Annotated in this window: 59 protein-coding genes and 2 pseudogenes (1 of these 61 cut by a window edge); 50 read left to right on the top strand and 11 right to left on the bottom strand. The window is 49.8% G+C overall.

Features of this window, described 5'->3' with window-relative positions; genetic code table 11:
* Window positions 1-707 precede the first annotated feature (707 nt).
* Window positions 708-959 carry a helix-turn-helix domain-containing protein gene (locus ACQ4MX_RS02290; protein ID WP_431089108.1) on the bottom strand — a complete coding sequence of 84 codons (252 nt, stop codon included), beginning with the start codon at window positions 957-959 and terminating at the stop codon, window positions 708-710.
* 144 nt (window positions 960-1,103) lie between these two features.
* On the opposite strand from ACQ4MX_RS02290, the gene ACQ4MX_RS02285 reads away from it, so the two are divergent.
* The 3 genes from ACQ4MX_RS02285 to ACQ4MX_RS02275 all read left to right on the top strand — a co-directional run bounded on the left by ACQ4MX_RS02285 (window position 1,104) and on the right by ACQ4MX_RS02275 (window position 2,566).
* The gene (locus ACQ4MX_RS02285; protein ID WP_431089107.1) at window positions 1,104-1,259 is read left to right on the top strand and encodes a hypothetical protein; all 156 of its coding nucleotides are present in this window, start codon (window positions 1,104-1,106) and stop codon (window positions 1,257-1,259) included.
* Window positions 1,260-1,556: 297 nt separating this feature from the next.
* Complete coding sequence (locus tag ACQ4MX_RS02280; protein ID WP_014281348.1) at window positions 1,557-1,919, top strand: response regulator; 363 nt, start codon at window positions 1,557-1,559, stop codon at window positions 1,917-1,919.
* A gap of 158 nt (window positions 1,920-2,077) precedes the next feature.
* Window positions 2,078-2,566, top strand: a complete 489-nt coding sequence (locus ACQ4MX_RS02275; RefSeq protein WP_431089106.1) for a hypothetical protein — start codon at window positions 2,078-2,080, stop codon at window positions 2,564-2,566.
* Between the two features lie 288 nt (window positions 2,567-2,854).
* On the opposite strand, the gene ACQ4MX_RS02270 is transcribed toward ACQ4MX_RS02275, so the two are convergent.
* Complete coding sequence (locus ACQ4MX_RS02270; RefSeq protein ID WP_431089105.1) at window positions 2,855-3,667, bottom strand: hypothetical protein; 813 nt, start codon at window positions 3,665-3,667, stop codon at window positions 2,855-2,857.
* 339 nt (window positions 3,668-4,006) lie between these two features.
* On the opposite strand from ACQ4MX_RS02270, the gene ACQ4MX_RS02265 reads away from it, so the two are divergent.
* The 22 genes and pseudogenes from ACQ4MX_RS02265 to ACQ4MX_RS02160 all read left to right on the top strand — a co-directional run bounded on the left by ACQ4MX_RS02265 (window position 4,007) and on the right by ACQ4MX_RS02160 (window position 26,428).
* The gene (locus ACQ4MX_RS02265; protein WP_014281351.1) at window positions 4,007-4,201 is read left to right on the top strand and encodes a hypothetical protein; all 195 of its coding nucleotides are present in this window, start codon (window positions 4,007-4,009) and stop codon (window positions 4,199-4,201) included.
* Window positions 4,202-4,213: 12 nt separating this feature from the next.
* Window positions 4,214-4,549: a YolD-like family protein gene (locus ACQ4MX_RS02260; protein ID WP_431089104.1), complete on the top strand. Its 336-nt coding sequence runs from the start codon at window positions 4,214-4,216 to the stop codon at window positions 4,547-4,549.
* Window positions 4,550-5,048: 499 nt separating this feature from the next.
* Window positions 5,049-5,681: a TetR/AcrR family transcriptional regulator gene (locus ACQ4MX_RS02255; protein ID WP_431089103.1), complete on the top strand. Its 633-nt coding sequence runs from the start codon at window positions 5,049-5,051 to the stop codon at window positions 5,679-5,681.
* Window positions 5,682-5,686: 5 nt separating this feature from the next.
* Window positions 5,687-6,403 carry an SAM-dependent methyltransferase gene (locus ACQ4MX_RS02250; protein ID WP_431089102.1) on the top strand — a complete coding sequence of 239 codons (717 nt, stop codon included), beginning with the start codon at window positions 5,687-5,689 and terminating at the stop codon, window positions 6,401-6,403.
* A 492-nt stretch (window positions 6,404-6,895) separates the two neighbouring features.
* A complete protein-coding gene (locus ACQ4MX_RS02245; RefSeq protein WP_431089101.1) occupies window positions 6,896-7,240 on the top strand; it encodes a cupin domain-containing protein in 345 nt (114 codons plus the stop codon).
* A gap of 60 nt (window positions 7,241-7,300) precedes the next feature.
* On the top strand, window positions 7,301-7,441 hold the full coding sequence (locus ACQ4MX_RS02240; RefSeq protein WP_431089099.1) for a hypothetical protein: 141 nt from the start codon (window positions 7,301-7,303) through the stop codon (window positions 7,439-7,441).
* Between the two features lie 248 nt (window positions 7,442-7,689).
* Window positions 7,690-7,935, top strand: a pseudogene (locus ACQ4MX_RS02235) (iron-sulfur cluster assembly scaffold protein); the annotation flags it as partial.
* 13 nt (window positions 7,936-7,948) lie between these two features.
* A complete protein-coding gene (gene folE2 / locus ACQ4MX_RS02230) occupies window positions 7,949-8,866 on the top strand; it encodes a GTP cyclohydrolase FolE2 (RefSeq protein WP_431089097.1) in 918 nt (305 codons plus the stop codon).
* Between the two features lie 206 nt (window positions 8,867-9,072).
* Window positions 9,073-9,348 carry a hypothetical protein gene (locus ACQ4MX_RS02225; protein ID WP_431089096.1) on the top strand — a complete coding sequence of 92 codons (276 nt, stop codon included), beginning with the start codon at window positions 9,073-9,075 and terminating at the stop codon, window positions 9,346-9,348.
* A 12-nt stretch (window positions 9,349-9,360) separates the two neighbouring features.
* Window positions 9,361-10,830: an MDR family MFS transporter gene (locus tag ACQ4MX_RS02220; protein WP_431089095.1), complete on the top strand. Its 1,470-nt coding sequence runs from the start codon at window positions 9,361-9,363 to the stop codon at window positions 10,828-10,830.
* Between the two features lie 25 nt (window positions 10,831-10,855).
* A complete protein-coding gene (locus tag ACQ4MX_RS02215; protein ID WP_431089093.1) occupies window positions 10,856-12,817 on the top strand; it encodes an IucA/IucC family protein in 1,962 nt (653 codons plus the stop codon).
* Window positions 12,808-14,697, top strand: coding sequence for an IucA/IucC family protein (locus ACQ4MX_RS02210; protein ID WP_431089091.1), 1,890 nt, complete (start codon window positions 12,808-12,810; stop codon window positions 14,695-14,697). Before ACQ4MX_RS02215 ends, ACQ4MX_RS02210 begins: the two co-directional genes overlap by 10 nt.
* Window positions 14,691-15,452, top strand: coding sequence for an HpcH/HpaI aldolase family protein (locus ACQ4MX_RS02205; RefSeq protein ID WP_431089090.1), 762 nt, complete (start codon window positions 14,691-14,693; stop codon window positions 15,450-15,452). The genes ACQ4MX_RS02210 and ACQ4MX_RS02205 overlap by 7 nt, the downstream gene beginning before the upstream one ends.
* A gap of 24 nt (window positions 15,453-15,476) precedes the next feature.
* Window positions 15,477-16,706 carry a type III PLP-dependent enzyme gene (locus ACQ4MX_RS02200; protein WP_431089089.1) on the top strand — a complete coding sequence of 410 codons (1,230 nt, stop codon included), beginning with the start codon at window positions 15,477-15,479 and terminating at the stop codon, window positions 16,704-16,706.
* A 138-nt stretch (window positions 16,707-16,844) separates the two neighbouring features.
* Window positions 16,845-18,890 (top strand): IucA/IucC family protein, encoded by a 2,046-nt coding sequence (locus tag ACQ4MX_RS02195; protein ID WP_431089088.1) that lies wholly within the window; start codon window positions 16,845-16,847, stop codon window positions 18,888-18,890.
* Between the two features lie 106 nt (window positions 18,891-18,996).
* On the top strand, window positions 18,997-20,613 hold the full coding sequence (locus ACQ4MX_RS02190) for a helix-turn-helix domain-containing protein (protein ID WP_431089086.1): 1,617 nt from the start codon (window positions 18,997-18,999) through the stop codon (window positions 20,611-20,613).
* A gap of 97 nt (window positions 20,614-20,710) precedes the next feature.
* Entirely contained in the window at window positions 20,711-21,715 is a 1,005-nt protein-coding gene (locus ACQ4MX_RS02185) for an ABC transporter substrate-binding protein (RefSeq protein ID WP_431089085.1), read from the top strand.
* Between the two features lie 110 nt (window positions 21,716-21,825).
* Window positions 21,826-22,830, top strand: coding sequence for a FecCD family ABC transporter permease (locus ACQ4MX_RS02180; RefSeq protein WP_431089084.1), 1,005 nt, complete (start codon window positions 21,826-21,828; stop codon window positions 22,828-22,830).
* Window positions 22,827-23,918, top strand: a complete 1,092-nt coding sequence (locus ACQ4MX_RS02175) for a FecCD family ABC transporter permease (RefSeq protein ID WP_431089082.1) — start codon at window positions 22,827-22,829, stop codon at window positions 23,916-23,918. The genes ACQ4MX_RS02180 and ACQ4MX_RS02175 overlap by 4 nt, the downstream gene beginning before the upstream one ends.
* A 101-nt stretch (window positions 23,919-24,019) precedes the next feature.
* Window positions 24,020-24,835: an ABC transporter ATP-binding protein gene (locus tag ACQ4MX_RS02170; protein ID WP_431089081.1), complete on the top strand. Its 816-nt coding sequence runs from the start codon at window positions 24,020-24,022 to the stop codon at window positions 24,833-24,835.
* A complete protein-coding gene (locus ACQ4MX_RS02165) occupies window positions 24,807-25,673 on the top strand; it encodes an IucA/IucC family C-terminal-domain containing protein (RefSeq protein WP_431089080.1) in 867 nt (288 codons plus the stop codon). The genes ACQ4MX_RS02170 and ACQ4MX_RS02165 overlap by 29 nt, the downstream gene beginning before the upstream one ends.
* Window positions 25,674-25,795: 122 nt before the next feature.
* Window positions 25,796-26,428, top strand: coding sequence for an RraA family protein (locus ACQ4MX_RS02160; RefSeq protein ID WP_431089079.1), 633 nt, complete (start codon window positions 25,796-25,798; stop codon window positions 26,426-26,428).
* Window positions 26,429-26,484: 56 nt separating this feature from the next.
* Here ACQ4MX_RS02160 and ACQ4MX_RS02155 read toward each other — a convergent pair.
* Window positions 26,485-26,603, bottom strand: a pseudogene (locus ACQ4MX_RS02155) (YlxR family protein); the annotation flags it as partial.
* 66 nt (window positions 26,604-26,669) lie between these two features.
* Here ACQ4MX_RS02155 and ACQ4MX_RS02150 point away from each other — a divergent pair.
* The gene (locus ACQ4MX_RS02150; RefSeq protein ID WP_431089078.1) at window positions 26,670-27,680 is read left to right on the top strand and encodes an AraC family transcriptional regulator; all 1,011 of its coding nucleotides are present in this window, start codon (window positions 26,670-26,672) and stop codon (window positions 27,678-27,680) included.
* A 170-nt stretch (window positions 27,681-27,850) separates the two neighbouring features.
* Here the strand turns inward: ACQ4MX_RS02150 and hslO are convergent, their stop codons facing one another.
* Window positions 27,851-28,732, bottom strand: a complete 882-nt coding sequence (gene hslO, locus ACQ4MX_RS02145; protein WP_431089077.1) for an Hsp33 family molecular chaperone HslO — start codon at window positions 28,730-28,732, stop codon at window positions 27,851-27,853.
* 31 nt (window positions 28,733-28,763) lie between these two features.
* Window positions 28,764-29,246 carry an Rrf2 family transcriptional regulator gene (locus ACQ4MX_RS02140; RefSeq protein WP_431089076.1) on the bottom strand — a complete coding sequence of 161 codons (483 nt, stop codon included), beginning with the start codon at window positions 29,244-29,246 and terminating at the stop codon, window positions 28,764-28,766.
* Between the two features lie 342 nt (window positions 29,247-29,588).
* Between ACQ4MX_RS02140 and ACQ4MX_RS02135 the strand changes: the two genes are divergently transcribed.
* Complete coding sequence (locus tag ACQ4MX_RS02135; protein ID WP_044647141.1) at window positions 29,589-30,602, top strand: LLM class flavin-dependent oxidoreductase; 1,014 nt, start codon at window positions 29,589-29,591, stop codon at window positions 30,600-30,602.
* Between the two features lie 69 nt (window positions 30,603-30,671).
* Here ACQ4MX_RS02135 and ACQ4MX_RS02130 read toward each other — a convergent pair whose 3' ends face one another.
* Both ACQ4MX_RS02130 and ACQ4MX_RS02125 read right to left on the bottom strand, forming a co-directional pair.
* Window positions 30,672-32,252 (bottom strand): sugar hydrolase, encoded by a 1,581-nt coding sequence (locus ACQ4MX_RS02130; RefSeq protein ID WP_431089075.1) that lies wholly within the window; start codon window positions 32,250-32,252, stop codon window positions 30,672-30,674.
* Window positions 32,253-32,274: 22 nt separating this feature from the next.
* A complete protein-coding gene (locus ACQ4MX_RS02125; RefSeq protein WP_431089074.1) occupies window positions 32,275-33,678 on the bottom strand; it encodes a glycoside-pentoside-hexuronide (GPH):cation symporter in 1,404 nt (467 codons plus the stop codon).
* A 349-nt stretch (window positions 33,679-34,027) separates the two neighbouring features.
* Here ACQ4MX_RS02125 and ACQ4MX_RS02120 point away from each other — a divergent pair, with 349 nt between their 5' ends.
* From ACQ4MX_RS02120 to ACQ4MX_RS02090, 7 genes are all read left to right on the top strand, one after another.
* Window positions 34,028-36,097: a bifunctional aldolase/short-chain dehydrogenase gene (locus ACQ4MX_RS02120; RefSeq protein WP_431089073.1), complete on the top strand. Its 2,070-nt coding sequence runs from the start codon at window positions 34,028-34,030 to the stop codon at window positions 36,095-36,097.
* Between the two features lie 245 nt (window positions 36,098-36,342).
* Window positions 36,343-37,563 (top strand): L-rhamnose isomerase, encoded by a 1,221-nt coding sequence (gene rhaI, locus ACQ4MX_RS02115; RefSeq protein ID WP_431089072.1) that lies wholly within the window; start codon window positions 36,343-36,345, stop codon window positions 37,561-37,563.
* A complete protein-coding gene (gene rhaB, locus ACQ4MX_RS02110) occupies window positions 37,560-39,035 on the top strand; it encodes a rhamnulokinase (protein ID WP_431089071.1) in 1,476 nt (491 codons plus the stop codon). Before rhaI ends, rhaB begins: the two co-directional genes overlap by 4 nt.
* 20 nt (window positions 39,036-39,055) lie before the next feature.
* Entirely contained in the window at window positions 39,056-39,814 is a 759-nt protein-coding gene (locus ACQ4MX_RS02105) for a DeoR/GlpR family DNA-binding transcription regulator (protein WP_044647135.1), read from the top strand.
* Between the two features lie 452 nt (window positions 39,815-40,266).
* On the top strand, window positions 40,267-40,995 hold the full coding sequence (locus ACQ4MX_RS02100; protein WP_044647134.1) for a (Fe-S)-binding protein: 729 nt from the start codon (window positions 40,267-40,269) through the stop codon (window positions 40,993-40,995).
* Window positions 40,992-42,512, top strand: coding sequence for a LutB/LldF family L-lactate oxidation iron-sulfur protein (locus tag ACQ4MX_RS02095; RefSeq protein WP_431089070.1), 1,521 nt, complete (start codon window positions 40,992-40,994; stop codon window positions 42,510-42,512). The genes ACQ4MX_RS02100 and ACQ4MX_RS02095 overlap by 4 nt, the downstream gene beginning before the upstream one ends.
* The gene (locus ACQ4MX_RS02090) at window positions 42,505-43,260 is read left to right on the top strand and encodes a LutC/YkgG family protein (RefSeq protein ID WP_431089069.1); all 756 of its coding nucleotides are present in this window, start codon (window positions 42,505-42,507) and stop codon (window positions 43,258-43,260) included. Before ACQ4MX_RS02095 ends, ACQ4MX_RS02090 begins: the two co-directional genes overlap by 8 nt.
* Window positions 43,261-43,273: 13 nt before the next feature.
* On the opposite strand, the gene ACQ4MX_RS02085 is transcribed toward ACQ4MX_RS02090, so the two are convergent.
* The 3 genes from ACQ4MX_RS02085 to ACQ4MX_RS02075 all read right to left on the bottom strand — a co-directional run bounded on the left by ACQ4MX_RS02085 (window position 43,274) and on the right by ACQ4MX_RS02075 (window position 44,445).
* Window positions 43,274-43,558 carry a hypothetical protein gene (locus ACQ4MX_RS02085; RefSeq protein WP_431089068.1) on the bottom strand — a complete coding sequence of 95 codons (285 nt, stop codon included), beginning with the start codon at window positions 43,556-43,558 and terminating at the stop codon, window positions 43,274-43,276.
* On the bottom strand, window positions 43,545-43,799 hold the full coding sequence (locus ACQ4MX_RS02080; protein WP_431089067.1) for a hypothetical protein: 255 nt from the start codon (window positions 43,797-43,799) through the stop codon (window positions 43,545-43,547). The genes ACQ4MX_RS02085 and ACQ4MX_RS02080 overlap by 14 nt, the downstream gene beginning before the upstream one ends.
* Window positions 43,800-44,037: 238 nt before the next feature.
* Complete coding sequence (locus ACQ4MX_RS02075; protein WP_431089066.1) at window positions 44,038-44,445, bottom strand: CHRD domain-containing protein; 408 nt, start codon at window positions 44,443-44,445, stop codon at window positions 44,038-44,040.
* A 170-nt stretch (window positions 44,446-44,615) separates the two neighbouring features.
* On the opposite strand from ACQ4MX_RS02075, the gene ACQ4MX_RS02070 reads away from it, so the two are divergent.
* The 3 genes from ACQ4MX_RS02070 to ACQ4MX_RS02060 all read left to right on the top strand — a co-directional run bounded on the left by ACQ4MX_RS02070 (window position 44,616) and on the right by ACQ4MX_RS02060 (window position 46,972).
* Entirely contained in the window at window positions 44,616-45,038 is a 423-nt protein-coding gene (locus ACQ4MX_RS02070; RefSeq protein WP_431089065.1) for a hypothetical protein, read from the top strand.
* 304 nt (window positions 45,039-45,342) lie between these two features.
* Window positions 45,343-46,503, top strand: coding sequence for a rhamnogalacturonan acetylesterase (locus tag ACQ4MX_RS02065; protein WP_431089063.1), 1,161 nt, complete (start codon window positions 45,343-45,345; stop codon window positions 46,501-46,503).
* Between the two features lie 142 nt (window positions 46,504-46,645).
* Window positions 46,646-46,972, top strand: coding sequence for an MGMT family protein (locus ACQ4MX_RS02060; RefSeq protein ID WP_431089062.1), 327 nt, complete (start codon window positions 46,646-46,648; stop codon window positions 46,970-46,972).
* A 97-nt stretch (window positions 46,973-47,069) separates the two neighbouring features.
* Here ACQ4MX_RS02060 and ACQ4MX_RS02055 read toward each other — a convergent pair whose 3' ends face one another.
* Window positions 47,070-47,258, bottom strand: a complete 189-nt coding sequence (locus ACQ4MX_RS02055) for a hypothetical protein (protein WP_014281398.1) — start codon at window positions 47,256-47,258, stop codon at window positions 47,070-47,072.
* A 322-nt stretch (window positions 47,259-47,580) separates the two neighbouring features.
* Here ACQ4MX_RS02055 and ACQ4MX_RS02050 point away from each other — a divergent pair, with 322 nt between their 5' ends.
* The 13 genes from ACQ4MX_RS02050 to ACQ4MX_RS01990 form a co-directional block, all read left to right on the top strand.
* Entirely contained in the window at window positions 47,581-48,756 is a 1,176-nt protein-coding gene (locus ACQ4MX_RS02050; protein WP_431089061.1) for a TolC family protein, read from the top strand.
* Between the two features lie 13 nt (window positions 48,757-48,769).
* Window positions 48,770-50,227 carry an efflux RND transporter periplasmic adaptor subunit gene (locus ACQ4MX_RS02045; protein WP_431089059.1) on the top strand — a complete coding sequence of 486 codons (1,458 nt, stop codon included), beginning with the start codon at window positions 48,770-48,772 and terminating at the stop codon, window positions 50,225-50,227.
* A 6-nt stretch (window positions 50,228-50,233) separates the two neighbouring features.
* A complete protein-coding gene (locus ACQ4MX_RS02040; protein WP_431089057.1) occupies window positions 50,234-50,953 on the top strand; it encodes an ABC transporter ATP-binding protein in 720 nt (239 codons plus the stop codon).
* Complete coding sequence (locus tag ACQ4MX_RS02035; RefSeq protein WP_431089055.1) at window positions 50,950-52,161, top strand: ABC transporter permease; 1,212 nt, start codon at window positions 50,950-50,952, stop codon at window positions 52,159-52,161. The genes ACQ4MX_RS02040 and ACQ4MX_RS02035 overlap by 4 nt, the downstream gene beginning before the upstream one ends.
* A 236-nt stretch (window positions 52,162-52,397) precedes the next feature.
* Window positions 52,398-53,018 carry a helix-turn-helix transcriptional regulator gene (locus ACQ4MX_RS02030; RefSeq protein ID WP_134914270.1) on the top strand — a complete coding sequence of 207 codons (621 nt, stop codon included), beginning with the start codon at window positions 52,398-52,400 and terminating at the stop codon, window positions 53,016-53,018.
* 13 nt (window positions 53,019-53,031) lie between these two features.
* On the top strand, window positions 53,032-53,835 hold the full coding sequence (locus ACQ4MX_RS02025) for a pyruvate, water dikinase regulatory protein (RefSeq protein ID WP_431089053.1): 804 nt from the start codon (window positions 53,032-53,034) through the stop codon (window positions 53,833-53,835).
* 139 nt (window positions 53,836-53,974) lie between these two features.
* A complete protein-coding gene (gene glpX, locus ACQ4MX_RS02020; protein WP_431089052.1) occupies window positions 53,975-54,952 on the top strand; it encodes a class II fructose-bisphosphatase in 978 nt (325 codons plus the stop codon).
* An 809-nt stretch (window positions 54,953-55,761) separates the two neighbouring features.
* Complete coding sequence (locus tag ACQ4MX_RS02015; RefSeq protein WP_431089051.1) at window positions 55,762-56,586, top strand: thioesterase II family protein; 825 nt, start codon at window positions 55,762-55,764, stop codon at window positions 56,584-56,586.
* A 250-nt stretch (window positions 56,587-56,836) separates the two neighbouring features.
* Window positions 56,837-58,741: an ABC transporter ATP-binding protein gene (locus tag ACQ4MX_RS02010; protein WP_431089049.1), complete on the top strand. Its 1,905-nt coding sequence runs from the start codon at window positions 56,837-56,839 to the stop codon at window positions 58,739-58,741.
* Window positions 58,716-60,581 (top strand): ABC transporter ATP-binding protein, encoded by a 1,866-nt coding sequence (locus ACQ4MX_RS02005; protein WP_431089047.1) that lies wholly within the window; start codon window positions 58,716-58,718, stop codon window positions 60,579-60,581. The genes ACQ4MX_RS02010 and ACQ4MX_RS02005 overlap by 26 nt, the downstream gene beginning before the upstream one ends.
* A 50-nt stretch (window positions 60,582-60,631) precedes the next feature.
* Window positions 60,632-102,847: a non-ribosomal peptide synthase/polyketide synthase gene (locus ACQ4MX_RS02000; protein WP_431089045.1), complete on the top strand. Its 42,216-nt coding sequence runs from the start codon at window positions 60,632-60,634 to the stop codon at window positions 102,845-102,847.
* Between the two features lie 165 nt (window positions 102,848-103,012).
* Window positions 103,013-114,205: an amino acid adenylation domain-containing protein gene (locus ACQ4MX_RS01995; RefSeq protein WP_431089043.1), complete on the top strand. Its 11,193-nt coding sequence runs from the start codon at window positions 103,013-103,015 to the stop codon at window positions 114,203-114,205.
* Between the two features lie 263 nt (window positions 114,206-114,468).
* Window positions 114,469-115,343, top strand: partial view of a serine hydrolase domain-containing protein gene (locus ACQ4MX_RS01990; protein ID WP_431089041.1) — the beginning only. Its footprint extends 1,027 nt past the window's final position; only the first 875 of its 1,902 coding nucleotides appear in the window; it begins with the start codon at window positions 114,469-114,471; the stop codon falls past the right edge of the window.

Here is a 115,343-nt window from a genome sequence, read left to right as displayed (position 1 = left end):
TTTTCTACAAGCTTATTCCGACTTGAACTTTGAGTAGGAGTAAGTTTTTTGTGCCAAAATCACCAGTTAGATAATGTTAGTATTGGAACGAGCTTTTGACGATCAGAGCCTTAGACAGAATTTGAAATTGAAAAGTTAGGTTTTTTTATGAATATAATGTATTATGTAACGAGCAAAGGCGCACGGCATGGAGGTCGATATGATAAATATCATCGAAACCATGTCGTACTTTTTAGAGCAGTTAACAATTGTTCTGAAGTATGTAGAGCCAGTGGTAAAACTGCTGTCCGTAACCCTCTCCATAGTTAGCCTGATACAGACATATAGAAAAAAAAGAAAATAACCGCGCTCTTGGTAGGTGAGCGGTTATTTTCGCGAAAATCTTAAAGAAGCCGTGGTGCCTTTGCGACACTTTGGTTTCTTTTTTTTGTTAATTTTATTGTACACTTGTCAGTCGTGTTTTACAACTTTATGATTATATTTGTTTATAAGAAAGCTTGTATAAAGCTGCTTTTAGGGGATAATTTGCACATCAAGAGGTCAGGAATATACTTAAAAAAGGTATTCTCTCGTTAAAAAAAGCTGATTTCACGCGAAAAGCCATTGAAATATGGATTTAGCTTTAAAAATGCTGCGTTATAATTATATTTACTTATTACTTTAAGCATTACCCTATGTGTAAAGCATAAAAAAACGATCTATCTCCATTAGACAGGAGTGTGATCGTTTTTTTCGTTACGTGGGATATATTCCAGAACATCGCTCAGGTTATGTCTTTGACCTGTAAGTTCTTCTAATGTGTCGAGAATATGACTTAATGTTTCCAAATCTATGCGTTTTGTCTTACCATCGCACATATCGTAAATTAAGTTCGGTCGAACTTTTGCTTCGCGAGCCAAGGCATTTTTTGTGATTCCTGCTTTGACCAATGTTTCTTCTAACTTTATATTTATCGCCAAAAATAATCACCTCTTATCAAGTATTTTACCCTGTTAGTAAGCATTATGAAATAATCATTTGGAATTGTTAATTACATTTGCTCGGTTATTAGGTTAAGTTTTGATCTGGTCAAATAAAATTTTTTTAGAAAAGAGGAGAAGAACATGTCAGACATTGCTGTGCTTGAGAAGATTGTGATTGTTCATGTATGGGAAGAGGAAGAACTTGATTATGAAACGAGTGAGGCTTATCTTATTTTTGTCAATCAAAACGGGTTCGTAAATTCACATGAAAACGGAGTAGGCAGAATGGTACGATAGGTAACTTTTAAGTCCAGCTATATAGTGCAAAGGTTCCAGTAGATACCTAGTACTTTATGATCTTCACCCTACAGGAATAATTTACGTCATTATGAAAACCTGTTATGAAAACTAATTCAATAGTATCTAGTTTGAAATTCCGTTTGTAATCCAATGGTAGCGTTTTTATTTTTACAGATTTTTTCTATTAACTTCAGTTATTATTTCACCGATATTGAAACTTGGATATGCATTTTGTTCAGCAGTCAGCATCTGAATGAAGAAGTACCATATATAAAACGACAGGAGAGATTAACCTTGGCAACAATTATAGTCGTCGACGATTCTTTATTTATGCGATCTGTGCTTAAGGATATTTTTTTGGATTTGGGTCACTCTGTTATTGCGGAGGCGGAAAATGGGTATGACGCTGTTCTGAAGTACTCGAACCTTCGTCCAGATCTAATCACCATGGATATCAATATGCCCAAAATGGATGGACTTGAGGCTGTTGAAAAGATTATAGGGCTTGATCCTCAGGCTAAAATTTTAATGTGCTCTGCTTTGGGTCAGCAAGAAGCGATTATCAAAGCATTTCAGGCAGGTGCAAAGGATTTCATTGTTAAACCATTTGAAATGGAGAGAGTTGTGAATGCAATCACAAAAATATTTGGTAGTTGATTAATCGGGTTAACCGTACCCATTCATGATGATGGCTGCAATCCATAAGTTGAACAAGAGAGCATTTCTATGACATAAGATTTTAATTTACATAAATATGAAGCATCTTGAAAATGAGTAAGAGGGTTGTGATTTAAATGAATGTGGAGATGAATAGGATGAGCAATCGGGTTTTATCTCAAAAAGTATTTATCGATGAACTGATCACTACGATTAAGAAAGGAGGGCTTGTCCCTGTAAGCTATGAACAGCTCATTAGCGAGCAACGAGAAAGAATAGATGCTCTTAACAGTGATCTTACCGCGCGTATAGAAGGGATGGAAAAGGATTTAATTCCTAATGCGACACACTCTATTCCCTTTTCCAATGGTGAAATTATTTTTCTTGCTCGTTATATTGTACTCATCGGGGACAACACCGAGGGTTACTTTGTTTTTTACAGAGCTGAAGAATGTGAAAGTCCGGAAGAGTATCATTTTATAACAAGCTCATACCAGCTTCCGCATTTGTTACCTGAATTATCTCTTATGTTACAAGAGCATAGTGCTAACGAGCCTGTTGATATTCTGGCTTATTGGAATGGCCCAGCCTATCCGCTGAAAGATTTGAATAAAGAGGATATTAAGCTGTCCACCTACGAATTTTAATCCCGCACCAGCGGTTTAATTCTGGAGAAGTAAGGAGCCGTTGCCGCTTTGCGACAATCAGTCTGCCCTCTTCGCCATTTTCAGTAAGCCTCATTTGGAGGAAAGACATTCTAGTCAATCTACTCGATTGTGGGTCAATGCACCTGCCAATCGGAACGTTAAATGGCAAGCCCCTCATCACTCGGAGGCTTGCCACTTTTCTAATGTTAAGAGCTGTCCAACTTCGAGGGGGTGTTAAATATTGAATTAGTTGTGGACGTGCTGTACTATAAAAGACCTAATTTATTATTATTTAGCTGAATATTCTTTTACTTCGAACGTCAAAATTTTATTGAATATTACATAGTCTTTGCGGCTGTTGAAAGGACCCTTGTTGTTGCTATGTCTATCAATGGCGAAGAAGGAAGCACCCCGTCCGGCATCTTTAGCGTCATACCACTGAATGAAAGAGGCTAGTTCCTTCTTGCTTATATCAAATTCTTTTTCAAGCCCGTTATCCATAGTCACAACCAGAATTGCACGGTCACCACTCGGCTGTGAGGGTTCGGACGGTTCAGAGGGCTCTGACGGTTCAGAAGGTTCAGGAGTTGGCGCTACCTCGACAGGTTTAAAGGGAAGTAACGACCCATCAGTATCAATTGCATATATAAATAAATAGTTGGGTGTATTATTTACAAATTCAACAGAGTGCTCTCCTTGAGGCAAGTTTAATTTTTCGTACATGATTTTACGGGCTGCTACGTCACTTCCAGTCAAAGAAAAGTTATCAACCTTAACACCATCTATAACGACATCAATGCTGCTAGAACCAGACCACCAAGTGGTAGAAATTAATCTTAATTGAGTACCTTTAAAATTAAATTTTAGACTTGTTCCAGATTTTTGCCAGGGAGAAGTCCAGGTTATTGGGCCGGTATTATCACGAAACCAATTACCACCAAGATAGGTGATCTCGGGCGTATTCGCTTCATAACGAGACCATCCTTCTTCCGGTTTATTAAGGACATCCCCCGTAGCCGCAGCATATATGCTGTGGCTAGTACTAAAAAAGAGAACCATCATCCAAACTACTGTGAATAAAGTTAGCTTTACAAATTTCATAATCATTACACTCCTTTAAATTTTATTTTCTTACCAAGACTACAAAAAATGAAAAGTAATGTCTAAACATTAATGCCTATATTTATAAATAAATGTTTATAAAACCCATATATATTGGAGTTTGGAATATTCTACGTTCCAGGATATAGGCTTTAATGCTATGATGTTCTATTGCATATGGGCTGGAATTACGATTGGGAAGATCCATTTTTTGATGTCAAAGCGTGTTAAATAATCCCCTGAGAGCATCACATTCTCTCAGGGGATTATTTAACATTGATAATCAAACACATGTTCGCATATAATACAAACAAACGTTCTGATAAGGAGTGAAGGAGCATGCTGGAAAAATACGTGGGACAGATCGTGGAAATCGTGTATATGGACCGAAAGGGCAAGCTGTCTCAGCGGCGCATTGAGGTGCATCGTGTGCGGAACGGTTTGATACGGGCCACCTGTTTACAGACAGGACAGCCACGCGTTTTTCGATTAGATCAGGTACTGGCATGGCATCCGGTAACCAGAACAGCATAGGAGGCGTTTACGATGGGGAAAAAGCTTGAAGGGAACGGCATGTGGGAAAGCTCGCGCATGATCTTGCCTGAGCATCGGGATGCCTATTTGCGACTGATGAAGGAGCAGGGGAGACGCAGCAAGCCGACACTGGACGATCAGGAAATGCAGCAGATTGAGCAGGCGATCATCGTTTCCTATAACGAGCGAAAGCCCATTACGCTGCGGGTATTCAATCCATTTGATGACGAGGAGCTGTGCGGGTTTGTGACGGTGATTAACACGAGTCGGCGGGAAGTGAAGCTGTCCCGTGGGGAAGAGGATTTTAGCTGGATTAAGCTGGAGGAAATTATAGAGGCAGGTATATAAAAAAATAGTCCGGGTATGGTAGTCCTGCATAAGACAGTATAAAAACTTAACTGTTTATGGGCACTGCCAAGTAAAATGTCTGAAAACAGGCGTATCGTTCAAATGAGCGATACGCCTGTTTTTTTATTCTCCGTCCTAATAAGTAGAACGAAATAAACAGGTTTGTCGATGGAAGGGATAACTGGTTGCACTTTAGGACTTCGGGCCAACTTGGCCCTAAGGTAAATAAGGAATGAGCGACAGCGATATGACGCAACATCAGCCGGGTTTGGGGTGGCTACCCCAACAAGCAATTTTGAGGATTTTCCCGCAAGGGAAAATCTCAAAATGTGCAAGTGTGTGTACACTTGCCCTGCTTGCCGTTTAGCGGCAAGGCCAATTTATCGCCTACCAATATGGCTTTTTGCAAATAAAAAGACGTTACCTATTGACAAGTAAACCATCGTTTACCATAATAAATGGTGAACGATGGTTCACTGCTGCTGAGAGGGGTTTTTAGATGTCGGATACAAAAGAAAATATTTTGCATATCGCGCTCCGCTTGTTTGCGCGAGATGGCTATGAAGCTGTTTCGGTTAGCGCTATTGCCGGGGAGCTTGGAATGACAAAAGGAGCTTTGTATAAGCACTACAAGAATAAGCGGGATATATTTGACAGCATTGTGGAGCGTATCTATCAAATGGATTATGAGCGAGCGCGGGAATTTGAGGTTCCAGAAGAAGTATTCGAGAAAGCACCATTACCATACCACAATACTTCTGTGGATAAAATAAACGCTTTCATCAAGGCACAATTCCGCTTTTGGACAGAGGATGAATTTGGCTGCAATTTTCGCAAAATGATTACATTGGAGCAATACAGAAATCCTGATATGGCAGACCTGTATCAAAAGTGCCTTGCAGGTGGGCCGGTAGATTATATGGAGGATTTGTTCCGTGAAATGATAGAGCAAGGTATTTTGAGCAAAAGTAATCCGAAGCAATTAGCACTTGAGTTTTATGCACCATATTACCTGTTGTTAAGTATTTATGATGTATCCCCGGATAAAGAGGAAGCCGCGAATCTTTTTGCGGCGCACATCGAACGCTTTATGCAAAAAAACATAGCGAAAATGAGTAAAGATAAGGAGTAATCACAATGGAATATATTAAAAGCCAAAAATACGACTTACCCAAATTACAAGCAAAAATGATGGGACCTAACCCCTTAAAATTGCAGGAGGAAATGCTTATCAAGCATAAAATTCCCGCCGGAAGCCTCGTTTGCGACTTGGGCAGCGGGCAGGGGCTTACAAGCGTTATGCTTGTCAAAGATTATGGTTTCACTGTTTACGCCGCCGATTTGTGGAGTGACCCGGAGGAAAACCGCAAATTCTTTGACGAGATGGGGCTAACCCACGAACGGATTATACCAGTCAAGGCTGACGCTACCAATTTTCCGTTTGAAAAAGAATTCTTCGATGCGGTAGTCAGTACAGATTCTTATAATTATTGGGGACGCGACCCGGAATACTTGGATGCAAAGCTACTGCCTTTCGTCAAAAGCGGCGGTTATATTTATGCCTGTGTCCCCGGTATGAAAAAGGATTGCCATGATAATCTGCCGGAAGAATTGCTTCTCTCGTGGACACCGGAACAGCTTATCTATCTGCGCGATATTCACTATTGGACAGAAATTGTAAATCAATGTCAAGACGCCGGAATCATTTCCATATACGAGATGGAGGGCAATGAGGAACTTTGGGAGGTGTGGCTGAACCAAGAAAATGAGATTGCGGTCAATGACCGCAAAACAATGGAAGCTGGCGGTGGGAAATACCTGAACTTTATCGCTTTCGTACTGCAAAAGAAGTAAATGAGGATTTGATATGTAAGACGAAGGAGTTGCAAGCATGAAAAGAAAACGCAATAAAGATGGTCATATTGTTGTAAAAGTTCCATTTTCCCAAGAACTGCCGCAGTGACTATTTGAAAGTAGGATTTTATACCGAAGTCCTCTTTGTTGAGAAAGGCATTCGCTTTATTGCTATCAACAATGGAATTGACAGCGACAACCAGCAGGACAGCGACTTCACCCCATTTTTGAACATCATAAACGAGTGGTACGCCAAAGATACCAGCAGAAAATCCGGGTCGTTTGGTGGGTATACTGCCAGAACTGAACACCCCAATAGATGAAAGAATGGCGTAGCTTTTACGCTACGCCGCACTTTGTTAGATACTGTTTTACGGAGGACGGCCCTAAGTCGGACTTTTTTTACGTTCGTCCTGTTGGATGAAAATAAGATTGTAGCCGTATGAATACAGGCTTAAAATGAATCAGTAATCGCAAAAGGAGGGGTTCAGTTTGAAAATAAGTAAAAACAATGCCGAACATTACATATGGGGAGATCAATGTGATGGTTGGCGTTTGGTGAAAAATGATGATTTGAGTATTATTCATGAGCGTATGCCCAGGAATACACACGAGGTCAGACATTATCACCATCATGCACGCCAATTCTTCTTTATTTTATCAGGTACAGCCATACTTGAAGTGGATGGTGAACGAATCGAATTGGGCTCTCAGGAAGGTTGTGAGGTTCCTCCTTTGGTTCCTCATCAAATGTTTAACGAAACGAATGAGGATGTTGAATTTTTGGTGATCTCTCAGCCTGCGAGCAGAGGTGACCGGGTCTTGACTGAAAAATAATTTTTTGGGACAGGTGCCAGAGACCGTATAGCTAGCCCGCTTGGGGAGGATATCGTTGCAATGGATCGTGATTTATTAAAGCAGCGGCATCTGACGGGGCTCGATGATATCATGGATGAGATTCAGGAGAGTTGGCCTTCTCTGGAGGCTTACGAAAATAATGGATTTGGATGCGCTGCCATGCCTGTATGTTTTATTTGACTGGTGAACAGATTGTACGTATTCTTGCTAAATCGGCTGAATAAAATCATAGAGTGCAATAGAGGAAGGCCGCCATATATGGTGGCTTTTTTTTGTTGGAGAAAGGTTACGGAAGCTATTACGTTTACCGTACGCTTCTTTTGTAGTAATATGAATTAATCGTAATTATTACAATTAAAGAAGGTGGCATAATGCTGGAACGACTTTATCGGCAAACCATTATGGATCATTACTAGCAACCACGAAACTATGGCAAGCTTACAGATGATGACGCTATCGTACTTCCATATAAGAATCCGACGTGTGGAGATGTCATGATTTTATATATGCTGCTGCAAGACGACTGCATTCAGGATATCAAATTTGAAGGTTCAGGCTGCTCGATCAGTATGGCCTCCTGCTCCATGATGACCGAACTGGTCAAACGAAAGTCTGTAAGGGAGGCCAGTCAATTGCTGGAACAGCATCCAGCCACCTTGGAAAATCATAATTGAAGGAGCTATTAATGTGAGAGAAGATAGAGTAACCCCGGAACTGCCCTCCAAAGCAGAGCGCCATCGGCTGTTCGGCTCGGTGGACCCTATTCCGGGAGATAAACTCACCATGAAGGAACACATGTCCGATTTGCAAAATGAGAAGCGCAACTATTTGTTCGACATTGAACAGGTGGGCATTGCCAAAGTAAAGCATCCCATTACCGTGGAGGCAGGGTTGAGTCCTTCGTCTCAGGTAAGCATAGGAACCTTTAAGCTGACAACCTCGCTCAATCGTGAGGCTAAAGGGATCAATATGAGCCGTCTGACAGAGCACTTGGAGGAATATCGGCAGCAGGGCGGAACGACGGATTTGGAGCAGCTGGTCCGTTTTACGGAAGGACTGGCTGTGCGGATGAATCAAGAATGCGCCGAATTGGAGCTTTCGTTTCCCTGGTTCTACGAACGGCGTTCCCCTGTGCTGGACAAGACGGGACTGAACCATGCCGAGGCGCTGATCCGAATCAGCTATGGGGCAGGACGGGGGAGTCGTGCCGTGGTTGGCTTGACGGTGGCAGTAACCACCTTGTGTCCGCGCTCCAAGGAAATCAGCGAGTACAGTGCCCACAATCAGCGGGGCGTGGTGACCCTGGAGGCGCATATAGATGAGCCGGACAAGCTGGAGCAGGATTGGAAGGTCATGCTGCTGGATGCAGCAGAATCCAATGCCAGCGCTCCGCTGCATCCGGTGCTCAAGCGTCCCGACGAGAAGGCCGTAACTGAAAAAGCGTACGAAAATCCGCGCTTTGTCGAGGATATGGTGCGGCTGATTGCTGCCGATCTGGTTGAGCTGGAGGCCGTTCGTGCCTTCGCAGTGGAGTGCCGAAATGAAGAATCCATCCATCTGCACGATGCTATAGCGAAAATCTCATATGAAAAACAGCGCTCCTGATTCTGTCAGGAAGAAATGCCAAAGAACCACAGTGAAAATGGTCAAAATGACGATTTTTATTGTGGTTTTTTATTCTATTTTAGGAATTGGGAGCAGTTTTTGTCCAAATTCCGGTCTGAAATGTCCATGGAAACAGGATATTTATTCCATATAATAAGGAAGTGAATTGATTGAAAATGATTATCAATATCAAAGGAGTGATCGAGTTGCCAAAAGCTACTACTGCTATCTCGCATAACACCCGTTATCTGGAGAGTCAGGCTGCACGGGAATCCAATGCCAAATCCTACCCCCGCCGTATCCCCATTGCCATCGACGAAGCAGAGGGCATCCATGTCAAGGATACGGGGGGAAGGCATTCCGCCGTGATGCGCTTTTTACCGTCGCTGATTGTGACGGAGCGCCAAATCGACGATACTTTCCTCATTTTTAGTGAAGAGGTGCATGTGGCCTATGCCGGGTTGCAGCACGGTCATGGTTAAGCAGGCCGAGGGATGAACATACGTGCTGTGTCCGAGCAATGGAAGGTCGTCATCACGGTGATGCTCGGCACCTTTACGGTTTTGCTGAATAACAGTTCGCTGAACCCGGCGATTCCGTCCTTCATTAGAGTATTTCATACGAACGCTGCCACGGCGAGCTGGCTCATCACTATTTTTCTAATCACGATGGGCATGACGATGCCATTAACCGGATATTTAGCAGATCGTTTTGGAAAAAAGAAAGTATATTTGAGCGGACTTGCGCTCTTTGTCACAGGTTCTTTGCTCGGATCGTTATCGTGGGGGCTTACCACTGTAATCCTCTGTCGGGGGCTGCAAGGGATGGCAGGCGGACTGATGATTCCGTTGTCGCTGGCGCTGATTTTTGAAGCCTTTCCCAAGGAGGAACGCGGCAAGGTAACGGGAATCTGGGGGATTGCGATTATGGCGGCTCCGATGCTTGGGCCTACGGTGGGAGGAATCGTGCTGTCTCTAAGCAGCTGGCAGGTGCTTTTCCTCATAAATGTGCCAACCGGACTGCTGGGATTGCTACTGGGGATGCGTTATTTAACAGCTGCACGTAGCAATCCGTCGCGCACCTTTGACAGTAGCGGTTTTATAACGGTTACGTTGGGGGTGGGGTTCATTCTGTTTGCGCTGGGCAGAACAAAGACAGCTGCGGATCTGATTGCCCCGCTGCATATTCTGCTCTTTCTTGCAGGTGCGGCTTTGCTGGTTCTGTTTGTGCGAATGGAGCTGGTGAAGGAACAGCCATTGCTGAATGTGCACATTTTCAAAATACGAACCTACAGCTTGAGCGTCATCGTGGCGAGTGTACAAGCGATTGCGATGTTCGGCAGCATTTTTCTGGTTCCGATGCTGGTTCAACATGTGTATGGCTATGACGCCATGATGACAGGACTTGTGTTTTTGCCCTCCGCTATATGTACAGGGTGGTTCGTCACGATAGCGGGCAAGCAATTAGATCGCAAAGGACCAAAAGGAATGATCAGCACGGGACTTATCATCACATGTGCTGCTACGGCGATGCTCGGTATGCTCCAGATGAATTCACCGCTGTGGATGATCTTCGTCCTCATGATGCTACGGGGAATTGGGCTGGGTCTGTCGAATATGCCTGCCACAACGGCCGGGTTGAATGCAATCCCCGATGAGCTGGTAGCCCAAGGCTCGGCAATGAATAATGTGATGCGCAGACTGACCTCTTCGCTTGGAATGGTTGTGATTTCGATTTATTTTGAAGTTCGCAAGGCTCAGCTTCTGGTGGTGGGCTATTCGCTGGAAACGGGAACGCTGCAAGCGATCAGGGAGGGCTTTATCGGGATGAGTATATTGATTTTACTCACCATTCCCGCCGCTTTTTTCCTGAAGACGCCGGACTTCTTTCGTAAAAAAGGAGCGCGTCGTACATCCAGTGATACCCCGCAAGCGAAAGCACCTGCGGCTACACCCAAGGTTTGAACAGGAAGGGAGAGAAAGAATATACATGCTGACACAATCAACGGAGATTTCCACTATCGCTGGAGAGCTGTCCAAAAGCAGGATCTGGGCGGAGCAAGCGACACTGCGGGCCCTGGTCAACAGCTATCTGCGGGAAACGCGACAATTTGACCCAAGGATCAAAGGGGAAGCACCGAAAATAAAGGTGATTTTACCCCGGATCGGGTTGCAACTGGCGGGAACCCTGCACCATTTCTCTGCAACCGGGCAACATGTGTATGGGAGTGCTTGGTACGAGGTGGAAGAAGGAGGGACGTACAGGCCCCTGGAGATGGATGGAGTTATACAAAGGCTGCTGGATGAGATGAGCTACCACGCCAAGCCCGAGCAAAGGGAAGCAGAGCAGCAAAAGATGAAACAGCGTATTCGTAACAGTGTGCACAAAATGATGCTCTTTATGGATCACCATGTGAAGACCACAGGCGAGAGCAAGCCAAAGTCTTTCTCAAGTACAGAAGCCCACCTGACGTATGTACGTTCGGAGCAGTCTTTGCTGATCGGACACCCTTTTCATCCTTTTCCGAAAAGCACGGAGGGTTTTGCCGATTATGAGCTTCCGTTATACAGTCCCGAGATGGGTGCGGCGTTTCCGCTGTATTATTTCGCGGTTCATGAGGATAACGTGCAGGAGGAATGGATTGGTGAAGAGCATCGCAGGGATGCCATTGACCCGTCTGTGCGGCTCCATGCTCGGCGTCAATGGGGAGAGGAGTTGGCGCGATATCGCATTTTGCCCATGCATCCATGGCAGGCCGAGCAGGTGTTGCGACAATCCTGCATTCAAAGTTTGATACGTCAGTGGGTGTTGATTCCTTTGGGCGCGCTAGGCCCTGTCATTTATCCGACTTCTTCGATACGAACAGTATGGGATTTAAAAACCGGAAACGGCTATAAGCTGCCGCTGCATGTGCGGATTACCAATCTTGTACGTGACAATACACAGGAGCAGGCTCGGCGTACTTTGGATGCTGCGAAGGTCATTCATGAGCTTTCAGCCGACTGGTCGTCCCATATCCAATCCGAGTCCTTCAAGGTGCTGACAGAAACGGGATACACCCGCGTATGCTTCCAGCCGAATGAGGTAGCGAAGCGAACGGAGAATCCAGAGTCTGCTAAGGATGCAGGGCTTTCACAGGTCACCACGACTGATGCAAAGTATGACGCAGGACATGAGCATAGCGCGGCGGCAACGGAACGAGAAACAGCGACGATTCACGAGCTGGAGCAATTGTCTGACCAGTTTACGGTTCTTTATCGACCGATGGACCTGAACCCTGAATCCACCTATGTAGTGGCTTCCTTGCTGGAGTCGTTGCCGGGTGAACAGGAGCCGCGGCTTATCGGGGTGATTCGGGACAATTATCCGAGTAAAAATGGAGAACGGCCTGACCTGTTAGCTTGGCTGGAGCGGTATCTTCACATATCCATGGTGCCTATGCTGCGTTTGCTTGCGGTGAAAGGTATCGCCTTCGAAGCCCATGTACAAAATTCGCTTCTATCCCTACAGGACGGATGGCCAGAATGCTACTATGTGCGGGATTTGGAGGGTGTAAGTATTGTGCGTGAACAGGCCGAGGCAGCCGGATGGGTGGGTTCACTGATTGCTGAGGACAGTCCCGTATTGTACGGCGCAGAAGAGCCGTGGATGCGTACCCGTTATTATTTCTTTGTTAATCATTTGGGGGCATTGATTCATGCCCTTGCGGTTCATGATCAGCATAGTGAGCAGGAGTATTGGAGGGTGGTACGCAAGGTATTGGAGCAATTACAGGAACAAGCTGCAAGCTCTTGCCCCCGTCTAGCCGCCTATATCCAAGATTTATTGACCGCACCTACGCTGCCTGCCAAAGCCAATTTTACAAGCTGTTTTCAATCCAGGGGGGATACGCCTTCGTTTATCCTGATCCCTAATCCAATTCATTTTCGTGAGGTGACTTCATGTCTGTAACTAACATTTCGGATCATAACTTTTCCACAAGCAATTTTTCTACAGCTCCCGCCAGCCATGCTTCGACCACTCAGCGCTTCATTCAGGCGCTCCGCTCGGATACCTTTATGCAGGTCGAGCAGCGTATTATCCGTCAACTGATTCAGGCATTGCTATATGAAGAAATTTTGCCTTATGACACGCATAACGATTCCGTGGATAACGGCGATCAACATTTTATATTGTCCGGCAAGGACATTACAGGTCGCCCTGTCCAATACCGCTCTGTCGGAAAACAGATGAACAGCTTTGGGCGCATTCGGCTGGTTCCTGTTCCAATCATACGAGTGGGAACAGACGGAAGCAAAACGACAGCCACGCTGGCTGATTTTGCAAATGAGGTCCTCAGCGCCGCACAGCAGGGTGAACGACTCCAGCGCTTCATCGAGGAATTGGAGCAGACCTTGCTAAAGGATGTACAGGCGCAAAGCTCTTTCAACGCGCCATTTCTGGCGAATGACCAGCGTCGATATGATGAGCTGGAGGGCAATTTGGGGGACGGGCATCCCTACCATCCATGCTATAAATCCAGAATCGGCTTTACGCTGGCAGATAATGAGCTGTATGGTCCCGAGTTCAAGCAGCCGCTCCGTCCTGTTTGGCTGGCCATCGCCAAAAGCCATAGCCGGGCAGGGCAGTCGCAGGCGATTGAGTATGAAGCATTTATTCGCCAAGAGTTGGGAGAAAGCGAAGTTGCACGCTTCCAAGCCTTGTTAACCAGCTACGGTCAGCAACCGGAAGCCTATAGGCTGATGCCTGTCCACCCGTGGCAATGGCAGCAGGTCATTTTACCCCGGTTTCATCAAGAGCTGGCAAATCAGCGGATCGTGTGGCTCGGTGAAGCGAGTGATGTGTATCAGGCGCAGCAGTCGATCCGCACATTGTCCAACCGGACGACACCGGAGCGCGCGTATGTGAAGCTGTCGCTGAGCATTACGAACACCTCGACCAGCCGGATCATGGCTGGACATACAGTGATGAACGGAGCGCTTATCACGGACTGGCTGCATGGGTTGCTGGAACACGATGAATATGCCGCACAGCAGGGATTCTTTGTTTTGCGTGAGGTTTTGGGTATCACGTATGACTATGAGCAGCTTCCCGAATATCGTCAGGCGAAAACCTACGGCTCACTAGGGACGGTCTGGCGGGAAAGCATCCATGGCTATTTGCAGCCGGATGAGGATGCGATTCCTTTTAACGGAATATGTTATGTGCAAAAAAACGGGGTACCCTTCATTGATCCGTGGGTACAGCAATTCGGCGTAGAGGAATGGACACGGCGTGTGCTGGAGGCCACGATATCGCCGATTATTCATATGCTGTATGCGCATGGAATTGGCATGGAATCCCACGGTCAGAATATCATTTTGATCCACCGGAACGGGCAACCAACACGGGTGGCGCTTAAGGATTTTCATGATGGTGTCCGGTTTTCTGTGAAGCATCTGACAGAGCCGGAGAAATGCCCCGATCTTCATCCTGAGCCGCCAAGTCATGCCCGAATTAACCGCAATTCGTTTATTAAAACGAGCAACCCGGACGATGTACGCGACTTTTCTTACGATGCTTTTTTCTTTATTGCAGCCGCTGAGCTGGCGATGTTCCTGGCGGAGCATTATCAGTTGGACGAGCAGCGCTTTTGGGAAATGTCCGCACAGGTCATTCATGATTATCAGCGCCAGCATCCTCAGCATGAGGAACGATTCCGTCTGTTTGATTTGTTTGCCCCGACTGTACAGATTGAAGAATTGATGAAACGGCGGCTGCTTGGGGATGAGGACCTTCATTTCAAATCGGGAATGAATCCGCTGTATGCCTACCGGGAGCCGACATGCTGACTGTAAATCGGCTTCAGGAGAAGCTGCGGAAAGGACAGGAGGCATTTGGCCTCATCGCTTCCATTCCGGCGGCGCTTACGGTCGAAATGATCGGACATGCCGGATATGACTTTGTGATCATTGATATGGAGCATGTCATGGTCAATCCCGAGACGGTGGAGCATATGATCCGTGCTGCGGAAGCCGCACAAATCACACCCTTGGTGCGTGTGCCTGAAGTCGATGCGAAGGAAATACTGCGCGTACTGGATAGCGGAGCGCAGGGGATCGTTGTTCCGCATGTGGAGAGCAGGGAGCAGATGGAGATGCTGGTTCAGGCTGCTAAATACAACCCGGAGGGCAAGCGAAGCCTGAACAGCGGCAGACCTGCCGCATTTGGCAAAGGAAATCTGGTGGACTACATGAAGCGAGCTAATGAACAGATTATGCTGGTGCCCATGATTGAGAGCGGATTGGGTGTGGAACGCATCGCGGATATTTTGTCTGTACCGGGCATTGGAATGGTGCTGGAAGGAGCAGCGGATTTATCCCAATCGTACGGGGTGCCGTGGCAGATCGATGCAATGATTGTACAGGAGGGGCTACAGCGGATCTTTGAAGCTTCACAGCAAGCAGGTATTCCGTATTGCGCCATTCCGCGCAGGGACGGGGAATACAGCGTATGGGTGGAAAAAGAGGTTCATGCCTTCGTACTGGGTGATGAGCGGGGAATTGCTTTTCGCGCCTTGCAAAAAAGAAGGTCTGACCTACGCTAGCCCTTAACATAAAGGAGGAAGAACATGAGTCAGCAGCTTGTTACAGCATTATCTGGAGGGCGGATCATTCCGTATGTGGAAAAAATTATCCAGCAAACACGGGAGCGAGAGCAGCAGCCGGTATGCGCATATATATATGACCTGGGCGCACTGAGAGAACGGGCACAACGTTGTGTGAGCAGCTTGCCCGACGATTGCAGTTTGTTTTACGCGGTCAAAGCCAATCCCGATCCTCAATTGATCGCCAGCCTGCTTCCCATCGTAAAGGGCTTCGAAGCTGCATCTATTGGAGAAATTCGAACTATTCGTGAAGTGTCAGCCGACATGCCGATTATTTTTGGAGGTCCAGGGAAAAAGGACGCTGAAATTGAGGAAGCGTTAGAGCGGAAGGTGATGTTGATTCATGCCGAAAGTCTGCATGAATTGCAGCGTATCGGCTGGATCGCGGAACGCAGACAGCAGCGTGTATCTATTTTGCTGCGTATTAATTTGCGGCGTACCTTGCCGGAGGCGAGCATCACGATGTCCGGTCGGCCCACTCAGTTTGGTATCGACGAAATTCAGGTACCAGAAGCGATCCGACTGGCCCAAAGTCTGTCGTATGTACAGTTGGAGGGCTTCCATATGCACTCTCTGTCCAACAATCTGGATGCCCGGCTGCATGCACGAATGGTCGCTACGTATTTGCAGTGTGTGCAGGGCTGGATTCAGGAGCATGAGCTATCCATCCGCTATCTGAACGCGGGCGGCGGCTTTGGCATTTCGTATACCGATCTGGCGCGCAGGTTTGAATGGGATGATTTTATGGAGGAATTGCATCAAGTGTGGGAGGAATACCGCATGCCCGGCATCCAGCTCATTTTTGAGTCCGGGCGCTATATGGTGGCGCACTGCGGGTATTATGCGGCAGAAGTGATCGACCTCAAAACAAATCATGACCAGCATTACGCCATTATTCGCGGGGGAACGCATCATTTTCGATTGCCAGTGTCATGGCAGCACAACCAGCCTTTTGATGTGATTGCTGTTGACGATTGGCAGTATCCTTTTCCGCGAACAGAGCGGCGACAAACAGCGGTGACCATCGCGGGTGAGCTTTGTACGCCCAAGGATGTGCTGGCGCATGAAGTGTATGTAGAGCATTTGCGGATTGGGGATGTTCTGCTGTTCCACATTGCGGGAGCCTATGGCTGGACGATTTCCCACCATGATTTTCTCAGCCATCCACATCCACATTTTTACTATATAAACTGATTGAGAGTTACCTATAGCGCCACTACGCAGACGGATGGTGCTTCCCATCGCCCCAGCCCCCGGATTTTTAAAATAAAGCCTATGATCAGGGTCGAAATCAGTCAAAGCAACACTAACATTAAGGAGGAATGAATCCATATGAAGTACACAACAAGCACGACCCCGGTGCTTTCATCCGAAGAAACAACGCTTTTGCAGAAGAAAAAGCAGGCTGAGAACCATGTCATGCAGGATCTCATCAATACATTGCTGGCGGAAGGATTTTGGGAGCATGCCGATGTTGAACTGTTGTCTATTCCGCAATGGCAAAGCTACTATACTGCTGTCCATCCCGAATTAGGCGAGCTATTTGCTTTTGCCGATCCTGAAGCTATTGCGAATCCAAAGGGAGAAGCACCTCCCAACGGTCGTTCGGTCAGCCTTTACCGCTGGTGGGTGGATCGGGAGCAGGAGCACAGTCTCGTTTTTCCTGTACAAGCTGCGGTGGTTCAACCCTATCGTTATCTGCGAGCAGGTGGCGTGTATGAAATTCGGCGTCTGTCAGAGGATGGTGGTTTTGGTACAGAATTTCTTCACCCCGTAACGCTGATGCAGCGTGTGATTGAGGGATGTCTGGATGAAGAATACCGCCAACAGGAGGGAGTAGGAAGGTTTATCCAGCTACTGGAGCAAACGATTGAACAGACCACATGGTCGCTGGATAGCGGATTGACGGATGAAAATATACTGGAGAAATCGCCCTCGGAGGCTTTTCAACAACTGGAACGATATTCTTCGCTGCGTGATCGTCCGTTTCACCCCGCATCCAAGGCCAAAACAGGCTTGAACGAGGAGGACTATCGCCAATATATCGCTGAATTTAGGCAAGACATTACACTGAGCTGGGTAGCGCTCCGAAAGGAAGCGGTGATGACTGGAGTGGGAATCGCACAAGGGCCTCATTTTGCGGACACAGAAACAGAAACAGTAGCAGCGACAGTCGAATCGGACACACAGCGCCCATACGATGGACAGCAGCCGGACGATCTTCTTCTGTCCATCTCCGAGCGTCAGCTAGTAGAGCAGGAGATGCAGGAACGCGGATTAGCAGCGGATTATATTGCAATCCCCGTTCACCCGTGGCAGCTCACGTATATGCTACCCCGGCATTTGCACGTCGAGCAGGTGGACAAAGTATGGATTCCACTGGAAGTGAAGGCCGGAGCTTTCCAGGCAACCTCGTCTGTGCGCTCCCTGTCTCCCAAGGATGGCGGGCAGAATTATGTCAAGCTGCCGTTGGGCGTGTTTTCATTGGGGGCATCCCGCTATCTCCCTGCGGTAAAGCTGATTAACGGGGATCGCGGACAAGCCATGTTGAAGCAAGCCAAGACACGTGACCCGCAGCTTCAGGAACGCTTATTTTTATGCGATGAAGGCTCCTGGTGGACCTATATGTCGGAAAATGGCAGCCTGTATGATGATCCACCCCGGCACCTGGCTGCGATGGCGCGTATTTATCCGCATGAATTGATCCATGATCCGGCCGTTCGCCTTATCCCCATGTCTGCGTTGGCCGCAAGCCAGCATCATTTTTTCCGGGAATGGGCCGCTGAGCGTGGACTTCCGGACACGGCAGAATCGGTAAAACAACTGTTCGGTGAAGTGTGCTCGACATTTTTTGAAATCATGCTGCGCTTGTATCGGATCGGGCTCATGCCTGAAATCCATGGGCAAAACTGTGTGCTGGTTTGGAAAAATGGCAAGATCGAGCACATTTTGCTGCGTGACCATGACTCGGTGCGTCTGCATCTGCCCTGGCTGACAGAGCAGGGGATTGCCGATCCTGAATACCAAATCCGGCCCGGCTATTCCAACAGCCTATATAATGAAACACCGAAGAAATTGTTGTTCTACCTGCAAACCCTTGGTATTCAAGTCAACCTGTACGCCATCATAGATACTCTTTCCGGTGTTTATAACATAGACGAGCCATCCCTGTGGTCTGTACTAAGGCATCAATTGGAAGAAGCGATTCAGCACGTGCCTTTCAAGGCTGCCGTTCGTCAGGAAATCGAGCATATTTTATTTGAAAAGTCGGACTGGCCGCTCAAGCTGCTGGTTAAACCTTTGCTGGGGCAGTCCGGCGTACCCGGCAGCATGCCATCTGGTCAAAGCCGTATACAGAACCCGTTTCATCATTTATAAGCTTGAGCGCAATTCCATTTTGCAAAATCCGACCCAGTCTATATATAATGAAAAGAGTTCTCATAGAATCGAGAATAATTATCGATATATAGAAAGGCTTGGAGCCATGAATACGCAGGATCAATCCTTTACTTCATTTCTTTATAAACTGCAAGATATTCAGCATGTGTGCTCTGGTCGCTCTTCCTCCCGGCAAGAAACGTCTTTTCATACCTTATTATTGTTCAATGAAGGCGAAGGGGATATAGCGATTGATGGAATGACGTACCCTCTTTACCGTCAAAAGGGCTTTATGCTCGCTCCCGGCGCAGTCTTGAAGCTCCATATGCTGTCCGGCGCTCCGGCGGATTATTATATTATTCGTTTTCTTGCATTACAGCCGTCCGGGGAGCCGGACCGTTACATACCCGCACCAGCGCTTGGACCACATGAATGGATCATTTCCCACTTTCGTTTTGTGATGGATATGGTCGAGGAGATCAAGAAGAAGCATCATTGTAATAGCGTGTGGGACCAAATGAAGGCCAACATTGTATTTCAGGAAATGCTGTTGTCCTTGTTTCAGCATACCAGCCGTGATCAGAAGCCCGATGTGCAGCAGGCGGTGACGCTGACCCTCCATTATATGGAGCAGCACTATGCTTCTGATGTTACGCGGGACAAGCTGGCAGAGCTGGCAGGAATGAGCCCTGATTATTATTCGCGTATGTTCAAAAAATTGATCGGCAAAAGCCCGATGGAATATTTGACGGACATTCGTATCAATCATGCGAAGCAGGCATTGGTGCTCACTCGTGATTCCTTTCGTTCTATTGCTCACGGTGCCGGATTTAGCGATGAGTTCTATTTTAGCCGCAAGTTTAAAGCCGCGACCGGACGCTCTCCCTCAGCTTATTTGAATACAATCCGGTATTCCGATAAAATCGCTTCGCTCAAGCATCTGTTAACCGGACATTTGGTTGCATTGGGTATTGAGCCGTACGCGGCGGTCATCAACAAGGCTTATCCTGTCACCGAAGGCTTCCGCAATACCATTTCGGTGGGTGAGGTACAGCCCGATTTGGAGAGGCTGATGTCAGCCCGACCGGATCTGATTTTAACCTGTGAATTTAGGGATTTTGAGAAGTCGAAAAAAGAAAAAATGTACGAGCAGATTGCGCCCACCGTCACCGTGCCTTTTTTTCAAAACTGGCGCACTCATTTTCAGTCGATTGCCCGGATAGTCGGCAAGGATACGGAAGCGGTGGAATGGCTGGAGCGATATGAAACGAAGGCTGCGACAATTTCTCGAAAGCTCAGGCAAAAGCTCGGCGGGGAGACTGTGCTAATCGTCGGAGTGGGGAACCAGAAAATGTGTGTGTATGGACAGCGGAATGTGGGAACAGTGCTGTACGGGGATCTAAAGCTGGCTATGCCTGCGGGAGTGGAGGCTATTGCCCATTACCGTGAGGTGACGGTGGACGATCTAGCTGAATATGATGCGGATCGCATCATACTGACATGTTTCCGCCATTATGGAAATGCCTGTGAAGAACAAACGATTCAGCAAGAATGTCTGGCACTGTGGCGCTCTCCTGAATGGCAGAAACTGAAGGCGGTGCAAAGCGGAGCAGTACATCATATGTGCGATAGCCGACATCTGTATACATGCTATACTTCATTGTCTCACGACCTGTTATTGGACAAAACAGTCACGTTGTTATTGTCTGATTCGTCCAAATAAAGGACGCTAACGTCCATGTTCATCATGGCCCCCCTCCCTATAATTAATAATGAGAATCAATATCATTATTGGCGATCTAAATAGGGGGAGTAGAGAAATGCAAGCATCAGGCAAGGGGAGTATATGGATTGCGCTCATAGTTGTATTGCTGCTTTTATCAGGCTGTGGCACTGGAGACGCGGGCAAGAGTGCGGATTCCGGTGGAGCGACTGGAACGGATAAAGGAACGACGGAACCACAGGGAGCGGCTTCAACCGATTCGGTGCGTACCATTGAGCATGTGTTGGGTAAAACCGAGATTAAGGGGACACCCAAGCGGGTCGTAACGCTGTATAACGGAGCCAACGATGTTATGATCGCCTATGGTATAAAGCCTGTGGGGATTGTGGAGTCCCATGGAACGGAGCCCGTGTATGACTATTTAAAAAAGGATCTCGCAGGGATTCCCACGGTCGGGTTGGAAACACAGCCGAGCTTGGAGGAGATTTATAACCTGAAACCGGATGTCATCATTGCAACCCGATTCCGTAACGAGGCGACGTACCAGCAATTATCGGAAATTGCCCCTACCGTGGCCGTCAACGAAGTATATGAGTGGAAGGAAACCGTAAAACTGATCGGACAAGTGTTGAATCAGGAGGACAAAGGAACACAATTGCTGGCGGATTGGGATCGGCGTGTAGCGGATTTCAGGACGAAAATGGGTGACCGTCTGCCGATTAAGGCCTCCATTGTTAATTTCCGCGCGGACCATGCACGTATTTATTATATGGGCTATGCCGGGAAAATTCTGAAAGAGTTGGGCTTTACCCGCCCTCCTGCACAAGAAGGGGATCAGTGGGGAGTTAAAGTCAACAGCAAGGAAAGCATACCCGATATGAATGCAGATACATTGTTCGTATTTAACTCCGGTAAGGATCAGGCAGCGATTGAAAAAAATGTTGAAGCCTGGACCCGTCATCCTCTATGGAAAAACCTTGATGCATACAAGAAAAATAGCATTTTTAAGGTCGACGAAGTGAACTGGAATTTGGCTGGAGGTTATCTGAGCGCGAATCGGATGCTGGATGATCTTTATAAAATGTATGATCTGAAATCATAAACCTACATGACAATAAGAACAACGGAAATATAGCAGAGGGGTGAGGGGTTATATCTCTCATCCTTCTTTTATGTTGTACCAGGCTGTTGGAAGAGTGAGGCTATGCAACGATGCTAACGACAAATTTAAGAAAATGGACTGGACTTGGTGTATGCCTGATTTTGTTGACAGGAGCTTTATCTCTTGGCCTACTGATGGGTAGAACGCTAATTAATCCAAATTTTATGATTTCTTCCTTATTTCATTATGATGCTCAAAATGTAGAGCATGTGCTGATACATACCGAACGTTTGCCGCGCACGGTCATTGCTGCTGTTGTAGGCGCGAGCTTGGCGATGGCAGGAGCCTTCATGCAGGCACTTACTCGCAACCCGTTGGCTTCGCCCAGTACGTTCGGTATCAATGCGGGTGCTTTGTTCTTCGTCTCTATCGTAGCGGTCGCGTTTTCGGTCGAGTCCATGATGTCTCTGATGGGTTTTGCCTTGATCGGCGCAGGACTAGCGGCTGTTCTGGTGTACGTCATCGGATCATTAGGCAGGGATGGTTTGACGCCAGTCAAGATTGTATTATCCGGCTCTGCCATTCACGCTTTGTTTATGTCGATGATCCAGATTATTTTGGTGATGAATGAAACGGGGATGCAAAATGTGTTGTTCTGGATGGCAGGCTCTGTCAGCGGACGTTCGCTGGAGATGCTACAGCCTTTATTTCCTTTTATGCTAGTGGCTGGGATCTCGGCGATGTTTATGGGTAGAGCGGTAAATCTGCTCGTGACCGGGGAAGATGTAGCGAAGGGCTTGGGGCAAAATATCTTATGGGTAAAATGCGCGATGGGCCTGATTATTGTGGTGCTGGCTGGATGCTCTGTTGCTATTGCGGGGGCAATTGGCTTCGTCGGCCTGATCATTCCGCATGTGGCGCGTGCTTTGGTTGGTGCGGATTACCGCTGGATTACCCCTTTTTCGGCGGTACTGGGTGCTTTGCTATTGGTGTCAGCGGATACCGCAGCCAGAGTGCTGATTTCGCCGCAGGAAATTCCGATTGGCGTCATTACAGCTTTGATCGGGGTTCCCTTTTTCGTCTACATTGCCCGTAAAGGGGTGGCGTGGAAATGAAGCGTGTGAATTTGAAGCATGGGACTGGCAGAGACGGCATAAATGCGAAGCGTTATGTGACGCTGCGCAGCAGGAGCGGCAGGTTTCATATCCAGCTGGAAAAGAAAGCACTATGGATGATGTGTGGACTGGCCTTGGCGCTACTGATCATGGGCGTGATGAGTGTAGGCTGGGGAGATACGTATGTGCACCCTTGGGAAGTGCTTCGAGCGATATGGGGGCGTGGCTCAGGCGATTATGATTTTATTTTGTATAGGCTGCGGTTTCCACGAGCGCTTACAGGAGTGCTGGTTGGTGCGGCTCTGGGCATCGCGGGAGCGGTGCTTCAGGGCATTATCCGCAATCCGTTGGCATCCCCGGATATCCTCGGGATTACAGGGGGAGCATCCGTAGCGGCAGTTACGTTCATTGCTTATGGGGGAGCTGTTATGAGCATTCAATGGCTGCCTGTGGCGGCTGTCGCTGGAGCGCTGGTCGTATCGCTGCTTGTGTATATATTGGCCTGGAAGGATGGTGTGACACCAATCCGACTGGTGCTGGTGGGGATTGGTTTGGCTTCTGCTATGAGTTCGATTACGACGCTGATGCTGGTCATGAGCTCGTCCTTTACAGCCGGCAAGGCTTATATTTGGCTGACGGGCAGCGTGTATGGAGCATCGTGGAATAACGTATATACGATGCTGATTGCTGTTGTGATTTGCACACCTCTGGTTCTCTATTTTTCACGCAGCCTCAACACACAGGAGCTGGGAGATGATGTGGCTACCGGCTTGGGAGTGGAGGTGCAGCGGCATCGTGTGATGTTGCTGCTGCTCAGTGTGATTCTTGCTGGAACTGCCGTAGCAGTTGCGGGAGCGATTGGTTTTGTGGGTTTAATCGCGCCGCATATTGCGCGCAGATGGGTAGGCCGCTCTATGGGTAGCCTGACGCTGGTGTCGGCGCTGGTAGGAGGATTGCTGGTGTATCTCGCCGACTTGCTGGCCCGAACGGCTTTTTATCCGATTGATATTCCCGCAGGCATTTTTACAGCAGGGGTGGGCGCACCATTTTTCCTGTATTTGCTGCTCCAGCGTCGAAATCGGCATTAAAGCCAAGCTGGAATTTTTTTGAACACTTATGGGTGTTTTTCTTTTTTAATGGAATATACAAGATCTTAAGTTCGCAATTTATAAAAGGGGAGGGAAGCTGCATGGGTTTAGAGGTGAAGGACCTGATGATTAACTACGGGACAGATCCGGTTATTCAAGAGCTGGACCTGCAAATTCCGGAGGGAAAGATAACGGTGCTAGTAGGCAGCAATGGGTGTGGAAAATCGACGATTTTGCGTGCCATGGCGCGGCTATTGAAGCCTGCGGCGGGAGCGGTGCTGCTGGATGGTCAGGCTATTGCCCAGTTACCCTCCAAGCAGATTGCCAAAAGGCTATCCATTTTGCCGCAGGGACCCTCAGCGCCGGAAGGACTGACCGTGTATCAGTTGGTCAAGCAGGGTAGATATCCACATCAGAGCTGGCTGAAGCAGTGGTCGGCAGAAGATGAAGCACAGGTACACAACGCGCTGCAAGCGACACAATTGGAGGATTTTGCGGATCGTCCAGTAGATTCCTTATCTGGCGGGCAGCGCCAGCGCGCATGGATTTCCATGACTTTGGCGCAGGGGACGGATATGATCTTACTGGATGAGCCGACGACCTATTTGGACATGACGCATCAAATTGAGATTTTGGACCTGCTGTTTGATCTGAATGAACGAGAAGGGAGGACCATTGTTATGGTGCTGCATGATCTGAATCTGGCTTGTCGCTATGCGCACCATATGGTTGCGGTATACGATAAGCGCATTTACGCGCAGGGAAAACCGGAAGAAATCATGACCGCAGAGACGGTGGAGAAGGTATTCCAACTGCGCTGCCAAGTCATTCCTGATCCTTTGTACGGAACACCGATGTTTATTCCTCATGGAAAGGGGAGGAAAATGGATGCCGTACGCCAAAGGGTCTTCGTTTGAACCTGCGGAATGGTCGTATCTGACGGAAAAATTGCGAATAGACAGCAGTGGTGAACAGGCTCCATCCGGACGGTATGATCTACCTGCCAGCGAATTGCTGGATGCAACTCAATGCGCCATGTATCTGGATCGGCTGGCAGGGCTACATGATTTTTCTTCACGCAAGGTAACGGCCTCTGTTTTGGCGAAGCGGTACGGTTTTTTGATCGTGTCCCCGGCTCTGTATGCCATGTCGGTGTATAACAAGATGCTGGAAGTCGAGATTGCCGATTGTGTGATTCAATCTGCTTTTGTCAAGGATACCTGGCTTCCAAAGTTGCATTTGAACAGACTGCTGGTTACGGAATATGACAGCGGAAAGAAGGGGGAGGATGGGGGAGACATCGGTCTGGAGCAGCGTCATGCTTGGCGTGATCATATCATCCGGCATGTATTTGCAGAGCATTTGGCCCCGATGTGGCGATCTCTGTCCGCTGTTGCTTCCATTCCAAGGACGATATTATGGGAAAACACCGCCATCTATGTTTATGCGCTATATGAAAACCGTATCCGGCAGGAGCTAAAAAGCGGGGATCGGTTGCGAACGGAAGGGGATTTTAAATATTTGACCTGTGAAGCTCCGGCTCACTTGTTTGGTGAACGGCAAAATCCACTGGCCCGGTATTTTGGCTCTCCCCGTACAGAGAGAGCGGCCATACCTGTGACCACATCGGTAACCGCTGCGCCCACTGCGGCTGTGAAAGCTGTACGTGTTCGCAAAACCTGCTGCTATTTTTATCAGATGAAGGAAAAGGGCAGCTATTGCCCTACCTGTCCGAAGATACATTGTACGAGCTAAGTATGAGCTACGATGCTTGGGCTATAGTGAGCTGAAAATTTTGCCTAAGCGCCATTCCGCCTGCTTTGATTCCTAGATGTATAGTGTGAGTTTTGGTTAGATCACGAAAGGGGCTGGTTTGTATGTTTCGGATTCAACCACGGGTACAGGGTGTAACGAAGGAGCTGCTGGAGCTTTATCAGCATGTTAGTGCTTCTACCCTTGGGCATTTCACGGATTTTGGATGTATGCAGGGGGCGCTGCCGTTGTTTCGTCCCATTCGTTTGCTGGGGAATGCAGTGACCGTGAGGCTTCCCCATCTGGATTCCACCGCTGTTCGTCATGCACTGGAATTGGCACAAGCGGGTGATGTGCTGGTTGTCGATATGTCCGGTGACGACGCCAGAGCCTGTTGGGGAGAATTTAGAGCCTATGTAGCGATGAAAAAACAACTGGCTGGTGTGATTGTTTCCGGTTGTGTCACAGATGTTGGTGTCTTGAACCAGCTGCAATTTCCCGTCTTTTCCAGAGGGGTTAGTGCCTTGACTACACGTACACTGGAACTGGAGGGAGAGGTGAATACGCCGATTAGCCTGTTTGGGGTCAGCGTACATCCGGGTGATCTCATTTTGGGTGATGACGATGGCGTAGTTGTAGTGAAGCCGGAGGAAGCATGGGAATTGGGGGAAAAAGCTTTGGAAAAACAGCGCAAGGAGGAGCTTACGCGCAAGCAATTCGGATACGATCATCTTTTGAATGCCCGGCTGGAAAAGTAGACATTGCACGCGCGTCAGGTGTCCGGTATAGTGTGGATAAAGATTTTTCCATCCTTGGCGCCGCGTCCTGCTTTTTTACCCGTCAGATCTATTTGGATACCCTGATCCTGAGTACGTACAATCCGCACAAGCTCCTTTTTAGGAGTATTTTTTTACATGCAACGCATTGACGCAGGGGGACTTTTTTTGTTTATTGTCAATCTCATCGCATGACATCTGGGAGAGAGCAGGAGGGAAAACGATGAACCACCAGCAATTGGATGAATTTCTCAGAAGCCTGGATGCTGTAGAGGAAATACAGATTCGCACCGGAAAAAATGTGAACGATTTAGAACCCCTAGGGTTTCATATTACCGAAAGCGAAATAGGACATGAGATTCTTCGAATGCAGGGCAAATATTTTTTTGACAGCGGTTCCATTTATATGAGCAAGCACCATCGTTTTGCGGACATGCCCTTACACAATCATGATTTTATTGAAATGAATTATATGTATTCCGGGGAATGCAGACAGGTTATTGACGGCAGGGAAATTAGGCTGGAGCAGGGGCAGATATGTATTTTGGATATGAATGTTCCGCACAGCATTTACGCGCTTGGGGAAAATGATATTTTGGTTAATTTAATTATGAAAATGGAAGCGTTCTCAACCACTTTTTTTGGACGGTTCAGTAATACGGGGATTGTGGCTGATTTTCTGGCTAACGCGGTATCCCGGGACAGACGACACAACCGTTATATTTTATTTCATTCCCAGCAGCATGAGAATGTACAGTATATTTTTAAAAATATGCTGTGTGAATTTCTATCCCCCCAGGATTATGCTCAGCAGATGCTAAGCCATTATGTGCCTTTGCTGCTTACCGAACTGATGCGGGTGTATCAGCTGGATATGAATTTTGAGCTGGATCATAAGCCGGGTAAAGCGAGCATTATTGATATTTTGCAATACATTGAGCAGCATTATCGGGATTGCACGCTACCCCAATTGGGGGCGGCATTTAGTTTTAACGCTAATTATCTGGGGAATTTGCTTAAAGAGCAGACAGGCAAAACCTTTCGGGAGCTTGTCCAAACCCAACGGATGCTGCACGCGGAGACGCTACTTCGCCATACGAACCACAGCATCAGCGAAATAGCGTACGAGGTGGGATACGAAAGCCTGGGCTTTTTTTATCGGAAATTTAAGGAATACTCAGGCTATACGCCCAGTCAATATCGTGAGTGTCAGGGGCGGGTGAATGAGGTTTGAGATTGACAACAAGGCTCGAATAAAAGGAAAAGAGCTGTCCCTTAGTAGCTAAAACTACCTTGGGAACAGCTCTTATTAGGAGATTTTGCTTAGTAAGGATTAGTCTCTTCCTTGGTTAGTACCAGCACTGCGAAGCAAGGCACCGATGTTGCAGGATAGACTTGCTGCAATTATGAAGTAGCCGTTTCTAGCATGCCTTCGAGATCTTTTTTGGTCAGATGGTAATGCTCGTTGCAAAAATGGCAATGTGCTTCGGCCTGTCCATCGGTATGGATCATATCTGCGATTTCCTCACTACCTAAGCTGATAATGGCATTAGAAACTCGTTCCTCAGAGCAGGGGCAATGGAATTGCACAGGCATGGTTTCCAATACTTTAATATTGTCTTCTCCCAAAATCTGTCCAAGTATCTGCTCCGGCGTCAGTCCTTGCATGACCATAGAGGAAATACTCGGAATGGCCTCAAGGCGTCTCTCAATAAAACTGATTACCTCTTCCTGCGTACCCGGCATTAGCTGAATAATAAATCCGCCAGCCGCCTGAATGGAGTTGTCAGGATTGACAATCACCCCGGCTCCAACAGAAGAAGGAATTTGTTCGGATTGGACCAGATATGAGGTGAAGTCCTCACCCAGCTCACCTGATATAAGAGGGACTTGTCCGACAAAAGGCTGCTTTAATCCGATATCCTTGGATACAATCAGCGCTCCATCTGTTCCAACTGCTCTGGCGACATCTAATTTCCCTATATGATTAAGGTCGAAATGGGTTTGCGGATTTTTTACATAACCTCTAACTTCCCCTTTGGCATTGGTATCGACAAGAATAGTGCCGATAGGGCCGCCACCGTTAATCCTGATCGTCAGTTTGTCCTCATCTTTAAGCATGGCCCCGAGCATAACGCCAACCGTCATGGAGCGTCCCAATGCAGCCGATGCTGTTGGCCAGGTATGATGACGCCGTTGTGCTTCACTTACCGTCTCCGTTGTTCTGACGGCGTAAGCCCGGACCTGGTTGTTGTAGGCAAGAGCTTTTACTAAATAATCGTTCATGTTCATGATCCTTTCTGTGATTTCAAATTCTTTACAGAACCATTTTTTCCTGAATCCAGTTTTCCAAAGAAGTAATTTTGGCATCATAACCCGCTTTATAAAAGTCAGCGGATAATGATGCGATGGTTTCCCTTTTCAGAACTGCCTTCCAGGACGTTTCCGCCTCTTCCATCAAATCTGTCAACAGACAGCACTGATCTTCTTCCTTTAATTCAAGCATATCGTTGTAAATACCGCTGGAAGAATAGAGTGTCTGTTGTCCTTCGATCGCAAGATAAATATCAAATACCCGAATATCCTCAGGTTTTTTCTTTAATTTAAATCCACCTTTGACCCCAGGAACAGAAGTAATCAAATCAGAGCTGACCAATTTTCGTAACAGCTTATGAAAATAAGTGGGCGAAGCACCTAATTGTTGGCTGATGGCCTCTCCTGGCAAAACCGCTTTGTCTGGCAGCATTGCGAGTAGCAGGAGGGCGTAGACAGATTGTTCGACGCCTGTTTTCATATGCATTAGCATCACCTCTATACATTCAAAATCTGTAATCCGGCTAATATGGATAATGATTATCCATATAAGTGAATGATAGAGGAGCTTTTCGTAAAAGTAAACTATTTCTCAAAAAAAATAAAAATTTAATTCATTTGCAATTCATAACGGGACACATTATTATATTTGACATATCAATTGATATATCAAATAATTAAAGCGGTGAGGGGAATCGTAAAACGATACTCTGACAGTGCAGCTATTTTACTGATTATATGTGATGGTGAAGGAAATGGGACAGGCGTTTACTTCATCAGTGGTATAGCATTTCACCAGCGATACAAATACAGGGAGGTTCATTGAAAAATGACTATTCGGAACGTTGCACTATCTATACTAGACCTTGCACCTGTCATTGAAGGCGGCACTCCTGCCGATTCCTTCCGTGATACCGTTGCTCTTGCCCAGCATGCCGAGCAATGGGGATATCATCGGTACTGGCTGGCGGAGCATCATAACATGCAGGCGGTGGCCAGCGCGGCTACTTCATTGGTTATCGGGCACGTAGCTGCGCATACCAACAAGATTCGGGTAGGCTCAGGCGGCATCATGCTGGCTAATCATGCTCCGCTCATGATTGCAGAGCAGTTCGGAACGTTAGAGTCACTGTATCCGGGACGGATTGATCTGGGACTAGGTAGGGCTCCAGGCACAGATCAGCCTGCCATGAGGGCGCTACGGCGAGGGCTGCACAGTACTGGTGAAGATTTCCCGGAGCAATTAAATGAGCTGCGTTCCTATTTCAATCCAGCGCTAAAAGGGGGAGTTCCGGGTGTACGGGCGGTCCCGGGAGAAGGGCTGGATATACCGATCTGGCTGCTAGGATCAAGCGGATTCAGCGCACAGTTGGCAGGTCAGCTTGGGTTGCCGTTCGCGTTTGCCAGTCACTTTGCCCCGGCTCATTTACTACAGGCTCTGGAACTGTACCATCGCAATTTCCGTCCATCGAAGGCACTGGATAAGCCGTATGTGATGGTTGGCGTCAATGTGGTTGTTGCAGATTCTGACGAGGAAGCACAGTGGCTTTTCACTTCACAAGAACAGCAATTCCTCAATGTGATACGCGGGCAGAGCGGGAAACTAAAGCCACCAGTTGATGACATGGAGAAGCTGTGGAGTGAGCAGGAGAGGGAGGCGGTTCGCGGCAATATGCTGGGGTATTCTGCAATCGGTAGCCCTGATACGGTCAAGCAAAAGCTTGATTTTATAATGAATCAGACGAGAGCCAATGAGCTGATTACAACTTCTCATATATATGATCATCAAGCGCGCCTGCGGTCGTATGAGCTGCTTGCCCAAGTGATGCGAACAGACGAGTAGTTAATCAAATAGTAAGGCCGTGCCGAAAAAGGTTCTCACAACCCGATTCTGGCACGGTCTTATTGCATTTTAAAGCTTATACTTACGAATCAAATAGGTTGGGGTGCAGCTCCACGCGTGACAGTAGCTGTTGATCAGATAACTGCCGTAGGGAGAAAAGGCTTTATTATGGGGATCGTACAATTCCCAGAACGTGTCCGCTCCATCCCGTAGCATACCTCCCCAGTAGGACTTGAGATGTTTTACGGCTCCGTCCCGGTCACCTGTGATCAGCAAAGCTTCGACCAAATAGTGATGCATATACGGTGTCGTCAGGCCGATATCCGGTTGCTCGGATAGCAAGCGTTGCATGAGAGCTGCGTTTTGCTCTGCATCCAGCACCTCAGCCAAAGCCATCCAGATTTGTCCGGCCCACGAAATTTGGCGGTTGGGACCGCTGACGAAGAAGCCTTGCTTTTCATCCCATAGTTGGGCCAGTGTTGCGGTCGTAACGTCCTCCAACCGCTGGTTCAGGAACGGAAGCTTGTCAGGATCAACCCGTTTAGCCAATCGAATGATCCGTTTTAACGTGTAAATAAGTATGGCTTGAGAAGGGGCTTGCTTATCCAACTGCTCATGCCAGTCGATAAAAGACCACCATTCGTCGGTATGCGGCGGGAGGTGCTGTTCATTCAGACGCTCCAAAGCCAGTTCCACTTGTCGATAGGCTGTCGCCCACAGCTCCTGCAAAGTACTGCTATCCCGAGTGGCCTCAAAGTAATCGTACAAACTGACGGTGAACAACAAAGAATAGTCGAACAAATACGTATCATCCGGTATGAGCGATGGCGTAATGAACAGATTCGCTGCGACTTGGCCGCGGTCATCCGGTACTCCTGCGAACAAGTAGAGGCAGCGTTTAACAAGCTCGTTATTGCCAAAAGTTTCATAATTCGCTAACGCCTGAAGTCGCAAATCGCCCAGCCACAGTCGTCGATCCCGCTTGGGGCCATCCTCGAACACTTCCTGCATACAGTTTTGCAGGGTACGGATGCTGACTTGATCAATATTCCGCAGGAGTGGATCAGCATGTTCCAACGGGACAAGATATGAAGCATCTGCCGAGGTTACAGCCTGAATCTGTATGTCATCGAAGGCTACACGATATTTCATGGACGTATCTTTAATTTCAAATTTGACATAACGGAAACTGTAACGACGCGGTAACTCGATGACACCAGGCAGCACGTCAATATATAGCGTTTCCTCCTGTAGCCATGAGCTGCTAATCCAGCCTGTATAGTTGGAAAAGGGCTCTGCGACTTCGACGGGCATTTCACCAAAGGTCAGCTTGAGATGAAGTGGCGCATCCGGCGGACTGCCGACTGGACGAACAGAGAAGGAAAGATATCCCACCTGATGCGTGCCAAAGTCGAGAACGAATTCATCTCCTTTGCCGTAATGCTGCTGCGACAGCGTGGAAACGGATTGCACCGGATGTGTTTTCCAGCCATGCATCGCGTCTGCATCATGGACAATCTCGACTATTTGCTGTGGATCGACAGTGGACGTATTCAAATGCGGTTGTGCTTGAACTGCCTGGTTAATAAAAGCTTCAATACGTGCAATTTTTATTTTGTCAGCTTGCTGAATAGAAGATGTTTCTGACATGTGAATGCCTCCTTTAGGATAATTAAACCGATTGAGGAAGGATATCTTTATTTCCATGAACATTCGAAGTGTTCTCGCCTTCAGACGCATCCTGCGCTCGATTTCGTTCCTGAATGTCGTTACGGATTTGCGGGAAAATGTGATCCAGACGATAAAAGTACATAATAATCATCGAAATGACCGTTAAAATCAGCGGAATGATGAGATAATTCAGTTGAATGGCGAACAGGCCGGAAGCGCTTTGTGCTTGATTGGGAGCATAATTCCCCCACGTTAAAAATACACCGGAAACAGCACCTGCCAGAGCCATAGCTACCTTTCCGATAAAACCATTCAGTGAAGAAATAAAGCCCGCTGCGCTAATGCCGGATTTCCATTCCCCGTAATCAACCGGGTCGGCTTGCATGGAGAAGTAAATTGCTGTCCGAACGCCGTTCCCTAGGGCAGAAATGACAGCACCGACGATTAAACCGAAGATGTTGGTGCCGGAAATAAGCATGATCAGCATACCTGTAACAGTAACAGCGCTTGCAATCTGGAACAAATTACGTTTGTACATACGCCGGGCAAGCATTGGGGTGACAAAGGTACCGATGATCGGAATAAGGGAACCCATTCCTGCGACCAGACCGATCAGATCCGGGCGGTTCACATAATACGTGAAATAATAAATCAGACTGCCTTGATGAAAAAACATGCCTCCGAACATAAAGATAATGTTGGCTGCGAAGATGTACCAGGGCGTATTCCCTTTAAGCGCCGAAAAGGTTTGGGCAACCGTCACTTTTTCCTGCCGGAGCTTTACTTTTTCTTCTACATTTTTGAAGGTTACAAAAAACAACATCATACCCACAACCGAGAAAATGACCATCGTCCAAAAGAACCCTTGTGCCTGCGAGCCGTTACCCAACATACGTACAAGCGGCATTGTCAAGACACTAACTGCCGTCGCTCCAATGAAAGAAAAGATAATGCGGGTGGTTGCGAGCACTGTGCGTTCCTGTCCATCACTAGTCAGACTCGGTAAAATGGAAGCCATCGGAATATTGACCATGGTATAAGCCAGCGATAGGCCCATATAGGTGAAATACGCGTAAATCAGTTTACCAACAGGGCCGATATCCGGCACGTAAAAGGTAAGGATACCCAAGATGCCGAACGGAATAGCTCCAAACAGAAAATAAGGCCGTGATTTTCCCCAGCGTGTACGGGTTTTGTCGATAATAATCCCCATTATGGCATCCGCCACACCATCCACAACGCGTGTAACTAACAGCAACGCACTGACCGCAAGTACCTGTAGCCCCATGACATCTGTATAGAAAAACATTAAATAGAGCGTGATCATTTGCCAAATCAAGTTACACGCAAAATCGGCAACTCCGTAACCGAGACGCTGTTTCCAAATGCCTGCCTTTGTAACCATACTCATCCCTCCGTAGACCTCTATGACGCCGATATGACATGATTAGAGGCTAAAATCAGTAGTCCAGCTTCCTTGAAGAGGCTGTGCTTGTTGCAAGTTGAATGAGGCGGCTCCGGATTGCCTTCCAAACTCACATTTATTAAAGCGCTTTCTTTTCCGCATGGCAATTATCGTTTTACAGATCAATGTATCCGTTTTACAGGTTATTCAAAATTAAAATTTATTTTTGATTATTTTTGTATTTCTTATTTTCAAATGAAAACAAAAGTGTTATAGTCTCCATAAACTAAGAATAACCACTGTAATAAAGCAGTTCAAAACTAAAACTGAACTTGGAGGTCTTTTTCCTATGGTACAAAGTCTGTGGAATTCTTCACAAGCATCTGAGCAAAAAAACACGCTGGAACAGCTCGTATATCGTTCTAACCTGATCGGCACAGACAGGAGCGTGTGTAACTGGGGAGGCGGCAATACTTCGGCCAAAACGACGATACAGGATTTTCGCGGACGTGAAGTAGAAGTAATGTACGTCAAGGGCAGCGGTTCCGATCTTGCTACGATGAAAGCGCATAACTTTACAGGGCTTCGTATGGAGGATATCCGTCCCTTGTTCGAAAGAGAAGATATGTCTGACGAGGATATGGTCGCGTATCTGGCGAATTGTATGATAGATGCCAAGCATCCGCGTGCTTCGATTGAGACACTATTGCACGCTTTTTTACCTTTTAGACATGTGGATCATACCCACCCGGATGCCATTATCAGCTTGTGCTGTGCGCATAACGGCAAGGACATTGCGAAAGAGATTTTCGGTGACCGTTTTGTATGGGTACCTTATATTCGTCCCGGTTTTAAGCTGTCCAAGATGATTGCTCAAGGTGTACTCGATCATCCGCAAGCAGAATTGGTATTGATGGAAAAGCACGGTCTGGTTACATGGGGAGAAACTTCCGAGGCAGCCTATGCGAAAACCATTGAAATCATTCAAGAAGCAGAAAGCTATATTAAAGCTCGTCAAGAGGAAAAACAGTCGTTTGGAGGCGTAAAATATAAAGCGCTTACTCCTGAGGAACGCCGCAGTATTGCGTCTAGCGTCATGCCATCCGTTCGGGGAGCGGTCAGTGATGAGAAGAAGATGATCCTTACCTTTGATGATGCAGAGGACGTGCTGGAGTTTGTAAATGGTCAGGATTCTGCTGTATTGTCACAGGTCGGGGCAGCGTGCCCGGATCATCTGGTTCATACCAAGGTGGTGCCGTTTTTTGTAGACTGGACACCGGACGTGGAGGATGTCGAGGGTTTAAAAATAAAGCTCGTAGAGGGTATCACAGCTTATAAGGAGCAATACCAAGCTTATTTTGAACGCAATCGGCATGAAGGAGACGTTATGTTTGAGGCCGCACCACGTGTGATTTTAATCCCGGGCATCGGCATGATTAACACAGGCAAAAGCTGGAGCAACGCACAGGTGAGTGGCGCTTTGTATCATCGTGCTATCGCGGTGATGCGGGGTGCGACGGCGTTAGGACAGTTTGTTTCGCTCAGTGAAAACGAATCGTATAACGTGGAATACTGGCCCTTGGAGTTGTATAAGCTGTCACTCGCTCCGGCAGAAGCGGAATTTTCGCGCAAAATCGCGCTCATTACAGGCGGTGCAGGCGGAATCGGCAGTGCAACGGCACGCCGCTTGGTGGATGAAGGAGCACATGTCGTGCTGGCCGACCTGAATCTGGAAGGTGCGCAAAAGGTGGCCTCCGAGCTGAATGACCACTACGGAGAAGGCCGCGCTATTGCAGTCAAAATGGATGTGACACAGGAGGATCAGATCCAGGCTGCCTATGCAGAAACTGCTCTGATCTATGGCGGTGTTGATGTCATCGTCAACAATGCAGGTTTGGCCACCTCCAGTCCATTCGACGAAACATCATTAAAGGAATGGAATCTAAATGTGAATGTGTTAGGCACAGGTTATTTTCTGGTAGCACGGGAAGCGTTCAAGCTGATGAAGGAGCAGACACTTGGCGGCAGCATGGTGTTCGTCGGCTCGAAAAACTCCGTCTATGCAGGTAAAAATGTAACGGCCTACAGCTCGGTCAAGGCACTGGAAGCGCATCTCGCCCGTTGTATTGCCGCAGAAGGCGGCGAATACGGCATTCGGGTGAATACGATTTTGCCGGACGCGATTCTGCAAGGCTCCGCCATCTGGAACTCCAACTGGCGCAACGAACGCGCCGCCGCCTACGGTATCGAGCCAGACCAACTGGAAGAACACTATCGCAAGCGGACGACGCTACTGGTAAACATTTACCCGCAGGATATCGCCGAGGGGATTGCCTTTTTCGCCTCATCCAAGGCGGAGAAAACGACAGGCTGTATGCTCACCATCGACGGCGGCGTACCCGCTGCCTTTACACGCTAGGAAGTCAAGAGAGGTAATATATACACACTAACATTTAAAAAGAGAAGTGACTTTATGGCGGTTGGCAGCGGAGCGGATGGAAGCGTTCTGAAGAAGCGTAGCGTTCGCCTTTGCAACGGGATTTTAACCTTATCATGTGTTATAAAATGAAAAAATCCCGTTGCAACAGCGATCGGAAGAATGATCCATTCGCGAAGCGACTCCCCACCTCCATAACTCACTTCTTTTTCCAAGGAGGAACCACGATGAGCGATAAAGCGTACGCCTTATTCGAGGAACAGCAGCAACAAAGGGGCATTGACCTGGAGCAAGTAAAAACAAAACTGAAAGCGCTTAGCATAGAAACCCCATCATGGGGGTATGGCGACTCAGGTACACGGTTTAAAGTTTTTCAAAAAACAGGCGTGCCGCGTGATCCGTTCGAAAAGCTGGAGGATGCCGCACAGGTTCATGCAGTAACGGGATTGTGTCCATCGGTCGCCATTCATATCCCGTGGGATAAGGTGGATAATTACGGCAAGCTCCGCAGTCATGCCGAAAGCCTCGGACTGCGGCTTGGGGCGGTTAATCCGAATCTGTTTCAGGATGAAGATTACATGCTCGGCAGCGTCACCAATGTAGACCCGGCAATCCGCCGCAAGGCAACAAACCACTTGCTGGAATGTGTGGACATTGCGAAGGAAACAGGTTCCAACGATTTTAGCCTGTGGTTTGCAGACGGAACAAATTATCCGGGTCAGGGAGACATCCGCAAGCGGAAAAATTGGATGCTGGAAGCACTCAGCGAAATGTATAAGGCGCTTACGCCTGATATGCGCATGCTAATTGAATACAAGGCGTTCGAGCCAGCCTTTTATCATACGGATATTGCCGACTGGGGCATGGCGTACAATTACGCGACCAAGCTGGGACCGCAGGCACAGGTGCTTGTGGATACAGGGCATCATCTGCCGGGAGCAAACGTGGAGCATATTGTGGCATTTTTAATAGATGAGAAGCGATTGGGCGGTTTTCATTTTAATAGCTACAAGTATGCAGATGATGATCTGATCGTAGGCTCCGCGAATCCATATGAGCTGTTCTTGATTTTTTATCAAATTTTAAATGCGGCTCAGGATGTGGACGCAGATATTCGGCATACGGTGGACAAAATTGCTTATTTGATAGACCAGTCGCACAATATTGAGCAAAAAATTCCGGCGATGATTCGCTCGGTGCTGAATGTGCAGACTCAATATGCGAAGGCGTTGCTGATCAATCATGCAGAGGTGGAAGAAGCAGCGAATCGTCAGGATGTGCTGGGTGCGGAGGATGCTGTACGCAAGGCGTTTGAGTTCGACGTTGCACCATTGCTCAAGGCAATACGTGAGGAGCAAGGGCTACCCGCTGATCCGATGAAAGCCTATTTAGCGTCTGATTATGGCACGCAGATTTTGCAAAGAGGCAAGGGTGGTGCTAGCTGGTGAGCATCCTCGCATATGATTTGGGGGCAAGCAGCGGCAGAGTTCTGCTCGGACGATTGACGGATTCACGTATAGAGGTGGAGGAAATCCATCGATTTTCGAATGATCCGGTCAAGGTCGGGGAACGTCTGCACTGGGATATTTTGCGTCTGTATCACGAGGTTCAGCAAGGACTGCTCAAAGCCAAGCACATGGGAGTGAGCCCGTCCAGTCTGGCGATTGATTCCTGGGCGGTCGATTTTGGACTGGTTGGGGAAACTGGAGAATTGCTGGGTAACCCATATCATTATCGGGATTGGCATACTCACGGGGTGATGGAGGAAGTACAGGGTCAGTTGGGCAAGGAGTTTATTTTTCAGCGCACAGGGATTCAGTTTTTGACATTTAATACGATGTATCAGTTGGCTGCTATGCGAAAGACGAGATCGCCGTTGCTGGAGCAGGCAGAGCATTTCTTGATGATTCCCGATCTGCTGCGGTATTTTCTGACGGGTGAAATGGTTAATGAGTTTTCCAATGTGACCAGCACGCAGTTATATAATCCGTTGCAGCAGGACTGGGATGATGAGCTTTTGTCCGGTATCAGCATTCCCCGTTCCTGGTTTGGAAAGGTACTGGAGCCGGGAAGTGCCGCAGGTACGATCCGTTCCTCGGTCATGACTGATCTGGGCATCGGGGCGATTCCTGTCATTGCGGTCGCGGAGCATGATACGGGATCGGCGGTGGCGGCGGTGCCTGCGCTGGAGCGATCATTTGCATATTTAAGCTGCGGAACGTGGTCCCTGATGGGAACGGAAACCCCGCAGCCGGTAATCAACGATGATACGCTGAGATTTAATTTTACGAACGAAGGCGGGGTAGGCCGAACCTACAGGCTGCTTAAAAATATTATGGGCTTGTGGATTTTACAGGAGGCACGCAGAGAGTGGGAGCGTCAAGGAACCTCTTATTCCTTTCCTGAGCTGGTACACATGGCGGAGCAAGCTCCGGCGTTCGCTTCTTGGATCGACCCGGACGATGAGCTGTTTCTGCATGCCGGGGATATGAGAACACGCATACGCCAATATTGCCGCAATACCGGGCAGCCTTTGCCGGAGACACCGGGTGAGGTTACGCGCTGTATTTTGGAAAGTCTGGCCTTGAAATACCGTTACGTTCTGGAGCTTACGGAGCGCGTGTCAGGACAACGATTTAACGGGCTGCATATGGTCGGCGGGGGGATTCAAAATCGGTTGTTGTGCCAATGGACGGCCAACTCGATTCAAAAACCCGTGTGGGCCGGACCCGCAGAAGCAAGCGCAATCGGCAATCTTGCGGTACAATGGATGGCACAGGGAAAGTTCGCCGATATATGGGAAGCACGCCGGGTCATCGCGGATTCTATTTCCGTAGAGGTGTATGAACCTGCCGAGTCGCAAGCGTGGGAGGATGCCTACGGACGATTCCGGCGGGTGGCGGGACTTTTTGTACATTAAAGATGTGGAGTGAGATTGCCATGCTGGTCGCAGAAAGATATGAGATGATCGTACAGCTCGTCAATGAAAAAGGAAGCATACGTGTGTCGGAGTTGAGTGAGCTGTGCAAAGTGACGGAGGAAACGATCCGCCGCGATCTGGACCGTCTGGAGCAGGCGGGACGGTTGCGCCGTTCGCATGGGGGAGCGGTTAGCGTCAAAAACGAGCAGCCCGAAACGCCCTATGCGGTACGGGAAATTATGAACGCAGAGGAAAAGCGCCGGATTGCCGAGGAAGCAGTAAAGCAGATTCAGCCGCATGATCGTATTTTGCTGGACGCCAGCACAACGGCCTGGTATATGGCGTCGATTTTGCCGGATATTCCGCTGACGATATTGACGAATTCGATCCGTGTAGCAACAGAGCTGGCGGGTAAGGAAAAAATCGAAGTCATTTCGACCGGAGGACAGTTACTACAGCGTTCGCTGTCATTCGTAGGCCCGCTCGCGGAGCGCTCGTTGGAGTCGTATTATGTGGATAAATTGTTTTTTTCCAGCCAGGGAGTGCATCTGGATCGGGGCATTAGTGAATCGAATGAGCTGCAAGCGCGTTTGAAGCAGAAAATGGTCAGCATTGCAGACCGCGTGATTTTACTGGCAGATGCGAGCAAATTTGGGCAGCAGGCGTTTACTCATGTCGTGAAATTGTCGCAGGTGTCCGAGATTATTACGGATTCGCGGTTGTCGGACCCCATTCGCAGTCATTTGGCAGAGTTGTCGATTCCGGTAACGGTTGTGTAAAGCGTGCAGTTTTCGGGGGGGAGACCGCTCCGCGTTTCATTTGATCTTACGATCGCTGTTGCAGTGGGATTCTTTGATGATGTAAAACACGTATAGGTGAGAATCCCACTGCAAAGGCGAGCGCTGACGCTTCTCCAGATTCAAATGAACCGCTCCGCTGGTATCCTCCGAAAATGAATTTTTATTGTAATGAGTAAGTGTCGGTTCAACCCTAATGCCGACAGACTAGATCAGACGTTCCACAGGCAAATGGTTTAACATTAAAATAATTAGAAAGCGTTTACTATCTATTTAAGATGAACTTGTAAAATGTACACGAAAACGGAGTAGGCGGAATGGTGCTGTACAAGCGGTGGCGATGGGAAGCACCATCCGACTGCGCAGTGGAGCAATAGGTAACTTTTAAGCTCAGTTTATAAATAGCTATTCTATGGACGGAAGGGGTGTTCCGTATGAAGGTATCTTTATTTATTACCTGCCTGAGTGATGCGATTTATCCCAAGGTGGGGGAGGCGATGGCACGCTTGCTTGCCAGATATGGTGTTCAACTGGATTTTCCGAAGGTGCAGACATGCTGCGGACAGCCGTCCTATAACAGCGGCTACTGGGATGAAACGAGGGCAGCAGCGAAAACAATTTTGAAAGCGTTTGATGACAGCGATTTTGTCGTATCTCCCTCTGGCTCCTGCACGTATATGATTCATCATTACCCGGAGTTGTTTAAGGATGAGCCCGAATGGCTGGACTCCGCACGGAGGCTGGAGCAGAAGACGTATGAGTTTACGCAATTTATGGTGCAGGTGCTTGGCGTGACCGATGTGGGCGCGTCTTTTCCGCATACGGTAACCTACCATCCGTCTTGCCATGGCACACGTTTGCTCGGCGTGAAGGAGGAGCCGATGCAGCTACTTGGCAGCGTAAAGGGCTTGCAACTGGTGCCGCTTCCTTTTGCCGAGGATTGCTGTGGCTTTGGGGGTACTTTTGCAGTAAAAATGTCGGATATTTCGGGAGCAATGGTGACGGAAAAGGTGGATCATATCAGGGAGACAGAGGCCGAGGTGCTGGTTGGACTGGATATGGCCTGCCTGATGAACATTGCAGGAAATCTCCGGTATCGGGAAGAGCCAGTTCGGGTGATGCATCTGGCCGAGCTGCTGTATGAAGGGGTGAAGCACGCATGACCGCTGTACATTCACATTCGATGAGCCAAAAGGTCAAAAAACGCGCCGAGCTGGCCCTGAACGACGATTTTCTGCGGAATGCGGTCCGTTTCACAACGGAGCGTTTGCGCAACGGCAAGCAGGCGGCTTCAGCGCAGCACGGAAATTGGGAGGAATGGCGTGAGCGGGGCCGTCAAATTCGGCTGCATACCATTGCCCATCTGGACTATTATCTGAACCTGTTTGTGGACAATGCCCGGGCCAACGGGGTGCATATCCATTTTGCAGATACAGCAGCAGATGCCGTACGGATTACGCTGGATATTGCTGCCCACAATCAGGCCCGGTCTGTTGTTAAATCCAAGTCGATGGTGTCGGAGGAACTGCACTTGAATCAGGCGCTGGAGGGCGTGGATATCGAGACGATTGAAAGCGATCTTGGTGAGTATATTATTCAGCTTGCAGGTGAGGCTCCATCTCATATCGTCATTCCGGCGATTCACAAAAACCGCTATCAGATTGCCGAACTGCTGTCCAAAGAAGCGGGGGAGGAACTGTCTGCGGATACGACGATTTTGGCTGGTTTTGTCCGCAAAAAATTGCGTGAAAAGTTTCTGGAGGCAGATATCGGAATGACTGGCTGTAATTTTGCCATCGCGGAGACGGGTTCCATGGTGCTGTTCGAAAATGAAGGCAATGCGCGGATGGTATCCACTTTGCCCAAAACGCAAATTACGCTGATGGGTATGGAACGGATTATTCCATCATGGACGGATCTGGAGGTTATGGCTACATTGCTGCCACGCTCCGCTACCGGTCAGAAGCTGACCATGTACATGTCCGGTATTACAGGCCCGCGGCGCAGCCAGGATGCCGATGGACCGGAGGAAATGCACATCATCATCGTAGATAACGGACGCTCGCTTCAGCTAGGCAATCCCGAGTTTCAAGAACTGCTGAATTGCATTCGTTGCGGGGCTTGCCTGAACGCCTGTCCGGTTTACCGCCACATTGGTGGACATGCGTATGGCGGGACATATAGCGGCCCTATTGGCGCGGTACTTACGCCTGCCTTGCACGGCAACATCGAAGAGTGGAACGACATTGCAAGTGCATCCAGCCTGTGTGGTGCGTGCTATGAAGCCTGTCCGGTCAAGATACCATTGCACGATATGCTAGTCTATTTGCGCAGACGCAAGGTGGAGGCGGGGCAAGGAGATAAGCTGGAATCGGCAGGGATGAAAGGCTTTGCGACCGTTGTTTCCAGCTCGAAGCGATTCGCAGCGGCGATTCGGCTCGGACAGATTGCCCAAAAAGCGGTCGTCCGTAAGGGAGAAATTACGCTTAAGCTGGGTCCGCTAAAGGGCTGGAATACTTACCGCGTGACCCCTTCTTTGGCGAAAAAGTCCTTCCGTCAGCAATGGAGCACACTGGAACGTGAGCTGGAGCAGGAACGCAATGTGATGCAGCCTGACGTTCGTAGCCGAATGGAGACGATTTTGGAAGATAGAAGTAAAGGAGGCAGACAGCATGAGTGAACAGAGTAATACTTCTGCACAAGCAAAGACCGCCCATCAAGCGTGGCTCCATCAAATGGAAGCCGAATCCCGCGCCAAGCAGGTACGCTTTATGGATGGCATAGCGACGAAGCTCAAGCGTCCGCGACAGACCCAGCCGCCAGTGCAGCCGTTCCGCGGCGCACCTGCGTTTTGGCACGAATTCGAATGGAGCGCGGAGCAGCGCATCGAAGAGTTCACCGCCAACTTTACAAGTGTTGGCGGGCATGTCGTGCGTCTGCCGGATCTGGAGCAGACGGCAGACTGGATCGCGCGCAAGGCGCGTGAGCTGGGAGCGGCCTATATTGTCCGGCAGAATGAGCCGGACCTGGATGCGCTCCAGCTGGAAGCGGCGCTGCCGGAAGTCCGGCTGTCGGTGTGGAGCACCGATCCGGCCGAGGACTGGAAGGCGCGCGCCGCGGAGGCGGATATCGGCCTCGTCATGGCCGATGAGGCCGCCGCCTACACCGGCTCGGTGGCGGTGCTGTCCTCACCGGAGAAGGGTCGTGCGGTCAGCCTGCTGCCGACCGTGCTGATCATTCTCCTTCCGCTGGAGCGTCTGAAGACGCGGCTGGGCGAAATTTTAAACCGCTTTGATGAGGTTGGACGTGAGCAATTGCCCGCAGGTATTCATTTTATTACCGGACCCAGCCGTTCGTCGGATATTGAAAATGATTTGACGATTGGCGTACACGGACCCGGCATCGTTTATACGTTGTTAATAGGCTAGTTTATAGGTGGAGTTAGCAGGTAGACTGGCGGCCCTTCAATTCAAAAGCAAGTTCCGGTAATGCTGGAACAGCCACAGTACCCATGGGAATACGAGATAGAATTGCATCATGATAAAAATGTAGTACAAATGCGTGTACGCCTTTCCTGTTTGCCAGCTTCACTGCAAAGCTTTCTTCCAGTGCGGTTACACTACATGGCTCAGAGCTGCCGGCCGCAAGGGACAGGACGAAATAAAACAGAGAAAACATAATATAAGGCAGGAGAATATACCGTAATCTCTGTTTATAAAAGCGCATCAGCAGCTCCCGCCTTATAGTTGTAGAACAGCACCATGCTGCTTAGCGCAATAAATACGGGTGTGCCGTATTTCATAAGCACATTGAGCGCATTATACACAACATATAAGCTGGAATCTGTAAGTTGAACGGTTGCGTAAGAGGTGGCATGTACCATGATGACTGCTAGAATCGCCATGGCTCTAACCAACTGCAACTCGGGAATTCTTTCTTTGGCTGTTGGCTTTATAAGGGGCTTCATAATCTTCATTTCCTTTCGGGTGTGAACTGTCTCTTGTATGAACTCTCTCTATTAAAAGATAAAGTTCTTAACAACCCGGAAGGCAAGGACTTAAGAAACGCTTATGAACTTCTTAACTTTTGTTAAGAATTGATGGGGAATAGAAAAAAAGAACTTTCAATTCACATGAAAGGTGCATGTAGCACTTCAAGGTGGCTATGAAAGTTCTTTTTCATATTTAATTTTCGTCATACGGTGGTTACTTGCAACGTCTGATCTGTCCGCGAATGGCTCCATTTGGATGCCGGACGGTATGAACATTAACATAAGCATTGCCTTCTCTGAGCTGGCAAACTAAGTCATAAATGGTTCTGCCTCTGAGTGGACCGACGAGGTCACATGCACGCAACACACCGCTGACAACGCCTCTTTTGACCGTAATTCCGAATTTGGAAGGGCCAAACAGGACAGCTACGACCGGACCATTTTCACCCTTGCGTCCCAGATGAATATCCGCTCTGGTTACTCGCGAAATGTTGCGCAGGATAAGCTCGAATTTTAATTGCTGGCGATCCTTATGGTAATGAAACTCTGCGTTTCCTGTGGCATTTGTTTTGACAGGAGGTACTTCATGACTCCCCCTTAAAGTGGCTTTAAACGTAGACATTACATCGCTCCTTTTCCCAGTGTTGGTTTAGTATATTCATGGGGCCAGGGAAAGGGCTGTACATCCGCCTATAAAGAGAAAGTTGTGTGTTTAAGCAAGTTATTAAGTCCAACCATATAATCTTCCTCTTCATAGACTAGTAGTATCTGGTAGAGAGAGGGGGAAAAACCATGGGAACATTTATAGATGGAAGAACATCTCAAAATGCCTCATCTGCAAACTCTATTGCCATTCCGATTACTGTTTTGAATACGCCGCAGTTGTTTGGGCAGATCGGATTGAACACACTGGGAATTACAGGCACGCCACGGGTTCTGCTTAAAGGAACGCTGTCGATTCAACTGCCACTGGCTTTAGTAGGAATTACGATCACTATTGTAAGAGGTACCTTGCCAACTGACCCACTCGTTTACTCGGCAACGTCTACGTTTAGCTTAAGCATAACGGCTCCTCAGGTTATCGCGTTCTCAGCTGATGACTTTAACCCGCCGATTACGCCACAGTTGGTGTACACCGCTTTTGTTTCTTCAAACCTGCTGGGTGCGATACGGGTAGGTCCAGAGAGCTTCGACGGTATTTTGGTTGGGGACTAATGTAATGTTATAAATGAATTAAAATTTCAAAAAGGTTCCTTCTGTACGAGGCTCCGCAGGTGAATATCTGCGGGGCTTATTCACATTGGGATATTTACATAATATACCCATTTATTCTATAATGTTTAAGAGTGCGATTGATTTGAAAGGGAGTGATCAGATGAATAAGCAGGCCTTCGCCTGCATAGGAATCAAATGGGTACAAACTTGTATCCATGAGGTAAAGGAACGAAAATTTTGTATGCGCTTACAAAAAACCGAAACGTCCTTAGGGTATTCTACATTTTGAAGGAGGAATGATGATATGAAGTGGATGAAAGGAATGACCAGTATGCTTTTGGTCGCTTTATTATGTAGTGCGCCGGGCTTGAATGGGACTACGCCTGCGTATGGAGCGGCTGGCGATTACAAATTTGATTTTGGTGCGGGGCCAGTGGAATCAGGCTATACCGGGGTGAACGCATCCCTGCGATACGATGCGACGCGCGGTTACGGATTTCGTACACCCGAGAACGTACGTAATGTGGGAGCATCGGGTACTGGTGTTGCAAGTGATGCGGTACGGTTTTTGACGACCGGTACGAAAAGCAAGAATACATTTGATGTGGATCTTGCTCCGGGGCTATATGAGGTGTCGGTCACGTTAGGGAATACGACCCGAGCGAGCGTTGCCGCCGAGGGAGTGTATCAGGTTATCAACATGACGGGCGACGGGGCAAAGGATCGTTTTCAAATTCCCGTGACGGACGGACAATTGAATTTGCTGATTACAGAAGGTAAAGAGGGAACCTCTTTTGCAATAAGTGCATTGGAAATCAGGCGATTGTCTAATAACCCCATTACGAATCGGACGATTTACATCGGCGGGGATTCTACCGTCTGCAATTACTATCCACTGGATAGCAGCGTGCAGGCCGGATGGGGTCAGTTATTGCCACAATTCGTAAACACGAATACATTCCAGATCCGTAACATGGCGTCAGGTGGTCAAATTGCAAGGGGCTTTCATCAGGACGGTCAGTTCGAGGCCATCGTCAAATACATTAAGCCGGGGGATTATTTCATTCTCCAGTTGGGCATTAATGACACCAACCCTAAGCATAACGAAAGCGAAGCGGAGTTTAAGGACTGGATGCGGGATATGATCCGACAGGTCAAGGCCAAAGGGGCAACCGTAATCCTGTCAACACCGCAGGGGCGAGCCACTGATTTTAACGCGAATAATGTACACACAGCTGAAAATAGATGGTATAGAGGCTCTATTTTAGCGCTGGCTCAAGAGGAACAAACACCTTTGGTCGATCTGAACGTTCTTAGCTCCGCTTATTTTACCTCCATTGGCCCGCAAGCCACACTTGCTCTGTATATGAACGGTGACACGCTGCATCCGAATTATACGGGAGCAAAGGAACTGGCACGTCTAGTAGCAAAGGATTTAAAAAGGCAGGGTCTAAGCGGTTTCTAGCCATCGCCAACTGAAGACTGTGGGTGCTATAATGATAGAAAAACAGCACGAGAGCCGGAATGTTTTTGTTGTCTGGTGTCAGCACTGTTTTGAGACGTGAAGACCACAGTTTACGGTAGGGGAAAGGAGATCCGACGATAACATGCAGCCTTTTACAGCTCGTGTATTAAAAATAATCCAGCTCATCCCTGAGGGAAAAATCATGACCTACGGACAAATTGCAGCGGAAGCAGGGAGTCCGAGAGGGGCGCGTCAGGTGGTGCGTATTTTGCATACGCTTAGTAGCAAGCATCGCTTGCCCTGGCACAGGGTTGTAAATCGATTGGGGGAAATTGCGCTACAGGACGATGAAGGAGCTTCTTTACAAAGGCTGCTTTTGGAAGCGGAAGGTATACAGTTTATGGCGAAAGGACGAATTTCACTGGAAAAATACCTGCATGATTCTCAAGCAATGATAGAAGACGAATAGATATAAACAACCTAAAAATGCCGATCACGTACGCATGTAAGCGACGTTGATCGGCATTTTAGGTTAGAAGTGAGATATATCTCTATTAAAACCATCCCTAGCTGATCAGATGTTGCTGATTCCGTTGGGCAAGGTGGAAAGAAATACTGTTTATAAGCGGTATATCGTTATTTTTCCGGGCTTCCCGGATCAGTTGCTTCTTTTGCTGTTCGGATTCACGTAAAAATCGGGTCATCCACAAGTCAGACGGTTCGTTCGTAGTTGTCATGCGAGATTCTTTTATCATCTATTAACCCTCCCAGTGAGCGGCTGTTATTCTTTCTCTAGTATATGCTCCTAACCTTAATAGATGCTGTTGGTTTCCTTAAAATTAGCTGAAATTTAGGTAAAGTTCAGGTAAAAACAGATTCGTTTTATATCGGATTTGCAAGAGAACAGCTTACATCGACAATATGCTCAAAAAAAGGTTACAAAAATGTATTGGTTTGACACCTTGTACCAACATTAACCTGAAAGTACAATTAGGTGGCGGATAGACTGTGGAAATTTATGTCGAAATCTATGGAAATAATTCGAAAGATTTCACCGAAAGGGGAGAGATTCATTTTATGAAGCAAAAAGCGGCTGCCACGCTGCTCGTATTGACGATGTCGTCAGGCTTGATTTCCACCGTTCAGGCTGATAGTGCAGCAGGGAGTTCAACAGGAAATACGTCAGCAAGTATATCAGGAACTTCGTCTGCTGCGGTTATATCGAAGACCGCCTCTGTAACGGGTCAGGCTTTACCTCCATTAACGCTCAAGCAGGCAGCGGAATGGGCACAAACGAATAGCTACAACACGCGTACTGCTGAGCGGGACGTGGAGCGTCAAAGAATTGAGTTTAAGAATGCAGAAAAGGACCTGGGAAATGCATTCGTCGATTTTATAGACGGTGAATATGTTGGTGATGAGTCAGCCTGGAGAAATTATAACTCTTCGACGTTATCCTATCTAGCCAGCAAAAAGCAGGCGCAGTTCGCCAAGGATCAGATTTATTTTAATGTGATGAAAAGCTACCAGAGCGTGTTCGTGGCAGAGAATCAGGTAAAAAATGATCTGGAAGCGCTTGAAATTGCTCAAGCGGAGGAAAAGATTGCACTCGCCAAATTTGCGCGTGGCAAGCTGTCTGAGTATGCGAAAAACGAGAGTACACAGGCCAGAAGCCAGGCGGAGCAGACGGTCGAGCAGGGGGAAATTGCGCTGCAAAAATCACGTGACGCTCTGAATTTTCTGATGGGCCAGCCTAACGGAACAGCCTATGAAATGGTGGATCGACCAGTGTACAAGGAACCGAAGAAGCTGGATATCGAAATACATATACAACAGCTGATGGATATGAATCCGAACTTGTGGAAGCTGGAGGATAGCATCAAGACTTCGGAACTCAATGTGAGATATTTCGATTTTAACAGCGGTGCAGGCGCTTACGATCTAGCCAAAATGGACGTGGATACAGCCAAGGAGGAGCTGAACAAGGGACAAAAGGATTTTGCCGAATCGCTCCGCAATTTATATGCCACGGTCAAGGAAAACCAAAAAAAATACGCTCAACTGGAAGAAAGCCTGCACACGGCGAAAGAGGGGTTGGAGCTGTCTCGCAAAAAGTGGGCCAGAGGCTTAATTATCGAGCTGGAGCTGAAAAATAACCAGTTGAAGGTGGACCAAATTGAACGGCAAATGGAAGAGCTGGCGATTGAGCTGAGTCAGAATGAATACACGTTGAGCAAGCCATGGAGCACATAAGGAGGAAACGAAGTTGGCAGAAACGGTTTTAAACGATGCCTTGTTAAAGTTACGAAGAAAACGGAGAAAAAAGTGGATCTGGACCGCGGTTGTGCTGCTGGTTATAGGCGGGGGCGGAACAGCAGTGTATTTGAAGCTGCCCAAAGAGCAGGCTGCACCATTAGTTCAGGACGAGATACTTAAAGTGGAGCGCGGGGATGTGAGTGAGAAGCTGGATACGTCTGGTACCGTGCAGGCCTCCAAGGAAGTAAAGCTGAATTTCACAAGTGCAGGCGAAAATAAGCTGGCGGCGGTAAACGTGAAGGCCGGAGACAAGGTGAAAAAAGGACAAGTCCTGGCTCTTCTGGACAGTTCTGAAATTAAGATGCAAATCCAGAGCGCATCCGATAGTTTGGAAATATCCAAATCCAAGCTGGCTGAATTGGAAAAGGGACCGAAGGCGGAGGATATTGAAATTCAGAAGACAAACGTGCTTCGGGCTAAAATGGCTGTCGATACAGCGCAGGAATCATTTGAGCTGGAAGAAGCGGAAAGTCAGAAAAAGGCTTCCAAAAAGCAGTTGGAGCAGGCGCAAAAGACATATGAAGATCAAAAGTTTTTACATGATGCCGGGGCGGTGTCCAACAGTGAAATGGAGCAGGCAGAGCAAGCACTGGATAAGGCACAGACAGATTATGACGGTCTGGATTTACAATTCCGTAAAATCATGTCGCAAAAGCGTCATGCTATCGCAGAGGCTGAAATCGGCTATCGTTCGGCTATGGCTGAGCTTCGCAAAATTGAGGTTCCAGCCGATGCCTCCAATATCCAATCCGCACGGATTGAGGTTAGAAGACTGGCCACCGAGCTGGATCAGAAAAAAAATGACCTGAACAAGCTTCAGGTCACGGCACCGTGGGACGGAGTCATTTTAAAGGTGAACGGGGATGTCGGAACCAGTCCGACGGCTCCTTTTATCGTCATGAACAACTCGGACTCCAACAATCTCAAAATTGTTGTTAAAATTAGTCAGAACGATATTGTAAAGGTGAAAAAAGGACTTTCAGCGGTGTTATCCACCAATGCTTATCCGGGTGAGGCGTTCCCTGGGAAGGTGCAATTCGTCTCACCGGAGGCATCCACAGATGAAGGCATGACGACTTATCTGATGGAACTGTCTGTTCATGATCCGAAGGGCAAACTGAAAACAGGCATGATTATGAATGTCGCTGTTATTTTGGGGGTACACAAAAATGTGTTGTTCGTACCAGCGACTGCCCTAAGATCAGAGGGGGGACAGGACGGCGTGTATGTTTCCTCTAATAACTCTGCAAATCCAGGGGCACGCACATTCAAGCCCGTAGAACTCGGATTTTACACGCCAGATCGAGTCGAGCTCAAGTCGGGTGTGAAGGAGGGTGACACTCTTATTGTGCCTGCTCCTGAACCTCCGCCGGACCCTTCCGCTATGGGCATGCAGGGAGGCTTTTAAACGGTTATGAGATACGTCATTCAGATTGAGGATTTGAAAAAAGTGTACCAGGTCGGGGATCAGGAAATTCATGCCCTGCGGGAGGTACAACTTGATATTGCTGACGGTGATTTTGTTGCGATCATGGGACCGTCTGGATCAGGCAAGTCCACGATGATGAATGTCATTGGTTGTCTGGATTTGCCTACCTCGGGGCAATTTTATTTGGACGGTTATTCCATACTGGATGCACGTGAAGATGAGCTGGCTATTATCCGTAATCAGAAAATCGGTTTTGTATTTCAAAAATTTCATTTGCTCCCAAGGGCAACGGCTTTGGATAATGTAGAGTTGCCCATGATCTATGCCGGGGTATCAGCCAAGGAGCGGCGCTCGCGTGCCATTGAGGCGCTGACCAGCGTGGGGCTGAGCGATCGGATGAACAACAAGCCGAATGAGCTGTCAGGCGGTCAGCAGCAACGGGTATCCATAGCGCGCGCACTTGTGAACAATCCGGTGATTCTCTTGGCGGATGAGCCAACAGGCGCACTGGACTCCAAAACGAGCGTTGAAATTATGGAGATTTTCCAGCGCCTGAACGATCAGGGCAAAACGGTTGTGCTCGTTACGCATGATCAGGAAATTGCGGAATACGCCAAGCGTCTGATTCATTTTCGCGATGGACGGATTGAAGAGGATCAGCCTGTTGGGAACCGAAGAATGGCGGCAGAGGAAGTGAAGGCATGAAATTTCGGGAAATTATCCGGGTATCGCTCAACAGTTTGCGAACCAATATGCTGCGATCCTTGCTGACCATGCTGGGTATTATTATTGGGGTGGCTGCTGTAATCGCGATTGTAGCCATCGGAAAAGGCTCTACGGCCACGATTACGTCGCAGATTAACAGTATGGGGAATAATTTGCTCATGATTTATCCTTATGCCCCATATGATGGGTCCAGCTCCATGTCGTTCAGTCAGACGAAAGGAATATCTCTGGAGGATATCACTGCGCTAGAGCAGCAAAAAGCCGTAGCTGAGGTAGCTCCAAGTGCCATGACCAATGCGGATATTACGTGGAGCCGCAATAAGGTCAGCGGGCAGATTGAGGGGACTTCGCTGGCTTTCATCCATGTGAGAAAGCTGTCGCTCGCTCAGGGCAGGTCTTTTACCCACTATGAAGTGGATAAGAGACTGAATGTCGTGGTGCTAGGGAGCGATGCAGCCCGTAATATTTTTGGTCCGGATGCCTCCAAGGCGGTGGGGGAAACGATCATGATCAAGCAGCTTCCTTTTAAGGTGGTCGGGGTACTGACGAATTCCAATTCCAATATGAGTAACAGCGGGCAGCAGGTATATGTGCCGATTACTACAGGGATGGAACGGCTGGGGAATATGAGCATTCAGCAGGTGAATGCTTCTGCAACAACGGAGGATAAGATTGACCAGGCGAGTGCTGAAATTCGACAGGTGCTGCGTGCCCGGCATGAGCTGAAGCCATCAGAGGGCGATGATTTTCAGATCACGACCCAGACGGAGATTCTAAAAACGGTCTCAGGTGTAGACAAGGTTATGAATATGCTGTTGCTCGGCGTTGCTGCGATTGCGCTCGGTGTTGGCGGTGTTGGCATTATGAATATTATGCTGGTGTCCGTTACCGAACGGACAAGGGAGATCGGGATTCGCAAGGCGATTGGTGCGCAGCGCAGTGATATTATGCTGCAATTTCTGGCCGAGGCTGTTTTTCTCAGTCTGATGGGCGGACTGGTTGGCGTTATGGCGGGTCTTGGGGGCGCGAAGCTGCTGGAGAAATTTGTCCATATGCCGATTGTGTATACGATGGAACCTGTGCTGTACTCTTTTCTGTGCTGCATGGGGGTTGGTGTACTGTTTGGAGTGTACCCGGCGCGGAAGGCGTCCAAGCTGCGTCCGATTGATGCTTTAAGATACGAATAAAGGAGCGGATACTTCGTCTTACTCGAAAGAGCAGGGTATGAAGTATCCGCTTTTTTGGTGTGGTATAAGTGCTTTAAACGATAGAAAACCATCAATAACCGCTTTAATTTTATATATGTGATGTTTTATATGATTTTAAAGGTTGATTTATAATTATATATGACGTATTATATTCAATATCAGATAGCAAGGAAAAAAAAGGAGGGGCGTTCATCATCGACCTTACGGCAAGACAAGTGGAAATTTTAAACATCGTACAAAAGCATGCCCCGATTACCGGTGATCAGATTGCGGAAATGCTCAATCTCAGCAAGGCGACCATTCGGACCGACCTATCCAAGCTGGGCATTCTGAATTATATAGATGCGAAGCCCAAGGTTGGTTATTTTGTCGGAAAGCGGGGCACGCCGAACCGGGAGGAAAAATTCCGGCTCATGCAAATGAAGGTCGGCGATCTTCACGGGGTTCCAGTCATCGTACGTGAAACAACAACGATTCAGGAAGCTGTGGTTGCTCTTTTTCTGGAGAACGTGAGTAACCTGATCGTTACCGATGAAGAGGGGAATCTGGCAGGAGTAGCTTCCCGCAAGGATCTGCTCAAGGTTACGCTAGGCAATCCGAATGCGGCAACCATCCCTGTCAGTCTCGTGATGACCCGTCAGGCGAATGTCGTCACTGTTTCCCCGGAAGACACTGTATTGGAGGCAGCGCGCAAAATCATTGCCCGTCAAATCGACAGTCTGCCTGTCGTCGTCCCTTCCAGCTCTGATAAACCAGGAGAGCATTGGAAAGTGGTGGGACGCATTACGAAAACAAATATCATCAAAATGTTGCTTGATATGGTAGCAGAGGATTAATGGGAGGAATCGAATGGTTCAGGCGCGCAGTCATTTTATAGCGATCTGTTCAGACTCGATTGGCGAGACGGCAGAAGCCGTCGTTCATGCGACCATGCGCCAATTCGAGCTACCGGACACAGAGATCAAGAGATTTATGAATGTAAGAGATGAAGACGAACTAAGCCGGGTGATGGAAGAGGTGGCCGAGCGTAAAGGCTTTGTAGCCTATACGCTGGTACAGCCTGAGTTGAGAGAAGCAATGAAAGAGGAGGCTGTCCGGCTGAATGTGCGGGCTGTCGATATCATGGGCCCGATGATGCAGGCGTTTGCTGACACGTTCCATGATGATCCCAAGGAAAAACCCGGTCTGCTGCATCGGATGGACGATAATTATTTCCGCCGAGTGGAAGCCATGGATTTTGCAGTTCAATATGATGATGGCAAAGATGTGAGTGCCATTCTCAAAGCAGATATTGTACTGCTAGGCGTATCCCGTATTTCCAAAACTCCTTTGTCGATGTTTCTGGCGCATAAAGGTTATAAAACGGTCAACATTCCCATTGTACCGGAGCTGACCCCACCCGCACAGTTAAAGGATGTACAGCATGGTCGGGTGTTTGGGTTGACGATCCAGCCGGAGCTGCTGCTAAAAATACGTAGTGAGCGACTCAAGGTGATGGGGCTGCCTAACAATGTGCAATATGCTACATCGAAGCGGGTGGAGGAAGAGATTGCGTATGCGCAATCCCTATTTACGGAATTAGGTTGCCCGATCATTGATGTCACCGATAAAGCGATTGAAGAAACAGCGGGTTTGATTATCAGGATGTTATAGAAGCGTAGCTGCTCAATAGATAATAGTTGCTGTAGGATACAGGAGTGTTATAGATAAATAAAAAAGCAGCATAGCTGCTCTATAAATAATAATTTGCTATAGGATAACAATTATATATAGAAGAGGTGGAGGGATAGGTATGGAGAGTCAACTGGCATTGGAATTCGTTCGGGTTACAGAGGCGGCAGCGCTGCAATCAGCGCAATGGATAGGACGTGGAGATAAGAACAGCGCGGACGAGGCGGCTACGGTAGCCATCCGCACTCATTTTAACGCAGTATCTATGGACGGTACGGTCGTCATTGGCGAAGGAGAAATGGATGAGGCTCCCATGCTGTATATCGGGGAAAGAGTAGGCAATCGCAGAGGGCCGGCCATAGACATCGCCGTCGATCCGCTGGAGGGAACCGAAACAGTGGCGAACGGATTGAATAATGCCTTCTCGGTCATTGCTGCTGCCCCCCGTGGTGGTCTGCTCCATGCTCCGGATATGTATATGCAAAAAATGGCTGTAGGCCCGGCATTGGCTGGAAAACTATCGCTGGATGATCCGATTCCGGCTACCCTGTCAAAGGCCGCACGGATACTGGGTAAATCCTTGTCCGAACTTACCGTGTCCATTCTGGATCGTACACGTCACGCTGGAATTATCAAGCTGCTGCGGGAGAGCGGCGTTCGGATCAAGCTGCTTGGGCATGGGGATGTAATGGGTGCAATTGAAACGTGCCTGGATAGCGGTGTTGATCTGCATATCGGCTCCGGTGGAGCGCCTGAAGGTGTGTTGGCTGCGGCAGCGCTGAAATGCATGGGTGGAGAGATTCAAGGTCGCCTGTTGCCTCATGGTGAAGAAGAGATCGAACGGTGCAAACGTATGGGCATTGCTGATCCGGGAGCTTTATTGTCCATGGATGATATGGTTGGACGTAAAGGCGTAATGTTTGTGGCTACTGGTGTGACACCAGGCGAGTGGCTGCAAGGGGTTCGTTCCCTCCCTGGTCATAGAGCAGAAACCCATTCGGTCGTGATGCACTCGGAAACAAAAACGATTCGATTCGTGCGCAGTATTCACCACACAACAGACGCTTCCGGTACGCTCGCTGCAGCCGCATCCTCTTAAGTCTTCACAGCTACATCAAAGAGCAAACCATAATACAGCTTGAAAACAGCAAGTCTCTTACCACATAGAGACTTGCTGTTTGGTGTTTCCGGTTCGTTTGTCGATTGCAGAAAGGCCAGAACCAAAGATATAAATTCCTGAAAATTGACACTTTTGAAGGAAGATAAAAACGTTTCTATAAAGGTTTGAAAAGAAAATTCTTAGCTTTAGGGGAGAAAAATTCAATCTGAACTAAAATTTTTAGACAGAGAGTCGAAAAAAAATCTGCGAAAATTAGTTCTATAGAACTACAAAATAGCATGATCTATTAAAAAATTAAAAAGTTATTAATTTTGGTTGATGTGAGCTTGATGAAATTTAATTCCATAAAATAGGAGGTCTAAGGCTGTTGCGGAAAAAGGCGGAATTTGTCGGATGATATCAGGCTGAATTTGTTACATTTATGTTAATGGCATGTAAAGGTAAAATCGTTGTAGCACAAAGCTTTCTAGCTTTATGAAAATCATAATCATTTTTATTTTACAAAATTCATGAAAATCTGAAAGCTCGTCTTGAATCCAATTAACAGATCATGATCAGCAGGCAATTAATGCATAAAGTGAAATTGTTGCTTTTATAGACTGGGAATAAATAGAATAATATGGATTTTGTTTTATTTTTATGAACTCTATCAATTTAGATCTTTTGTCCCATGTCAAGCGGTTTTAAAGTTTGTATATTTAAAAATAGTTAGAAAGTGTTGGAAGAAAAAAAGAGATATAAGGATTTACTGTAAAATTATGAACTGCATAGAGGATGGAGGAATTCATATGACGACTCGATCACAATCTTGGTTTGCGAAAGCAGCGGTTCTTCCGGCTGAGAAGCTCCAGCTATTTTGCTTCCCTTATGCCGGTGGTGGTGCTTCCATATTCAGTTCCTGGAAGTCTACACTTGCGCCTGACATTACTGTGTTGCCTGTACAGCTTCCAGGACGTGAAAGCCGCTCAACAGAGGCTCCAATGGACACCATTCAGGACATCGTGCAATCTTTGATTCCCGCTATGGCACCATACGTACATAAGCCGTTTGCTTTTTTCGGACACAGTATGGGAGCACTGATTGCATTTGAAACAGCACGGCAGTTGTATAGCAAAACCGGAACAATGCCTGTCCATATCATCGTATCCGGTAAATCCGCACCGCATCTTCCGTATTCAAAAAAACAACTCCATGATTTAGCAGATCAACCTTTCACCGAAGAGCTTCGTTTGATGCAGGGAACACCCGAAGAAGTACTGCAAAATGCAGAGTTAATGCAAATTATTATGCCCCGTCTGCGTGCGGATTTTAAGGTGTGCGAAACGTATGTTTATCAGCCGGGAAGCCCCTTGGCCTGTCCGATGACCATTTTGGGTGGCATGAAGGATCATGAGGTGAGCACTGATTCACTTCATGCCTGGCAGCAGCACACCACATCGCCCATAGATGTGCGAATGTTCGAAGGAAATCACTTTTTCATTCATGAACTAGAGCAAGAAGTTATAAGCACAGTCGTGAATATTTTGTCCGCATCTTCAGCCCTGAACCACGCTGCCGCAGCTCATACATCTTACAGCAACAATACCCTGCAACCACGATTCAGACATAGTTAAAAGTCCCACACATCATGATACACCACGATACACAACATTATTTGACATCTCGGCAACCACTCGACAATCAACCCACCACCATGATGCAATGCCCAGCATAATTCAAGAATGATTTCATTCCATGTAAATACTCATACACCCAGAGCCAGAGTTTATCTCACCATGTCCATTGCAACTTCAGGATTTTGCAAAATCCTCACTAAAAAAGTTCGCACTGCGAAAGTGTGAGCAACGAAAAAGAGGGATGTCCTTGTTTCGATCAAATTCTGCTTTTCGAAGACTCGCGCGTTATGTAAGACCGTACAATCTATGGGTTTTCATAACAGTGATCGCCTCCTTATGTTTGGCAGCCATAGACATTATTTTGGGTAAGGCCATCGAGCAAATGGTAGAGGGGACCTTCTCCTCCACCCAGAACATGATCTATCTAGTTGTTGGTATGACGCTAATTGGAATGCCCTGTAAGTTTGTGATGAGGTACGCTTCGGCGCGATTTAGCGTTAGCGCACTACGCGATTTGAGAGGCGACCTCGTACATAAGTTTTGCGATTTACCAGTTTCCAGAGTGGAGAGGAAGTTCACTGGAGATTTGGTATCCCGGCTTACGAATAATACGGCGATGTTACAGAATTTTTTTATCGAGCAGTTTGCCAATCTGTTTTATTTACCGCTTGTGTTTACGGCATCACTAACGTTGCTTTTAATGACAAGCTGGAAGCTGATCTTGGCCAGTCTTGCGCTTATGCCTGTAGGAATGATCATAACAACACTGATGAGCAGGCGGATTGAAAAATATTCCGAGCAGCTTCAGGAGAAAATGGCTCATTTGAACGCGGTCGGACAGGATGCAATTGGAGGAATTCCTATCGTCAAGGCATTCAATATGCAGGCTGTGCTATTGAAGAAGTATATGGTGATTATGGAGGAGGTCGTCAGGCGCGGCCTGGGGTTGGAAAAGCGCTATGCTTCTATTACTCCGGTAGGTGTGATGATGCTGGCAACACCGATTATTTTGGTCATTGCGTACGGAGGATACCTGATTCAACAAGGAGAGCTGAATGCTGGAGGCATTGTCCTATTTTTATATCTGATTTCGTTCATATTGCAGCCTGTTTCCATGCTGCCGACGATCATCACGCAAATGAAGGAAGCGGGGGGAGCGGCGAAGCATTTGTTTGAGGTATTGGATTGGCCGGATGAACGTCAGGGTGGTGAAATCACCTCACTCAGTGATGACCGAGAAGATGAGGGCCTACGTTTTGAGGACGATGCAGAAAGGAAGGCCAACCAAGCTAGTCAAGCAAGTAAAAGCGAGCCAGACGGAGCAGAAGGAGACGGATACGCTGCTGTGGTCAGGCTTGACCATTTGACCTTTGGCTACGACGAAGGGAATACGGTACTCAAGGATATCAGCTTCCAGGTAGGACAAGGAGAAACGGTAGCGATTGTCGGCGGCAGCGGTGGCGGCAAAAGCACGATTTTTAAGCTGCTTTGCGGATTTAATGAACCGGGAGAGCATGCTGGAACCGTTCAACTATTTGGAAAAAATTTGACAGATTGGAATTTAACAAGCCTGCGCAGCCATATTTCGATAGTATCTCAGGAGCCGTCGCTTTTTCCAGCCACGATTGCAGAAAATATCGGATATGGACGTCTGGAGGCGACCCGTGAAGAAATTGTCGAGGCGGCGAAAGCGGCGCATGCGCATGATTTTATTGTTCAGCTTCCCGAGGGCTATGAAACCCTTTTGAGCGAGCGGGGAGGAGGATTGTCCGGTGGACAAAAGCAGCGTATTTCCATAGCAAGAGCATTGTTGAAAAATGCTCCGCTGCTTCTACTGGATGAGCCAACTTCAGCGCTTGATAGCCAGTCGGAGGCTCAGGTGCAGATCGCGATGAGTGCAGCAATGCATAATCGGACGGTACTGGTGATTGCTCATCGACTGTCAACCGTGCGTCAGGCGAACCGGATTATTGTACTTGATCAGGGGAGCATTGTGGAATCGGGCACGCATGAGGAATTACTGGGTCGCGACGGTGAATATCGAAAGCTGTATTTGCAAAATTTCGAAGAAGAACCGCATACGATGGAAAACGGCAATTCGATGCCAGAGGAAAGGAGTGAGAAACGTGACCTTCAAGCAGGGGTTTTATGAGTTTAAGCAGTTGATGTCCCTGATGAAGCCGTACCGAAAATGGTATTTTATCGGGTTGGTTGGCAACAGTCTGACCAATGCGAGCATCACGATTTTACTTTCCTTTGTGGTGCATTATTTGCTGAATTTTGCGGTTGATGGGGAAGTGCAGGGGCTTTACCAGGCAATTTATTTGGTCAGCGGTACATTTTTGGCACTAAGTCTTATTTCTCCGCTGTGCAGCTACATGTATAAGCGGTGTGTGAGGCTGGCGATTGCCAATGTACGGGTGAGACTATTCGGGCATATCGTCAACTTATCATATGAAAAGGCCGAACAACGCCATTCGGGTGATCTTGTATCCCGCATGACAAACGATGTAAAGACGTTGGAGCAGGCTTACACCGTTCATATTCGCTCGATTATACTGGAAGTTTCGCTTTTCTTTGGTTCGCTGGTCATTATGCTGGCGCTGGATTGGCGATTTGGGGTTATGGCGGTTTTACTTGGGCTGGCTTCAGCTTGGGTAAATTCTCATTTCGCGAAGAAGATGCGACAGACGAGTGAAGAGTTACAGGGACGGATGAGCGGATTCACAGAACGATTGAGTGATCTGCTTTCCGGTTTGCAGACGGTGAAGCTGTTTGGATTGCGGACAAAGGTAGGCGGACTTTGTAACGATGCAAGCGAGGATATAAACCGCATCAGCATCCGGCAGGGACGTCATATGGGCTTGCAGGATATGTATAATTTTGTAATTGAATTCATTACGCTGGGTGGTGTGCTTGTTGCCGGACTGATTCTGGTTTCACAGAAGCAGATGGAGCTGGGAGTACTGGGACAGATTGTGCAACTGCAAGGCGGCATTTCCGCGGTGTTTTTGCAGTTGGGGGCGGCTGTATCACTGTTGCAAAACTCCTTAGCAGGCTTGGCGCGTATCCGCGAAATTCTGGATGAGTCGAAGGAAGAGGAGCATTTTCCAGCACTGAAACAGAAGGGACCGCAGGCTGGGCTGAGCGGTCCGGAGGCGGCAGCTTTATCAGTTCGTGAACCTAAGGGATCTCATAGTGATGTCGAAACTGTGAGCTCAGGCCACGCCATTGAACAAGTTTCGGCTGCACTGGAGCTGCATGACATCACCTTCGGTTATCAACCGGACCGTCCAACGCTGCAAAGGCTGAACCTGGTCGTGCCGGAAGGGCAGGTCACCGCGCTCGTCGGCCCAAGTGGTGGTGGCAAAAGCACAGTCATGAAGCTACTGCTAGGCTTTTATCCACCGGATGAAGGTGTGCTGCGGGTCCGTGGTCGCTCGGCAGGAGAGCTTCGGCTTGATGAGGTCAGGGATTTGATGGCCTATGTACCACAGGAGGCTACGTTGTTCCACGGTACAGTAGCGGATAATATCCGCTTTGGCTCACCGGATGCCACGGATGAGGAAGTAGAGGCTGCGGCCAAAACAGCCTATGCGAGCGGCTTCATAGCCGAGCTGCCAGAGGGCTACGACACCATTGTCGGTGAACGCGGAGCCAACTTGTCCGGTGGTCAAAGACAGCGGATCGCGATTGCCCGCGCTTTGCTCAAAAACGCACCGATTTTGCTGCTGGATGAAGCGACCTCGGCGCTGGATGCAGAATCGGAATATGAAGTCCAGCAGGGCTTAAATGAGCTGATGAAGGATCGTACGACATTAGTCATTGCCCATCGATTATCTACAATTGAGCGGGCGGATACGATCTGTGTTCTTGCCGAAGGCGAGCTGAAAGAACAGGGTACCCATGACCAGCTCCTTGCCAAGGGCGGTCATTATGCGAAGCTGTATGAGCTTCAGTTTCGAAAGCATCCCGAGGAACAAACCGCATAAATGCGCGAAGTTACTTTTTAACAATATCTATTTTGCGAGGAGAGAGACATATGACTCAGCACGATATTCAATTGTTTGCATTAAGCCAGCCACAGCAACGTATTTGGTATACGGAGCTTTTGTATCCCAATCGCAATACGTCCACGCTTATTGCAACTGTTAAAATCAAGGGAACTGTTCGTATAGATGCATTGCAGCAGGCGATGAACAAGGTCATTGCGCAAAACGATTCTTTTCGTATCAAAATTACTGCTGAGGACGGTATTCCATATCAATATGTAGAGCCATTTGCCGCTCAAAGCATAGAAACGCTCCAGGTTACCCCGGAGGAAGCCGAACTATTAGTAAACCGTCTTAATTCACAGCCCTTTTTATTGCTGGATTCTCAGCTGTACCAATTTGTTATTTTGCAGCTGGGGGCAGAAGAAACCTGGTACAATTTCACAATGCACCATATTATTTCAGATGGTGTATCCATGAATCAGGCCATTAATGAAATTACCACGCATTACATGGATATTGTCCATGGTACGGGTCAAGCTACACCGACCAAAGCGAATCCATATCTGGATTTCATTCAGGTGGAGCAAAGCTATGAGCAATCTGACCGTTACCAGAAGGACAAGACATATTGGACGGAAAAGTTTGCCGATTTGCCAGAGACGACAGGTTTAAAATCATACAATCCGCTAACGCTGAGCACAGCTGCACGCCGGGAGAGCTATACACTGGAGCATGAACTGTATCGTGGTGTCACGGTTTTTTGCGAGGAGCATAAAATCAGTATTTTTACGTTCTTCCTGGCCGCCCTGTATATTTATTTACATAAAGTGACGGGGGAACAGGATTTAACCGTAGGTACCCTGTACGCTAACCGTACGTCGAAGAAGGAGAAGGATACGATTGGCATGTTCGTCAGCACCGTGGCTACGCGCCTGCTGGTTGAGCCGGAATCCGAGCTGCTGACCTTCCTGCAAGGTGTGGGCAAGGAGCAGTCGTCCATTTTGCGGCATCAGCGTTACCCGTACAACAAAATTATTCAGGATTTGCGTGAACAGCAAAGCAGTCTGGATATTCAGCGCCTCTTTGGCGTTTCAATTCAGTATCGTACGCTGAGCTTCTCTCGCTTTGATGAAGCCGTTCAGCAGGTAGCTACCGATTTCTGTGGAGATACGGTGAATGACTTTGATATTCATATGGTAGAAATGCTGGATGACGATAAGTTTATACTGCATCTGGATTATCGTACCGAGCTGTTCAGCGAACAGGAGATTGCCCGAATTATCCGACAATTCTTGAGTGTGGCTGAGCATATGGTGAAAGGTCCGCAGAAGCGTATACAGGAGTTGTCACTGATTAGTGACGAGGAGCGGACGCAAATTGTGGATGTATTCAATGCTACAGCAGTGCCATATCCACATGATGCAGGGATTCATGAACTGTTCGAGCAACAGGCAGAGCGTATGCCGGATCAGACTGCGGTTGTGTTTGGAAACCGTCGTTTAACCTATGGGCAGTTGAATGAACAGGCCAACAGACTGGCTCACACGCTGCGCGGTTACGGTGTTACTGTTGAACGGACGGTTGGTATCGTCGCTGAGCGTTCCACAGATATGATCGTCGGCATGTTGGCAATCCTCAAGGCGGGCGGCGCATATGTCCCGATTGACCCGGATTATCCGGCAGAGCGTGTACGCTACCTGCTGGAGGATTCAGGTGCGAAGCTGCTGCTGGTGCAGCATGCGGAGCAGCAGCCAGATGACTACAGCGGAATTGTGCTGGATCTGAGCGATGCTACTGTATACGGGGCAGAGGCTGACCAAGGCTTAAATACCGTACAATGGGAACAAAACGAAGCTAATCATGCGGATTATACCCATTATACAAATCTGAAAAATGAGATTTCACAAGCGGGTAAATTCGGGGATCGACTCGCCTATTTGATGTACACTTCAGGAACTACTGGCCAGCCAAAAGGTGTTATGGTCGAGCACCGCAATGTCGTGCGTCTGGTGAAAAATACAAACTATGCGCAATTGGATGCTAATACGCGCATTTTGCAGACCGGGGCTGTTGTCTTCGACGCGTCCACCTTCGAAATTTGGGGTGCGCTATTGAATGGTGGACAGCTGGTACTGGTGAGTCAGGATGTCATATTGGACGCGCCAAAGCTCAAGGAAGCTGTTCGCAGCCATGGCATTACCACGATGTGGCTGACAGCGCCGCTCTTTAACCAGCTGTCCCAGCAGGACCTGGAACTGTTTGAGGGGGTACGGGAGCTGCTGGTCGGCGGTGATGTGCTGTCCGTCCCGCCTATTAATCGGGTGCTGGAGGCCCATCCTTCCCTGCGGATCATCAACGGCTACGGGCCGACAGAAAACACGACCTTTTCCACAACACATGCGATTACTGGCGTGCAATCAGAATCGGTGCCGATTGGCCGCCCGATCCATAACTCGACGGCGTATGTCGTGGACCGTTCGATGCAGCTCCAGCCCGTAGGAGCATGGGGAGAACTGATCGTCGGTGGTGACGGGGTGGCCCGTGGATACCGCAACCACCCGGACCTGACGGCAGGAAAGTTCATCGACAGCCCGTTCCGCAGTGGAGAACGTTGCTATCGCACAGGCGACCTGGTGCGCTGGAATGCGGACGGGACGCTGGAATACAAGGGACGGATCGACGCCCAAGTGAAAATCCGGGGGTACCGGATCGAGCTGGGTGAGGTGGAGGCACAGCTGTTGAAGCTGGAGGCGGTGCGAGAAGCCGTCGTGATAGCACGAGAGGATGAGCAGGGGCAAAAGCAGCTCTGCGCTTATGTGGTAACCCATGAGGATGTTGTGGCAAGTGAGCTGCGTAGCGCTTTGAGCCAGGAGCTGCCGGGCTACATGGTGCCGTCGTATTTTGTACAGCTGGAGCAATTGCCACTCACGCCCAATGGCAAGGTGGATCGCCGGTCATTGCCACAGCCGGAGGGAAGTGTGGATTCCGGCGAGGATTATGTAGCAGCGCGAACCGATGTGGAGCGGACGTTGGTATCGGTATGGCAATCTGTACTGGGCATAGAGCATATCGGTGTACTGGATAACTTTTTCCATCTGGGAGGCGACTCGATCAAGGCCATTCAGGTGTCCTCGAGACTGCTGCAAAACGGCTATAAACTGGAAATGAGGGAACTGTTCCAATATCCGACCATTGCTGAGCTGAATGGACGGGTGCAGCAGGTGAGCCGCGTCTCAGACCAAGGGGAAGTCACGGGTATGGTAGCGTTGACGCCGATTCAGTATTGGTTTATTGAACAGCAACCGGCCAAGCCAGAACACTATAATCAGGCATTGATGCTGCATCGTGAGGATCGTATGGACGAAACGGCGCTTCGTCAGGCGCTGCAACGCATAGTAGAGCATCATGATGCTCTACGTATCGTATTCAGCCAAAATACAGACGGCGAGTACGAAGCATGGAACCGTGGCGTACAAGCAGGTGAGCTCTTCAGCCTCGAAGTGATTGATTTTACGAACGAACCTGATTTTGCACATGAGCTGGAAGCAAAAGCTAGTGAAATTCAAGGCAGCATTCGCCTGGATGAAGGCCCTCTGGTAAAGCTGGGTCTGTTCCGTTGCCCTGATGGAGATCATTTGTTGGTGGCGATCCACCATTTTGTAGTGGATGGTGTATCTTGGCGTATTTTGCTGGAGGATTTGGCAACTGGATATGAGCAAGCTTTACAGGGCGAGTCTGTCCGTTTGCCGAATAAGACGGATTCCTTCCGCCTGTGGGCTGATCAGCTGTCAGCTTATGCGAACAGCACAGCATTGCAGAAGGAACGTGCGTACTGGCAAGAGCTGGAGCAAGCTGGGGCTACTCAAGCAGCTTTGCCCAAGGATTACACTCGCAAATCCGAGGCCAAGCCTCGTCTCCGCGATGACCGCACACTCACGGTAGCGTGGACAGTTGAAGAAACAGAACAATTTTTGAAGCAGGCACACCGTGCCTATAATACGGAAGCGAACGATCTATTGCTGACGGCTCTGGGAACCGCGGTTCACGAGTGGGCAGGCATCAGTCAGGTGCTTGTAAATCTGGAGGGTCATGGACGGGAAGCTATTTTGCCAGACGTGGATATTACACGTACGGTCGGTTGGTTTACCAGCCAATTCCCAGTTGTGCTGGATATGGGCGAGGATCGGAATGTGGGACGACGTGTCAAGAACGTCAAGGAAGGGCTGCGCCGTTTGCCGCATAAAGGAATTGGATACGGGATTTTGAGATATCTTTCTGCTGCTGAAGAAGGGGAGGCAGCTTTTGTCGCCGAGCCGGAAATTAGCTTTAACTATCTCGGACAATTTGATCAGGATTTGAAAAATAATGCATTCCGTATGTCTCCTTATTCCCTCGGGGCTTCTATTAGTGACACGTTGACCAAGCGGTATGCCCTTGATATCAACGGCATGATCACGGACGGTGCGCTGGAGCTGACGATCAGCTACAGCGGCAAAACGTTCATGAAAAAATCAATCAAAAGACTAGCTGATTTGCTTCAGGAAAGCTTGCGCCAGGTATTAGCTCATTGCGTGGACAAAGATCTGCCAGAGTTGACACCAAGCGATCTGTCCTTCCAAGGACTAACGGCTGGAGAACTGGAGCACATTGTAGAGCAAACCGCTGCTGTGGGAGAGCTGGAAAATATTTATTCGCTAACGCCGATGCAAAAGGGGATCTTGTTCCACGGCTTGATGGAGCCGCAATCCGGGGCGTATTTTGAGCAGGCAACATTTGATCTGCAGGGCAGCTTTCAAGTGGACACTTTTGCCGAGAGCCTGAATCTGCTGGTGAATCGCCATCAAATTTTCAGAACGAATTTTTATAGCGGCTGGAATGAGCAGCCTTTACAGGTGGTGTATCGTCATAAAGCTGCCGGATTCCGATTTGAAGACGTGCGTTCGATGGAGCAAGGAGAACTGGACGCGTACATTGCTGATTTTACTGAGCGAGATAAAGCGGAAGGGTTTCATTTCAGCTCAGGCGAGCTGATGAGAGTATCTATATTACGTACAGGCGAGGAATCGTACCGTTTTGTGTGGAGCTTCCACCATATTTTGATGGACGGCTGGTGCTTGTTCCTGGTTGTCGGGGAAGCCTTCAATACGTATTTTGCCCTGCTTGAAGGCCGGAAGCCGGAGCTTGCACCAGTAACGCCATACAGCGAATATATTGAATGGCTGGAACGGAGTGACAACGCGGAATCAGAACGGTTCTGGAGTGACTATTTTGCTGGCTTCGAGCAGCAGACGGTATTGCCGCAGGCAAAACAACTGGACGGGCACGCTAAGGGATATGAGGCTGACAAGCTTTCGTTTACACTGAGCCGTGAAGTGACGGAACGGATGAACCAACTGGTCAAGCAGCAGCAAGTGACGGTCAATACGCTGTTGCAAGCAGCATGGGGCGTTGTGCTGCAACGGTATAACAATAATCGGGACGTTGTATTTGGTAGTGTTGTATCCGGTAGATCGGCGGATATTCCAGGCATCGATAAAATGATCGGTTTGTTTATTAATACGGTTCCTGTACGGATCCATAGCGGGGAAGATGTTACGTTCGCTGGGCTGATGAAGCAGACACAGGAGCAGGCGCTTGCTTCCCGTGCCTATGAAACCTATCCGTTGTATGAAATTCAGGCCCTGACAGAGCAGAAGCAGGATTTGGTAAACCATATTATGGTGTTTGAAAACTATCCGGTGGAACAGAGCATGGAGCAAATGGGCAACCGTGACACGAACGGCTTTACGATTGCGAATGCTTCCGTGTCGGAGCAAACGAACTATGATTTTAACATTACAATTGTGCCGGGTGATGAAATCGGTGTTCATTTGGAATACAACGCGCTGGTGTTTGAACGCGCAGCTATGGAGCAAATCCGCGATCATTTGCTGCATATCGTAGAGGAAGCGATTAACAGACCGAATGCGCTGGTAGATGAACTTGAGCTGGTGACTGCTGAGGAAAAAGCGAAGATCATTGACGGTTTTGGTTCAGTTGGCGTGTCTGCGTGGAGTGATGCGAAGGAAGTAGAATTGTTGTTCCACGCCTATGTGGAAGAACAGGCGCAGCTTGTACCGGATCACATGGCGGTTGTGTACGAGGAGAATCAGCTTACGTACCGTGAACTGAACGAGCGTGCGAACCAGTTGGCCCGTAGATTGCGGAATGAAGGCATCGGGCGCGAATCGATTGTCGGCATCTTGAGCGAACGTTCGGTGGACATGCTGGTCGGTGTGCTGGCGGTATGGAAGGCTGGAGGCGCGTATGTGCCGTTGGATGCCGATTATCCGTCAGAGCGTATCCGCTTTATGCTGGAGGACAGCGGTGCGACGGTGCTGCTGACTCAAACAGGCTTGCAGGAGCGTGCGCAGGTATGGCTGGAGGAAAGCCAATGGGCCTTGACCGGAGGGAAGTCTGAGGGCCAACTGGAAACGGCGGTTAGCGCTGAGACGGTGGAATCAGATACCCTCCATGGAGGCCTGAGTTTAACATTAAATTCGCCATCTGACAGTGAAGCAACATCCGAACCAGCAACAGGACTGCGTTTGCAGACTGTACTGGCGTTGGACGATGAGTCGCTGTACACCGGGGATATTGCGGATGTCGAACCTATCAACGAGCCACAGGATCTGGCGTATGTGATCTACACCTCCGGAACAACGGGACGTCCGAAGGGAGTCATGATCGAGCATCGGAGCTTGGTGAATACGGCTGCGGCATATCGCCGGGATTACCATCTAAACCAGTTCCCGGTACGGTTGTTGCAGCTGGCGAGCTTCTCCTTCGACGTATTCGTCGGGGATATCGCACGGGCGCTCTATAACGGTGGAACGATGGTCATCTGCCCGAAAGATGACCGGATTGATCCAAGCCGTCTGTATAGCTGGATTCGCAATTATCAGGTTACGGTGTTCGAATCGACACCGGCCCTGATCGTACCGTTCATGCAGCATGTGTATGAACAGGGACTGGACATGAGCAGTCTGGAACTGCTGATCACCAGCTCAGATAGCTGCAGTGTGACGGATTACCGGGTGCTGCAAGAACGATTTGGTGCAGATACTCGGATTATTAACAGCTACGGCGTAACAGAAGCGGCGATTGACTCCAGTTTCTATGACGAAGAGCTATCGAAGCTGCCGAGCAGCGGTAGTGTGCCGATTGGTCAGGCGTGGCTGAACGCCCGCTTTTATATCGTGGACAGCCAGCTGAATCCGGTACCTATCGGCGTACTGGGCGAGCTATGCATCGGCGGAGCCGGGGTAGCACGTGGGTACCTGAACCGTGCCGACCTGACGGCCGGGAAATTCGTGGCGAATCCGTACGTGCCGGGTGAACGATTGTATCGCACCGGAGACCTGGCGCGGTGGATGCCGGACGGGAATGTGGACTTCATCGGCCGGATGGACTATCAAGTCAAAATCCGGGGCTACCGGATCGAGCTGGGCGAGATCGAAACCGTGATCCAGCGGGTGCCGGGTGTGCGTCAAGCGGTCGTGATCGACCGGACAGACGAGCGTGGGCACAAGTATTTGTGCGGCTATATCACGGGAGAAGCGGAGCTGCGGATCGAGGAGGTACAGGCCGAGCTGGAAGCAGGGCTACCGGCGCACATGGTGCCAGCACGCTTGATGCGTCTGGAGACGATACCGCTGACGAGCAACGGCAAAATCGACCGCAAGGCCTTACCAGAGCCGGAAGGCAGCATCCATACAGGTGCAGCCTATGTAGCACCGCGTACAACGGTAGAGCAGGTATTGGCTTCGGTATGGGCCGGGGTGCTGGGCGTGGAAACGGTAGGCACGCAGGATAACTTCTTCGAGCTGGGTGGCGATTCGATCAAGGCCTTGCAGGTATCGTCCCGATTGCTGCAAGCAGGCTATCGACTGAACATGAAAGACCTGTTCAGTAATCCGACGGTAGCGTCCCTTAGTCCTTTGCTTCGCACAGATGGCAAAATCGCCAGTCAGGAAGAAGTAGTCGGTGAGGTAGATCTGACACCAATTCAACGGTGGTTCTTTGAGCAGCAGCCGGTTGACCTGCATCACAGCAACCAGGCGATGATGCTGTATCGAGCCGGGCGCTTTGACGTAGATGCGCTGCGTCATACCATGGAACGCATGGTCCAACATCATGATGCATTGCGCACTGTATTCCGCGAGACGGAGCATGGTTACGTAGCTTGGAACCGCAGTGTGGAGGAAGGCGAGCTATATACACTGGACATTGTAGATTTCAGTGGGGTTGAAGACGAATCCACAGCTGTGGAAGCCAAGGCGAATGAAATTCAAGCCGGCATTCATTTGAGCGAGGGACCGCTTGTGAAGCTTGGTTTGTTCCAATGCGCTCAGGGCGATCATTTGTTAATCGTCATTCACCATTTGGTCGTGGACGGTGTATCGTGGCGCATTTTGCTGGAGGATTTGGCAGCCGCTTATGAGCAGGCTGTTGCAGGTAAAACGGGCAAAGCTATTCGATTGCCGCTTAAAACAGATTCGTTCCAGACATGGGCCGAGCATCAATCAGCCTATGCGAACAGTGCGACGATGGAGCGGGAGCTTGCTTACTGGCAGCATATTGAACAAGCAGAAGCAAGTCTGGCGCAGCCGTTGCCAAAGGATTATGACAACGATCATGCCTTGCTTGGAGACAGTGAGGTTGTTACCGTCCGCTGGACGAAGCAGGAAACCGATTTGTTGCTCAAGCAAGCTCACCGCGCGTATAGCACGGAAATGAATGACCTGTTGCTGGCTGCACTCGGCAAAGCCGTATATGACTGGTCCGGTTCTGAACGAGTGCTGGTCAACCTGGAGGGTCATGGACGGGAATCCATTTTATCTGATGTGGATATTACGCGCACGGTTGGCTGGTTTACGAGCCAATTCCCGGTTGTACTGGATGGAAGCCTGGGACAAGGCGGAAATATCGCCCGTTTGATCAAACGGGTGAAGGAAGGGCTGCACCATATTCCTCAAAAAGGCATTGGCTATGGTATTTTGCGATACCTGTCAAATACTGAGGCTTTCGCGCGAGCAGGCGTACAGCTTCAGTTGACCCCAGAAATCAACTTTAACTATCTGGGCCAGTTTGATCAGGATTATAAAGGCAACGATCTGGAGCCTTCCTCCTATTCTATGGGTGTGCCTGTCAGCACAAACGCGGCTATGGATTTTGCGCTGGATATCAATGGAGTGATCGAGGGCGGCGAGCTGATCTTCACGATTCGTTACGGCACAACGCAATTCCGTCACGAAACGATTGCACAGCTTGGAGAGCTGCTTGCTTCGGGCTTGCGTGAGGTGATTAGCCATTGCGTCGCCCAGGAAAGAACGGTATTGACACCAAGTGATGTCCTGCTAAATAACGTAACGCTGGACGAGCTGGAGCAGCTGGTGGAAGATACGCGAGATATGGGTGAGCTGGAAAATGTGTATGCCTTAACGCCAATGCAAAAGGGTATGCTCTTCTACAGCATGATGGACGAGGATTCGGCGGCTTATTTTGAGCAGGCCACCTTTGAGTTGAACGGACGTTTTGATGTGGTCACTTTCGGCAAAAGCCTGGATCTGCTTGTACAACGTCATGAGGCCCTACGGACGAACTTTATCAATTCATGGAAAGATGAGCCTGTACAGGTCGTCTTCCGCAACCGCAGCGGAGGATTGTACTACGAAGACTTGCGCGGACTAGAAAAAGAGGAACGTGAAGCTCAGGTTGAGGCTTTTGTCCTTGCAGATAAAGCCAAAGGATTCCATCTGGCAGAGGATGCACTCAATCGTATCTCCATTTTGCAAACGGGGGATGAAACGTACCACTTTGTTTGGAGCTTCCATCACATTTTGATGGATGGCTGGTGCTTGTCCTTTATGATACAGGAGGTATTTGGCAGCTATCAGGCACTTCGTGCGGGTCAGGAGCCGGTGCTTGAGCAGGTCACGCCATTCAGTCGTTTTATTGAATGGCTGGAGCGTCAGGATCGTGAAGCGGCCCTGCAATACTGGAGCGGGTATCTGGCAGACTATGAGCAGCAAATTACGCTTCCGCAGCAAAAAACACAGCCTAAATCCGCACAAGTCGGGGACTATGTGGCCGGAGAACTGGAATGCGAATTCCAGCCGGAACTGGTCGCTCAGATCGAACGGGTGGCGAAGCAAAATCAGGTGACGATCAACACATTGATTCAGACGGTATGGGGCGTGCTGTTGCAAAAATATAACAACAGTTCGGATGTTGTATTCGGTAGTGTTGTATCCGGTCGTCCAGCCGATATTATGGGTGTGGAGCGCATGATTGGGTTGTTCATAAATACGATTCCAGTGCGCATTCAGTCTGAAAAGGGTGAGGCCTTTGTCGAACTGATGAAACGAACACAGCGGCAGGCGCTGGCCTCTAATAGCTACGACGCATTCCCGTTGTATGAAATTCAGGCGCTGACCGAACAGAAGCAGGATTTGATCAACCATATAATGATATTTGAAAATTATCCGGTGGAGCAGCAGGTAGAGCAGCTGGGAAGCGATGGACACGATAAATTTACGATTTCGAACGTAGTGACTACAGAGGAGACCAACTACGATCTGAACGTAGCCGTTATGCCGGGAGAAGGTATAAAGATTCGTTTTATGTATAACGCGCTCTGCTTTGATCAAATAGGCATTGAGCGTCTGCATGGACATTTTGTCCGTCTGCTGGAGCAAATTTCACTCCATCCGAACGTTCGCGTTGAAGAGCTGGAATTGGTCACAGCGGTGGAAAAACAACAGATTACAGAAGCGTTTAATGACACCGCTGCGGTATATCCGCGCCATCAGACGATCCATCAGCTGTTTGAGGAGCAGGTGGAGCGTACGCCGGATCAAGTGGCATTGGTGTTTGGAAATCAGAGTCTGACTTATCGGGAGCTGAATGAACGGGCTAACTCATTGGCACGAATGCTTCAAGCGCAGGGAGTAGGACCTGACAAGCTGGTCGGCCTGATGGTGCAGCGCTCAGTGGAAATGATCGCAGGTCTCCTTGCTGTTCTAAAAGCAGGCGGTGCTTATGTGCCGATTGATCCTGAATTTCCGTCATCTCGTATTGAATACATGCTGGGAGACAGTAAGGCCGCAGTGCTTCTGACCAGTCGTGATCTGGTGGAAGAGCACCATTGCAACGCCAATACAATGTTTCTTGAGGATACAGAATTGTATCAGGGAGAGCGCGGCAACCTGGAGACGATCGTCCGCCCAGAGCATTTGGCTTACGTCATCTATACCTCTGGATCGACTGGAAATCCGAAAGGAGTTATGCTCCAGCATGGCTCGGTACTCAACTTTATTACAGGGATGCGCGAAATAATCGACTTTGAAGCGGGCAAAACCATTTTGTCACTCACGACAATTTCATTCGATATTTTCGTATTGGAAACCATCCTGCCACTGTTGGGTGGAATGACTGTTGTGCTTGGCGACAGCCAGCATCAGGTTGATCCTCAGGCGCTGGGTGAGTTGATCGTTCATCATCATATTGATATGTTGCAAATGACACCATCCCGGGTACAAATGCTGTTGGGTCATGAAGCAGGTTCCCGTGCGCTGCGAAGCGTGAAGGAAATAATGGTCGGGGGTGAAGCACTTCCGTCCAAGCTGCTGGCAGCACTGCAAGAAATGAACGGTCTCCGCATTTATAACATGTACGGACCTACAGAAACGACGGTTTGGTCGACGGTACAAGAACTGACCCATGCCAATCAAATTAATATCGGACGTCCTATCGCTAATACGGAAATGTATATCCTGAATGCGAATGATGGATTACAGCCAATCGGTGTACCGGGCGAGTTATGTATTGCAGGAGAAGGCTTGGCACGTGGGTATTGGAATCGCGAAGAACTGACGGCCGAGAAATTTGTGAACAATCCGTTTGCAGGCGGGAAAGCAGGCTATGAGCGGATGTATCGCACGGGCGACTTGGCGAGATGGATGGCAGACGGCAACATCGAATATCTGGGCCGGATCGACTATCAGGTGAAAATCCGGGGGTACCGGATTGAGCTGGGCGAGGTCGAATCGCAATTGCTGAAGGTGGAGTCGGTACGAGAAGCCATAGTCATGGCTCGTGCGGACGAAACAGGCCAATACCAACTGGTGGCATACTATATTGCGGAGCAAGAACTCGGATCCAGCGAGCTGAGAAGTGAACTGGGGCGGGAGCTGCCAAGTTATATGGTGCCTTCATACTTCGTTCAGTTGGAGCAGATGCCACTGACACCGAACGGTAAAATCGACCGCAAGGCACTGCCGGCACCGGAAGGCAGTCTGCAAAGCGGAGCGGATTATGTAGAGCCGCGCACCGCGCCGGAACGGACACTTGTAGCAGTCTGGCAGTCCGTCCTGGGCGTGCAAACCGTCGGTATTTTGGACAATTTCTTTGATCTGGGCGGCGATTCGATCAAGGCGATTCAAATCGTATCCCGTGCGTTCCAGGCAGGCTATAAGCTGAACATGAAGGACTTGTTCAAATATCCAAGCGTGAAGGAGCTGGCTCCGCATCTGCGTTTAGCGGGCAAGAGAACGGCCGAGCAAGGCGAAGTCACAGGGAAAGTGGTGCTGACGCCGATTCAATACTGGTTTGCGGAGCAGGAGCAGGTGGACGCGCATCACTTTAATCAGGCGGTTATGCTGCACCGGAAGCAGGGCTTTGACGAATCCGCTCTGCGTCAGGCGCTCATCAAGCTGGCGGAGCACCATGATGCACTACGGATGGTGTTCAGCAAGACAGAGCAAGGCTATGAAGCATGGAACCGCGGATTGCAGGAAGGCGAGCTGTACCACCTGGACGTGCTGGACTTTAGGGATTTGACGGATGAAGCCGTGCTCAGCGCAGCGATTGAGGCGAAAGCCAGTGAAATTCAAAGCAGTATTCATCTGCATGAAGGGCCGCTGTTTAAAGCTGGTTTGTTCCACTGTGCAGATGGGGATCATCTGCTAATGGCGATTCACCATTTGGTGGTGGACGGGGTATCGTGGCGCATTTTGTTTGAGGATTTGGCTACAGCCTATGAACAGGCAGTAAATGGAGAAGCACTCCAATTACCTGACAAAACGGATTCCTTCCGTTCCTGGTCTGAGCGACTTTCCACCTATGCGGATAGCGCGGTAATGGAAAGTGAACGCGCCTATTGGGAGCAACTGAACGCATCTGCTTTGGTGGATCAAGTACGGTTGCCTGAGGATCAAGCGCAGGATGGCGAATTTACGTTGGCTGACACGGATACAGTGGTCATCAAGCTTACGGAGGAAGAGACAGAATGGCTATTGAAGCAGGCGCACCGCGCATATAACACGGAAGTGAACGATCTGCTTCTGGCTGCATTGGGCATGATGCTGTACACATGGACGGGTCATGAACGTAGCCTGATCAATTTGGAGGGGCACGGACGTGAGGACATTTTGCCGGATACGGACATTTCACGTACTGTAGGCTGGTTTACGAGTCAATATCCGGTATTGCTGGACATCGGTCGTGATCATGATTTGTCGGGACGCATCAAACAGGTCAAAGAGAGCCTGCGTCAGATTCCGAATAAAGGAATTGGCTATGGTATTTGGAGACATCTGAGTGAAGCTGGCCAGGGAACTGCTCATAAAGAAGACGCTTTGCATACGGGCCAGACAGATGGAGGCTACGCCGAGCCGCAAGTGAGCTTTAACTATCTCGGACAATTTGATCAGGATTTGCAAAACAGCGATATTCAGATGTCTCCTTACCCAATTGGTTTGGCTGTTAGTGACCGAACGAAGATGAAATACGCGCTCGATGTGGGCGGGATCGTCACGAACGGCATACTGGAGCTGGATATTCGGTATAACGGTAAGGCCTTCCGCAAGGACACCATCCAAATGCTGGCTGACCTGCTGAAAGCCAACCTGCTTGAAATGATCGAGCATTGTGTCATACGGAAGCAGTCAGAATTGACTCCAAGCGATGTACTGTTAAAGGGTCTGACGCTGGAGCAATTAGACACGATTGTTGAGCAGACACAGACGGTTGGGGAATTGGAGAATGTGTATCCGTTAACGCCGATGCAGAAGGGTATGCTGTTCCATAGTCTGATGAACCCAGAATCAGGAGTGTATTTTGAACAGGCGACCTTTGACCTTGAGGGACATTTTGAGCCGACCGTATTCGATGAAAGCCTGAAGCTGCTGGTTAGCCGACATGCTATATTCCGGACGAATTTCTACAGCGGCTGGCATGGTCAACCGTTACAGGTCGTCTATCGTTATAAAAATCCGGGCTTCCGCTATGAGGATGTCAGAGGTCGTGAAGACGCTGTAGATCAATTCGTGGCCCTGGATAAAGAGCAAAACTTTGATTTAGGCAAGGACGCGCTTATGCGCGTAACCGTCTTCCGCACGGGTGATAGCTCGTACCGTTTTGTATGGAGCTTCCATCATATGGTGATGGACGGCTGGTGCCTGTCACTGGTGACGGACGAAGTGTTTGGTGCATATTTTGCCCTGCTGGAGCACAAACAGCCAGAGCTCGCACCTATCAAGCCGTATAGTGAGTATATTGAATGGCTGGAACGGCAGGATACGCAGGAAGCGACCCGCTACTGGAGCGACTATTTGGCTGGCTTCGAGCAGCAGACCTTGCTGCCTGACGAGCACGCACAGGCTTCCGTAATGGCACGGGTTGAAGATAAAGAAGGAAGCGGTACGGCTTCAAATTCCGGTTATGTTTCGGAAAAGCTGTCATTTGTACTGGGTAAAGAACGGAGCGCGGCGTTAAACCGCATTGCCAAGCAGCAGCAGGTAACGATTAATACATTGCTGCAAAGCGTTTGGGGAGTTATTTTACAAAAATACAATAATAATCAGGATGTCGTGTTTGGTAGTGTTGTATCCGGACGTCCGGCAGACATTCCGGGTGTGGAGGACATGATCGGTCTGTTCATCAATACGATTCCGGTTCGCATTAGCAGTGAGCAGAATGCTACGTTTGCTGAAATATTGCATCGGACACAGGAGCAGGCTTTGGCCTCCAGTGCGTATGACACCTTCCCGTTGTATGAAATGCAGGCGCTGACTGAACAAAAGCAAGACCTGATTAATCATATTATGATCTTTGAAAACTATCCGATCGGGCAGCAAATGAAGCAGGTGGGCAGTTCCGGCGAGACAGGCGCACAGACTGGCTTCTCTATTGCCAATGTGGCACTTGCAGAGCAAACCAACTACGATTTTAACCTGATTGTGGTGCCCGATGAGGATATCTCCATCCTGTTTGAATACAATGCTCTTGTGTATAACCGGTTTGCTATGGATCGTATCCAAGGCCATATCGACCATGTCATCGGGCAAATTGTAGACAATCCGCATATCTGTGTGAATCAGCTGGAATTGGTAACACCGGAAGAACAAGCGCAGATTGTTCAGGTTTGGGGAGCTACGGCGGCAGCTTATCCGCAGGATCAGACGTTAAGTGCACTGTTCGAGGAACAGGCGGCACGAACACCGGATCAGGTGGCGGTGCTGTTTGGAGCAGAGACGTTGACCTACGGTGAACTGAACGAGCGGGCCAACCGTCTTGCACGTACCCTGCGTGCGGAAGGCGTTGAACCGGATCAGCCGGTGGGCATTCTGGTACACCGCTCGCTGGAAATGATCGTGGGCATCTATGCGATCCTCAAGGCAGGCGGCGCATATGTACCAATTGACCCGGAATATCCGGCGGACCGCATTCGCTTTATGCTGGAGGACTCGGGAGCGAAGCTGGTGCTGACGCAATCGCATTTGGCCGATCAGGCGTCGCTGAGCTTCGACGGCAAGGTGCTGGTGCTGGATCGTCCGGTGCTGGGTGGCAAGGACATGTACCACGAAGACGGCTCGAATCTGGAGCCACTGGCTGGTCCGCGTCATGTAGCCTACGTTATCTACACCTCCGGCTCGACTGGAAAACCGAAGGGCGTTATGGTCGAGCATCATTCCGTGCTGAACCGGATTTTGTGGATGCACGACCGTTACGGCTTGAGTGCAGAGGATACGATCCTGCAAAAGACTGCCTTCACCTTCGACGTGTCGGTGTGGGAACTGTTCTGGTGGTCGATGGTTGGCTCAAAGGTGAGTCTGTTGTCGGTTGGCGGGGAAAAGAATCCGGAGGACATCGTCGAAACGATTGCCCGCGATGGCGTAAGCACGATGCACTTTGTGCCTGCCATGCTGCATGCGTTCCTGGAGTATGTGGAGCAGCAGCCGCAGGAAACGATGCAAGCGAGGCTGGGAACGTTAAGACACGTATTTGCCAGCGGAGAAGCGTTGCCGCCACAGCATGTAGCACGTTTCCAACGGCTCGTGTCAGGAATCGCTGGAGCGAAGCTGATCAACCTGTATGGCCCAACCGAAGCGACGGTGGACGTCTCGTACTTTGATTGCGAGCCGACGGAGGAATATGCCGTCATTCCGATCGGGAAACCGATTCAGAACATCCGTCTGTACATCGTCAAGGAAGGCACGGAGCAATTGCAGCCGATTGGGGTAGCAGGGGAACTGTGCATCGGTGGTGTAGGCGTAGCACGAGGCTATCTGAACCGTCCGGAGCTGACGGCAGAGAAATTCGTTGCCGATCCGTTTGCCGGTGGCGAAGCAGGATATGAGCGGATGTACCGCACGGGCGATTTGGCGAGATGGATGCCGGACGGCAACATCGAATATTTGGGACGGATCGACCATCAGGTGAAAATCCGGGGGTACCGGATCGAGCTGGGCGAGGTCGAATCGCAGCTGCTGAAGGTGGAGTCGGTACGAGAAGCGGTCGTCATGGCTCGTGCAGATGAAACAGGCCAAAAACAAATGGTAGCGTACTACGTCGCCGGACAAGAGCTCGGAGCCAGCGAGCTGAGAAGTGAGCTGGGGCGGGAGCTGCCAAGCTATATGGTGCCATCGTACTTTGTACAGCTGGAGCAGATGCCGCTGAGCCCGAATGGTAAAATCGACCGCAAGGCACTGCCAGCACCGGAAGGCAGTCTGCAAAGCGGGGCGGATTATGAAGAGCCGCGCACCGCACAGGAACGGGCACTCGTGGCAGTCTGGCAGTCAGTACTGGGCGTGCAAACCGTCGGTATTCTGGACAATTTCTTTGATCTGGGCGGCGATTCAATCAAGGCAATTCAAATCGCATCCCGTGCGTTCCAGGCAGGCTACAAGCTGGACATGAAGTATTTGTTCCAGTATCCAACAGTCGCAACACTGGCACCGCATATGCAAGAGGTGAGCCGTATTGCAGATCAAGGAGAAGTGAGCGGGGAAACCGCTTTGCTTCCGATCCAGCACTGGTTCTTTGCACAGGAGCGCGAGCTTCCGCAGCACTTTAATCAGGCGGTCATGCTCTATAGCGCCGAGGGCTTTGATGAGACAGCGGTTCGCCAGGCAATGGATCATATCGTGAAGCATCATGATGCGCTTCGTACGGTTTTCCGTCAGGCTTCATCCGGTTTCACGGCTTGGACACGCGGTGTAGATGAAGGCGCATTGTATACGCTGGAAACGGTGGATTACCGTGAACAGGCAACCTATGCGGAAGCGTTGGAAGCGAAGGCAACTGAAATTCAAAGCAGCATTTATCTGTCCGAAGGACCTCTCGTGAAACTGGGATTGTTCCGCACAGCAGAGGGCGATCATTTGCTCATAGCCATTCACCATTTGGTGATGGACGGGGTGTCGTGGCGGATTCTGTTTGAAGATTTCTCTACAGGCTACGAGCAAGCGTTAAAAGGTGAGTCTGTACGTTTGCCATATAAAACGGATTCCTTCCAAACATGGGCACGGGAGTTGTCGTCTTATGCCAACCGCCCTGAGGCTGCATCGGATGAAGTCTACTGGCAGCAGCTGGAGCAGGCCAAAGCTGCTGCTGCGCCACTGCCTAAGGATTTTGCCTATGAGGGCTCCTTGAATGCAGACAGCGAAGTGCTGACGGTGGAATGGACCGAAGCTGAAACCCAGCAGTTGTTGAAGCAGGCACATCGCGCCTACAACACCGAGGTCAATGATTTGCTGCTGACCGCGTTAGGATTGGCGATGCATAATTGGACAGGTGCAGGACATGTGCTGGTGAATCTGGAGGGACATGGCCGGGAAGCGATCCTGCCAGAGGTGGATATTACACGTACGGTAGGCTGGTTTACGAGCTTGTATCCGGTGCTGCTGGACACGGGTGCTAATCTGACGCTGGCAGAGCGGATTAAAGACACGAAGGAAGGCCTCCGCCAGATTCCGCATAAAGGGCTGACGTATGGAACGTGGCGCTACTTGTCCCATGCGTCCGCATCGGATGAAGCGCGTACAATTGCAGCAGAACCGGAAATCAGCTTTAACTATTTGGGTCAGGTCGATCAGGATCTGCAAAACAGTGGAATTACGTTGTCGTCCTACGGTGCAGGGGAGACAGATGATACACATTCACCGTTACTGTACACGCTGGATTTGAACGCGATGATCTCGGAAGGTATGCTGCGATTGACGATCGCTTACAGCCGTAAGCAGTATCGCAAAGAAACGCTGAAACGTGTAGCGGGACTATTGCAATCCGCTTTGCAAGAGGTGATTACGCATTGCGTCGCTCTGGAACAGCCGGAACTGACGCCGAGTGACGTGTCTTTCAAAGGTCTGACGACTGGAGAGCTGGAACAAATTGCGGAACAGGCTGCACGTACAGGTGAGCTGGAAAATGTATACGCACTGACGCCGATGCAGAAGGGTATGCTCTTTTACAATCTTATGGATTCGCAATCGGGAGCTTATTTTGAGCAGGCAACCTTTGATCTGCAAGGACATTTTAATATCGCTGCTTTTGCAGCAAGCATGGATGTATTGGTACAGCGGCATACAGCACTGCGCACGAACTTCTACAGTGGCTGGAAGGATGAACCGCTTCAGGTCGTGTACCGCAATAAGCGCAGTGAACTATATGTAGAGGACCTGCGCGATGTGGAGGAAGAGAAGCAAAACGAGTACATCCTCGAATATACGCGTAAAGACAAACAGAGAGGCTTTGATCTGGCGCAAGATGCTTTGATGCGTGTCGCTGTTTTGCGCACAGGTGAGGATTTGTACCGTTTTGTATGGAGCTTCCATCATATCGTGATGGACGGCTGGTGCTTGTCACTGGTGACAAACGAAGTATTTGCGAGCTATTTTGCGATACTGGCCCATAAGCAGCCTGAGCTGGCACCTATAACGCCGTACAGTCAATATATTGAATGGCTGGAGCAGCAGGATCGTCAGGCCGCATCCAGTTACTGGAGCAAGGTTCTGGAAGCGTATGAGGAACAGTCCCGCTTGCCACAGGCGGCTAAGATCCAGGGCAAAACGGGATATCAGGCGGAGCGTCTGGATTTTGACTTGGGTGCAGATCTAACGGCAAGCATTCAGCGAATAGCCAAGCGTTATCAGGTAACCATCAATACGTTGATGCAGACCGTTTGGGGCATTTTGCTGCAAAAATATAATGGCACAGATGATGTGGTGTTTGGCAGCGTGGTATCTGGACGTCCGGCAGAAATTCCAAATGTGGAGCACATCATTGGTTTGTTTATCAATACGATTCCTGTACGCATCAGCAGTCATGTGGATAGCTTATTCTCAGACGTGATGAAGCAAACCCAGGAGCAATCGATTGCTTCCCATGCCTATGATACGTACCCGTTGTATGAAATTCAGGGGTTGTCGGAGCTTAAGCAGGATTTGATTAATCATATTCTTATTTTTGAGAACTATCCGGTAGAGGAACAAATTGAGCAATTAGGTAACGGTGATGGGTCCAGCTTCAGCATCACAGGCGTTGAGTCTGTCGAGCAGACCAACTATGACTTTAACCTGGTGGTGCTGCCAGGGAACACTATTCACATGAGCTTTGGCTATAATGCACTGGCATTTGAACGTGAAAGTGTAGAACAAATTCGAGGTCATCTGGTACAGCTGCTGGAGCAAGTGACGGAGAAGCCGGACATTCGGGTGCAAGAGCTGGATATGTTAAGTGCGCAGGAACGAGAGCAAATTCTGGGCGTATGGGGAGATACTGCCGCCGAGTATCCAAGCGAGCAGACAATCCATGGCTTGTTCGAGACACAAACAGCGCAGACACCGGAGCAGGCAGCGTTGTTCTTTGAAGGAGAGCAGTTGACCTATCGCGAGCTGAATGAACGTGCGAATCGTCTGGCTCGTACCTTGCGCAGTCAAGGCGTGACGAAGGATCGTCTAGTGGGTCTGATGACCGAGCGTTCGGTAGACATGATTGTGGGCATCTTCGGGATTTTGAAAGCCGGGGGTGCATATGTACCAATCGATCCGACGTATCCAGAGGAGCGTATCCGCTACATGCTGGACGACTCAGGGGCAGAGCTGTTGTTGACGCAAAGCCATCTGGTGGACAAAGTAACCTTTGACGGCAACATGCTGGTGCTGGATGGAGCACAGGGTCTGTATCACGAGGATGGTTCCAATCTGGAGCCGTTGTCCGGTCCAAACGATCTGGCGTATGTGATTTATACGTCGGGTACGACGGGTCAACCGAAGGGCGTTATGCTGGAGCATCACGGGCTGTGCAATCTGAAAACGTATTTTGATCAGACACTTCGGATCAGCACGTCGGATCATGCGTTGTTGTTCGCCAGCTATTCGTTTGATGCGGCTTGCTGGGAAATCTTCCAGGCGCTGTTCTGCGGAGCTACGTTGTATGTGCCAACGTCAGAGACGATTTTGAACTACGAGCGGTTTGAGCAATATATGGCGGATCATCAAATTACCGTGGCAGCCTTACCGCCGACCTATGCGGTGTATCTGGAGCCGGAACGGATGCCAAACCTGCGTATTTTGTTCACTGCCGGTTCAGCGTCATCAACAGAGCTGGTATATAAGTGGAAGGACCAGGTGGCGTACTACAACGGCTACGGTCCAACGGAAAACTCGGTAGCGACGTCGATCTGGCCGGTATCCGAAGACGAGAGAGCAGGGCAACTGATTTCCATCGGACGCCCTGTGCCGAATCACCGGGTATACATGGTAGATGCGCATGGACATCTGGCGCCAGTAGGCGTAGCGGGTGAGCTGTGCGTATCTGGTCCGGGTCTGGCCCGTGGTTATCTGGATCGTCCAGAGCTGACGGCTGAGAAATTTGTACCGAATCCATTTGCGGCTGGCGAAGCAGGCTATGAACGGATGTACCGTACAGGCGATTTGGCGAGATGGATGCCGGATGGCAATATCGAATATTTAGGCCGGATCGACCATCAGGTGAAAATCCGGGGCTACCGGATCGAGCTGGGCGAGGTTGAGGCACAAATTCTGAAAGTGGAAGACGTACAAGAGGTCATCGTACTGGCCCAGGCGGACGAGCAGGGGCAAAACCAACTGGTGGCGTACTATGTTGCCGAACGGGACGTGAACGCAGGAGAGCTGCGCAGCTTACTGGGCGCGGAGCTTCCAAACTACATGGTGCCTTCGTATTTCATCCAGATGGAGCAGATGCCACTGACACCGAACGGTAAAATCGATCGCAAGGCACTGCCGGCACCGGAAGGCAGCCTGCAAAGCGGGGCGAATTATGTAGAGCCGCGTACAGCGCTGGAGCAGACTTTGGTTTCCATTTGGCAGGCCGTATTAGGGGCAAAGAGAGTCGGGATTTTGGATAATTTCTTTGATCTGGGTGGAGATTCGATCAAGGCGATCCAGGTATCCTCCCGTTTGCTGCAAGCGGGCTACAAGCTGGAAATGAAGGATTTGTTCCAATATCCTTCCGTATCGCTGCTGAGTGGTCATGTCCACAAGGTCAGCCGTACAGCCGATCAGCGTGCGGTTTCGGGAGCGGTCAAGCTGACCCCGATTCAGCAATGGTTCTTTGGACAATTCTTAGCAGAGCCGCATTATTTCAACCAGTCGGTGATGCTGTATAGAGAGCAAGGCTTCGATGAAGCCGCATTGCATCAAACGGTGACCAAGGTGACCGAGCATCATGATGCGCTGCGCACCGTTTTCCGTCAGACCGAGCAGGGCTATGAAGCGTGGAGCCGTGGTCTGAACGAAGGTAAGCTGTATAGTCTGGACGTTGTTGATTTGACGGATGTAGAGGACTACGCAGATGTAGTGAAGGCCATTGAAGAGAAAGCGAATGCTATTCAAAGTTCCATTCGTCTGGACGAGGGACCACTGGTCAAGCTGGGGCTGTTCCATTGCACGGACGGAGATCATTTACTGATTGCAATCCACCATTTGGTCGTAGACGGCATTTCATGGCGGATTGTGTTTGAAGATTTTGCCACTGGATATGAGCAGGCGGTTCGGGGAGAAGCGATTCGTCTGCCATATAAAACGGACTCGTTCTCCGCTTGGGCAGAGCGCTTGTCTCAATATGCGAATAGTCCGGCCATCGAAAACGAACGCGAATATTGGCAGCATCTCGCCCAAATGGAATTCGCATCGTTGCCTAAGGATCAAGAGAGCGCGGAAGGACAGCATTCTCTGATAAGAGACAGTGAGACGGTGACCGTGGCTTGGAGCGAGCAGGAAACACGACTACTGCTTCAGGAAGCGCACCGTGCGTACAACACAGAGGTCAATGATTTGCTGTTAACCGCACTCGGCACGGCGTTATATAACTGGAGCGGTCAGGAGCGCGTGCTGGTCAATCTGGAGGGGCATGGTCGGGAAGCAATTATGCCGGATATTGATATCACACGCACAGTGGGCTGGTTTACAAGCCAATATCCGCTGCTGCTCGATGTTGACGGCAAGGCAGAAGTGGGGCAGCGAATCAAGCGGGTGAAGGAAGACTTGCGTCATGTGCCACAAAAGGGCATTGGCTACGGTATTTTGAAATATATGTCTCAGGATGTGAACGATGAAGAGCTGGCGTTCCAGCCGGACATCAGTTTCAACTATTTGGGACAATTTGATCAGGATTTGGAAAATGGTGATATCACTTTGTCTTCACATCCAGGTGGAGAGCCGATGAGTGACCATACCGCTCTGGAGCATCCGCTGAATGTGAACGGGATGATTACAGCAGGCGTGCTGACATTGGAAATTCGTTATGACAGCAAGGTGTATCATCAACAAAACGTGGAAAAATTTGCACAATTGCTGCAGGAGAGCTTGCAGGAAGTGATCGTTCATTGTGCCTCCAAAGAGCGGAGTGAGCTAACACCAAGCGATGTATTGTTCAAGGGCTTGACGTTGGAGCAGCTGGAACAATTGACGAAGCAAATGGCTGCTGTGGGTGAGCTGGAAAATGTTTATGCGCTCTCGCCGATGCAGAAGGGGATGCTTTTCCATAGCTTGATGGAGCCGGAGTCAGGCGCATACTTCCAGCAAGCGTCGTTTGATCAAAAAGGCAGCTTTGATGTAGCTATTTTCCAGAAGAGTCTGGATTTGCTGATACAGCGTCATGAAGCGCTGCGGACGAATTTCCATATGTTTGAGACAGGGCACAATCAGGAGCCGTTGCAGATCGTGTTCCGTCACAAAGATAGCGACCTTTCCTTCAAGGATTTACGTGGAATGCAGGAAGCGGAGCAAAAGGCATATATTCAGGCGTTCAAGCTGGAGGATCAGGCTCGGGGCTTTAATCTTGGTACCGATGCGCTCATGCGCGTACAGGTGTTGCAGACAAATGAAGAAACGTATCATTTGGTCTGGAGCTTCCATCACATTGTCATGGACGGCTGGTGCTTGTCGCTGGTTACAGGCGAAGTGTTCGGTACGTACTTTGCGCTGGTGGAGCAGAAGCAGCCGGAGCTTGCTAATATCACCCCATATGGCCAATATATCGAATGGCTGGAGCGTCAGGATGAACGTGCGGCAAAAGAGTATTGGAGCAGCTATTTGGCAGGCTTTGAACAGCAGACTTTATTACCTGGCTCGGATGCTTCATTAAAAGATCAAGCCGTGGACAGCAGGGAAAATGCTCCATCCACTACAGCTAGTGAAACCAGCGAATATATTTCTGAAAAAATAACGGTGGAGCTGGATCAAACGTGGAGTGAAGCCATGTACCGGATTGCGAAGCAGCAGCAGGTGACGATTAATACGCTGATGCAAAGCGTGTGGGGCCTTATTTTGCAGAAATATAACAACAATGAGGATGTTATTTTCGGTAGTGTCGTATCTGGACGTCCGACAGATATTGCTGGTGTAGAGAATATGATCGGTTTGTTCATTAATACGATACCGGTTCGGATTCAAAGTGAACGGAATGCCACTTTTGTGGAGGTTATGCGGAAAACGCAGGAGCAGGCACTGGCCTCGGGAGTATACGACAGTTTCCCGCTGTATGAGATTCAGGCGCTGACTGAGCAGAAGCAAAATCTGATTAACCACATTATGGTATTTGAGAATTACCCGGTAGAGCAGCAGGTGGAGCAGCTTGGCGAAGTTCGTCCGTCTGCTTTTGAAATTACGAATGTAGAGGTTGTCGAGCAAACGAATTATGATCTGGACTTGATTGTGATGCCTGATGAAGTCTTCAGCATCATGTTCAGATATAACGCCAATGTGTACGATCGGGCTACGATAGAGCGTATGCAAGGACATGTATTGCATGTAATTGAGCAAATCGTGAACAATCCGCATATCCGTGTGAATGAGCTGGAATTGGTAACAGCGGAAGAACAAGCGCAGATTGTTCAGGTTTGGGGAGCTACGGCGGCAGCTTATCCGCAGGATCAGACGTTAAGTGCGCTGTTCGAGGAACAGGCGGCACGAATACCGGAGCAGGTGGCGGTGCTGTTTGGAGCAGAGACGTTGACCTACGGTGAACTGAACGAGCGGGCCAACCGTCTTGCACGTACCCTGCGTGCGGAAGGCGTTGAACCGGATCAGCCGGTGGGCATTCTGGTACACCGCTCGCTGGAAATGATCGTGGGCATCTATGCGATCCTCAAGGCAGGCGGCGCATATGTACCAATTGACCCGGAATATCCGGCGGACCGCCTCCGTTTCATGCTGGAGGACTCGGGAGCGAGGCTGGTGCTGACGCAATCGCATTTGGCCGAGCAAGCGTCGCTGAGCTTTGATGGCAAGGTGCTGGTGCTGGATCGTGAGGACATTTACCAAGAAGACGGCTCGAATCTGGAGCCACTGGCCGGGCCACACCATGTAGCCTATGTCATCTACACCTCCGGCTCCACTGGAAAACCGAAGGGAGTTATGGTCGAACACCATTCCGTGCTGAACCGGATTTTGTGGATGCACGACCGTTACGGCTTGAGTGCAGAGGATACGATCCTGCAAAAGACTGCCTTCACCTTCGACGTGTCGGTGTGGGAACTGTTCTGGTGGTCGATGGTTGGCTCGAAGGTGAGTCTGCTGTCGGTTGGCGGGGAAAAGAATCCGGAGGACATCGTCGAAACGATTGCCCGCGATAGCGTAAGCACGATGCACTTTGTGCCTGCGATGCTGCATGCATTCCTGGAGTATGTGGAGCAGCAGCCACAGGAAGTGATACAAGCGAAGCTGGGAACGCTGCGCCATGTATTTGCCAGCGGAGAAGCGTTGCCGCCACAGCATGTAGCACGTTTCCAACGGCTCGTGTCAGGAATCGCTGGAGCGAAGCTGATCAACCTGTATGGCCCAACCGAAGCGACGGTGGACGTATCGTATTTCGATTGCGAGTCGACGGAGGAATATGCCGTTATTCCAATCGGGAAACCGATTCAGAACATCCGTCTGTACATCGTGAAGGAAGGCACGGAGCAATTGCAGCCGATTGGGGTTGCAGGGGAGCTGTGCATCGGCGGTGTAGGTGTAGCACGTGGCTATCTGAACCGTCCGGAGCTGACGGCCGAAAAATTCGTTGCCGATCCGTTTGCCGGTGGCGAAGCAGGCTATGAGCGGATGTACCACACGGGCGATTTGGCGAGATGGATGCCGGACGGCAACATCGAATATTTGGGACGGATCGACCATCAGGTGAAAATCCGGGGGTACCGGATCGAGCTGGGCGAGGTCGAATCGCAGCTGCTGAAGGTGGAGTCGGTACGAGAAGCGGTCGTCATGGCCCGTGCAGACGAAACAGGCCAAAAACAAATGGTGGCGTACTACGTCGCCGGACAAGAGCTCGGAGCCAGCGAGCTGAGAAGTGAACTGGGCCGGGAACTGCCAAGCTATATGGTGCCATCGTACTTTGTACAGCTGGAGCAGATGCCGCTGAGTCCGAATGGCAAAATCGACCGCAAGGCACTGCCAGCGCCAGAAGGTAGCCTGCAAAGCGAAGCGGATTATGTCGCACCTCGGACGTGGGTGGAAGTGAAGCTGGCGCAAATTTGGCAGGATGTGCTGGGCTTGGCACAGGTCGGTGTGAAGGAAAACTTCTTCGAGATTGGCGGACATTCGCTGCGGGCGACAACCCTGGCCTCGAAGATTCACAAGGAGCTGAACAAGCCGCTTCCACTGCGGAGTATTTTTGAAGCACCAACGATTGAACAACTGGCAACGGTACTGGAAAGTCTGGATCAAGTGGCGTATGCGTCCATTCCGGTGACGGAAGCCCGTGGCTTCTACCCGTTATCCTCGGCGCAGAAACGATTGTATGTGCTGCATCAGCTCGACCCGAATGATGTGAACTACAACATGCCGTCGGTGCTGCAAGTGAGCGGTCCGCTGGATGTGCAACGAGTAGAAGACGTGTTCCGTCAACTGATTGCTCGCCATGCGACCTTGCGTACCCGCTTTGAACTGGTGGACAGTGGGCCGATGCAATGGATTGAGGACACCGTACCGTTCGAGGTGGAATATGCAAAGATACAGGCAGAGGGCGCAATCACTACGGATACAGACACGATGGTGAGCAAGGAAGCGCAAGAGCGGGTGCGGCGCTTTGTACGTCCGTTCGATCTGCAAGCTGCGCCGCTGCTGCGGGTAGGCTTGGTGGACCTGGGCGTACAAGGAGTGGAGCAAGAATCGCAGCATTTGCTCATGCTCGACATGCATCATATCGTTTCGGATGGTGTGTCCATGGAGGTGCTGACCGATGAATTTGTCCGCTTGTATGACGGTGAAGAGCTATCGCCATTACGGATTCAGTACAAGGATTATGCGGTATGGCAGCAAAGCGAAGCCCATCAGGAGTGGATGCAGCGTCAGGAAGCGTACTGGCTCGACACTTTCCGAGGCGAACTGCCTGTGCTGGATATGGCAACCGACTTTGCCCGTCCGGCGATGCAGAGTACAGCAGGGAATACGATCGAATTCGGACTGGAGCGTGAAGTTAGCGAACGCCTGAAAGAACTGGCTGCACAAACAGGCGCAACACTGTATATGGTGCTGCTGGCAGCGTACACCGCGCTCTTGCATAAATACACCGGCCAAGAGGATATTGTGGTTGGAACGCCGATTGCCGGAAGACCGCATGCGGAACTGGAGAGCCTTGTAGGTGTATTCATCAACACGTTGGCGATCCGTAATTATCCGTCTGGCGACAAATCATATCTTGATTACCTGCAAGAGGTCAAGGAGCATGCGCTCAGTGCTTATGAGCATCAAGACTATCCTTTTGAAGAGCTGGTTGAGAAGCTCAATTTAACGCGGGATACAAGTCGGAATGCGATGTTTGACACGATGTTTGAGTTGAAAACATTGGAGCAGCAGGAGTTGCAGTTGGAAGGTCTTACTCTAAATTCGTATCCGATGGGAAATAATACTGCCAAATTTGATCTGACCCTGGATGCAGTGGAGCAACCTGAAGGTATTCTGTGCAGTCTAGAATACAGCACGGCGCTGTACAAGCCTGAAACCATCGCGCGATTGGCCAAGCATTTTACCGAACTCGTTCGTGCGATTACACTTGATCCGCAGCAGCCGCTGGCAGCTTTGGATATGGTAACTGTCGAGGAAAAAGCACAAATCATCTACGGTTTTGGAGATGTGGGGGTATCGGATGTTGCTGCTGTTGAAGCAGGAGCCCTGTTCCATATCTTTGTGGAAGAACAGGCGCAGCTTGTACCGGATCACGTGGCGGTTGTGTACGAGGATCAACAACTTACGTACCGTAAACTGAACGAGCGTGCGAACCAATTGGCTCGTAGATTGCGGAATGAAGGCATTGGACGCGAGTCGATTGTCGGCATCTTGAGCGAACGCTCGGTAGACATGCTGGTCGGCGTACTGGCAGTGTGGAAGGCTGGAGGCGCATATGTGCCGCTGGATGCAGACTATCCGTCAGAACGTATTCGTTTCATGCTGGAGGACAGCGGTGCTACGGTGCTGTTGACCCAAACAGGCTTGCAGGAGCGTGCCCAGGTATGGCTGGAGGAAAGCCGAGGGGTCTTGGCCGGAGGGAAGTCTGAGGGCCAACTGGAAACGGCGGTTAGTGCTGAAACGGTGGAATTAGATACCCTCCATGGAGACCTGAGTTTAACATTAGACTCGCCATCTGACAGTGAAGCAACATCCGAACCAGCAACAGGACTGCGTTTGCAGACTGTACTGGCGTTGGACGATGAGTCGCTGTACACCGGGGATATTGCGGATGTCGAACCTGTCAATGAGCCGCAGGATCTGGCGTATGTGATCTATACCTCCGGTACAACAGGACGTCCGAAAGGGGTCATGATTGAGCATCACAGCTTGGTGAATACGGCTGCGGCGTATCGCCGGGATTACCGTCTGAACCAGTTCCCGGTACGGTTGTTGCAATTGGCGAGCTTCTCCTTCGACGTATTCGTCGGGGATATCGCACGGGCGCTCTATAACGGCGGAACGATGGTCATTTGTCCGAAAGACGACCGGATTGATCTAAGCCGTCTGTATAGCTGGATTCACGATTATCAGGTTACGGTGTTCGAATCGACCCCGGCCCTGATCGTACCGTTCATGCAGCATGTGCATGAACAGGGACTGGACATGAGCAGTCTGGAACTGCTGATCACCAGCTCGGATAGCTGCAACGTGGCGGATTATCGGGTGCTGCAAGAGCGGTTTGGTGCAGATACTCGGATTATTAACAGCTATGGTGTAACGGAAGCGGCGATTGACTCCAGCTTCTACGATGAAGAGCTGTCGAAGCTGCCAAGCAGCGGTAGTGTGCCGATTGGTCAGGCGTGGCTGAACGCCCGTTTTTATATCGTGGACAGCCAGTTGAATCCGGTGCCTATCGGCGTACTGGGCGAGCTATGCATTGGCGGAGCCGGGGTAGCACGCGGGTACCTGAACCGTGCCGACCTGACGGCTGAGAAATTCGTGGCAAATCCGTACGTGCCGGGTGAACGATTGTACCGCACAGGCGATTTGGCGCGGTGGATGCCGGACGGAAATGTAGACTTTATCGGGCGGATGGACTATCAAGTCAAAATCCGGGGCTACCGGATTGAACTGGGCGAGGTGGAAGCGCAGCTGCTGACCGTGGAGGGCATTCAAAAAGCCATGGTCACCGCCTGGGAAAACGAAGACGGCAACAAGGACCTGTGTGCGTATCTCGTAGCCTCAGAGGCGCTGAGTTTGCCGGAGCTACGCAACGCTCTGCAGCCAAAGCTGCCGGGCTATATGATCCCGACGTATGTCGTACAACTGGATCGTTTCCCGCTGACACCAAACGGAAAAATCGACCGCAAAGCATTGCCTGCGCCGGAAGCGCGCTTGGGAGGCACGGAGTACGTTGCGCCGCGGACATTTCTGGAAGAGCAGCTGGTACGTATCTGGCAAAGTGTACTGAATCATTCGCAGATAGGCATTAAGGATAACTTCTTTGAAGTGGGAGGACATTCTCTGCGCGCCACAACACTGGTGGCGAAAATTCATCAGGAGCTGCATCACAAGCTGCCGCTGCGAGATATTTTCCAATATCCGACGATTGAGCAATTGGTACAGGTGATGGATGAACATCAGACACAGCAAACGTATGTATCCATACCTGTTGTGGAGGAGCACGCATATTATCCAGTTTCCTCGGCGCAAAAACGGATGTATGTTTTGAGTCACCTGGAAGGTGGAGAGGTTAGCTATAACATGCCGGAAGCTTTAATTATTGAAGGTTCCCTGGATAAAATGCGACTGGAGCAAGCCTTCCGCCAGCTGATTGCCCGTCATGAAACCCTGCGAACCAGATTCGATATGGTGGATGGCGAGGTTGTTCAACGTATTGATCCAAATGTCGAATTCAACGTGGAGTATGTGCAGGCAAGCGAAGAAGAGACACAGCAGTACGCACTGGACTTTGTACGTGCATTTGATCTCGCGCAAGCACCGTTGCTGCGGGTTCAGTTGGTGGAAAACGGACCGCAACGTCACGTTATGCTCTATGACATGCACCATATTATTTCGGATGGCGTTACTGAGGGAATTATCGTGCAGGAGCTCTCTCAATTGTATGCAGGCAAGGAGCTGCCGCCACTTCGCATCCAGTACAAGGACTATGCCGTTTGGCAGCATGCAGATATGCAAAGTGAACGTCTTCGTGAGCAAGAAAGCTATTGGCTGAAAACCATGGCTGGTGAAATTCCGGCGCTGGATATGCCAACAGATTTTGCAAGACCAGCCGTACAGCGTCTGGAAGGAGCTCGATTGGATTTTGCGATCAGCATGGAGGACAGTGAGCAGTTGAAACAGTTGGCCTCTCAAACCGGATCAACCTTGTACATGGTGTTGCTTGCAGCGTATAGCACGCTTTTGCATAAATATTCGGGGCAGGAGGACATTATCGTCGGAACGCCGATTGCCGGAAGACCACATGCGGAGTTGGGTGGCCTGATAGGCGTATTCCTCAACACGTTGGCGATCCGCAATTATCCGTCTGGCGACAAAGCGTTCCTTGATTACCTGCAGGAGGTCAAGGAGCATGCGCTCAGTGCTTATGAGCATCAAGACTATCCTTTTGAAGAGTTGGTTGAAAAGCTGAATTTGACACGGGATACGAGCCGAAATGCACTGTTTGACACGATGTTTGAGTTGAAAACATTTGAGCAGCAGGAGTTGCAGCTGGAAGGTCTGACCTTAAAGCCGTATCCGACGGAAAATAATACTGCCAAATTTGATTTGACTCTGGATGCAGTGGAACAGCCGGAAGGTATTCTGTGCAGTCTGGAATACAGCACAGCGCTGTACAAGCCTGAAACCATCGCGCGATTGGCCAAGCATTTTACCGAACTCGTTCGTGCCATTACACTTCATCCACAGCAGCCACTGGCAACTTTGGATATGGTAACCGTCGAGGAAAAAGCACAAATCATCTACGGTTTTGGAGATGTGGGAGTATCGGATGTTACTGCTGTTGAAGCAGGAGCCCTGTTCCATGCCTTTGTGGAAGAACAGACGCAGCTTGTACCGGATCACGTGGCGGTTGTGTACGAGGAGCAACAACTTACGTACCGCAAACTGAACGAGCGTGCGAACCAATTGGCTCGTAGATTGCGGAATGAAGGCATTGGACGCGAGTCGATTGTCGGCATCTTGAGCGAACGTTCGGTGGACATGCTGGTCGGCGTACTGGCAGTGTGGAAGGCTGGAGGCGCATATGTGCCGCTGGATGCAGACTATCCGTCAGAACGTATTCGTTTCATGCTGGAGGACAGCGGTGCTACGGTGCTGTTGACTCAAATAGGCTTGCAGGAGCGTGCCCAGGTATGGCTGGATGAAAATAAGGCAACATCCGAACCAGCAACAGGACTGCGTTTGCAGACTGTACTGGCGTTGGACGATGAGTCGCTGTACACCGGGGATATTGCGGATGTCGAACCTATCAACGAGCCACAGGATCTGGCGTATGTGATCTACACCTCCGGAACAACGGGACGTCCGAAGGGAGTCATGATCGAGCATCGCAGCTTGGTGAATACGGCTGCGGCATATCGCCGGGATTACCGTCTGAACCAGTTCCCAGTACGGTTGTTGCAGCTGGCGAGCTTCTCCTTCGACGTATTCGTCGGGGATATGGCACGGGCGCTCTATAACGGTGGAACGATGGTCATCTGCCCGAAAGATGACCGGATTGATCCAAGCCGTCTGTATAGCTGGATTCGCAATTATCAGGTTACGGTGTTCGAATCGACACCGGCCCTGATCGTACCGTTCATGCAGCATGTGTATGAACAGGGACTGGACATGAGCAGTCTGGAACTGCTGATCACCAGCTCAGATAGCTGCAGTGTGACGGATTACCGGGTGCTGCAAGAACGATTTGGTGCAGATACTCGGATTATTAACAGCTACGGCGTAACAGAAGCGGCGATTGACTCCAGTTTCTATGACGAAGAGCTATCGAAGCTGCCGAGCAGCGGTAGTGTGCCGATTGGTCAGGCGTGGCTGAACGCCCGCTTTTATATCGTGGACAGCCAGCTGAATCCGGTACCTGTCGGCGTACTGGGCGAGCTATGCATTGGCGGAGCCGGGGTAGCACGTGGGTACCTGAACCGTGCCGACCTGACGGCCGAGAAATTCGTGGCGAATCCGTACGTGCCGGGTGAACGATTGTATCGCACAGGCGATTTGGCACGGTGGATGCCGGACGGGAATGTGGACTTCATCGGCCGGATGGACTATCAAGTCAAAATCCGGGGCTACCGGATCGAGCTGGGCGAGATCGAAACCGTGATCCAGCGGGTGCCGGGTGTGCGTCAAGCGGTCGTGATCGACCGGACAGACGAGCGTGGGCACAAGTATTTGTGCGGCTATATCACGGGAGAAGCGGAGCTGCGGATCGAGGAGGTACAGGCCGAGCTGGAAGCAGGGCTACCGGCGCACATGGTGCCAGCACGCTTGATGCGTCTGGAGACGATACCGCTGACGAGCAACGGCAAAATCGACCGCAAGGCCTTGCCGGAGCCAGAAGGCAGTATCCATACAGGTGCAGCCTATGTAGCACCGCGTACAACGGTAGAGCAGGTATTGGCTTCGGTATGGGCCGGGGTGCTGGGCGTGGAAACGGTAGGCACGCAGGATAACTTCTTCGAGCTGGGTGGCGATTCGATCAAGGCCTTGCAGGTATCGTCCCGATTGCTGCAAGCAGGCTACCGACTGAACATGAAGGATCTGTTCAGCAATCCAACGGTGTCTGCATTGGCGCTGAAAGTCCAATCTGTGACAAGATTGGCAGATCAAAGCGAAGTGGTGGGCGCTGTGAAGCTGACACCAGTTCAACAATGGTTCTTTGAGCAAAACCTGACGGATGCTCATCATCATAACCAGTCCATCATGCTGCATAGCAAGGATGGTTTTGATGAAAAGGCACTACGTACAGCGATGGATCAAATTGTTAGCCATCACGACGCGCTGCGTACCATTTTCCGTCCTACCGATCACGGATACGAAGCATGGAACCGTGCGATTGGTGAGAGTAAGCTGTACACGCTGGAACAGACGGACTTCAGCAATGAGACTGAGGTGTCTGCGGCCATCGAGGCCAAAGCGAATGAAATTCAAGCTGGAATTGATTTGAGTGAAGGACCGCTGGTGAAGCTGGGGCTGTTCCATTGCCCAGATGGAGACCATTTGCTGATTGCGATTCATCACTTAGTGGTGGACACCGTATCCTGGCGCATTTTGTTCGAGGATATTTCGACAGCCTATGAGCAGGCATTGAATGGACAAGCGACTCGTCTTCCGCACAAAACGGATTCGTTTCGCACCTGGGCTGATGGGCAGTCTCAATATGCGAACGGTTCGGCAATTGCAGCGGAACTCGCATTCTGGCAAGAAATTGAACAGGGAATGTATGAGCTGCTTCCAAAAGACCAGCCACAGTCCTATTCCTTAAATAGGGACAGCGAGATCGTTACTGCCACGTGGACAGCTCAGGAAACGGAGCAGCTGTTAAAACAGGCGCATCGTGCCTACAACACGGATATGAACGATTTGCTGCTTACGGCATTGGGAATGACGATTCATCGCTGGGCTGGCATTGGACGAGTGCTCGTCAACCTGGAAGGACATGGACGGGAGTCCATTTTGCCAGAGCTGGATATTACTCGCACCGTTGGCTGGTTCACGACTCAATTCCCGGTTGTGCTGGATATGAGCGTGGGGCAAGACCTTTCACAGTGCATCAAAAATGTGAAAGAAGGGCTGCGTCGCATTCCGCAAAAGGGCATTGGCTACGGTATTTTGAGATACCTGTCCGCAGCACGTGAGCAAGAGCGTTTTGTAACCGAACCTGAAATCAGCTTTAACTATTTGGGACAATTTGATCAAGATATGCAAAATCAATCCATTGACGTATCTCCTTACTCCAGCGGTGAAGAGCTTAGCGCACATGCAGCCAGATCGTATACGCTAGACATTAATGGAATGATTTCCGAAGGCGAACTGCAATTGACGATCAGCTACAGCAATCAGGAATATCGCCGTGAAACGATGGAGCAACTAGCCGAGGAGTTCAGAACCAGCTTGCGGGAAATCATTGCGCATTGCGCAGGCCGCAAACAGCAGGAGCTGACTCCAAGCGATGTAATGCTTAAAAATGTAACCATGGCTGAGCTGGATCAATTGGTAGAGCAGACTCGTGACATTGGCGAACTGGAAAATGTATATGCGTTAACGCCGATGCAAAAAGGTATGTTGTTCCATAGCCTGATGGATGCAGAGTCAGGTGCTTATTTTGAACAAACGACATTTGATTTGCGCGGACGCTTCCAAGCGGATATTTTCCAAGATAGCTTGAATCATTTGGCGCAGCGGCATGAGATTTTTAGAGCTAATTTCTACAGTGGTTGGCAGGATGAGCCTGTGCAGGTCATTTTCCGCCGCAAGGATATTGGTTTCGAATATGAAGATCTGCGTCATTTGGATGAGCAGGAGCGTGACGCGTATGTGAAGGAATTTATTCGTAAAGACAAGGCAGCCGGATTCGATTTGTCCCGGGATGCATTGATGCGCGTGGCGATTTTACGAACAGGTGATGAGGATTATTATTTTGTGTGGAGTTCTCATCACATCTTGATGGATGGCTGGTGTGTGGCGTTGGTAACGGATGAGGTGTTTGAGGCTTATTTTGCAGCCGTCGAGCATAGAGAACCGAAGCTTGCCCCAGTTACTCCATACAGTCAGTATATTGAGTGGCTTGAAGCACAGGATGTAGAGGCTGCATCTTCATACTGGAATGATTATTTGCTCGACTATGATCAGCAAACTTCGATTCCGACCGGAAAAGTAGGCGTGAAAGCGGACGGTGCACAATTTGAGCATGTGCTGTGCGATCTGGGCAAGGACTTGACAGGACGCATTGAAATGGTTGCCAAGCAGCACCACGTGACCACGAATACATTACTGCAAACGGCATGGGGATTGCTGCTTCAAAAGTACAACGGTAGTGATGACGCTGTTTTTGGCGGCGTAGTGTCTGGTCGTCCGGCTGATATTTCGGGTATCGAAAATATGGTGGGCTTGTTCATTAACACCATTCCAGTACGTATCCGCAGTGGAGCTGAGGATACATTTGCCGACATGATCAGAGCGAATCAGAAGCAGGCGCTGGCTTCTCAAGCTTATGAAACGTATCCGCTATATGAAATTCAAGCCTTAAGCGAGCAAAAGCAAGACCTGATCAACCACATTATCGTGTTCGAAAACTATCCGGTGGAGGAGCAGGTCGAGCAACTTGGCGAAGGCGCAGAATCGGATTTTGAAATTAGCAATGCAGGCATGATTGAACAAACCAACTATGATTTCAATCTGCTCGTCATTCCGCAGGAAGCGATGAAAATCCGATTTGAATACAATGCAAAGCTCTATGATCGTGAAGCTGTTGAACGGACTCAGGGCCATCTGGTGCAGCTGCTGGAGCAAGTGATAGCGAAGCCAGACATTCGGGTACGTGAGCTGGATATGTTAAGCGAGCAAGAGCGCGAGCAAATTCTGGGCCTATGGGGAGATACAGCCGCCAAGTATCCAAGCGAGCAGACGATCCATGGCTTGTTCGAGACACAAACAGCGCAGACACCGGAGCAGGCAGCGTTGTTCTTTGAAGGAGAGCAGTTGACCTATCGCGAGCTGAATGAACGTGCGAATCGTTTGGCTCGTACCTTGCGCAGTCAAGGCGTGACGAAGGATCGTCTAGTGGGTCTGATGACCGAGCGTTCGGTAGACATGATTGTGGGCATCTTCGGGATTTTGAAAGCCGGGGGTGCATATGTACCAATCGATCCGACGTATCCAGAGGAGCGTATCCGCTACATGCTGGACGACTCAGGGGCAGAGCTGTTGTTGACGCAAAGCCATCTGGTGGACAAAGTAACCTTTGACGGCAACATGCTGGTGCTGGATGGAGCACAGGGTCTGTATCACGAGGATGGTTCCAATCTGGAGCCGTTGTCCGGTCCAAACGATCTGGCGTATGTGATTTATACGTCGGGTACGACGGGTCAACCGAAGGGCGTTATGCTGGAGCATCACGGGCTGTGCAATCTGAAAACGTATTTTGATCAGACACTTCGGATCAGCACGTCGGATCATGCGTTATTGTTCGCCAGCTATTCGTTTGATGCGGCTTGCTGGGAAATCTTCCAGGCGCTGTTCTGCGGAGCCACGTTGTACGTGCCAACGTCAGAGACGATTTTGGACTATGAGAGATTCGAGCATTACATGAAAGAACATCAGATTACGGTGGCGACGTTACCACCGACCTATGCTGTATATCTGGAACCGGAGCATATGCCGAACCTGCGTATTCTGTTCACTGCCGGATCAGCATCGTCGACAGAGCTGGTGCACAAGTGGAAGGATCAGGTGGCGTACTACAACGGTTACGGTCCGACAGAAAACTCGGTAGCGACGTCGGTTTGGTCGGTATCCGAAGACGAGAGAGCAGGCCAACTGATTTCCATCGGACGTCCTATTCCGAATCATCGGGTATACATGGTGGATGTGCATGGACATTTGGCTCCAATAGGCGTAGCGGGTGAGCTGTGCGTATCTGGTCCGGGTCTGGCCCGTGGTTATCTGGATCGTCCAGAGCTGACGGCTGAGAAATTTGTACCGAATCCATTTGCGGCTGGCGAAGCAGGTTATGAACGGATGTACCGTACAGGCGATTTGGCGAGATGGATGCCGGATGGCAATATCGAATATTTAGGCCGGATCGACCATCAGGTAAAAATCCGGGGTTACCGGATTGAACTGGGCGAGGTTGAGGCCCAAATGCTGAAAGTGGAAGATGTGCAAGAGGTTATTGTGCTGGCCCAGGCGGACGAGCAGGGGCAAAATCAACTGGTGGCGTACTATGTTGCTGAACGGGAAGTGAACGCAGGAGAGCTGCGCAGCTTACTGGGCGCGGAGCTTCCAAACTACATGGTGCCTTCGTATTTGGTACAGCTGGAGCACATGCCACTGACACCGAACGGCAAAATCGACCGCAAAGCTTTACCAGCACCGGAAGGCAGCCTGCAAAGCGGAGCGGACTATGTCGCACCGCGGACGTGGGTGGAAGCGAAGCTGGCGCAAATTTGGCAGGATGTGCTGGGCTTGGCGCAGGTCGGTGTGAAGGAAAACTTCTTCGAGATTGGCGGACATTCGCTGCGTGCGACCACCTTGGCCTCGAAGATTCACAAGGAACTGAACAAGCCGCTTCCATTGCGCAGTATTTTTGAAGCACCAACGATTGAACAACTGGCAGCGGTTCTGGAAAGTCTGGATCAAGTGGCGTATGCGTCCATTCCGGTAACGGAAGCTCGTGCCTTCTACCCGTTATCCTCGGCGCAAAAACGACTGTATGTGCTGCATCAGTTCGACCCGAATGATGTGAACTACAACATGCCGTCGGTGCTGCAAGTGAGCGGTCCGCTGGACGTGAGACGAGTAGAAGACGTGTTCCGTCAACTGATCGCTCGCCATGCGACCTTGCGTACCCGCTTTGAGCTGATGGACAGTGAGCCGATGCAATGGATTGAGGACACTGTGCCTTTCGAGGTGGAATATGCAAAGGTACAGGCAGAGGGTGCGACTACTACGGATACGATGGTCAGCAAGGAAGCGCAAGAGCGGGTGCGACGCTTTGTCCGTCCGTTCGATCTGCAAGCTGCGCCGCTGCTGCGGGTAGGCTTGGTGGACCTGGGCGTACAAGGAGTGGAGCAAGAACCGCAGCATTTGCTCATGCTCGACATGCATCATATCGTTTCGGATGGTGTGTCGATGGGCGTACTGACCGATGAATTTGTCCGCTTGTATGAGGGTGAAGAGCTGTCGCCATTGCGGATTCAGTACAAGGATTATGCGGTATGGCAGCAAAGCGAAGCCCATCAGGAGTGGATGCAGCGTCAGGAAGCGTACTGGCTCGACACCTTCCGGGGTGAGTTGCCAGTGCTGGATTTACCTACGGACTTTGCCCGTCCGGCGGTACGAAGTACGGCAGGGGATACGGTCGTGTTCGGACTGGAGCATGAAGTTAGCGAACGCCTGAAAGAACTGGCGGCGCAAACAGGCTCCACGCTGTATATGGTGCTGCTGGCGGCATACACTGCGCTCTTGCATCAATACAGCGGCCAAGAGGATATTGTGGTCGGCACGCCGATTGCAGGACGTCCGCATGCAGATCTGGAGCCGATCCTCGGGATGTTCGTCGGTACGTTGGCATTGCGAAACTATCCGACAGCGGAGCATACCTTCCGCAGCTACGTGGAAGAAGTGAAAGTTCGTGCCCTGCAAGCGTACGAACATCAGGACTATCCATTTGAGGAACTGGTGGAAAAGCTGAATGTGAAGCGGGATATGAGCCGTAATCCGTTGTTCGATACGATGTTTACGCTGCAAACCACTGAGGAAGGCGAACTGCAGCTGGCAGACCTGAGCTTCCATCCATACGGCTTGGAACAAACGCCAGCCAAGTTTGATTTGACGCTGGAAGCCAGAGAGGAAGAGACAGGCATTCAGTTCGGATTGCAGTATGCAACCGCGCTATATCAACGGGAAACCGTAGAACGGATGACACGTCACTTCATTCGTTTGGCCGAAGCCGTGGCAGCGAATCCGGATGCGAAGCTGGGTGAACTGGAGCTGATAACGGAGGAAGAAACCGAGCGGATTCTGAAGGTGTTCAACGATCCGAACGCGCATAGCGTGCGTGTAGGAGGACAAGGTCGTGCGCTCAGCGAACGCTTTGAAGAGCAAGCGAAGCGTAGCCCTGAGCGGGTAGCAGTCGTGTCTGGGGACACGGCGCTGACCTACGCTGAGCTGAACGAGCAAGCAAACCGATTGGCCCGTGTGTTACGGGTGAAAGGGGTCGAAGCAGATCAACCGGTAGGCGTATTACTAGAACGTTCTGCGGATATCCTGGTGTGCATTATGGGGGTACTTAAGGCCGGAGGCGCGTATGTGCCAATGGATATCATGTATCCGCAGGAACGCATTGACTACATGCTTCAAGACAGTGGGGCAAAGGTCGTGATTACAAGCAGAGTCGCGAATCTCTCGCTCAGCCTGCCATCCACAGTACAGACTGTGGTCCTTGATGACGAGGACGTTCAGGCTCAGCTGAACGGACAGGATACAAGCAACCTGATCTCCGTTGCCGGCCCGCATAACCTGGCCTATATGATTTACACGTCAGGTACAACCGGCCAGCCGAAAGGGGTCATGATTGAGCAGGGCAGCGTCAGCAATCTGGTAGATGCTTTATCTGAGCGGGTATACAGCCACTATGAGCAGCCGCTTCACGTCGCATGGCTGTCGGCGTTTGTATTTGATGCTTCGGTGAAGCAAATCTTTGCCAGCTTGCTATTAGGCCACACCCTGCATGTGGTATCCCGTGACGTAAGCCTGAGCGGGGAGCATTTGATCGCTTACTACCGTACGCACCGGATCGATCTGTCGGATGGCACACCTGCGCATCTGCATATTTTGAACGAAAGCGTCAACGTGACAGAAGCGCCGGGAGTGAAGCACTATCTGATCGGCGGCGAAGCGTTATCTGTACAGCTGGTCAATGTGTTCCTGCACAAGTGGTCCGGGTACCACCCGGTAATTACCAATGTGTACGGTCCGACCGAAACGACAGTAGATGCGACAGCCTGTACGATTGAAGATGGGGAATCCTTGAACGTACTGCTGGAAAAAGGGGAGCACACAGTATCCATCGGAACGCCGATAGCGAACCAGTCCGTGTACATTCTGAACACCAGACAACAGCTGGTGCCGATCGGTATCGCGGGTGAGCTCTATATCGGGGGTGCAGGTGTAGGACGAGGATACCTGAACCTGCCGGAACTGACGGCAGAGAAGTTCCTCCCGAATCCGTTCGCCTCAGCTTCATTGGAAGCTGAACAAGCTCCAGATGACCATAGCCACCGCATGTACCGGACGGGCGACCTGGCACGGTGGCTGCCGGATGGCAGCATCGAGTATTTGGGCCGGATCGACCACCAGGTAAAAATTCGGGGGTATCGGATCGAGCTGGGCGAGGTGGAAGCACAGCTGCTGACCGTGGACGGCATTCAGAAAGCTGTGGTCACTGCATGGGAAAACGAAGATGGACACAAGGATCTGTGTGCCTACATCGTAGCCACAGCACCGCTGAGTCTGCCGGAGCTGCGCAACGCGCTGCAGCCGAAGCTGCCGGACTACATGATTCCGACGTATGTTGTACAACTGGATCGCTTCCAGCTGACCCCAAGCGGAAAAATCGACCGCAAGGCGTTGCCTGCGCCGGAAGCACGCCTCGAAGGAGGCCTGGAGTACGTTGCGCCGCGGACGCCGCTGGAAGCCAAGCTTGCTCAAATCTGGCAGGATGTATTGAAGCTGTCCAGCGTAGGAGTCACCGACTCATTCTTCGACATAGGTGGACACTCCCTGCGGGCAACAACGCTGGTGGCCAAAATCCATCAGGAACTGGACAGCCGGATTACACTTCGTGAGGTGTTCCAACACATTACGATTGAGCAGCAAGCCCAGCTCATAGCTACGCACGGCACAGACACCTATACGGTGATCCCTGCAGTGGCGAAACAGGCCTACTACCCGGTTTCCTCGGCTCAAAAACGGCTGTATATTTTGAGCCATCTGGAAGGTGGGGATGTCAGCTACAACATGCCGGGTGTGTTAACGGTGGAAGGTCCGCTCCAGGCAGATCGACTGGAGGCTGCGTTCCGTCAGTTAATTGACCGTCATGAAACGTTGCGGACTTCCTTTGAAATGGTGGAAGGCGAGGTCGTTCAGCGGGTTTACGATCAGGTTGAATTTGCAGTAGAACGTCTGCAGGTCAGTGAATCCGAAGCCGAAGCGTATATCGAGTCATTTGTACGCAGCTTTGATCTTCGACATGCACCGCTGCTGCGTGTTCGTCTCATTCAAACCGGACCAGGGCGCCACCTTTTGATGTACGACATGCACCATATTATTTCGGATGGTGTATCGTCTGACAATATCGTGCAGGAGCTGGTACAGCTGTACGAGGAGCAAGAATTGGAGCCGTTGCAAATTCAGTACAAGGACTTTGCCGTGTGGCAGCAGCAGGAAATGCAGCGTGAGTCATACCAACGCCGGGAACATTTCTGGCTGGAGCATTTAGCCGGAGAATTACCGGTACTGGATCTGCCGATTGCTTATCCAAGACCTGCTGTTCGCAGCTTCGAGGGAGCACTGTATGAATTTACAGTTGACCCGAAAGTATCCGAGCAGCTGCACCGAATTGTGGCTCAGACCGGAAGTACGCTGTACATGGTACTTTTGAGTGCTTACACCGTTCTGTTGTCCAAATACAGCGGTCAGGACGATTTGATTATCGGTACTCCGGTAGCAGGCCGCCTGCTGCCTGAGCTGGAGCCACTTATCGGAATGTTCGTCAATACGCTAGCCATCCGGCATCAGCCAAAGGGCAGCCAAACATTCCACAGCTACTTGCTGGAAGTCAGAGATCGTACGCTGCAAGCCTTCGAGCATCAGGATTATCCACTTGAAGAGTTGGTGGAAAAGCTGGATGTAGCACGGGATGCAAGCCGTAATCCGTTGTTTGACACCATGTTTGTACTGCAAAATACAGAGTCGCAGGAAGCGAAGCTTGAGACCCTGTCCTTCAGTCCATATGTTCAGGAACATAGCATCTCAAAATTCGATCTGACCTTGTCCATGAGTGATGAAGATGGGGTGATCAAGGGTTCCTTCGAATATTGCACGAAGCTGTTTGGAACAGACGCTATTGAACGATTAACCGAAGATTTGATAGCGATTCTGTCACAGGTTGGAATCGATCCAGATTTGCTGTTAAGCGATATTCAGGTGACCTCTGACGACAAGCCGGAAGGTTTCTCACCGGATTCCATCGACTTTGTTTTCTAAATCAGTTTTCTAAAATGCAATGATTTCACTTTGCGTGTGCAGAGGGCGGCGGCTGGTCCGACTGCCCTTGCCTGCAAAGTATTATTTTTCCGACACAACGCTCATTTACGTAACAACGCACCATTCCAACCGGGGTACAGACCCTATGAAGCAGGAGGGATGTCATTGAAAGCCTTATTTGAGAAGGAAAAAAATTACTGGAGTCATAAGCTGGAATCTGAGGATCATATCATCTGCCTGCCATACACCAACAACGTGTCCAAGGATGCAACTGCAACGAATTTAAATTCCCATACGTACACGCTCACATTTCCATCTGAAATTTCCGGGCGAATATTGTCTATAACAGGTGGCGCTCCATGGGCAGTGTTTATGGTTCTGCTTGCTGGAGTAGAAAGCCTGTTACATAAATACACAGGTGAGGAACGTGTGCTGCTGGGCATTCCGGTAGCCAAGTCTGGCAACGGTGCTACAAAGCCGATTAACCATCTACTTTTACTGAAAAACACGCTGGATTCCACAACGACCTTCAAAGCCTTGCTGTCTCAAATCAAAACCTCTGTCAGCGAAGCTATTGAGCACCAAAATATACCTTTTTGGAACTATACCGAGGGGCTTGAAATTCCACGTAACGAGGATGAACAGCCTCTTATTCACACCACGGCGTCCCTGCAAAATATCCATATTTCCGATTTTTTGAATCATGTACAATCTGAGCTGGATTTTCAATTTCAATGGGAAAACGCAGCGGTTTCCCTGAATCTGAATTACAGTAGCCACCGTTATAATGAGGCGACGATTGAACGCTTTGTTGAGCAGTTGTTGCGGTTGTACAGCGTTGTTTTGCATCAGCCAGAGCTGGCAATTTCCACAGCACAAGTGTTGTCAGAGCAAGAAGTGGAGCAACTGGTTCATACCTTCAACGATACAGCTGTGGATTATCCGCGGCATGCGTCCATTCATGAGTTGTTCGAGAGACAGGCGAAGCAGGTACCGCAGAAGGTGGCGGTAATATTCGGAAAAGACAGCCTGACCTATGGAGAATTGAATGAAAAGTCCAACCGTCTGGCTCATACATTACGTAAGCAGGGGGTCTGCACCGAGCAGACTGTTGGCATTGTGGCCGAACGCTCGATGGAGATGATCGTCGGTATGCTCGCGATTCTCAAAGCAGGCGGGGCCTATGTACCGATTGACTCTGATTACCCGGATGAACGCGTGCGCTATTTGCTGGAGGATTCCGATACCAAGATACTGCTGGTACAGCGAATGGAACATCGGCCTGCTAATTTTAAGGGAACTGTGCTCGACCTGAGCGACTCCACAATCTATGGAACGAATGATGCTGATCATTTTGATCCTGTTTTGCTGAACGATAACGGGACGTATACTGACACAGCTGACATAGGATACGTGGATTGCTTAAACCCGCTCTATTCCATTTCCACTAATTCTGAGCTTGCTTCTACTACAACCACGCAATCAGAACAAGCAGAACAGGTACGTCAGACCTACGCAGCAGAAGAACAAGCGAAGGCAACCGCTGCTGATCGCTTGGCATACATCATGTACACCTCAGGGACAACAGGCCAGCCGAAAGGCGTTATGGTGGAGCACCGCAATGTCGTGCGTCTGGTGAAAAATACAAACTATGCGCAATTGGATACTGATACGCGCATTTTGCAGACCGGGGCTGTTGTCTTCGACGCGTCCACCTTCGAAATTTGGGGTGCGCTATTGAATGGTGGACAGCTGGTACTGGTGAGTCAGGATGTCATTCTGGACGCGCCAAAGCTCAAGGAAGCTGTTCGCAGCCATGGCATTACCACGATGTGGCTGACAGCGCCGCTCTTTAACCAGCTGTCCCAGCAGGACCTGGAACTGTTTGAGGGGGTACGGGAGCTGCTGGTCGGCGGTGATGTGCTGTCCGTCCCGCCTATTAATCGGGTGCTGGAGGCCCATCCTTCCCTGCGGATCATCAACGGCTACGGGCCGACAGAAAACACGACCTTTTCCACAACACATGCGATTACTGGCGTGCAATCAGAATCGGTGCCGATTGGCCGCCCGATCCATAACTCGACGGCGTATGTCGTGGACCGTTCGATGCAGCTCCAGCCCGTAGGAGCATGGGGAGAACTGATCGTCGGTGGTGACGGGGTGGCCCGTGGATACCGCAACCACCCGGACCTGACGGCAGGAAAGTTCATCGACAGCCCGTTCCGCAGTGGAGAACGTTGCTATCGCACAGGCGACCTGGTGCGCTGGAATGCGGACGGGACGCTGGAATACAAGGGACGGATCGACGCACAGGTGAAAATCCGGGGGTACCGGATCGAGCTGGGCGAGGTGGAGGCACAGCTGTTGAAGCTGGAGGCGGTGCGAGAAGCCGTCGTGATAGCACGAGAGGATGAGCAGGGGCAAAAGCAGCTCTGCGCTTATGTGGTAACCCATGAGGATGTTGTGGCAAGTAAGCTGCGTAGCGCTTTGAGCCAGGAGCTGCCGGGCTACATGGTGCCGTCGTATTTTGTACAGCTGGAGCAATTGCCACTCACGCCCAATGGCAAGGTGGATCGCCGGTCATTGCCACAGCCGGAGGGAAGTGTAAGCTCAGGCGCAGCATATGTACCTCCTCAAAATCAATTACAAGTACAACTGGTGAGTATCTGGAAAGATGTGCTGGAGCTTGAGCGCATCGGGATTAAGGATAACTTTTTTGAAGCAGGAGGGCACTCCCTGCGGGCGACACATGTTATATCACTTATTCATAAGGAATTGCATAAAAATGTGCAGCTAAAGGACCTGTTTCAGCACCCGACGATTGAACAGCTTGCACACGTTATTGAAGCGCTGGAGCAAACCGCCTATGAATCCATACCTGTTTCGGAGCATAAGCCATTTTATGCGGTATCCTCGGCACAAAAACGGATGTATATCCTTAATCAGCTTGATGGAGCGGGAATTAGCTATAACATCCCTGGTGCTCTGACACTGACAGGTTCACTTGATCATAAGGCACTGGACAATGCGTTCCGCCAGCTTATTGACCGCCATGAAACATTGCGTACAAGCTTTGAGACCATGAACGGTGAACCTGTTCAGCGAGTACATGACGAGGTTCCTTTTCGCATGGAGTTGATTCATGCCCATGGCGCTGACCCTAAGGAGACGGATGAGCTGGTCCGCGGCTTTGTCCAGCCGTTCGATCTTGGACAGGCTCCGCTATTCCGAGTCGGATTGATTGAAACAGATCCAGAGCATCATATTTTGCTGCTGGATATGCATCACATCATTTCGGACGGTACCTCTATCAATGTGCTGATTCAGGATTTCATCCGTTTATATGCAGGCGACACGCTGCCATCACTGCGCATTCAGTATAAGGACTACGCCGCCTGGCAACAGGAGCAGCAGCAAAGTGAACGCTACCGGCAGCAGGAAAGCTACTGGCTGAATACCTTCGCGGGAGAGCTGCCCGTGCTGGATATACCGACCGATTATCCACGTCCGGCGGTGAGAAGCTTTGAAGGAGATGTGCTGGAATTTACGCTCGATCAACGGCAGAGCGAAGGTTTAAAAAGCATTGCGGTACAGACAGAATCGACATTATACATGGTGCTGTTGGCTGCTTATACGGCTTTGCTTAGCCACTACAGCGGGCAAGAGGATATTATCGTCGGTTCTCCGATAGCGGGGCGGCCCCATGCTGATCTTGGTAGCCTGATCGGGATGTTTGTGAATACACTGGCAATCCGCAATGTTCCGGCAGGTGATAAAACATTCCACGATTATGTATTGGAGGTCAAGGAAAACGCGCTGAAGGCATTTGAACATCAGGATTATCCGTTTGAAGAGCTGGTGGACAAGCTGGGCGTGGATCGAGATTTAAGCCGTAATCCGTTATTTGATACCATGTTTGCTCTGCAAAATTTGGAGCAAAAGGAGCAGCAGTTGGAAGGCTTGCAATTGGCATCCTATCCGAGTGAACAAAATGCCGCCAAATTTGATTTGAGCCTGTTCGCGCTGGAGGATGGGGAGCAAATTGCCTGCGGTTTTCAATATGGAACCCGGCTGTACAAGCGGGAAACCATCGAACGACTGGCTGTGCATTTGCAGCAGCTTATCCATGCGGTGATAGAACAGCCGGATATCGTTCTTTCGGGTATTGAAATGGTTTCGTCCCAAGAAAAAGAGCAGATTGTACAGCAATTCAACAATACAGTAGCAGACTATCCGTATCCACGGGATCAATTGCTCCATGTGCTGTTCGAGGAACAGGCCGCACAATCACCGGATAGGGTGGCAGTCACCTTTGCGGACACACAGCTCACCTACCGCGAACTGAAAGAACGCTCCGACCGGCTGGCACGCATACTCGCCTCCCATGGGATACGGCGCGGGTCCGAGCCAGAGATACAGCGAGTAGGGATTATGGCGGAACGCTCCATTGAAATGATCGTCGGCATGCTGGCGATTTTAAAGGCAGGAGGGGCTTACGTTCCCATTGATCCCGAATATCCTGAGGAGCGTATCCGTTATTTACTGGAGGATTCCAGTGCTGGGCTGTTACTTTCACAGCGACGTGAGCAGGTTCCTTTTGAACCAGGCATTCCGATCATAGATTTGAGTGATGAACAACGATGGAGCAGCGAAACGGAATATGACGCTCATATGGATGAATTAGCTGCGATTTCAACGGGGGGATCTTCCTCGGATCTTGCGTATGTGATCTACACCTCGGGTACGACAGGCAAGCCGAAGGGCGTGATGATCGATCACCGCAATGTCGTGCGTTTGGTGAAAAACAAAAGCTATGCCTCGCTTGACGAAAATACGCGTATGCTGCAAATGGGTGCAGTTGTGTTCGATGCCTCCACGTTTGAAATCTGGGGAACGCTGCTGAACGGAGGTCAACTGTATGTGGTAAGTCATGACACTATTTTGGACGCCGCCAAGCTCAAACAGGCGATTGACAAGTATCATATTAGCACCATGTTCATGACCACGGCTTTATTCAATCAGCATTCACAGCAAGCTATTGGCGTGTTTGCCTCCCTGAAGGAATTGCTCGTGGGTGGTGATGTGTTGTCCATACCCCACATCAACCGCGTGTTGAAGGAGTACCCGCACCTTCGGTTGATTAATGCTTATGGGCCGACGGAGAACACCACCTTTTCCACCATCTATGACATTACAGAACCGCAAACCCAAGCTATTCCCATTGGGCGTCCGATTGATCACTCGACCGCTTATGTGGTCAATCGATCGTTGAAGCTGCAGCCGATCGGAGCCTGGGGCGAGCTGATCGTCGGTGGCGACGGTGTGGGGCGTGGATACCTGAATCGGCCGGAGCTCACGGCGGAAAAGTTTATAGAAAGCCCATTTCGGCCTGGGGAGCACTGCTATCGTACAGGGGATTTAGTGCGTTGGCGTGCAGATGGCGTGTTGGAGTACAAGGGAAGAATGGATGAACAGGTCAAAATTCGCGGCTACCGCATTGAGCTGGGTGAAATAGAAACCCGTTTGTCCACGATTGCAGGAGTGAAGGAATCGATTGTTACCGTACGGCAGGACGATCACGGGCAAAAACAGCTGTGTGCGTATTTTGCAACAGACAGTGAATTGAGCGCCAGCGACTTACGTAACGTTTTGTCGCAGGATCTGCCTGGCTATATGGTGCCTTCCTATTTTGTGCAACTTTCCAGACTGCCTTTGACGCTGAATGGTAAAGTAGACCGCAGGGCCCTGCCTGCACCGGAGCATAACGTCGATACAGGCATGGATTATGTGGCACCTGAGACGGATGTTCAGCAAGCGCTGGCTACCGCCTGGGGGGCAATTCTTGGGATTCAGCGAGTGGGCATACAGGATAACTTTTTCCATCTGGGTGGCGACTCCATCAAGGCCATTCAAGTGTCGTCCCGATTGTTTCAGGCTGGGTACAAGCTGGAAATGAAGGACTTGTTCAAATACCCGACGATTGCGGGACTAAGCAAATTTATTCAGCCTGTTAACCGAATAGCAGAGCAGGGAGAGGTTACAGGATCTGTATTGCTTACACCGATTCAGCGCTGGTTTTTTGAACAGCCAACGGCAGAGCCGCACTATTTTAACCAATCTGTCATGCTTTATCGACAAGAAGGCTACGATGAACAGGCACTTCGGCAGGCGCTCCATCAGATTACAGCGCACCATGATGCATTGCGTATGGTTTTTCGTTCGTCGGCGAACGGGTATACGGCATGGAATCGTGGTATAGAGGAAGGCGAACCATACCATCTGGAAATCTTTGATTATAGGGACAGCGAAGTAAACGAGGGCGATTTGGCGAAGATGGTTGAAGCCAATTGCAATGAAATTCAATCCGGCATTTCCCTAAGCGAAGGGCCGCTCATGAGGCTGGGGCTGTTCCGTTGCCCGGATGGAGATCATCTGCTGGTCGTGATTCATCATTTGGCGGTGGACGGGGTATCCTGGCGCATTTTATTCGAGGATTTGGCGACTGCTTATGATCAAGCCTCCAAGGGAGAACAGGTGATTCAGTTGCCTCATAAAACGGATTCATTCCAAACGTGGGCCCAGCAGTTGTACGCTTATGCCAATAGCCCAGCCATGGAACGTGAGCGCTCGTACTGGGAGGAGCTTGCACAAGCCGAGCTGGTTCCCTTGCCGCAGGATTACGGGCATCATGAACACGAAAAGCCGTTGATTGGTGACAGTGAGTCGGTTACCGCTGTATGGACAAGTGCGGAGACAGAGCAGCTGCTCAAGCAGGCCAATCGTGCCTACCACACCGAGGTTAACGATCTGTTGCTGACAGCGGTAGGGATGGCACTGCAAGCGTGGAGCGGATATGAGCGTTTCCTGATTCATCTGGAGGGGCATGGACGCGAAGCTATTTTACCTGAGGTAGACATTACCCGAACAATAGGGTGGTTTACAAGTCAATATCCTGTTTTGCTTAATATGCCGGAAGAAATGGCTCTTTCGCAACGGATTAAGCATGTGAAGGAAGGACTGCGCGGCATCCCGCAAAAAGGGATCGGCTACGGTGTACTGAAATATGTAGCCGACCGCCAGACACAGGCACCGGAGGCATCTCCAGCCCTATTTACGACAGATCCCGAAATCAGCTTTAACTATTTGGGACAGTTCGATCAGGATATGAAGGGAAATGATCTGGAGTCATCCCCTTATAGTGGGGGCATGCCGCTGAGCCCGACCATGGCTCGGACGTATACGCTGGATTTTGGCGGCATCATTTCGGGAGGTCAGCTGGGTCTGACGATTAGCTATAGCCGTACCAGCTATCGACCGGAGACGATAGAGCGATTGGCGAAATTGCTGGAATCGAGCCTGCGTGAAATTTTAACGCATTGCATCCATAAAGAACACCCGGAGCTGACCCCAAGTGATATTTCCTATAAAGGAATGAGTGTGGAGGGCTTGGACAGCCTGTTATCTGAAATGGGTGCTGCGGGTAAGGTCGACAATGTATATGCACTGACCCCGATGCAAAAAGGGATGCTGTTTCACAGCCAGCTGGATAGTCAAGCAGCCGCGAATGATGCGTATTTTGAGCAGGTTTCTTATGATATGCGAGGTCGGATGGACATTCAAGCTTTTGCAGAAAGCCTGAATATTCTGGTTCGGCGACATGAGGCGCTGCGTACACATTTTTATTTTGGCCGGGATACGGAACCGTTGCAGGTTGTGTATCGAAGTCGGGATTGCGGCTTTCAATATGAAGATTTACACAAGCTGGATGTGGACACAAGGGATACCTGGGTGAAAAGCTTCGAGTTGGAAGATAGAGCACGAGGCTTTGATCTGCGTCGGGATGTCCTGTTGCGTGTAGCGATTTTACGTACCGGAGAAGACAGCTATCATTTTGTATGGAGCTTCCATCATATCGTCATGGACGGCTGGTGTCTGTCCCTTATAAATAAAGAAGTGTTTGAAAGCTATGCAGCACTTCAGGAGGGCAGAGTGCCAGAGTTGGCACCTGCAGTGCCGTACAGCAGCTATATTGAATGGCTGGAAGCACAGGATCGCAAGGCGGCAGCCGACTACTGGAGCAGCTATTTATCCGGGTATGAGCAGCAAACAGCACTACCAGCTGTAAAATCCGGTCGCAAGAGTGAAGGCTACACGGCCAGCGATTGGGCGACGGATTTGGAGCGTGAGCTGACCCTCCGGGTGGAGGAGACAGCTAAGCGGTATCAGGTGACCATGAATACGTTATTACAAACCGCATGGGGGATTGTGCTGCAAAAATATAACAACCACAGTGATGTCGTATTTGGCAGTGTCGTCTCAGGTCGTCCATCAGATATTATCGGGGTCGAGGATATTATCGGATTATTCATTAATACCATTCCCGTTCGCATCCGCAGCGAGGCAGGGGAATCTTTTGCAGAAGTTATGAAGAAAATGCAGGAGCAGGCGCTGGCTTCTCATGCGTATGACACGTATCCACTGTTTGAAATTCAGGCATTGACCGATCAGAAGCAGGATTTAATTAACCATATTATGGTGTTTGAAAATTATCCGGTGGAGGAGCAGGTCGAGGAGCTGGGAAGTGACGGGCAGGATGCATTCCCGATTTCCAACGTGGTGACTGCAGAGCAGACCAACTACGATCTGAACGTCGTCGTTATGCCGGGAGAATGCATCAAGATTCGCTTTATGTATAACGCGTTAAGCTTTGATCAAACAGACATTAAGCGTCTGCATGGACATTTTGTGAATCTTCTGGAGCAAATTTTGCTTAACCCGAATGTTTGCGTAGAAGAGCTGGAACTGGTTACAGCGGCGGAAAAACAACAAATTACAGGAGAGTTTAATGACACTGCCTCTGCATATCCACGTAATCAGACGATCCAAAAACTGTTTGAGGAGCAGGCTGAGCGCACGCCGGATCATATTGCCGTAGCTTTGGGTCATCAATCATTGACCTATCGGGAGCTCAATGAGACAGCCAACCGATTAGCGCATACGCTGCGGGATGCAGGGGTGAAGCCCGATGAACCTGTCGGCATTCTGACGGAGCGTTCGCTGGATATGATTACTGGAACACTCGCTATATTGAAGGCTGGAGGCGCGTATGTGCCGGTAGACCCTCAATATCCGGAGGACCGTATCCGTTATATGCTGGAGGACTCGGGAGCCAAGCTGCTGCTGGCTCAGCAGGATTTACTGGATCGTTGCTATTTTGACGGACAGATTGTGAATCTGAATGATGATATGTCCTACAGTGCAGATGCTTCCAATCTGGGTATAGATGGAGCGGGTCATCATGCTGCTTATGTCATTTATACCTCAGGTTCGACAGGCAAGCCTAAGGGCGTCGTTGTTGAGCATCAAAGTGTCGTGCGCCTGGTCCGCAATACGGATTATGTCCCATTTGATGAATCGACCCGCATGCTGCAGACTTGTGCGTTTGTATTCGATGTGTCTACGTTTGAAATTTGGGGTGCGCTGCTGAACGGCGGTCAGCTTGTTCTCGTGCATAAGGATGATCTTTTGGACGCGGCCAAGCTTAAAGAGACGATACGGGATCATCGCGTCACCATGATGTGGCTGACTACACCGTTATTTAATCAGCTTTCGCAGCAGGACAGTAAGCTTTTCGGCGATGTGAAGTATTTGCTGGTTGGTGGTGATGTTTTGTCTGCGCCCCATATTAACCGGGTCCTGCGTGACAATCCGAACATGAACATCATTAACGGCTATGGGCCGACGGAAAATACAACCTTTTCGACGACGTACCACATTACGGAAGAACAGCTGGATTCAGTGCCGATCGGACGCCCCATCCGCAATTCGACGGCGTATGTTGTGGATTCGTCATTTAACCTGCAGCCGGTCGGAGCCTGGGGTGAGCTGGTTGTCGGCGGAGACGGAGTTGCACGCGGTTATCTGAACCGTCCTGAGCTAACGGCCGAGAGATTTCTTGCTAACCCGTGGATAGATGGAGATCGCCTGTACCGTACGGGAGACCTTGTTCGCTGGCGTGAAGATGGCATGCTGGAATACGCTGGACGGATTGATCAACAGGTTAAAATTCGCGGTTACCGGATTGAGCTGGGCGAGGTGGAGGCGCGGCTGGCAAGTGTACCGTCCGTACGGGATAGCGTTGTTATCGCTTTGCGGGATGGAGCAGGCCAGCAGCAATTATGTGCTTACTTCACTTCCGATGAACAGCTGACTGTCCGCGAGATTCGGGCTGTGCTGTCGGGTAGTCTGCCGAGCTATATGATTCCATCCGCATTTGTACAGCTGGATCGGTTTCCGCTGACGACCAATGGCAAAATCGACCGCAAAGCGTTACCTGTGCCGGACAAAGCGCTGCACACGGGTATAGAATATGTCGCACCGCGAACCGATGTGGAGCAGCTGCTGGCAGCCATTTGGCAGGAAGTGCTCGAAATCCCGCAAGTGGGTATCCACGATGACTTTTTCACGTTGGGGGGACATTCCTTGAAAGTGCTGGAGCTTGTACGCAAAGTTCACCTTGCCACAGACATCGAGCTTCCAATCCGCAGTGTTCTGGAGTTCCCGACCATAGAAGAGCAGGCGCTCGCATTATTAAAATCGGATTTGCAATCCAAGGCAGATAGTCCAATCATTCGTTTGAATGAACACGGTCCTGTCTCCATCTTCTGCTTTCCGCCCATGCTTGGATACGGGCTGTCGTTCGCGGAGCTTGCGAAACAACTGGATCAGGACGCAGTCGTGTATGGATTGGAGTTCGTAGATGATGCTGCGAATGAGCAGGAAATGTTGGCACGGTATGTTGATTTGATCGTCAGCACGCAAGCGCAAGGCCCGTATGTGCTGCTTGGTTATTCCATAGGCGGTAATCTGGCGCACAAGGTTGCCGACACGCTGGAGCGTCAAGGTCATGCTGTATCCGACATTTTGATGCTCGATTCGGTCAAAAGGACGGAAGCCCTGCCCTTCACAGTCGAAGAAACAGAGCAGGAAATTCATGCCATGCTGGAACAGGTTCCCGAATCCTACCGTGAGCTGTTGAATGAAACGTACCAGCGTAAAATGATCGCTTACGCGGTGTATGGCAACCAGCTTGTGAACACAGAGAGCGTTCAGGCGAATATTCACGGCTTTGTCGCCGTTGGATCGGAAACGGTCAAGGGTACAGGAGATAACCGACTTTTATGGAAAGACGCTACACAAGGAAGCTATGAAGAGCATAGCTTGATTGGCAATCATTATGAACTGCTGGAACTCGGATTTATCGAGGAAAATGTAAAAAGTATCCGTGTCGCAATACAAAACATAATCCGAAACATGGACAAAGACATGACACAAGATTTGGCACATCATAATTCTTGAAAAACTACGGTCGTTGATTTGACTGGAGTTCACTAATTTTTAATCTGTAACCCATGAATCCTGATCGAACATGTAAGAAGCCCACTGCTTACGCGATTCGATCAGGATTCGCTCTATCATCTGCACTCCCGCTATGGGAAGTGCGATGATTCCATAGCGCCATGCTGATGGCTCCGAATCCGAGTGAAAATATCTGCTCCGCTATGCAATCACCGCACCGTCAAATCAATGAACTAACTTCATACGTAAGGATGGTACTTTATATGAAGAATAGAGGCATTTGTTGCCTTTCCGCATTCATAGCAGCGTTGTTTCTCTGGAACGTGCTCATTGCTCCGGCATGGGCAGCAGTCAGCTTAACGCCGAATCCATTGGAAAAAGCAGTGGATCACATCATGAACACAGAATTGGACAAATGGCATATTCCGGGGGCTGCCGTCGTAGTGACCCAGGGAGATCAAATTCTTTTTAGTAAAGGGTATGGATATGCAGACCTGGAGCGAAAAATAGCTTTCGACCCGGCGAAGACCATTGTTCGTGTCGGCTCTCTAACCAAATCTTTTAGTGCAAGCGCCGCTATGCAGCTGGTCGAGCGAAACAAGCTCGATTTGAATGAAGACGTAAACAGCTATCTGCATAGCTATGAAGCTTCGCAATACCAAAATCAGCCTTTTAATCTGCATCAGCTTTTGACACACACCGCAGGATTGGACGAAGCGCTGTACGGCATTAACAGCTCGACTAATGCAGGCTCTTTGCCTACAGAGCAGTATCTCAGCACTTATTTTCAAAATCAGCCGCCCATTCGCGAGCCCGGAATTCAGTTTGATTACAGTAATGTCGCCTACGGTCTGGTCGGTAATATAGTGGAGCAAGTGAGCGGTCAGGGGCTGAATGATTACCTCCGTACCCATTTGTTCGACCCGATGGATATGCCGAGCGCAACACTGGATTTGCCGCTAAATAATTCGGCACTGGCCCAATCGTATCGGTGGAAACATGGAGCGTATTTGAAACAGCCTTTTTCGTATATTAATCTGCCGGGAGCAGGAGCGTTGAACGTCACACCCAACGAATTTTCACATTATCTGATCACTCATTTAAACGAAGGCAGATATGAGGGGAGGGCGGTGCTCCA

The sequence above is a fragment of the Paenibacillus sp. 8b26 genome (genome assembly GCF_050626875.1).
In the GTDB taxonomy this organism is placed as follows: Bacteria; Bacillota; Bacilli; order Paenibacillales; family Paenibacillaceae; genus Paenibacillus.
This window is presented reverse-complemented; position numbering and strand designations above follow the sequence as displayed.

What these genes read in the sequence shown, in the direction of transcription:
- ACQ4MX_RS02200 (WP_431089089.1), top strand. Translation starts at nt 15,477, where the DNA reads ATGAGTCAGCAGCTTGTTACAGCATTATCTGGAGGGCGGATCATTCCG.
- ACQ4MX_RS02105 (WP_044647135.1), top strand. Translation starts at nt 39,056, where the DNA reads ATGCTGGTCGCAGAAAGATATGAGATGATCGTACAGCTCGTCAATGAA.
- glpX (WP_431089052.1), top strand. Translation starts at nt 53,975, where the DNA reads ATGGAGAGTCAACTGGCATTGGAATTCGTTCGGGTTACAGAGGCGGCA.
- ACQ4MX_RS02100 (WP_044647134.1), top strand. Translation starts at nt 40,267, where the DNA reads ATGAAGGTATCTTTATTTATTACCTGCCTGAGTGATGCGATTTATCCC.
- ACQ4MX_RS02220 (WP_431089095.1), top strand. Translation starts at nt 9,361, where the DNA reads ATGAACATACGTGCTGTGTCCGAGCAATGGAAGGTCGTCATCACGGTG.
- ACQ4MX_RS02130 (WP_431089075.1), bottom strand. Translation starts at nt 32,252, where the DNA reads ATGTCAGAAACATCTTCTATTCAGCAAGCTGACAAAATAAAAATTGCA.
- ACQ4MX_RS02210 (WP_431089091.1), top strand. Translation starts at nt 12,808, where the DNA reads ATGTCTGTAACTAACATTTCGGATCATAACTTTTCCACAAGCAATTTT.
- ACQ4MX_RS02260 (WP_431089104.1), top strand. Translation starts at nt 4,214, where the DNA reads ATGGGGAAAAAGCTTGAAGGGAACGGCATGTGGGAAAGCTCGCGCATG.
- ACQ4MX_RS02175 (WP_431089082.1), top strand. Translation starts at nt 22,827, where the DNA reads ATGAAGCGTGTGAATTTGAAGCATGGGACTGGCAGAGACGGCATAAAT.
- hslO (WP_431089077.1), bottom strand. Translation starts at nt 28,732, where the DNA reads ATGAACGATTATTTAGTAAAAGCTCTTGCCTACAACAACCAGGTCCGG.
- ACQ4MX_RS02080 (WP_431089067.1), bottom strand. Translation starts at nt 43,799, where the DNA reads ATGAAGCCCCTTATAAAGCCAACAGCCAAAGAAAGAATTCCCGAGTTG.
- rhaI (WP_431089072.1), top strand. Translation starts at nt 36,343, where the DNA reads ATGAGCGATAAAGCGTACGCCTTATTCGAGGAACAGCAGCAACAAAGG.
- ACQ4MX_RS02215 (WP_431089093.1), top strand. Translation starts at nt 10,856, where the DNA reads ATGCTGACACAATCAACGGAGATTTCCACTATCGCTGGAGAGCTGTCC.
- ACQ4MX_RS02255 (WP_431089103.1), top strand. Translation starts at nt 5,049, where the DNA reads ATGTCGGATACAAAAGAAAATATTTTGCATATCGCGCTCCGCTTGTTT.
- ACQ4MX_RS02140 (WP_431089076.1), bottom strand. Translation starts at nt 29,246, where the DNA reads ATGCATATGAAAACAGGCGTCGAACAATCTGTCTACGCCCTCCTGCTA.
- ACQ4MX_RS02125 (WP_431089074.1), bottom strand. Translation starts at nt 33,678, where the DNA reads ATGGTTACAAAGGCAGGCATTTGGAAACAGCGTCTCGGTTACGGAGTT.
- ACQ4MX_RS02160 (WP_431089079.1), top strand. Translation starts at nt 25,796, where the DNA reads ATGTTTCGGATTCAACCACGGGTACAGGGTGTAACGAAGGAGCTGCTG.
- ACQ4MX_RS02120 (WP_431089073.1), top strand. Translation starts at nt 34,028, where the DNA reads ATGGTACAAAGTCTGTGGAATTCTTCACAAGCATCTGAGCAAAAAAAC.
- ACQ4MX_RS02195 (WP_431089088.1), top strand. Translation starts at nt 16,845, where the DNA reads ATGAAGTACACAACAAGCACGACCCCGGTGCTTTCATCCGAAGAAACA.
- ACQ4MX_RS02085 (WP_431089068.1), bottom strand. Translation starts at nt 43,558, where the DNA reads ATGCGCTTTTATAAACAGAGATTACGGTATATTCTCCTGCCTTATATT.
- ACQ4MX_RS02040 (WP_431089057.1), top strand. Translation starts at nt 50,234, where the DNA reads ATGAGATACGTCATTCAGATTGAGGATTTGAAAAAAGTGTACCAGGTC.
- ACQ4MX_RS02150 (WP_431089078.1), top strand. Translation starts at nt 26,670, where the DNA reads ATGAACCACCAGCAATTGGATGAATTTCTCAGAAGCCTGGATGCTGTA.
- ACQ4MX_RS02095 (WP_431089070.1), top strand. Translation starts at nt 40,992, where the DNA reads ATGACCGCTGTACATTCACATTCGATGAGCCAAAAGGTCAAAAAACGC.
- ACQ4MX_RS02190 (WP_431089086.1), top strand. Translation starts at nt 18,997, where the DNA reads ATGAATACGCAGGATCAATCCTTTACTTCATTTCTTTATAAACTGCAA.
- ACQ4MX_RS02185 (WP_431089085.1), top strand. Translation starts at nt 20,711, where the DNA reads ATGCAAGCATCAGGCAAGGGGAGTATATGGATTGCGCTCATAGTTGTA.
- ACQ4MX_RS02070 (WP_431089065.1), top strand. Translation starts at nt 44,616, where the DNA reads ATGGGAACATTTATAGATGGAAGAACATCTCAAAATGCCTCATCTGCA.
- ACQ4MX_RS02065 (WP_431089063.1), top strand. Translation starts at nt 45,343, where the DNA reads ATGAAGTGGATGAAAGGAATGACCAGTATGCTTTTGGTCGCTTTATTA.
- ACQ4MX_RS02270 (WP_431089105.1), bottom strand. Translation starts at nt 3,667, where the DNA reads ATGAAATTTGTAAAGCTAACTTTATTCACAGTAGTTTGGATGATGGTT.
- ACQ4MX_RS02265 (WP_014281351.1), top strand. Translation starts at nt 4,007, where the DNA reads ATGCTGGAAAAATACGTGGGACAGATCGTGGAAATCGTGTATATGGAC.
- ACQ4MX_RS02250 (WP_431089102.1), top strand. Translation starts at nt 5,687, where the DNA reads ATGGAATATATTAAAAGCCAAAAATACGACTTACCCAAATTACAAGCA.
- ACQ4MX_RS02035 (WP_431089055.1), top strand. Translation starts at nt 50,950, where the DNA reads ATGAAATTTCGGGAAATTATCCGGGTATCGCTCAACAGTTTGCGAACC.
- ACQ4MX_RS02000 (WP_431089045.1), top strand. Translation starts at nt 60,632, where the DNA reads ATGACTCAGCACGATATTCAATTGTTTGCATTAAGCCAGCCACAGCAA.
- ACQ4MX_RS02050 (WP_431089061.1), top strand. Translation starts at nt 47,581, where the DNA reads ATGAAGCAAAAAGCGGCTGCCACGCTGCTCGTATTGACGATGTCGTCA.
- ACQ4MX_RS02060 (WP_431089062.1), top strand. Translation starts at nt 46,646, where the DNA reads ATGCAGCCTTTTACAGCTCGTGTATTAAAAATAATCCAGCTCATCCCT.
- ACQ4MX_RS02285 (WP_431089107.1), top strand. Translation starts at nt 1,104, where the DNA reads ATGTCAGACATTGCTGTGCTTGAGAAGATTGTGATTGTTCATGTATGG.
- ACQ4MX_RS02275 (WP_431089106.1), top strand. Translation starts at nt 2,078, where the DNA reads ATGAGCAATCGGGTTTTATCTCAAAAAGTATTTATCGATGAACTGATC.
- ACQ4MX_RS02135 (WP_044647141.1), top strand. Translation starts at nt 29,589, where the DNA reads ATGACTATTCGGAACGTTGCACTATCTATACTAGACCTTGCACCTGTC.
- ACQ4MX_RS02180 (WP_431089084.1), top strand. Translation starts at nt 21,826, where the DNA reads ATGCTAACGACAAATTTAAGAAAATGGACTGGACTTGGTGTATGCCTG.
- ACQ4MX_RS02015 (WP_431089051.1), top strand. Translation starts at nt 55,762, where the DNA reads ATGACGACTCGATCACAATCTTGGTTTGCGAAAGCAGCGGTTCTTCCG.
- ACQ4MX_RS02055 (WP_014281398.1), bottom strand. Translation starts at nt 47,258, where the DNA reads ATGATAAAAGAATCTCGCATGACAACTACGAACGAACCGTCTGACTTG.
- ACQ4MX_RS02025 (WP_431089053.1), top strand. Translation starts at nt 53,032, where the DNA reads ATGGTTCAGGCGCGCAGTCATTTTATAGCGATCTGTTCAGACTCGATT.
- ACQ4MX_RS02165 (WP_431089080.1), top strand. Translation starts at nt 24,807, where the DNA reads ATGCCGTACGCCAAAGGGTCTTCGTTTGAACCTGCGGAATGGTCGTAT.
- ACQ4MX_RS02205 (WP_431089090.1), top strand. Translation starts at nt 14,691, where the DNA reads ATGCTGACTGTAAATCGGCTTCAGGAGAAGCTGCGGAAAGGACAGGAG.
- ACQ4MX_RS02240 (WP_431089099.1), top strand. Translation starts at nt 7,301, where the DNA reads ATGGATCGTGATTTATTAAAGCAGCGGCATCTGACGGGGCTCGATGAT.
- ACQ4MX_RS02090 (WP_431089069.1), top strand. Translation starts at nt 42,505, where the DNA reads ATGAGTGAACAGAGTAATACTTCTGCACAAGCAAAGACCGCCCATCAA.
- ACQ4MX_RS02075 (WP_431089066.1), bottom strand. Translation starts at nt 44,445, where the DNA reads ATGTCTACGTTTAAAGCCACTTTAAGGGGGAGTCATGAAGTACCTCCT.
- ACQ4MX_RS02170 (WP_431089081.1), top strand. Translation starts at nt 24,020, where the DNA reads ATGGGTTTAGAGGTGAAGGACCTGATGATTAACTACGGGACAGATCCG.